Here is a 93420-nt window from a genome sequence, read left to right on the forward strand (position 1 = left end):
CGCAGAAGGTTCAGGTGTCGGCGTTCCCGGACGCGTACGCGCAGTGGGAGAACCAGGCCGCCCACATCGTCCAGGACGTCTGGACCAAGTAAGACACCAGGTAAGTGACCAGGTAGGACAGATAGCAAAACGGCCGCTGGCCGGGCCCCCGTCGCAGGGGACCCGGCCAGCGGCGTCTGTCGGTCGGAGAGGCTGGGAACTATCGCTGGTCGAAGACCCGCTTGCTGGAGCCGAGGTGCAGGAACACCGTCTCGCCGGTGGCGTCCTGGAGCGCGTCGTTGTCGGTGACCGCGTAGACCTGGCCGTCGCCCGCGACGGTCATGCCCTCAAGCTTCTCCTGGGTCCAGCCGTTCGTCGCCCGCAGGTCGGGCAGCACGTCGTACGCCAGGGTCTTCGGCAGGACCCGCAGCGGACCCGGCGCCGCCGCGGTGCGCGGCAGTTCCACGGTGTAGATCCGCTTGATCCGGGCGGCCGGGCCGTTGAGCTTGTCCCGCTCGATCACCGCGAGCTTGTCGCCGACCACGGTGATCTCGGAAAGTCCGATCCAGTCGCCAGCGGTGGAGGTGCTGGCCAGCCGGTAGCCGAACCAGCTCCAGGTTCCCGCCGCCACGTCGTAGCGACCCAGGCGGACGACGCCGGCCGGGTCGGTGGAGACCTCGCGCTGCAGGGCGGCCCAGACTACCTCGCGTCCGCGCGAGTCGGTGGTCGCGGTGACGCCCTCGAAGCCCTGCTTCGCCAGGCCGCTGGCGACCTCCGCCGGCAGCTCCACGACCTGCTTGGTGACCCCGTTGCGGTCGAGCCTGACGAGCTTGTTGCCGGCACCGGTGGTGCCCTCGACGGCGAGCCAGAAACCGCCCTGCGGCCGGGCGAAGATGCCCTCCGCGTCGTAGCCGACGGGGTTGCCCCCGGCGTCGGAGACGGTGAGCGCGCCGGTGATGACGGCCGGCTCGGCGGTCGGGTCGACGGTGAGGATCCGGCTCGGCGAGTACGCCGCGTCGGTCACGCTGTAGAGCAGGTGCGACTTGCCCGGTACGGCGGAGAGCGCACCCAGCGCACCCCAACCGATCGGAGCCTTGTCCGTGCCCGACCGCTCCGTGGCGGAGACGATGGTCGGGAACGCCGGCTTGCCCTTGCCGAGTTCGTACACCGTCACCGAGGCGCGTACGCCGACCGAGGCGTCGTCCTCCTCGCTGGAGACCGCGAGCAGGTTCCGCCCCGGGATCGGGAGCAGTCCCTCGGGGCCGTTGGTCGCCGGCAGCACCTGCTTGAAGACCGGGTTGGCCGGGCGGCTGAGGTCGTAGACGGCGACGAAATTGCTCCGCTCCGAGCCGACGAAGGCGTACCGGACACCGTTGTACTCGGCGACCGCCACCCCCTCCGGTTCGGTGCCCTTCTTCTCCACCCGGTCCTCGTTGTGCAGCCCGTACGTGACGGCGAGCCGCTCGAAGCTGTTGCCGGCATCCCACGCGACCCGCCCGGTACGGCTGTCGAAGACCGACCAGCCCCGGGTGCCACCGTGCCAGTCGCCCTCGTTGGCGGTGGCGAGGTACCGGTCGTCGATCCAGGCCACCGCGTCAGGTTCACGCGGCACGTCCTTGATCGAGCCGCTCAGGTCGATCGCGCCGTCCTCGACGGTGTCGATGCCGCTGACCGAGGCGGTACCCGCGCTGAACGCCCGGACGATCCGACCGGACGGCAGGTCCACCAGGACGATCCCGTTGTTTTCCTGGAGCGTGAGCGCGACCTCGTTGTTCCGGTTGATCGAGACGTACTCCGGTTCGGGGTCGGTCGGTTCGGCGAAGCCAGCGGCGACGAACGCCGGCAGGGCGCTGCCGTCCGCCCCGGTCAGCGCCACCGGCCGGGTCCGCCAGCGGCTCGGGTTGCCGCCGGTCAGGTCGACGATCTGGAGGAAGCCGGCCGGGGCCTGGGGCAGATCCCCCTCCTCGCCTCCGGGCGGGGCGGCGTCCTCGTCGCGATCGTTCTCGATCGCGATCGCCGCGTACCGCTTGTCCTTGCTGATCGCGATGGAGTCGGGCTGTCCACCGAGGTCGAAGCTGGCCACCCGCTGCCGGGTACGCAGGGAGATGACGTCGAGCCGGCCGGAGGGAGCGGTGAAGCTGGGGCTGGTGTTGACCACGACCAGGACGTACTGGCCGACGACGGCGACGGAGGTCGGCTCGTCCTCGGCGTCGCCCAACTGGGACAGGGCGAGTGTGCCCAGGCCACGGGGCTTGTCGGGGTGGGTCAGGTCGAGAAAGCCGATTCGGCGCGCCAGCGCGTCGGTGTAGATCAACGTACGGCCGTCCTCGCTGACCGCGGAGATCTCCGCGACGGTCGGCGTCGCCGGATCCTCACCCGCCGGCCGGTTCTGGAAGACCGGGTAGGTCGCGGTGCGGTCGAAGGAGAGCGAGCGATCCGACTTCCCGTGTGCGGCGGCCGTTCCCACACCGGTGAGGGTGCTCGCGGCGACAGCCGCCACGGTCAGCGCCGTATATATCTTTTTGGCAGGCATTGCGTCTCCGATGCTGCTCGGGTCTCGACCATGGAAGGTCGCACGGGCAGACAAGCGGAATCGATCCCGGATATGAACGGCGGGCAAAGAAGTTGGACCTGGCCGGGTCCCGTGAGGCGAGACCCGGCCAGGTTGGGGGATGCGCGTAATTCGCGTACGGCGACCGTTGCTATCGCGGCGTGCTGGCCGTGTCCGTGGTCGCGGTGGCGAACACGATGATGTTGTCCGGGTAACTCCGCTTCTTCTGGTCGAACTGGCCACCGCAGGTGACCAGCCGGAGACTCGCTTTCTCCGACGGTCCGTAGACCAGATCGGTGGGGAAGGAAACCTTCGGGTACGACTTCACACCGTCGACTGTGAACTGTGCGACCGTGCCATCCTTGCGGGCTACCTCGATTGCGTCCCCGGCCTTCAACGCGCCCAGCTTGAAGAAGACCGCCGGCCCGGTCTCGTGCGAGTCGACATGTCCGACGATCACCGAGTTGCCGATCTCGCCGGGGCTGGGGCCGAGCCGGTACCAGCCGGCGAGTTCGGCCTGCGTCAACGGCGGCACCTCGATCATTCCGTGCGGGTCGACGCCGAGCGACATGAGCTTCGCGGCGACGCCGATCTTCTTGATGGTGATGGTGGTCGGCTCCGAGCGCGGCATCCCGGCGGGGCCGGGAGTGGCTGTGGTCGGTCCGGTGTTGGGCACCGGCCCCAGGTCCGGGTCGACCGGTGCCGCCGACTCGACCGGGGCCGGGCCGAGGTACGCCGGCGCCGCCTCCGCCGCCGGCTGTGGTGGAGGTGTCGGGGTGGAGTTCAGCGAGGCCCCGATGAGCCCGGAGCCGACCATGGCGAGTACGGCGACGAGGGCGTAGCCGACGGCGCGCCACGTGAGTACGTGACGCCCGCCGGCCCTTCCCCCCGACGTCTCAGGCGAGTGAGCCATCGATCCGTCGCCGCCGCATCAGTACGATGCCGCCGAGTGCCGCCGCACCCAGCATCGCCGCGCCGCTGGTCGCGAGACCGTTGTCGCTGGCTCCGCCGTCGCCGCCATCGACCCACCCGGTGGGTACGACCACCAGGGTGCCGAAGCCGCAGGAGCCCTTGAGCTGGTAGTGGCCCGGCTTCGCGTCGGCCGGGATCGTGGTGGTGGCCGAGTAGGCGTGGGCCTTCTCCTGCCCGTCCTTCTCGTCCCACTTGGCGTCGGCGTCGTCCTTCGCGCCTGCCTCGTCCTTGGCGCCGTCGTCCCACTTGGCGTCGGCGTCGTCCTTCGCGCCCGCCTCGTCCTTGGCGTTCGGGTCCCAGCCGCCGGACTTGCCGTCAGCGTCGGTTTCCTTGCTCCATTCGCCGGAGTCACCCTGGCTGGCGGCCGGGTCCTTGCTCTCCTCCGCCGTCGGCGCGGAGTCGGTCGGAGCACCGTCGGCCGCCTTTGCCGGGTCCTCGGCCTGCACCGAGTCGCCCGGCTGCGCCGGCTCATCGGCGGTTGCCGGTCCGCCGTCGGTGCCGGTGTGTTCGCCCTTGTCGCCGTGAGCGTCCGGCTCGGCGGCCGGGTCGGCCTGCTCCGGTGTGTACTCCTCGACCGGTCCGAGATCGGCTGCCGGGGGCGCCCCCGGTGCGGCCGTGCCCTCCGCCGGAGCGGCGTGCTCCTCGGGAATCGTCATTTCGGTGGCGCCGTTCGGGGCCACCGGCTCGGGAAGACCACTGGTCGGTGCGGCCTCGACCGCACCATTCTGCTCGGGGGCAGGCTGTGCTTTCTTGCTTCGGTATTCCTTGTACTCCAAGTACTCTTTGTACTTTTTGTACTCCTGGTATTCCTTGTCGAGCTGGTAGTCCTCGTTTTCTTTGTATTCCTTGTACTGCTCGGTGTTCTTGTATGTCTCGATTTCTTCGGTCTCGTGGCTGCTCCGGGCGATTTCACTGGCCGGAGCTTGTTCCGGGCTCTTTGTGGGCTTTGTGTCATGTTTGGGGGTGAGCTCCAGTTTCCCGGTCAGCTTCGACCAGACCCAAGGGCTCTCCTGCGGCTCCTTGCAGATCTCGACGATGGTGACCTCGTGACCAGGCTTCGCCCATTGCGGCTTCGCCAAGACCTGGCCTGGCTCGGCGCTGGTGGACGGGCCATCCGCGAAAGCGATCCCGGGTGCGCCGACGAGCAAAGATGCTCCACCGAGGGCGGCTCCGGCGACGACCTTGCCGAGGAACTTCTTAGACATGACTCTCGTCACTCCTTCCCCTGTTCACCGTGGGCCCGACGAGAGCCGAGCCATGACCGAGGCTAGCTTGTTTGTGAGCTTTAGTCGGATTAATACGGCATTTCTACTATCGCCCCGAACGAGTGATGGGCCGTGCTATCTCGGTCATCGGGCGGTACGCGCCGACTGCTGATTGATCGGGACGACCCGATCCGTGCGGGCGGTAATGCCGGCTCTCGTCTTTTCCGGACCGCTGACCAATCCGAATCCCGATGATCCCGTTTCTGGCGCTTTACGTGATGGCTGCCCGAATCTCTTCAGTCACAGCTTTCCCATTCGGCACGAGGAGTGCGACCGAAGGGGCGGACCGAGGCGGCCAGGGCCTTCGGCTTGGGCCCGTACCGCCGGGGTTGAGGGGAACGGCGGCGTGGTCGCCGAGGCGGGGGTTCGGCCGGGTTCGCGTCGCCCGGCTCGCGTCACGGGTGGGCGGGGTTGAGGCGGCGACCGGCGGCGGGGATAGTGGGATAGGGATCGGTAGACATCACTGGAGAGGTGTTGTGGTGGAAGCGCTCCCATGCAAGAATTCATCCACTGTGTAGGGGAGCCACACCGCGCAGTACGACGCCGAGGGCAGCCGGTTCTTCCGGTCGGCGTCCGCCCGGCCGGTGACTGCGGCCGGCACCACCACCCCCGTCAGCCCGTCCGGGTCGGGCGACACCCTGCATTTCCCCCATGGCGCCTACGGACGACCCCACCGGTCCACGTTCCGAGGCTGCCGCGCCGGTTCCCGCCACCAGGGACCGGCTGGCCCAAGGAGATCAGTCGCATGAATTTATGGAGCAGATGGTCCGGCCGACGCAAAGCGCTGGCACTCGCCGGTGCGAGCACACTGGTAGCAGCCGGCCTCGTTACCATCCCGGTCACCGTGGCGCACGCGGCAACCCAGTGCAGCGTCACGTACTCCGCCAACCAGTGGCCGGGTGGCTTCACCGCCAGTCTGACGATCCGGAACGTGGGGGACCCGCTCAACGGGTGGACCCTCGGCTTCGCCTTCCCCAACAGCAGCCAGCGAGTGCAACAGGGCTGGTCGGCGACCTGGAGCCAGTCCGGCAGCCAGGTGACCGCGCAGAGCATGTCGTGGAACGGAAGCCTCGCCACCGGCGCCTCCACCAGCATCGGGTTCAACGGCGCCTGGAGTGGCAGCAACCCGTCCCCGACCTCGTTCACCATCAACGGCACGGTGTGCAACGGCGGCACCCCGCCGACCACCCCACCGCCGACCACTCCGCCACCCACCACCCCACCGCCGACCACTCCACCGCCGACCACCCCACCGCCGACCACCCCGCCCCCGGGCGGAGCGCGGGTCGACAACCCGTACGTCGGTGTCACGGGTTATGTGAACCCGGACTGGAAGGCGAAGGCGGACGCCGAGCCGGGCGGAAGCCGGATCTCCAACAACCCGACCGGGGTCTGGATGGACCGGATCGCCGCGATCAACGGCACGACGGGCGCACGTGGTCTCCGAGCCCACCTCGACGGTGCGCTGGCGCAGGGGGCCGGTTACATCCAGATCGTCATCTACAACCTGCCCGGCCGCGACTGTGCCGCGCTCGCGTCCAACGGCGAGTTGGGACCGACAGACCTGCCCCGGTACAAGACCGAATACATCGACGCGATCGCCGCGATCATGGGGGACGCCAAGTACCGCAACCTCCGGATCATCAACGTGATCGAGATCGACTCGCTGCCGAACCTGGTCACCAACACCGGTAGCCGGGCCACCGCGACCCCGCAGTGCGACACGATGCTGGCGAACGGCAACTACGTCAACGGCGTCGGGTACGCCCTGGCGAAGCTGGGCGCGCTGCCGAACACGTACAACTACATCGACGCCGGGCACCACGGCTGGATCGGCTGGGACGACAACTTCGGCCCGTCCGCCACGCTCTTCGCCCAGGCTGCACGCGCCTCCGGCAGCACCGTGAGCAACGTGCACGGATTCATCGTCAACACCGCCAACTACGGCCCCCTCACCGAGCCCTACTTCACCATCAACAGCTCCGTGGGTGGTACGTCCGTACGGCAGTCCACGTGGGTCGACTGGAACCGGTACGTGGACGAGCAGTCGTTCGCCCAGGCGTTCCGTACGCAGCTGATCAGCGCCGGCTTCAACTCCAACGTGGGCATGCTGATCGACACCGGCCGTAACGGTTGGGGTGGCTCGGCCCGGCCGACCGGCCCCGGACCGCAGACCGACGTGAACGCCTTTGTCAACGGTGGCCGGCTCGACCGCCGGATCCACCTCGGCAACTGGTGCAACCAGAGCGGTGCCGGTATCGGCGAGCGCCCCCGGGCCGCGCCGGCCGCGGGCATCGACGCGTACGTCTGGATCAAGCCCCCGGGCGAGTCGGACGGCGCGAGCACCGAGATCCCGAACGACGAGGGTAAGGGCTTCGACCGGATGTGCGACCCGACGTACGGCGGCAACGCCCGCAACGGCAACAACATGAGCGGCGCACTGGCCAACGCCCCGCTCTCGGGGCACTGGTTCTCGGCGCAGTTCCAGCAGCTGATGCAGAACGCGTACCCGCCGCTGTAGTGCCCGGGTAGGGCCGCGTACGGCACCACAAGATCCCTGGTCCGACCGGTGTCGGTCGGACCAGGGATCCGTGCGCACCAGGGTCAGGGCACGGTCTTCTCGATGGCCGCGGAACCCTGCTCCGCCAGCATCCGCCGAGCCCGTTCGAGGTTCTGCGGGGTGGCGTCCTGACCCCAGGCCGCGACCAGGTCCTCCGGCTCCCAGGGCTGTTCGGCCCCGGTGCGGGTCTGGTCGGAGCCGGGGAAGCCGCCCCCCTGCGAGTCGCCGATCAGTTCGTCGGTGGGCGGAAAGTCGCCCGCTACGTCGTCCGACCCGATGAATTCCGGCGTGGCCCGATCCCGGCCGCCGCCGGTGCGCAACTGGGGCACGGTGCTTTCGTCATCGGCGGCCGAGGCCATCTCCGGGGACTCCTCCAACGGCCGGTCCAGGCCCGGATCACGCTCCGTCATCGTGCTGCCCTCCTGTGGCGGTGGCGGCGTCATTCCCACCCGTACGGCTACCCCGGATCGCCGACCCCATGCCGCCGGCGCTCAGGCTCCGTGGATTCCTCCCGTCGCCGCGCACGGCGTTCGCGCTGCGGTCAGCGGTCGAGGAGCCGGTCGAGGAAGTCGCGGTAGCGGCGAATCGCCAGCCGGATGTGTTCGGTCTCGCCGGTGCCGTCGGTGCCGGCGTCACCGTTGTCCAGTCGGGTGCGCTGCTCGGTCAGGGCCGACGTGAACGACCGAACCGCCTCGTCGACCAGCCCACGCGCCTCGCCGAGCGCGCCCGGCGGGTCGTCCACGAAGCGTAGCTGCATGTCGCGCCAACGCTCCCGCAGCCGCTCAGCGGTCTCCGCGTCGAGCAACGTCCCGAGCCCGTCGCCGTCACCGAGGGAGGTCGTGGCGGTTGGCGTGCCGGGCCCGGCCGCCAACCGGTCGGACGTACCGGTCGGGCTGACCCGGGTCACGGCATCGTTCACCTGCCCGTCGCCAGCCCCGTTGTCGGGTGCGACGGTGCTCTCCTCGCGGGCATCCGGTTCCTCGGTCCGGTCGCCGCTGGCCAGTGCGGACGCGGCGACCGCACCGCCGACGGTCGGGGCGCCGAACGTGGTCGGCAGCGGCGCCGGCTCGTGGTACTCGACCCGGTCCAGATCATCGACCCGGTTCGGGTCGTCTGTCCGGTTCCGTCCGTCGTCGCGTACCAGGTCGTCGGTGTGGTTCCGGGCGTTCTCAAGGTCCAGGTTGTCGGTCCGGTCGTTGCTGTCGGCCCGATCCCGGTCGTCGACCTTGACCGCCGTACGGTCGGTCCGCTGCTCGTCCTGGATCTGCCGGTCCTGTTGACGCATGGTGGGGTCTCTCCTCAACGGCTCGGGGTGTCCTGCGGCGTGTGCTCTGACATTTGTTGTGTCCGTTGTCCCCAGTTGCCCGATTCGGTCGGCGCGGTCTGCGTGGCCGGACCGTTGGGGCGTACCGGATCCGCGCCGAGCAGGTCGGCGAAGAGCGCGCGGTAGTGCACCAGGGCCTGGCGGAGGTCCTCGGTGCCGGCCTCGCCGCGCTGGTCGCGCTCGCGGATCTCGTGCGCGTCCCGGTAGTGGGACAGGGTGCGGGCGTGCTCGACGGAGAGGGAGGCGAGCTGCTCGTCGTAGTTCCCGGTCGGGTAGCCCCGCTCGGCTATCAGGCGGGTGACCAGCTCGTCCGCCTCGCCGACCGAGTCGTGGGGGGCGTCGACGAACCTGGCCTGGACCTCCGCCCAGGTGCTCGCGTAGCGCTGACGGGACTCCGGGGAGAGGGGAGTGAGGGTCAACTCGGCGTGCCGGCGGGTACGGTCGCGCAACTCTCGCTCGGCGTCGCCGCGACTCTCCCGGTCGGCGACCACCTGGTCGTACTCCGGGCCGAACTGACGCCGTAGGGCCGCCCGGCGGCCGACCGCCCAGATTGCCGTGGCGACGGTCACGACGAGTACGGCGGCCACGACGATGACGATGATCTGCGTGGGTGACATGGGGTTCCTCCTTCGCATCTGGTATTCCCGCTCTGGAGTGATCGCCAATCCCCAAGAGGGCGACTTTCGGCGTCGGCCCCGATCGGGCGTCCGTTGCGTCCCGAGATGCCGGGAATCGGACTCGCCATCTGCTTCCCTCGGGTGTGCCGCCTTCGGGGCTTCCTTGACACTTTTCGGCCACCGGAAATGGTCGTTGGGGTGGGGGTAACCCGCCCGTTCCATCGATGAAGTCGCTTGCCCGCAATAAACGGTGGCGGCCCGGTGACAAATTGGCCCTGGTTTAGTTCACCGATCGGTGCCCGCCCGATTAGGGGAGATTGAACAGAGCGTCGGGAAGCCCACTCGGAACGTGCGGTAGTGCATACGTCCCTGATTACGTATCCTGCCGGGGGCGCACGTCCATATTCCGTGACTCCGGCCGGGGCCGCGGACCGGCCGGGCCCGGTTCTTCCCCCTGCCACCCCCGGGCGAGGTCCGATGAATAGCCGTAGCTGGACGATCCGCTCGAAGATCATCGCGCTGGTCGCCGTGCCGATCTCCGCGCTCCTCGCGCTGTGGATCTTCGCCACCCTGCTCACCGTCGAGCCGGTCACCCGGTTGCTCTCCTCACAGTCCCTGTTGGACAACATGGGACGACCCGGCACCGCTGTGGTCGGCGAGCTACAGGCCGAACGGCGGCTCTCCATCCGATACCTCGCCGGCGGGGACCTGGCCGACCTGACCGCCCAGCGGACCCGTACCGACCAGGCGATCGCCGAGATGCGGCACCGGACGTACGACAGCGGCCTGCTCGACTCGCACGGCGACCTGCTCCGCAGCCGGGTCCAGCAGCTCTTCACCAACCTGGACGCGCTCTCCTCGGGTCGCGGCTTCATCGACCGGCGGGACATGGACCGGGGTGGCGCGTTCGGCCTCTACACCAGCACCATCTCGCTGACCTACCGGGTCTTCGACGCGATGGCGGCACGGGCCTACGACGGCGTCAACCTCCAGTCGCTCAACCTGATCGCGCTCGGTCAGGCCCGCGAGGTGCTCGACCAGGCCGACGCCGTACTCGCCGGAGCCTTCACCTCGGGCCGGTTCGCCGACGGCGAGTACGCCCAGATCGTGCAGGCCATCGGCACCCAGGGGTTCCTCTACGAGGAGGCGGTCGCCGACCTGTCGGCCGACGATCGGGCCGCGTACCAGCGGATGATCGACGGGGACGACTTCGTCCGGGTCCGGGCCATGCTCGCCGACCTGGTCGCCAAGGGCCGCAACGGTGCCGCGCCGCCGATCGCCGCCGACGCCTGGCGAACCAGCTACGACTCCACCCAGCGGCAACTGCACGACTTCGAACTCGCCGCGGCGGACTCGCTCACCGAACGGACCACACCGGTGGCGGCCGGGATCCTGGTCCGGCTCGGACTCGCCGGCCTGCTCGGCCTGGCTGCCGTCATCCTCTCCATGTTCCTCGCCATCCGGGTGGGCCGATCGCTGATCGGTCGGCTGAGCGGCCTACGTACGGCCGCGCTGGAACTCGCCAGTACCCGGCTGCCCGACGTCGTCGGCCGGTTGCGCCGGGGCGAGGAGGTCGACGTCGCCAAGGAGTCCCCGGAGCTGGAGTACGGGCGGGACGAGATCGGGCAGCTCGGGCACGCGTTCAGCGAGGTGCAACGCAGCGCCGTACGTTCCGCCGTCGACGAGGCGACGCTCCGGCGCGGACTCAACGAGGTCTTCCTCAACATCGCCCGGCGCAGTCAGACCCTGCTGCACCGGCAGCTCGCGCTCCTGGACCGGATGGAACGGCGGGTCACCGCGCCGGAGGAGCTGGAGGACCTCTTCCGGGTCGACCATCTCGCCACCCGGATGCGCCGCCACGCGGAGGACCTGGTCATCCTCGCCGGTGCGGCACCCGGCCGGGGCTGGCGCAACCCGGTGGCGATGATCGACGTGATGCGGGGCGCCATCTCCGAGGTGGAGGACTACGCCCGGGTCGACGTCGGCGCCGTACAACCGGGGTCGACCCTCGGCCCGGCGGTCGGTGACGTCATCCACCTGCTCGCCGAGCTGATCGAGAACGCGACCTCGTTCTCGCCGCCGCACACCCGGGTACGGGTCACCGGCCAGCTGGTGCCGAACGGGTACGCGATCGAGGTCGAGGACCGTGGCCTGGGTATGACGCCCGAGGCGTTCGAGGCGGCGAACCGGCGGCTGGCCGACCCGCCCGAGTTCGACCCGGTGAACAGTGCCCGACTGGGCCTGTTCGTGGTGGCCCAGCTCGGTGCCCGGCACGGGGTACGGGTACAGCTGCGACCGTCGCCCTACGGCGGGGTGACCGCGGTGGCGTTGATCCCGGGTGAGCTGGTGGCGCCCGGCAACGGCCCGCTCGCGTTGCCCGGCCGCTCGGCCGACCCCGGCACACCGAACCGTCCCGTCCCGGTCGCGCAACTCGGTACGGAATCCGCCTCGGATCCGTCCACAGCGGCACCGGAGCCGGGCACCCTGTCGGGCGTCCTCACGACACCCCGAGGCGGCCCCGGACAGCGGTCCGGCTCGCTCGGACGCGCCGGTGCCGGACCACGGGGCGGAGCGGACGCGCCCGCGCGCCGGGCCCGTACCCTGGGCCGGCTCACCGCGGTTCCGAACCGGCTCGAACCCGAGGAACCCAAGCCCCCGGTCGTACCTCCCATACCGTCGCTGCGCGTGCCGCCCGCACCGGAGCCGGTCACGGCACCGACCGAGCCGGCTGCCACAACTGAGCCGGCTGCCACCACCGAGCCGGGTGCACCGACCGAACCGAACGCCACCACCGAGCCGGGTCTTTCGGCCAGCCGGGGCCGGGCGACCGGAACCGCCGCCCCGACCGCCGAACGGGGCACCGGACCGGTCGGACCGGTCGCACAAGAGCGGGCCGCCGCACCGGTCGGTGTGGACGGACTGCCCCGCCGGATTCGTCAGACCAGCCTGGCACCCCAGTTGCGGGAGCCGGCGACGGGAATGGCCGATCCGCCCAGCCGTGTCGGTGCCACCGCCAGTGAACGGGTGAAACGCGCCGACCGCACCCCGGAGGAGGTCCGGGCGATGATGTCGGCGATGCAGGCCGGCACCGCCCGCGGCCGTCGGGACGCGGCCGTCCCGCCGACCCCCGCCGCCACCAGCGCGACACCCGCGACGGGCAGCGCGACACCCGCGACGGCGGGGGGCACCGCGTCCACGGCCGCTGGTGCCGAGAATGCCCCGGTGGACAGCGCACCGGCCAGCTCAGTCGAGGCCCCGGTCGTCGACCCGGGCTCCACCGAAACGGGAAGGGACGCGTAGTGGTGCACCTGACGAGGCCGGCCGATCTCGCCTGGCTCCTTGACGACCTCGTGGAGCGCGTACCGACCGCGGAACAGGCTGTGGTGCTCTCCGCGGACGGGCTGTTGATGGCCGCCTCCCGGGATCTGGACCAGGAGGACGCCGAACACCTCTCCGCGATGGCGGCCGGCTTCCAGAGCCTGGCGAAGGGGGCCAGCCGGCAGTTCGCCGCCGGGCCGGTGCGGCAGACGGTGGTCGAAATGGAATCCGCGTTCCTCTTTGTCACCGCCGCCGGGCAGGGGGCCTGCCTGGCCGTGCTCTGCACCGCCGACTCCGACATCGGCCTGATCGCGTACGAGATGGCGATGCTGGTGACCCGGGTCGGCGACTACCTGAGTACGCCGAGCCGGGCCAGCGGGGTGAGTGCCGATGCGCGATGACGAGATGCCCGGACCGGAGCACGACTGGCTGGATCTCGACGCGGGGCCGGTGGTCCGGCCGTACATGATGACCGGCGGCCGGGTACGTCCGGCGGTCGGCGGCTTCGACCTGGTCGCGTTCGTGGTGGCGGCGGTGGCCAGCGGTGACGGCCGGGCTGAGGGGTTGCAGCCGGAACATCGGCACATCCTCCGGATGAGTCAGGAACCGATCTCGGTGGCGGAGGTCGCGTCCTATCTCGACCTGCCGCTCGGGGTGGTCCGGGTGCTCCTCGCCGACCTTCTCACGGCCGAGTTGATCGCGATGCACGAACCTTCGTCGGAACCGAGTTTCCCGGAAGACGACATCCTCAAGGCGGTGGTCAATGGACTCCGTGCGCTCTGACCGGCCCGGATCCGTGCGCTCTGACCGGCCGGGGTCCGTGCGCTCTGACCGGCCCGGATCCGCGCACCGGGTCCCGCTCGCGTTGAAGATCCTTATCGCTGGCGGCTTCGGGGCCGGCAAGACCACGCTCGTCGGTGCGGTGAGCGAGATCAGGCCGTTGCAGACCGAGGAGGTGCTGACCGACGCCGGTGTCGGCACCGACGACCTGGCCGGGGTCGAGGAGAAGAACACCACGACCGTGGCGATGGACTTCGGCCGGATCTCCATCAACGAGGACCTTCAGGTGTACCTCTTCGGCACCCCTGGCCAGGACCGGTTCTGGTTCCTCTGGGACGAGTTGGCCTTCGGGGCGCTCGGCGCGGTGGTGCTGGCCGACACCCGACGGCTCGCCGACTGTTTCCCGTCGGTGGACTACTTCGAGCGCCGGGGCACCCCGTTCGTCGTCGCGGTCAACTGTTTCGAGGGGGCGCAGAAGTTCAGCACCGACGCCGTACGGTCGGCGCTGGACCTCGACCCCGACGTGCCGGTCATCCTCTGCGACGCGCGCAGCCGACAGTCGGGCAAGGGCGTACTGGTCCGGCTGGTCGAGCACGTGGCGGCGCGGCGCGGCGTACCGGCCTCGGCGAACTGACCGCCAACCGTCGGCGGACCGGAACCGGGTGGCCGGGGCCGGAACCGGCCTCGTGGTGGGCTCGGTCGGGGCCCGGGTGATCGGTCCGGCGTCAGCCGGCCACGATCAGCACGTCCAGTCGTCGCGGCCCGTGCACCCCCTCCACCCGGTTCAGTTCGATGTCGCTGGTCGCCGACGGTCCCGAGACCAGGGTCACCGGTCGGGTCGGATCGGCGAGCCGGCGGAGCGCCTCCGGCACCCGGTCCACAACCTGGTCGGTGCGGACCACGCAGATGTGGTGGTCGGGCACCAGGGTGAGCAGGCGACGACCCTGGTCGGCGCCGGTGTCCAGAATCAGGGTGCCGGTCTGGGCGACCGCCACCGCACAGCCGGTGACGACGGCCAGCCCCGGCTCGTCCAGGTCGGCCACCGTCAGGGGGTGCGGCGGGCCGTCACGTCGGACCGTTCCCGGGTACGCGGAGAGCCAGTCCGCCGGCAGTCCCGGTGGGACGGCCACGGCGGGTACGTCGTCGAGCAGCCCGGCCAGCGCCCCCGCCAGACCGGACGGATCACAGTGGGTGACCGTGGCCCGGTAGTCGATCAGCCGGTCCACCAGCAGTTCGATCAGTTCCGGCGGGCTCGCTTCGGTGTTGCCCACTTCGGTCGTGTGTGACGTCGTCGTGGCCGACGCGTCTCCGGCCGGCCCGGGTTCGTTCGGTGCCGCAGCGGCGGCGATCGGGCCGCGGTCGTACTCCCTGGGGACGGTGACCGGGGAGATCGGAGGGACCGCCCGAAGCCGTCTCATGATCTCTTCGCGTGCTGTCATGTCACTCCCTCCACCTGCCCTGCGGGCATCCCCGACCACCGGTCGGCCGGCCACGTCATCCCCGGCCACGGCCGGCCCACCATTCCCGGAAGGTCTGCGCCGCCGGCAGCGGGGCGTCCCGGGTGCCGGTCCAGCCGGAGAGCGGCCAGGGCAGGTGGCGTACGTGGTCCCGCCGGCCCCCGAGCCGCAGCGGGGCGGCCCCCCGCCGGGCCGCGCGCAGCGCCGAGGCGTACCGGCGCCGGTCCCGCATCACCCAGGACATCGCCCCCATCGCCGCGCGCTCCGCCGACGGCCGACCCCGGTGGGCGTCGACGCCGCGTTGGCGCAGGTGCACCAGCACCTCGGGGATGTCGATCCGGACCGGGCAGGCGTCGAAGCAGGCGCCGCAGAGCGTCGAGGCGTACGGCAGGGTGCGGTTCGCCCCCGCGTCCGGGCCGGTCATCTGCGGCGACAGGATGGCGCCGATCGGACCCGGGTAGACGGAGCCGTACGCGTGCCCACCGACCCGTTCGTAGACCGGGCAGACGTTCAGGCAGGCCGAGCAGCGGATGCAGCGCAACGCCTGCCGCCCGACCGGATCGGCCCGGGTCTCCGTACGCCCGTTGTCGACCAGCACGATGTGCATCTGCTGCGGACCGTCGCCGTCGCTGACCCCGGTCCACATCGAGGTGTACGGGTTCATCCGCTCACCGGTCGACGAACGGGGCAGCAGTTGCAGGAAGACCTCCAGGTCACCGAAGGTCGGCAGCAGCTTCTCGATCCCCACCACCGAGATCAGCGTCTCGGGCAGGGTCAGGCACATCCGCCCGTTCCCCTCCGACTCGACCACCACCAGCGTGCCGGTCTCGGCGATCGCGAAGTTCGCGCCGGAGATGGCGACCCGGGCGGAGAGGAACTTGGCCCGCAGGTGCCGACGGGCGGCCTCGGCGAGTGCGGCCGGCTCGTCGGTGAGCGCTGACACGTCCACCCCGGGCATCCGTTCGGCGAAGATGTCCCGGATCTGCCGCCGGTTGTAGTGGATCGCCGGCACCAGGATGTGTGAGGGCTGGTCGTCGGCGAGCTGCACGATCAACTCGGCCAGGTCGGTCTCCACCGCCGCGATGCCGGCTGCCTCCAGGGCCTCGTTCAGCCCGATCTCCTGGGTGGCCATCGACTTGATTTTGACCACCTCGTCGGTACCCGTCTGCCGTACCAACCGGGTCACCACCGCGCACGCCTCCTCGGCGTCGCGGGCCCAGTGCACGGTCGCCCCGGCGGCGGTCGCCGCGGCCTCGAACTGGTCGAGCAGTTCGGGGAGGCGGGCCAGGACGTCGTCCTTGACCGCCGCACCGGAGACCCGCAGCGCCTCCCAGTCGGGCACCTCGCCGACCACCCGCAGCCGTTTGTCGCGGATGGTGTGGGTGGCTCGGCGCAGGTTGCCGCGCAACTGCGGATCGGCGAGTCGGGTCTTGGCGGCCTGCGGAAACGGCTGCCGCGCGACGATGTTCCCGGTGCCGGTCACTTGCTTCCTCCCACTGTCGAGGCCGGTGTCCGTACCGTTCCGGCCAGGATCTCCGCGTAGTGGACCGCCCGTACCCCGGGTTGGTCGCCGCCGGTGCCGGCTCGGCCGCCGCGGCGGGACAGCCCACCGCCGATGTGTGCCAGGCAGGAGTTGTCGGCGGCGGCGACGAAGCGGGCGCCGGTGGAGCAGACGGCGTCGCACTTGTCGGCCAGCATGGCGCCGGAGACGCCGGCGTTCTTGACCGCGAAGGTGCCGCCGAACCCGCAGCACTCCTCGGCTCCGGGCAACTCGACCAGTTCGAGGTCGCGGACCGCCCGGAGCAGTCGGAGTGGCCGGTCACCGAGGCGGAGCATGCGCAGACCATGGCAGGTCGGGTGGTAGGTGACCCGGTGCGGGAAGGAAGCACCCAGGTCGGTCACCCCGAGAACGTCGACCAGCAGTTCGGAGAGTTCGTACGTACGCGGCGCCAGCTCGGCCACCCGTTCGGCCAGGACCGGGTCGTCGGCGGCGAGCCGGGGGTAGGACTCCCGCACCATCGCGACGCACGACCCGGAGGGCGCCACCACCGCCTCGTACTCGGCGAAGGTGTCGACGAACCGGCGGACCAGGGGCATCGCCTCGGCCCGGTAACCGCTGTTGGCGTGCATCTGCCCGCAGCAGCTCTGTTCGGCCGGGAACTCGACGGTGTGGCCGAGCCGTTCCAGGATCTCCACCACCGCCCGTCCGGTGCCGGGAAAGACCAGGTCGTTGACGCAGGTCACGAAGAGCGCGATGCGCACGGATTCTCCTTTCGTCGCACGTCCGCGTGTTGTGGCAGTTCGGCGTGGATCGTCAGGTCTACGCGAAGAAGGGCAGGTGCCGGTCCCGGGCGGCGAGCAGGTGGGCCCGCATCGCGTCGCCGGCCGCGTCGGCGTCGCCGGCCGCCATCGCGTCCACCACCCGGTGGTGTTCCTCCCCGCTGATCCCGTGGTGGGTCGTGGGGAAATAGAGCCGGAACAGGTGCAGGTGGGACCGGAGTCGGACGATCGCGTCGTACAGCAGTCGGTTGCCGGCGTGCTCCGCGATCAGGTGGTGGAACCGCGCGTCGGTGTTGGTGAACTCGGCGATGGCCGCGAAGCCCTCGCTTCCCGGTGCCGGGCCGGGCAGGTCGGCTGCGGAGCGGAGCCGGACGAGCGGGTGGGTCGGTTCGGCCTCGTCGGTGCTCGCCTGGTCGTGCCGTACGGCGGGAGTCTCGTCGGCGATCCGGAGGGTGGCCCGTACGGCTGCGAGCGGTTCCAGGATGAGTCGCATCTCGACGAGTTCGTCGAACTCGGCCCGGGTCAGCAGTGGGGTGGCGGTGTAGCCGGCGAGCGCCCGCTTGCGGACCAGCCCGTCGGATTCGAGCCGGGCGAGCGCCTCCCGGACCGGGGTGGGGGAGACTTCCAACTGTCGGGCCAGGGCGTCGATGTTGATCCGTTCGCCGGGCGCCACGGCATGATCCATCACCAACGTACGCACCGACTCGTACACGTCGTCGGCGAGCGTTGTCCGTCGCGCGGGCCGTACCCCGTCCATCACGATCGAAGATCCTATAGGATCACCCTCCAGTAAGGAAGGGCCCCTTGTTATCGCCTAGGCGATAACAAGGGGCCCTTCCTTACTCCACGAAGTGGGGTGGCTCTGGTTGGATCAAGCGGAGGTGGCGGACGTGGGGCCGCCCGGCGGCGGATGGAGCGGGTGGATGGTCGACGGCGGCGAGATCCTGTACGTCGGTTGTTACACCGCCGAGGCCGGGGGGCGAGGAGAGGGCATCGTCGCGGTACGCCGGGACCCGGTCACCGGCGCGCTCGACCCGCTCGGCACGGTCGCGCCCACCGAGTCACCCTCATTCCTGGTGCGGCACCCGAGTCTGCCCGTGTTGTACGGGGTCAACGAGTTGGCCGAGGGGACGGTCAGTGCCTGGGCGATCGACGCCGAGGGTCCGACGCAGCCCGGTCTGCGCCCGCTGGGAAGCTGGTCCACCGGGGGCGACAGCCCGTGCCACCTGGCGGTCGCGCCTGACGGCGGCTACCTCTTCGTCGCCAACTACGGCAGCGGAAGTGTGTCCGTACATCCGTTGGATTCGGCCGGGGTGCCGGGAGAGCGGACCGACCTGCGGGTGCACGACGGACATGGTCCCGATCCGGAGCGGCAGGAGCGGGCGCACGCGCACATGGTCTCGCCCGATCCGGTGGGCGGTGAACTGCTTGCCGTGGACCTGGGCACCGACACCGTCTACCGGTACGACCTGGACGGTTCGCGGGGGCGGTTGCTGCCCCGGGAGCCGATGACCCGTACCCGGCCCGGGACCGGGCCCCGACACCTGGCCCGCCACCCGGACGGTCACCGTTTCTACCTGGCCGGAGAGCTGGACGCGACCGTCGTGGCGTACAGCCGGGAGACTGGGGGTCCGCTGCGCGAACGCGGCCGGGTCGCGGCGAGTGCGCGGCACGGGCTCGTGCAGCCTTCCGAGATCGCGGTACGGCCGGACGGCCGTTTCCTGTATCTCGGGAACCGTGGCGTGGGCACGATCTCAGTGTTCGCGCTCGATGCCGAGGTGCCGCGTTACGTGACCGAGGTGGCCACCGGCGGCACCTGGCCGAGGCATTTCGCATTGATCGGGGCGCACCTCTACGTCGCCGACGAACGGTCCAATGTGGTGAGTGTGTTCGTCGTCGACCCGACGGCCGGGGTGCCCGAGCCGGCCGGTTCGGTTGCGGTGCCGAGTCCCACCTGTGTGCTGGGACCGGTGGCCCTGCCGGTGGAAGCGATCCGCTGAGCACGTCAACTGATGATGATAATTTTTACCAGCATAAATGAATATCTGGTGGAAGCTGTCAAATGCGCGACATGGTCTGTTGGAAAGCATGAGCGCGAAAGCTGCTCTGGTGGGCGGATTAGGGGACCGTTTGCCGTCGATCAACTACAGGCAGTGAAATTTGAACGGCGATCCGTATCTCATGAGTAACTTCCGGCCTGACGCGACTGGCATTATGCGGAATCATTACGCAAGATGGTCAACGTGTCGGGCCGCCATCGTATGCGTAGCAGTATTCGTGGAGCAGGCGCCATCGCAGCGGCGATGGCGCTTGTCCTTGTCGTGGCGGGAGCGTGGTTCGGCTACCAGAGGCTTGCCGAGCCGGCCTGTGCCGGCCAGCTCCGGCTGACCGTCGCCGCCGCTCCCGAGATCGCGCCGGCCGTGCAGGCCGCCGCCGCCCAGTGGTCCGAGAACGGTGCCGCCGCCGAGGGTGTCTGTGTCGCGGTCGACGTCACCGCGAGCGACCCGGTCGATGTGGCGGCCGTTCTCGCCGGCCAGCACGGGGTGTCGCTCTCCGGGGTGGGGCAGGCGCCCGGCGCCTCGGTGACCCCCGACGTCTGGCTGCCCGACTCCAGCAGTTGGCTGCTGCGGTTGAGCTCCGAGGCCGCCGGCTTCGCACCGACCAACAACGCCTCGATCGCCCGCAGCCCGGTCGTCGTCGCCATGCCGCAGCCGGTCGCCGCCTCGGTCGGCTGGCCGGAGAAGAAGATCACCTGGGGAGACCTGTTGAAGCAGGTCACCACCGGGACCAAGCTCCGGACCGGGATCGTCGAGCCGACCCGCGACGCGGCCGGACTCTCCGGGCTGCTCGCGCTCGGTGCCGCCGCCGGGGCGGCCGGTGGCACCCAGGGTAGGCAGGCCACCACCTCGGCGTTGCGGGCGCTGGCCACCGGACGCTCCGCCGTACGACAGGACCTGCTGGCCAAGTTCCCCCGGGCAACCGACCCGGCGTCGATCGCCTCCTCACTCAGTGCGGCCGCGCTGAGCGAGGAGGACGTCATGGAGTACAACGCCAAGCAGCCGCCGATCCCGCTCGCCGCGCTCTACGTGGAACCGGCGGCGATGTCGCTGGACTACCCGTACGCGGTCATGCCCGGCATCGAGCCGGCCCGGTCGGCGGCGGCGGCGGGCCTGTTCAAGGTGCTCACCGAGGGCAGTTTCCGGGACCGGCTCGCCAAGCAGAACCTGCGGGCGTCCGACGGCACCTGGGGTGAGGGGTTCAGCGCCCCCCAGGGTGCGCCCAGCCCGGCGGGCACTCCCTCCAGTTCCGCGGCGGCGGGTGGCACCGCCGCGGGTGGGGCCGACCCGGCCGCGCTCAGTCGGGCGCTCTCCACCTGGACCGCCATCACCCTGCCGTCGCGGATGCTCGCGGTGATCGACGTCTCCGGCTCGATGCTGGAGAAGGTGCCGACGGCGAACAACGCGACCCGGGCCCAGGTCACCCTGGCCGCGGCGCAGGGCGGCCTCGACCTCTTCGACGAGTCCTGGGCGGTCGGCCTCTGGATCTTCTCCACCGAGCTGGTCGGTGCCCGGGACTATCGGGAGCTCGTCCCGATCGGCCCGCTGACCAACCAGCGCAGCCAGCTCAAGAGCGCGCTCGCCGGTATCTCCCCGAAGCCGAATGGCAGCACCGGCCTCTACGACACGGTGCTCGCGGCGTACAAGGCGGTGCAGGACGGCTGGGAGCCGGGCCGGGTCAACTCGGTGGTGATGCTGACCGACGGGGAGAACGAGGACGCGAACGGCATCACCCAGGCGAAGTTGCTGGCCGACCTGAAGGCGGCGGCCGACCCGGAGAAGCCGATCCAGATGGTGATCATCGGTATCGGTAACGGGGTCAACCGGGGCGAGTTGGACGCGATTACCAAGGTGACCGGCGGCGGGGTCTTCGTGACCGAGGACCCGGCCAAGATCGGTGACATCTTCCTGCAGGCCATCGCCCTGCGCCCGGCCTCGAACTGAATCCGGATGGCTGGCCGGCTGATCGCCGGCCGGCCATCCGGAGAGCACCCACCGTACGGCCGGACATCACACGATCCACTGAGGCGGATGACGTACGTCGGGGGTTAGGGTACGCCCGGCAGGTCTCCGGCCCCCCGGGAAGTGACAGTAATCTGTCGGAAGCTCTCGGTAATTGGATCCGTAGGTGAAGATGTTCGAGGTGTCCCGGCACCGCGGATCCGATGGGGAGGATGCGCGGTTGAACCGGGATTCTCCGTGAGTGAGCTGGGGAGGGCCGGGTGACGTCGGCAACACTGCTGAGCTCCGCGACGATGCCTCCGGAATTGCCACCGGAGGCGTCCGCTGTCACGACCAGATCGCGGCAACGGGCGTACCTCCGCACCACCGTCATCTTCGACACCTTCGCTCTCGGTTTCGCGGTGCTCGTCGGCTACTTCGCCAGGTTCGGCAGCGACGATCCGCGCGGCTCCGACATTTCGTACGTGATCATCGCGCCGGCGCTGGTGCTCGTCTGGTTGCTCTCGCTTCGTGCCATGCGTGGCTACGACGACCGGGTGCTCGGGTACGGCGCGGACGAGTACCGCCGGGTCACCGCCGCCAGTCTCCGGCTCGCCGGTGGGGTGGCGATCGCCGGTTACATCGCCGACGTGGGCGTCTCCCGTGGTTTTCTCGGTATCTCGTTCGCGGTCGGCACGGTCGGTCTGGTGGTCGCCCGGTTCGCCGCCCGTAAGCACCTGCACCGGGCCCGTGCCCGGGGGACGGGCTGGGCCCGCCAGGTGCTCGTCGTCGGTGACACCCCGCACGTGCTGGAACTCGTGCACACCCTGCGCCGGGAGCCGCACGCCGGTTACCAGGTGGTCGGTGCGTGCATCCCGGACGCACTGCTCGCGCCGGTGCCGCAGCGGCTGGGTGACGTACCGGTGGTCGGCTCGTTGCGCGGGGTGGCCGAGGCCGCCATCGCCTCGGGGGCGGACACGGTCGCCGTCACCGCCTCCAGCGAACTCACCGCCACCCGGTTGCGCCGGCTGGGGTGGCAGTTGGAGGGGACCGGGATCGACCTGGTGCTGGCCCCGGCGTTGACCGACGTGGCCGGCCCCCGCATCCACACCACACCGGTCGCGGGGCTGCCGCTGATCCACGTGGAGGCGCCCGAGTTCCGCGGCGCACGCAAGATCATTAAGGGTTTTGTGGATCGGGCCGCGGCCCTGGCCGCACTCACCCTGGCGCTGCCGATCCTGGCCGTGCTGGCCCTGGCGATCAAGCTGGACAGCCGGGGGCCGGTGATCTTCCGGCAGATCCGGGTCGGCCAGGGTGGCCGCGAGTTCGGCGTCTACAAGTTCCGCACCATGGTGACCAACGCCGACGCCCTCCTCGCCGAGCTGACCGCGCGGAACGAGACCGACGGCCTGATGTTCAAGATGCGGGACGACCCACGGGTCACCCGGGTCGGCAAGTTCCTCCGCAAGTGGTCCCTGGACGAGCTGCCACAACTGGCCAACGTGCTCTTCGGCGACATGAGCCTGGTCGGCCCGCGTCCTCCACTGCCGTCAGAGGTGGCCCGTTACGACGGGGACGTGGCCCGACGTCTGCTGGTCAAGCCGGGCATGACCGGGCTCTGGCAGGTCAGCGGCCGTTCCGACCTCACCTGGGAGGACGGCATCCGGCTCGACCTCTACTACGTGGAGAACTGGTCCCTCGCCGCCGACCTCACCATCCTCTGGAAGACCTTCGGCGCGGTCATCAACAGCCGGGGCGCCTACTGACCCGCCGGCCGGGCCCTGGCGCGAGCCGGGGTCAGGCCGGCGGAGCCAACCAGCGGGCGGGGTGGGCGAGGACGGCACGGACCACCGAACCGGCGGCGCCGAGCACGGCGGCGTCACCGGTGAGCAGCGACGGCCGTACGGTCACCGGTGACCAGCCGGCGGTGAGCACCCGTCGCCGGATCTCCGCCTCCAGGGGCGGGCGGAGCCACTGCGCCAGTGGTGCGTAGATCCCGCCGAGCACGACCGTGTCCAGGTCCAGCAGGTTGATCACACCGGCGATCGCCACGCCGAGCGCGCTGGCCGCCCCGGTGAGCGCGGCGATCGCGGCGGCGTTCCCGTCCCCGGCCAGTTCGGCAAGCCGGGCGATGGCCGCGTCGGCGGGTTGCCCGAGTCCGGCCAGTCCGGCGCCGGTCAGGATCGCCTCCTGGCCGGCGTACTGCTCCAGGCAGCCCTGGGCACCGCACCGGCAAGGCCGGCCAGCCGGGTCGACCGGCAGGTGCCCGAGTTCCCCGCTCCAGCCACGGGCACCCCGGAACAGGGTGCCGTGCAGCACGATGCCGGCTCCGATGCCGATCTCGCCGGAGACGTAGAGAAAGGTGGCCTCGCCGGACGTACCGGCGTGCAGTTCGCCGAGGGCGGCGAGGTTGGCCTCGTTGTCCACGGTCAACCAGTGCCCGGCGGCACGGTGGCCGGCGAGGCCGGGGTGGGCTTCGAGGGCGCCGACCAGGTCCACGTCGCGCCAGCCCAGGTTCGGCGCCAGTCGTACCACGCCGGTGGAGGTGACCAGCCCGGGTACGGCCAGCGCCGTACCGGCGAGCACGAGGCGTTGTCGCTGCGCCTCGGCGTGTGCGGTGGCGGCCAGGTCGCCGAGGTCGGCGAGGACCTCGGCGGGCGGGAGCGGGCGTAGGTCGACCCGGCGGATCGCCCGGTGCCGGACCGCGCCGGTCAGGTCGACCACGCAGGCGGCCAGGTAGTCGACGTTGATCTCCAGCCCGAGTCCGGCCGGACCGTCGGTGGCCAGGACCAGGCCGAGGGCGGGGCGGCCGGCACCGGTCCGGGGAGCGGGGTCCACCTCGGTCAGCAGGTGCCCGCCGATCAGGTCGTCGACCAGGGCGGACACGGTGGCCCGGGTGAGTCCGGTGGCGGTGGCGAGGTCGGCGCGCGAGGGCGGGCGTTCGGCGTCGGCGATGTGCCGCAGGACCAGGGCCAGGTTGTGTTCACGCAGGCTCGCCTGGCGTACGGCGGTGCCCGCCGTGCCCACCTGCCCGGTGCCGGAGTGCGTCACGTCTTGACAATGCCATAGGCCGGTCAAATAATTCAACGGGTAAACAAATCAAGGATGTTACGTGGAGGTCATCGATGGCTGCCGAACCGACCCGCGCCGACAAGTTCTCCTTTGGCCTCTGGACCGTGGGCTGGGAGGCCCGCGACCCGTTCGGTGACGCCACCCGCGCCCCGCTGGACGCGGTGGAGGCGGTGCACAAGCTCTCCGAACTCGGCGCGTACGGCATCACGTTCCACGACGACGACCTGATCCCGTTCGGCTCCGACAACCCGACCCGGGACCACCACATCTCCCGGTTCCGCAAGGCGCTGGACGAGACCGGCCTGGTGGTGCCGATGGTCACCACCAACCTCTTCACCCACCCGATCTTCAAGGACGGCGGGTTCACCAGCAACGACCGCGACGTACGCCGCTTCGCCCTGCGCAAGGTGCTGCGCAACGTCGACCTCGCGGCCGAACTCGGCGCCAAGACCTTCGTCATGTGGGGCGGCCGGGAAGGTTCCGAGTACGACGTCGCCAAGGACATCCGCGCGGCCCTGGACCGCTACCGCGAGGCGGTCAACCTGCTCTCGCAGTACGTCATCGACAAGGGCTACGACATCCGGTTCGCGATCGAGCCGAAGCCGAACGAGCCCCGGGGCGACATCCTGCTCCCCACCGTCGGGCACGCCCTGGCCTTCATCAACGAGCTGGAGCACCCCGAGCTGGTCGGTCTCAACCCGGAGACCGGACACGAGCAGATGGCTGGCCTCAACTACGCGCACGGCATCGCCCAGGCGCTCTGGGCCGGCAAGCTCTTCCACCTTGACCTCAACGGCCAGCGTGGCATCAAGTACGACCAGGACCTGGTCTTCGGTCACGGCGACCTGATGAACTCGTTCGCCCTGGTCGACCTGCTGGAGTTCGGCGGTCCGGAGGGCGCCCCGGCCTACCAGGGACCGCGGCACTTCGACTACAAGCCGTCCCGGACCGAGAACTTCGACGGGGTCTGGGCGTCGGCCGCCGCGAACATGCGCACCTACCTGCTGCTCAAGGAGCGGGCGGCGGCGTTCCGGGCCGACCCCGAGGTGCAGGAAGCGCTGGCAGCCAGCAAGGTCGGCGAACTCTCCACCCCGACGGTGGCCGAGGGCGAGACCTACGCCGACCTGATCGCCGACCGGACTGCCTTCGAGGACCTCGACGTCGCCGAGGTGTCGGCGCGGGGCTTCGGCTTCGTACGGCTCAACCAACTCGCCGTCGAGCACCTGCTCGGCGCCCGTTGATCCGTAGGGCCGTCCGTAGCCGTACCCCTGTTCGCTAGCTTCACCCACCACCCACCCTCAGCCAGCCACGGAGGCCGGAGATGGCGCTCGTCGCCGGGGTCGACTCGTCGACCCAGTCGTGCAAGGTGATGATCCGCGACGCGGAAACCGGTGAGCTGGTCCGCTCCGGGCGGGCCACCCACCCGGTCGGCACCGAGGTGGATCCGCAGGCGTGGTGGGATGCGTTGCAGGATGCCGTGGTGCAGGCCGGCGGCCTGGCGGACGTGGTTGCCGCCTCGGTCGCCGGCCAGCAGCACGGCATGGTCTGCCTCGACGAGCGGGGCGCGGTCGTCCGGCCCGCCCTGCTCTGGAACGACACCCGGTCGGCCGGTGCCGCCACCGAGCTGATCGAGGAACTGGGCGTCAGTGGCCGTCCCACCGGCACGGGTGAGTCCGGTGACCGGGTCGGTGATCTCGTTGCCGGTCGGCAGGCGTGGGCCGAAGCCGTGGGGAGCGTGCCGGTGGCCAGCTTCACCGTGACGAAGCTGCGCTGGCTGGCCCGGAACGAACCGGCGTCGGCGGAACGGACCGCCGCGGTCTGCCTGCCGCACGACTGGCTCACCTGGCGGCTGGCCGGTGCGAGCGGGCTGGACACGCTCCGCACCGACCGGGGGGACGCGAGCGGCACCGGCTACTGGTCCCCGCGTACCGGCGAATACCGGTTCGACCTGCTGGAACAGGCGTTCGGTCGGCGACCGGTGGTTCCGGTGGTGCTCGACCCGACCGGTCGGGCCGGTGAACTGGCCAACGGCGCCCCACTCGCCCCGGGCACGGGCGACAACGCCGCCGCGGCGCTCGGCGTGGGCGCGCTTCCCGGCGACGTGATCGTCTCCATCGGCACCTCGGGCACCGTGTTCAGCGTCGCCGAGACACCGTCGCAGGACAGCTCCGGTGCGGTGGCCGGGTTCGCCGACGCCACCGGCCGCTTCCTCCCGCTGGTCGCCACGCTCAACGCGGCGCGGGTGCTGGACGCGGCGGCGAAACTGCTCGGGGTCGACCTCGACGAACTGGCCCGGTTGGCGCTCTCGGCTCCGGCGGGGGCGGACGGGCTGGTGCTGGTGCCGTATCTGGAGGGGGAGCGGACGCCGAACCGCCCACTCGCCACCGGTGCCGTGCACGGGCTCACCCTGCGTACCTCCACCCCGGCCCACCTGGCGCGGGCCGCGATCGAAGGAATGCTCTGCGGGCTCGCCGACGGGCTCGACGCGATGGTGGCCCAGGGTGCCACGGTCAACCGGGTGATCCTGGTCGGCGGCGGTGCCCGCTCCGAGGCGGTCCGTCGGATCGCCCCCGAGGTCTTCGGCTGCCCGGTCCTGGTCCCCGCCCCGGGCGAGTACGTCGCCGACGGTGCCGCCCGCCAGGCCGCGTGGGTCGCCCTAGGTGGCGACACCCCGCCCACCTGGGCTGCCAGCTCCACCCAGGAGTACGACGCCCCCGTCGCCCCACAGATCCGGGACCAGTACGTCGCCGCCCGTGACCTCTTCACCAACCGTCCGGTGTAAGGAAGGGCCCCTTGTTATCGCTTTCTGTAGAGGAAGGGGCCCCTCCTCACACCCGTGGGCGTTCAGAAGGTGATCGAGGCGGCCGTGTCGGGTAGGCCGGTGGAGAGGCCGACAAAGAGATGTTCGGCGTGATCGTCCGGCAGTCGCGTCGACGAAGTCGCTGAACTCCCGTTCCAGATTAGCGTCTATCTATGTGCCTGTACTTCGTGTCGACAACAACGCCGGTACCGAGCCGGCTGCTGCCTACCGACCGAACGCAATCACGGTCTCGGATCCTCGTGGCGCGGAACCCGTTCGTCCGGCCCGGGTGTTACGACACCCGGGGGCGTTGCCGCATGCTGTGCAGGTGCCGGAGATGACCAGGACCAGCGGCGGTGGACGGGTGGCCCGGGGCGGCGGCCCGATACACCGGATCTACAGCGTGGTTGTCTTCGTCGTACTCGCCTCACTGGACAACGTGGCCATCGGCCTGGTCCCGCCGCTCTACTCGCCGATCAGTGACACGCTGCACGTCAACGTGTCGGCGATCGGGCTGGTCACCGCGGTCAACTTCCTGGTCAGCGCGGTCGCGGCGGTCGGCTGGGCGTACTACGGCGACCGGACCAACCGGAAGCCGCTGCTGATGATCGGCACCCTGCTCTGGGCGGTGGGCACGGCCGGCAGCGCCGCCGCCGGCAACTACCCGGATGTCTTCGGTACGGCCGGCGGCTGGCCCGCGTTCTTCGCCGCGCAGGCGGTGGCGGCGATCGGCCTCGGTGCCGTCGGTTCGGTCGGCTTCTCGGTCGTCACCGACCTCATCTCGCCCCGCCGCCGGGGGCTGGTGATGAGCTTCTGGGGCCTCTCCCAGGGCGTCGGTACGCTCGCCGGCACGCTACTCGGCGGCATCCTCGGCTCGACCGACTGGCGGCTGCCATTCCTCGTGCTCAGCGTCGCGGGGCTGGTCGCCACGGTCGCGTACCTGTTCACGTACGACATCCAGCGCGGGCAGAGCGAACCCGAACTCGCCGGGGCGCTCGCCACCGGGCACGAGTACGACTACCGGATCAGCCGGGCCGACCTGCCGGTGATTGTGGGGCGGCGGACCAACCTCTGGCTGATCCTGCAGGGGCTGACCGCGCAGGCGGCCTTCGGCTCACTGGTCTGGCTGCCGGTGCTGTTCCAGGAGCGGGCCGAGGACCAGGGCCTCTCCACCGCCACCGCCATCATCGTGGGCAGCGTCTTCGCCACCCTGTTCCAACTCGGCGGAGTGCTCTCCATCGTCGGTGGACTCGTCGGCGACGCGCTGCAACGGCGTACGTCCCGGGGCCGGGCGTTGGTCGCGGCCGTCGGCATCCTCGCGGCCGTGCCGTTCTACCTGGTCCTGTTCTTCGTTCCGATCCGGATCGACGTCCCGGACGGCGCCGGCGCGGGTACGGTGATCAGCGCGGTACTCGGCAGTGTGCTGACCGAGCCGACGGTCGGTTTCAGTCTGCTCACCGCGTTGCTCGCGCTCGCCCTGACCTCGGCGAACTCACCGAACTGGTTCGCCCTGATCGCCGACGTCAACCCGCCCGAGCACCGGGGCACGGTCTACAGTCTCGGCAACCTGGTCAACGGGGTCGGTCGGGCTGCCGGCAACGGGCTGGTCGGGGTGGCCTTCCAGGGGTTGCGGACGGCCTTCCCACCGCCGTTGAACTTCGCCGTGGGGTTGGCCGCGTTCCAGCTCTTCTTCATCCCCACCGGGATCATGTACTGGCTGGCGTCCCGTACCTCGCCTCGGGACATCGAGAACGTGCACACGCTGCTGCACCACCGCGCCGACGAGGTCCGCGCCGACGGCGGCTGACGCCCACGGCCTCGGGCTCCCACGGCCTCGGGCGCCCACGGCGGTTAGGAAGGGCCCCTTCCTCTACAAAAAGCGATAACAAGGGGCCCTTCCTTACCCCTCAGGCGTGGTACCAGACGGTGACGTCGGTGGGGACGTGGTCCTCGGGGTCGAGTGGGGCGCTGGAGACCAGGATGGTGACTCCGGCCGGCAGCGACACTGCCTCCGGACCGAAGTTGGTCAGTACGGTCAGCTCCCCGTTGCGGAAGGTGATCACGTCGTCCTGGCTGGTCAGCCAGTAGACACTGCCTCGGCCCAGGCCGTGTTCACGGCGCAGCCGCAGTGCCGTGCGGTACAGCTCGTACGTCGAGCCGGCCACCCCGCGTTGCAGGTCGAGCGCGTACTCGGCGTACACGGCGGGCTGTGGCAGCCAACTCCGGTCGGCGGGGCCGAAGCCGTACGACGGCGCGTTCGACTCCCACGGGATCGGCACCCGGCAGCCGTCCCGGCCCCGACGGGTGTGCCCGCTCCGCTCCCAGGTCGGGTCCTGTCGGGCCTCGTCGGGCATCGTGGTGTGCTCGGGCAGGCCCAGTTCCTCGCCCTGGTAGAGGTAGGCCGAGCCGGGCAGGGCAAGCATCAGCAGGCTGGCGGCGCGGGCGCGGCGCAATCCGAGTGTGCCGTCCGGCTGCGGGTCGTCGGCGCCGATCCCGTTCGGCCGGGTCTGTCCGACCGGCAGGCCGAGCCGGGACGCGTGCCGGATCACGTCGTGGTTGGAGAGCACCCAGGTGGTGGGTGCGTCGACCGCCGACGTCGCCTCCAGCGAACGGGTGATGACCGCGTACTGGGCGGGTGCGGTCCAGGCCGCCTCCAGGTACTCGAAGTTGAACGCCTGGTGCATCTCGTCCGGGCGGACGTACGCGGCCAGCCGCTCGGCGGGCTGCACCCACGCCTCGGCGACCAGGATGCGCTCGCCCGGGTAGCTGTCGAGGACCTCCCGCCAGTCGCGGTAGATGTCGTGCACTCCGTCCTGATCCCACATCGGTGGGCGCGGTCGGTCGGTGCCCTCGCCGGAGAGGGGCTCCTGCGGGTAGCTCCAGTCGGCGAGGTCGGCCTGTTTGATCAGGCCGTGTGCGACGTCGACCCGGAAACCGTCGACCCCCCGGTCGAGCCAGAACCGCAGGATGTCGAGGAACTCGGCGCGTACCTCGGGGCGGTCCCAGTTCAGGTCCGGTTGCCCGGGGTCGAACAGGTGCAGGTACCACTGGCCCGGCTGTCCGTCCGGGGTGGTGACCCGGGTCCAGGCGGGCCCGCCGAAGACGCTCTGCCAGTCGTTCGGCGGTTCCTCGCCGGTCGTGCCCCGGCCGTCGCGGAAGATGTACCGCTGCCGTTCCGCGCTGCCGGGGGCGGCGGCCAGAGCGGCGCCGAACCAGGGGTGGGCGGCCGAGGTGTGGTTCGGCACCAGGTCGACGATGACCCGCAGGCCGCGCGTGTGGGCGGCGCCGATCAGCGCGTCGGCGTCGGCGAGTTGGCCGAAGAGTGGGTCGACGCCGCGGTAGTCGGCGACGTCGTACCCGGCGTCGGCCTGCGGCGACGGGTAGAACGGGGAGAGCCAGATCGCGTCGGCCCCGAGTTCGACGAGGTGGTCGAGGCGGGCGGTGATGCCGGGGAGGTCACCGATGCCGTCGCCGTTGCCGTCGGCGAACGAGCGGGGGTAGATCTGGTAGATGACCGCCTCGCGCCACCACTGCGCGGGTTCCGGCTGGTCGTTCGGGGGAACCGAGGTCTGCGGCAGTTCGGTGATCGAGGACGGAGTCTGCTGGCTGTTCAGGACGTACTCCCCATGGGTGTCGGGCAGGTTGGTACTCGGCAGCCGGCCGGTGGCCGGCATGGTCCGGTGTGTTGCGTCGTTCTGTCTCAGTCTGCCGGTGTTGTAGCTGTTCTGCCCAGAGCTGGGCGGGCGACGGGCTCACCCGCCCAGCCTCGGGCGGGCGACGGGCTCACCCGCCCAGCCTCGGGCGGGCGACGAGCTCACCCGCCCAGCCTCGGGCGCGGGACGGGCTCACCCGCTGCGCGGCGGCCCGGTCGACTCTCGTACGACGAGCTGGGTGGGCAGGACGATCGATGCCGAGGTCGCCCGGGGGCGTCCCGCCAACGGGTCGAGCAGCAGGCCGGCGGCGAGCCGGCCGTGGGCGGCGGCCGGCTGGGCGACTGTGGTCAGCCCGACGGCGGCGGCGAGGTCGTGGTCGTCCAGTCCGATGACGCTGACGTCCTGCGGCACCCGGAGGCCGGCCGAGCGGAGCGTGGACATCGCACCCATCGCCATCTCGTCGCAGGCCGCGAAGATCGCCGTCGGTGGTTCGCCCCGGCCGAGTAGGTCGAGTGTGGCCTGGCTGCCACCGTCGACGGTGAACTGGGCTTCGGCCTCCAGCCGAGGATCGGGGGTCTGTCCGGCGGCGAGCAACGCCTGCTGGTAGCCGAGTCGCCGGTCGATGTGGGTGGTGAAGGAGAGTTCCGCGGAGGCGTCACCGGCCAGGTGCGCGATCCGGCGGTGGCCGAGCGAGAGCAGGTGGGCGGTGGCGGTCCGGGCCGCGCCGACGTCGTCGATCCGGACGCTGGGCCATCCCGGTACGGCAGCGCCGGAGCTGACCGTCACTCCGGGGAGTCGTAGCTGGGCGATGGTGGCCAGCTCGGCTTTGGAGAGCGGGGTGGAGACCAGCATCAACGCGTCGGCCCGTTTCTGCAGGTTGGTGGCGTGGAACAGTTGCCGGCGGTTGCTTTCCTGGTCACCGAGGTTGTAGAGCAGCAGGTCGTACCCGGCTTCGCGCAGGGTCTCCTCCGCCGCGTCGACCACGGTGCCGAAGAACCAGCGGGTGATCTGGGGGACGACCACCGCGATCGTTCCGGTCCGTCCACCGGCGAGTCGGGAGGCGCTGGGCGAGGCGGTGTAACCGAGTTGTTCGGCGGCGGCGAGCACGCGGGCGCGGGTCGCCTCCGACACCGTCGGCAGCCCGCGCAGCGCGCGGGAAACCGTGGCGGTGGAGACCCGCGCCAGTCGTGCGACGTCGTCGATCTTGGTCACGGTGTTACGTGCTCCGCTCAGTCAGGCCGCCACCCTCGCGGCCCCGCGGCCTCCGTCGGGCGCCCCGGGCTCAGCCCTTGACGCTGCCGGCGAGCAGACCACGGACGAAATACCGCTGTAGGGAGAGGAAGACGATCAACGGTACGACGATCGAGACGAACGCTCCCGAGGTGAGCCGCTGCCACTCGCTGCCCCGGGTGCCGGCCATCTCGGCCAGACGTACCGTCATCGGCGCGGTCTCGTCCCCGCCCCCCGCGAAGATCAGCGCGACCAGCAGGTCGTTCCAGACCCAGAGGAACTGGAAGATGCCGAAGGCCGCGATCGCCGGGGTGATCAGCGGTAGCACGATCGTCCGGAAGATCTTCGGATGGGTCGCACCGTCGACCCGCGCTGCCTCCATCAGGTCCCGGGGGAGCTGCGAGACGAAGTTGTGCAGCAGGAAGATGGCGAGTGGTAGGGCGAAACAGGTGTGGGCGAACCAGACCTGGACGAAGCGCTGCTCGTCGGCGAGGTCCCAGGCCGGCATCAGGGTGACGCCGCCGAGGCTCACGCCCTGGGAGAAGAACCTGAGCAGCGGCACCAGCGCCATCTGCAGCGGCACGATCTGGAGTGCGAAGATGCCGATGTAGATCCAGTCCCGGCCGCGGAAGTTGATCCAGGCCAACGCGTACGCGGCCAGCGCGGCGAACGCCAGTGGGAAGAGCACCGACGGAATGGTGATCACCACTGAGTTCACGAAGTAGCTGGCGAGCTGCCCGGAGGAGGACGAGCGACCGAAGAGCACCTGTTGGTAGTTCTCGAAGGTGAACTGCGGGTCGCTGAAGAAGGTCCACCAGCCGGTGGTCTTGATCTGGTCCTCGGGCCGGAAGGAGGAGATGAACAGGCCGAAGGTGGGCAGCGTCCAGACCACCGCGATGACGATCGAGACCACGGTCGCGGTTCGGCTGTTCAGCCGCTTGCGTACCCGGCCGCCGACGGTGGTCGGTTGGTCGGTCGCGGAGGCGGCGGTGCCGGCGCGTACGGGGACGGCGGTGGTCATGTCATACCTCCCGCTGCTTGCGCAGGTTGCGGATCTGGTAGATCACGATCGGGATCACCAGGACGAAGAGGAAGACCGCGAGTGCCGAGCCCTGGCCGGTCTCGCCGTAGCGGAACGCCTGGTTGTACATCTCGCTGGCGATCACGTTGGTGTCGAAGTTGCCGTTGGTGGCGGTCCGGACGATGTCGAAGACCTTGAGTGTGCCGATCGAGATGGTCACCACGACGACGATCAGCGCCGGCCGGATGCTCGGGAGCGTCACCTGCCAGAACATCTGCCACGGGGTGACCCCGTCCAGCCGCGCGGCCTCGACGATGTCGCCCGGGATCGCCTTGATCGCGGCGGAGAGCACCACCATGGCGAAGCCGGCCTGGATCCAGATCAGGATGACGATCAGCAGCAGTGTGTTCAGCGGCGGCTCCTGCAGCCACTGCCGGGGTTCGCCGCCGAACCAGACCACCACCTGGTTGAGCAGACCGATCTGCTCCTGTCCCTCACCCCGGTAGGCGTAGACGAACCGCCAGATGATGCTGGCGCCGACGAACGAGATCGCCATCGGCAGGAAGATCAGTGACTTGGCGACCGCCTCGAACCGGGCCTTGTCCACCATGACGGCGTAGAGCAGGCCGGTGGTGGTGGCCAGCAGCGGCACCAGGATGACCCAGATCAGCGTGTTGACCAGGACGCGGACGATCTCGTCCTGGCTGAACAGCCAGCCGTAGTTGCGCAGCCCGACCCAGGCGTCGCTGCCACCGTCCATGAAGGAGAGCACCACGGTCCGGATCGCCGGGATGACCAGGCCGACCAGGAGCAGCAGCACGGTGGGGAGCAGGAAGAAGAGGCCGAAGAGTCCTTCGGCGCGTTTGGGGCGCCGGGCTCGGACGGCGCCGGCCTGCGGACCACCGCCGGCCGTGACGGCGACCAGCCGGGCCTCACGCCGGCGGGCGAACCAGTTCGGTACGACATCGAGCAGGAGCAGCAGGCCGCCGACCACGACGACGAAAGCCACCAGCCCGTACAGCAGCATGACGAGCTTCGGTGCCTCGTCCGCGAAGTCGAAGTTCATCCGCCCTCCCCGGGGCCACTAGACGAACCGGTGGTCCGGCCCGGGACGCCGGACCGGACCACCGGGTGAACTCATTTCGGCCAGGTGCTCTCGATCTGGTCGAGAGTGGCAGCGGTGTCCTTACCGTTGATCCACTCGATCATGCCCTTCCAGAACGTGCCCGCGCCGACGGCCGCCGGCATCAGGTCCGAGCCGTCGAAGCGGAAGACGGTGTTCGGGTCCTGGAGGATCTCCACGGAGAGCTTGTCGATCGGGTTCGGGACGTTGTTGACGTCCAGGCCCTTGTTCGCGGAGACGTTGTTGCCGAGCTTGGCGCGGCCGTTGGCGTACTCGGCGGAGGCGAGGTAGGTCTGCACCTTCTGCACCTCGGGCCGGTCGGCGAAGGCGACGGCGAACTCGCCACCACCCAGCACCGGCTTGCCCTTCGCCGGGTCGACCGCCGGGAAGTAGAAGGCGTACACGTCGCCGTCCTCGGCCACCTTGGTACCCGCCGGCCAGTTGTTGGCGTAGAACGACGCCTGGCGGTGCAGTGCGCACTTGCCCTGGAGGATCGGCAGGCCGGCTTCCTGGAAGGAGGTGGCCGCGATGCTCTTGACGTCGCCGTAGCCGCCGTTGACGTACTTCGGGTTCTTCAGGATCTTGCCGGCCTCACCGAGCGCGCTGACGACCCGAGGGTCGTTGAACGCGATCCCGTGGGTGGTCCACTGGTCGTAGACCTCCGGCGTGACCGTACGAAGCATCAGGTCTTCGATCCAGTCGGTTGCCGGCCAGCCGGTGGCGTCACCGGACTCGATCCCGGCGCACCACGGCTTCTCGCCGCTGGCGGCGATCTTCTCGCTCAGCGTGAGCAGGTCGGCCCAGGTCGTCGGGACCTGCCAACCCTTTTCCTTGAATGTCTTGGGGGAGTACCAGACGAAGGACTTCACGTTGGAGCCGAGCGGCGCCCCGTAGAAGGTGCCACCGACGGTGGAGTACTTCAGCCAGTCCGGCGAGAAGTTCTTCTCGGCCATCGTCTTGGTCTCGGCCGACGCCGCCTTGAGCTTGCCGGCCGCGGCGAACCGGGCGAGCAGGCCGGGCTGCGGGATGAAGGTGATGTCCGGGGCGTCGCCGCCGTCCACCCGTACCTGCAACTGGGCCTCGAACTCGCCGCTGCCCTCGTAGTCGATCTCGATCCCGGTGCACTTCTCGAACTGCGACCAGGAGTCCTGCAGGATGTCGGCCTCGGCGTCGCGGATCGACGCGTAGATGCTGACCTTCTCGCCGTCACTGCCCTGGTATGCCTCGTAGGCGGCGCACTCCGGGGAGTCCGCGTTGCTGTTGGTGTCGCTGCCACTCGACGAGCAGGCGGTGGCGCTGAAGGTCAGCGCGAGCGCGCTGGCGATCACGAGGGCCTGGCGTGGTCTGGTGAAGACCGCCATGCCGTCCTCCTTCCTTCGCCGGCGGTCGTCGGGGTGTCCCGTCGGTGACGCCGGCCCCGATGGGCGTGCCCATATGTAAGCGCTTGCAGGTGGAGCCGTCCACCCCTCCTGTGGCACGAGCCCGTAACGATTCGGAAACCTGCTCGTTTACCGGCAGCCGTTCCGACGTGGGGCGGGACGATTGCCCCTGTTCCACATAGTGGATCTTGCGTGATTCAGCGATCGAGCGGCCGGAATGTCGTCTGCGGCGGGTACGACAGCCGCCGGGTACGACACCGGGGTCGCCGCACCGGGCCTCCGTCGGGGAGGACGAGAACCCGGTACGACGACCCCGGCGGGTCGAAGGGAACGCTTCGGAACGGGAGGAGAGGAGGGGGAAGGGGGAGGTCTTCCGGGGAGGGGGGAGGGATCGGATCGAGGGGATACGGGATCAAGCCGCTAGTTGAAGATGCTGACCCCGCCCGGGCCCACCAGCAGCCCGATGATGATGAGGACGATGCCCCAGAGCAGTTGCCGCCGGAACAGTGCGAGCACGCCGGAGACCACCAGTACGACTGCGAGAATCCAAAGAATCAGGTCCATGACCGGTCAATACCCGACCCGATTTCCGTGGAAACCTTGGCCCGATCCGCCTCCTCCGAGAGGTGGAACACGCTGTACGCCTGCTTGATCACCGGGTGCGCGACGTTGCGTACGCGTACCCCGCCGGGCGTGGTGCCGCGCTCCGTGCCGTGGTGGGCGTGGCCGTGGATCGCGAGCGCCGTCGGCGCCGAGTCGATGGCCTCACCGAGCAGATAGGAGCCGAGGAAGGGGTAGATCTCCAACGGTTCACCGGCCAGGGTGTCCGGCACCGGCGCGTAGTGGGTCAGCGCCACCCGTACGTCCGCCTCCAGCTCCCGCAGCGCGGTGCCGAGTCGGTCCGCGACCGAGGTGGTGGTCCGGATGAACGCCTTCATCTCCGGCTCACCGAACTCGCTCGCACACCGGCCGGCGAATCCGCCGCCGAAGCCCTTGGCGCCGGCGATGCCGAGCCGATGCTCGCCGCATTTCAGCACCACACCGGTGCCCTCCAGCACGGTGATGCCGGCATCCTCGAGCACCCGTACCACCTGCGGCACCTGGTCGCAGTGGTGGTCGTGGTTGCCCAGCACGGTCACCACCGGCACGTCCAGCCCCCCGAACTCGGTGGCCACGCAGCGCGCCTCGGACTCGGAGCCGTGCCGGGTCAGATCCCCGGCGAGCAGCAGTACGTCGGCGTACTCGGCGATCTGGTCGAGTGCCGGCCGGAACCGGCCGACCACGTCCTCGTCGAGGTGTACGTCGCCGACGGCGGCGATCCGGATCACCATGTCGCCTCCCTCACGGCAGTTCCTCCACCTCGGTCGGGGCCTGCGCGCGGATGAGTCCGATGTCGACCTTCAGGGGCAGGTCCGGGTACGCCTCGGCGACCCGGCGCAGGATCTCCTCGCGTCGCTGCTGGCTCTCCACCTCGCCGTAGAGCACCAGTGACTGGTCCCGGCGGACCACGTTGATGCCCTGTTCGGCGATGTCGGCGTTCTCGGTCAACAGCCGTTGCACGGCTGCTTCCAGGTAGTCGTCGGGCCGCTCGACGGCGACCCGGTCGTGTTCGGTCATGCCAGCACCTCCTTCTCGGCCCGCGTGGCCTCGATGTCGGCTGCCGTGGTCGTGGCCGCCGTGTCGGTCGCGGGTACGACGTCGAGCCGGTTCAGCAGGATCAGGAACGCTTCGGCGTACGGCGAGTGCCCTGTCTCCTCGCGGACCCGTGCCCAGTCGATCTGCTCGCGCAGGGAGCGGGCCAGTGGCAGCCCACGGGCGAAGTCGCAGTAGTGCTGGGAGAAGCTGAGCAGCTTGTGCACCATCAGGCGGGTCGCGGTGAGCACCGGCATGTGGATCGCGTCGACCGGGCGGACCACGGTGTCGGCCAGGGTGTCGTCGGTGACGGGGGTTTCGATCGGGCGGTGGATCAGGTCGACCAGCCGGCCGTCGTCGTAGACCTTGACCAGCCAGTCCTCCGGTGGGCGTTCGGCGACGAAACCCTCCGCCACCAGAACCTCCAGGGCACGTTCGGTGTCTTCCTCCCGGAGCAGGAAGTCGACGTCGTGGTCGCTCGAATGGCCGCCGTGGGCGTATACGGCGAAACTTCCGCCCAGGGCGAAGGGAATCTCGGATTGTTTGAGGACGGCGGCGACCCGCTTGAGGGTGTGCAGCAAGCCCTCGTCCCCGCGGTGATCCATGACAGCTCCCGTGGTGGGTTGTGGCGGGCATCTGGTCGGTTGGGTGCAGATTTGTCGGTACCCCGCACCCTGCTCCTTCACACCTGGGACGGCGCGCCGGTCGAGATCCACCCCGTCCGGCAATGGCCCCATTATTGCCCAAAAGCCGCACGCCTTTTCCGGAAATTCACCCCATACGATTATGAAATGCATCGAGGAGTGCGAACGCCCGGTACCGTTGCTGAGCGTGGCCCCATCTGCGCAGGATCGGCACCGTGAAACGGTCGGCAGGGGGCGACTCCGCGTCGTCGCGCTTGTCGGCATCGATGGCTCAGGTAAGACCACCCAAGCACACCGGCTCGCCGTCGCACTCAACCGGGCGGGTGTGCACTCCACCTACTGGCGCAATGCCGGCGGTCGGCGCTGGTTCGGCCGAGCCGCCCGGCGACTCGGGCGCCCGGACGCCGTGCGGCTGCTCGGCCCCACCGGATTGCTGATCGTCGAATCGATACTGCGCGGGCTGGCGATCGTCCGCGCGCTGCTCCGCTCCGCCGTACGTCGCCGGCTGGCGGTGATGGACCGCTATGCGGTCGACCAGTACGCCAGCGTCCGGGTACACAGCGGCAGCAGCCGCGGAGAACGGCTGGCCCGTTTCTTCTACCGGTTCTTTCCCGAGCCCGAGGTGACCTTCCTGCTCTCGGTCGAGCCGGCCGAGGCGTACCGGCGGATCGGCATCCGGGGCACCGACCACGAGAGCATGGAGTACCTCGTCGCGGCCGACGCCGCCTACCGTTCCCTGCCGGAGTACGCCACCTTCGTGGTGATCGACGCCAACCGTCCTCCGGACGAGGTGACCGCCCAGATCGCCGTCTACCTGCGGCCCTGGCTCACACCGGGGCCGCCGCCGACGGTCAGGTCGCCCGAGCCGTCGCCGGCCCCGGTGCCGGCACCGCCACCGGTGGCGTCCCCGCAGCCTCCGGTGGTGCTGGGCCGGGCCGTCGGCTCGATCGGCTGACCCATCTGTCGGGTTGCGCGCAACGCGTAGCGGTTCTGCTGTCGGCAGACGGGGCTGGCTGATCGAGCCGGGCCGGCAGCAGGATCAGTGGCATGCGCCTTCTCATTCTCGGTGGCACCGTCTTCCTTGGCCGCGCGGTCGCCCGGCTCGCCGTCGCCTCCGGCCACCACGTCACCTGCGCCGCCCGTGGCGTCTCCGGCGAGCCGGTGGCGGGGGCCAGATTCGTCCAGGTGGACCGCGACGCCCCGGGGGATCTGTCCGCTCTGGACGGTGAGCGGTTCGACGCGGTGGTCGACGTGACCCGGCGGCCGAGCCACGCCCGGCACGCGGTGGCCGCCCTGGCCGACCGGGCCGGTCACTGGTCGTACGTCTCCACCTGCTCGGTCTACGCGGACAACGCCACCCCGGGTCAGCGGGCCGCCACGGCGAAGCTCACCGCCCCCGCCCCGGTCGAGGTCGACAACCCGGTCGGGGAGCACGCCGAGTTCTACGGTCCCTGCAAGGTCTCCTGCGAAGACGCGGTACGCGACGGCGTCAGCCCGGAACGGGCCTTCGTCTGCCGGGCCGGCCTGATCGTCGGGCCGGAGGACCCGAGCGACCGGTTCCCGTACTGGGTGGCCCGGTTGGCTCGGGGCGGCGAGGTGCTGGCTCCCGGAACCCCGGACGACCAGGTCCAACTCGTCGACGTCGACGACCTGGCCCAGTGGTTGTTGTACGCGGCCGAGAACGGCCTCGCCGGCACCTTCGACGGGATGAGCGCACCGCTGCCCCGGAGCCGTTTCCTGGCCGAGGTCGCCGCCGGTGTCGGTCGGCCCGACCCGGAGCTGACCTGGGTCGAGCAGGACTTCCTCGTCGCCCGGGACATCCGGCCCTGGACCGGGGAAAGGTCCCTGCCACTCTGGATGCCGTTGCCCGAGTACGGCGGCTTCCTGGCCCGGGACGTGACCGACTCGCTGGCCGCGGGGCTGCGGACCCGGCCGATCGCCCAGACCGCTGCCAGGACGTTGGAGTGGATCCGGACACGCCCCGACGAGGTGAAGGTGGGCGGGTTGCGGCCCGTGCAGGAGGCGGAGGTGTTGCGGGAGTGGGCCGCCCGTCAGTAGCTTTCGCTGGTGGGGAAGATTGCGCAGGTTTACCCAGGTCATGAGCCGGGTGGGCTGATTATCCAGATCGGTGCTCTGCTGCCGTCCCTCTCACCGGCCGAGCAACGGGTGGCCCGGTTCGTCCTGGCCGATCCGGCTGGTGCCGCCCGCCGTACGATCACCGATCTCGCCACCTCGGCCGAGACCTCGGAGGCGACGGTTGTCCGGTTCTGCCGCTCGGTCGGGCTGAGGGGTTACCCGCAACTGCGTATCCGCCTGGCGGCCGAGGCGGCCAGGCGGACAGAACCACCGGACGGACGGGTGGTCACCGGGGACATCCCGCCCGGCGCAGGTCTGGCACAGGTCATCGCGACCGTCGCCTACCACGACGCCCGAACCGTCACGGAGACCGCGGAGCGGCTCGATCCGGTCGTCTGCGAGCAGGTCGTCGCGGCCCTGCAACGGGCCGGCCGGATCGAGGTCCACGGGGCCGGTGCCAGCGGACTCGCCGCCCTGGACTTCCAGCGGAAGCTGCACAGCATCGGCCGGCTGGTCTCCTGTTTCCCGGACGGGCAGACCGCGTTGGCCTCGGCCGCGCTGCTCGGCCGGGGTGACGTCGCGGTGGGGATCTCGCACTCCGGGCAGAGTTCCGCGACCCTGGCCGTGCTGGAGCAGGCCCGGCACCGGGGCGCGACCACCGTCGCCCTGACCAGCCTGCCCCGGTCGCCGATCGCCGGGGTGGCCGATGTCGTACTGCTCACGGCGGGGCGGGAGACCACGTACCGGACGGGCGCGACGGCCAGCCGCCTGGGCCAGTTCACCGTCGTCGACTGCCTGTTCGTCGGGTTGGCGAGCCGCGGCCGGAAACGGGCCGGGCGGGCTCTGGCGGCCGTAGCCGAGGCGCTCGGTACGCGGACCACCGGGATCTGTTGATCAAGGGGACTTTGCGGGCCGGCCGGATTGTTCACCACTCACAGGGGTATTCCCGGACCGTGGTGAACCGACCAGGATCCCGGCGCGTGTTGTTGCAGTGACGAGGATCGCAGCCCAGCGGTGATGCGGATCGCTGCGCGTCGTTATGTCGCGGTGTTGCCATTTAGCAGGCTCAAGAGCTGCGTCACCGATCCGCGAATCAGCGCGGAACCGGGTTTTGGGCGGTGAAACGGGCCTCCTGACAGCAAGCTTCGATCGTGCTCACAGGAACTACTCAGGCATTCGTGACACTTTCGACCCACGAGATGGAATCCCCAACGCGTTTCAACTGTTGTGTAGGTGTCAGCGCCACAGGGCACAGCAGGGGTTACGGGGGAGGGCTGATGAACGTGGGGATGGCAGGTAACCGGGCAACCGGGGCAGACGAGGGGACCGTGAGCGACGTGGAGAAGAGCATCGTGATGCGTACCGACGAGGTTGCCGAGGAGCGCGACCTGGTCGGCGTCTACCTGCACGAAATCTCGCGCACACCGCTGCTCGACGCGGCCAAGGAGGTCGACCTCTCGAAGTCGATCGAGGCGGGCCTCTACGCGGAACACCTGCTCGACACCGAGCAGGTTCCGGCCGGCGTCGGTCGCGAGGAGCTTGAGCGCCTGGTGGTCGAGGGGGAGCGGGCAAAGGACCTGTTCATCCGGGCGAACCTGCGACTGGTGGTCTCGATCGCCCGTCGTTACGTACGCTCCGGGATGCCGATGCTCGACCTGATCCAGGAGGGCAACACCGGCCTCGTGCGGGCGGTGGAGAAGTTCGACTACGAGCGGGGATACAAGTTCTCGACGTACGCCACCTGGTGGATCCGTCAGGCGATCAGCCGGGCGATCGCCCAGCAGGAGCGGACCGTACGGCTCCCCGTGCACCTGGTCGAGGACGTCAACCGGATGCGCAACGTGGCGCGTCAGCTCACCCGTGAGCTGGGCTCCGACCCCGAGCCGGAGCAGATCGCGGCAGCGCTGGGCGTCACCGTGGAGCGCGTGCACGAACTGGTGCGCTGGTCGCAGGACACGGTGTCGTTGGACACCCCGGTCGGCGACGACGGCGACACCAACCTCGGTGACCTGGTCGCCGACAGCGACGCCCCGTCGCCCGAGGAGATCGTGCTGACCGCACTGGAGCGGCAGCGGATCGAAGGGCTGCTCAACCACCTCGACGACCGTTCGGCGGGCATCATGCGGGCCCGGTACGGGCTGGAGGACGGTCGCGAGCACTCGCTCACCGAGGTCGCCTCGCGGTTCTCGCTCTCCCGTGAGCGGATCCGCCAACTGGAGATCCAGGCGCTTGGCCGGCTTCGCGAGCTGGCCCGTGCGGAGGGCCTCCAGGCCGCCTGACCGACAACGCGAGCGGCCGGTGCCCGACAGGGTGCCGGCCGCACGCGTACGGGGGGTCAGTCGCGGAAACTGGCGATCACGTCGCCGACACGCCGCTCCGGCTGGGCGGCACATGCCTCGGTGACCGCGGTCAGCCCGAACGGGCTGTCCAACTCGGGAACGCCCCGCGCCAGTGCGATCGCCTGGAGCGCCCGCATCCGGTCCTCCTTTGGTGCCTGACGGAAATCCGCGCAGGAGGACTGGCTGGTCAGGCCACCACTGTCGTCGAGGTCACCGAGGATGTTCCGGGCGATCAGGCAGACCACCGCCACCACGACCACCACCACCGTCAGCCCGACCAGGAGTGCGCGCCGGGAGAAGCGCCCTCCGGTTCGGGGCGGAGCGGGTGGAGGGGCGGCGGCGGTCTCGGTCGTGGTGCCGGCGGTCGTGGTGCCGGCGGGACTGTTCGTCACGGCGCCGGTGGGCGGGACGGCGGCCACGGCGGCGGTGAGTTCGGCGGCGTACGCCGGGTCCTCCCGGATCGCCGTGGCGAGCAGGCGCCGTACGAGGGAGTCGTTTCGGGGTTGCCGGACGAACGCGGCCAGCGCCTCGGTCTCGCCGAGTTCGTGTAGCCGGGCGGCGACGGTCCGGTGGAGCGAGCGGGCGGCGGAATCCACGCCCGGGGTGTCGGGGCCGGTCGTGCCGACCGCTGGCAGGTGCGGCGTCAGGCGTTCGATCGCCGCACCCGCCAGTGCGTCGGGGGTCTCGGGCGTGGTCACCCGGGCAGGTTAGCCGACCCGGCCGTAGCCGTACGGGGTCATCATGTCGACGCTGGCCAGCGTCACGCTCTCGCCGAAGCTCGGTGCGTGGATCACCTGGTTGCTGCCGACGTAGAGCGCCACGTGCCCGAGCCCGCTGTAGAAGACCAGGTCACCGGGTTGGAGCGAGCTCCGACTGATGTGCGCCACCTGGTTCCACTGCATCTCCGCGTTGTGCGGTAGCGACTTGCCGGCGGCCTTCCACGCGGCCAGGGTGAGGCCGGAGCAGTCGTAGCCGTTCGGTCCCTCGGCCGCCCAGACGTAAGGCTTGCCGATCGCGTTGTACGCGTAGGTGACGGCGACGCCGGCCTTGCCGGAGACCGCCGGGATCGTGCCGGTGTACCTGCTGCCGCTGGTGCTCACCGTGCCGTACGCCTTGCGGCGCATCTCGGAGAGCTTCTTGATCTCGCCCTCGATCCTCTTCTTGCCGGCGTCCAGTTCCTTGGCCTGTGAGGTCTGCCGGGCCAGCGTCGCGTCGAGCCGGGCCTTCTGGTCGACGTACTCCTGCTGGGAGGCGGTCAGGTCGGCGAGTTGCTCTTCCCGGTTACGGGCCAGGTAGTCGAGGGTGCCGAGCCGGTTGACCAGGCTCTCGGCGGCGTTGTCGCCGAGTAGCGCGTCCGCCGTACGCAGTCCGCCCGCCTTGTACGCCTTGGTGGCGAGCGCCGCCACTTCGGCCCGGCTCTGCGTCGCCTGCTGCTCCAGCGGCCCGAGTTTGGTGCCGAGGTCGGCGACCGCGGCCTTGGTGCCCTTGATCTGTTCGTTGAGCTTGTTGTACGACTCGACGATCTTTTCCAACTCGGTGGATGATTTGTTGATCTGCTGCGTCAGCTCGGCGGCGGAGGGTTCCGCCTGGGCGATCGTCGTGGGCGCGATCAGCCCGACCGCCAGACCCGCCAGGACGAGCGAGCGCAACAGGATCCGCGCGGATGGCAAGAGTGCGGAGCCCCTTCCGTTCTCGCCGCCGATCGGTGTCGCGATCCCCGGTTCCGGTGTTCCGGGACGAGGTCGAGCCGGTGTATCCGCTCGGTCGCGCGGTGCGCGCCCTGGGGAGTGAGTCCCAGCACGTCGGCCGTCTCCCGCCCGGGGGCGGTCGCGTCCGCTGTGGAGTGGTCCCGGGCGCGAATGCGGAGTGTCACCTCGTGGTCACGTCCGGCCGGTGCGGTTCGGCGGCGCCGGGCCGGCGTCACCCAGAGGGATGACTGACCACCGGACCAGCGAAAACCAACCTAGTCCCCGAACCGGCCGTGGCAACAGTGGGGGTCGATCATTGTGTGACGAGCCGAACGATTTCTCGAATGTCCTGATCACGTGGCGTGGTGAGGTGGAACCGCTTGGTGATATAAGCGGTGGATCCTGCACCGGGACTCGCCGATTGCCCTTTTGGCCGGTGTTGGCAAATGAGGTACGGGTTGTCGGTGGGGTAAAGCGCCGCAAAGAAGGACATAAATCTGTCCAGTGAGCTAGCTGCCGCCTGGAAATCTGCCAGGTGGCTGAAATAGCCCTTCCCTCTGCTGGCACGTGCTTCGCACAATGATTGCAGAGCGGGAATCGATTTCTCGCAACGGCATCGTTGCAAACGACGATCGGCACCTGGCTGCCACCAAGTGCCGATCTTTACAAACCACTCTTCACCACGCCACACCACAGCCCGCCTCACGAGCCGTTGGAGGCTGTCATGCATCCTACTCGCGACTCCGCGCGCCGACCAAGTACACAATCCGTCACCGGTCGAGAGGCCGATCGGCCCGCGCCGGTGGAGTTCTACCGCAAGCCGGGAGTCAGCGTCACCAGCGAATGGTTCACCGTGGCCGGACGCCGGTTCCCGGTCACCGAGCTGACCCAACTCAGGACCGCGCGCGGCCCGCACGACCCGCTCACCGTGCGGGCCGTGGTGGTCACCGGCGGGGTGTTGGTCGTGATCGGCATCGCTTTCGGCTATACCGGCGAGTTCTACCGGCTCAACGCCGCCACCTACCTGGCGCTGGGCGCCGCCGCGTTCGTTCCGGTGCTGCTCGCGTTCCTCGGGCACAGGCTGAGGCCGCCGACGTGGGAACTGTGGGGGCGCTACCGGGGCGAGATGATGCTCCTGTTCAGCAGCGACCAGGAACGTCAGTTCGGCCAGCTCAGCCGGGCCCTGCGTCGGGCACAGGAGGTCGCCCGGTACGGCGGGGTGGCCGAACCCGTCGTCACCGCGCCGCCGCCGTGGGAACCGCCGGCCCACTGACCGACGCCTCGGTCGAGCGACGCCGTGCCGGATCAGGCCAGATCGTGCGCGATGGCCGCGATCCGTTCGAGGGACTCCGCCGGGCTCATCGCCGCCCGTCGTAGTCCCTCGAAGGTCATCAGGTGCGAGGTGACCGACTCCGGGTGGTCGAGTACGTCCTCCAACCCGGTGCTCTCCAGGTAGACCGCGTCCGTCTCCTCGGAGCCGTCGAAGCAGACGATCACGAACTGGCCGAGCGGGGTGTAGATGGTGGAGGTGAACGGCAACACCTGCACCGTGATGTGCTCCACCCTGCCGAGCCGGACCAGGTTGAGAAGTTGCTCGCGGATCACCTCCCGGCCGCCGGTCTGGCGGTGCAGGGTCGCCTCGTCGAGCACCACGTCGATGACGGGTGGGTCCGGCCGGTCGAGCACCTCGCGCTGGCGCCGCAACCGCAGCGCCACCGACGCCTGGGCCTCGCTCGCGTCGCTGAAGTTCGGGATGACGGACCGGACCACGGCCTGGGCGAACGCCTCGGTCTGGAGCAGACCAGGCATGCCCACCGACTGGTAGAAGCAGAGTCTCGACGCCTCCGCCTCCAGGCCGATGTACGCGTAGTACGCCGGCGGCACGCTGTCCCGGTACTGCGACCACCAGGTGCGTTGCCGGGCCACCCGGGCCAGCTCCACCAACTTCGTCACCTGGGTCGGGTCCGTCACCTGGTAGTGGTGCAGCAGCGCCTTGACGTCATTGGTGGAGATGGAGACGTAGCCGGATTCGATCCGGATCAGCTTGGAGAGCGACCAGTCCATGGCGAGGGCAACCTGCTCCTGGGTCAGCCCGGAGGCCTCCCGGGCCCGGCGGATCGCCGAGCGAAGTCTGCGTCTGCCCACCGTTGGGCCGAATGCCGTGCTCATCAGCAGATTTCTCTCCGTCAACGGCACCACACCGGCGGCTGAGCGAGGGGGCGCTGGCCGGTGTCGTCAGATCCGGTCCTGGGCGGGTCCGGTCCTTCTCAGAGCGGGGTGTGTCCTCAGAGCGGTGTGTCCTCGGAGCGGGGGTGTTTCCGGGGTGCCACCTGGCGATCGGCTACCTGCCAGATAGGAAGGCTATCGTGCAGGCTACACCGGCCGCGCAAACCAACACCAGAGGTTTGCAGCGGGCCGGAGTCGTACCGTGGCGCTCGGTGTAACCCAAAGATGAAGCACCATAATCCGTGCATTTGCGGGCTGTCCGCCCCGCTGATCGACCGGTATCGTCTGCTCGTCGCGGCACCTGCCGTGAAGGTAACGGGTGCCGAGGAGGACGCATGCCGCAGCCGGATTCCGTCGCGGGTACGTGGCGGAAGAGCACTCGATGCGAATCCCAGAAGTGCGTCGAGGTTGCCGAGGTGACGGCGGGAATGGCGGTACGGAACTCCACCGACCCCGAGCGCCACGTCGTCTTCCCGGCGACCGCCTGGCAGGCGTTCGTCGACACCATCCGACTCGGCGAGTTCGACCGGGGCTGAGCCCCCACCCCGTCACCCTGGCCGGCCGGTGACGCGTCGCACGGAGCGCCCCGGCGGCGCGGGATTCACGTACCGGCTCATGGTTCACTCAGGAACGCCGGCCAGTGCGCCCCGATCCGGCGTGTGACGTCGGATCGACGTGGAAGGCGGCCCTGTTGCCGTGCGGGAGGGGCGCCCGAGGGTCCGGCCGGCCGGGGGTCAGCCGGCCACGGTCTGCGGCTCCGGCTGCTCCTCCCGCACCTGGGCGTTGATCCGGCGGCTCACCACCCGTTCGGCGTAGAAGGACACGAACGGGACGGTGCCGGCGAGCATCACCAGCAGCATCTGGCCCAGCGGCCACTTGGCCCGGCGGGTCACGTCGAACGCGGCCACCAGGTAGATCATGTAGAGGAAGCCGTGGGCGGGACCCACCGTCTCCACCACCACCGGCTCGTCCCAGCCGTACTTCAGTGGCATCCCCACCACCACCAGCAGGATCAGCACGACGCCTACCACATAGGCGATCACACGGTATCGGGTCAGGGCTGCGCCCACGTCGTTCCGTTCCTTCCTACCGGCCAGGGCCGGGGTAGTCGCCGGGCCGAGCGCCCGGATTCGCGTTCAACCACGCCAGGTAGTGGTTGTACTCGCTCAGCTCAGGATCGACTTCCTCCGCCGGTACCAGGACCCGGGCGCTGGTACGCGCCGAGCGGACCGGCCGCCGTACGCCCGGAGCGCTGACCGGTGCGGCGGGCGGCGTCGGTTCGTCCGGGTTCCCAGGACGGAGCGTGTGTCGGGCCTCACGGAACCACAGGAAGACCACGAAGCCGGCGAAGATCGGCCACTCGAAGGCGTACGCCCAGCTCAGAGTGTTGCCGTCGGCAGCCCGGCTGATCTGCCACCAGCCCAGCGCGAGGAACCCGGCCACGAGCACGATGGTGAGCACGTGGCGGGCGACCCACGCCAGCGTCCACAACCGTCTCATGGCTCTAGAGCGTACCGGCGATCCGTCCGGCTCTCCGACGTGGCGTCGTAGTAGTGCTCGACGTCGGGTGGTTTGGGGCGTCCCCGACGCGGGCAACCGTCCAGTCGCCAACCCAGTCGAGCAACCGGGGGCGATGATGACCGATTCAGCACGAGGTGCCCAGTTCGATATGACCGGGTCCGTCGACGACAGCCCTGAACAGCGGGTCGGGAAGTGGGACGGCGACCACCTGCACGCCCATGATCCGGTGACCGCCGCCGCGGTCGTGGTCGAGGAGACCGACGACCTCGGCATCGACCCGGCCGAACTCGGCGACGACGATCTGGTCCGGGAACTGCGGAGCCTGCACCGGACCCGACTGGACACGCTCCGGCACGCCGCCGACACCGCACTCGCCAACCACCTGCGGCGCACCGCCGAGCTGGAGACCGAATACCTCAGCCGGCACCCCGGACGAGAGGTCGACCCGGCCCGACTGCGGGACGGCGACTGACGTGGCCCGCGCCGAGCGCGGCATGGACGCCCCGCCCGAGGTGGTCTTCAACACCGCGACCGACCCCGACCGGGTCGACGCGTGGCTGCCCGCGCCGCTGCGTCGGGACGGCGGCGCACCAGCCCGGGTCACCGACACGCTCGGGGCGCACTGGGAGACCACCGGCTCACCGACCTGGTCGGCCCGGCTCCACGTCCGCCCCACCGACGCCGGGGGCGCCGAGGTACGGCTCGAACTCGAAGCCGACCCGCCGGACCACGGACTCGACCAACTCGCCGACGAGTCGCTGGTCAACCTGGCCCGGGAGGTCGAGGAGAACCTGACCCCCGGCTGACCAGCCGAACCGGGGCACCGGCGGTGGACACGACCGATCGAGGGGACCGGGTCATGGACGTACGAAGCAGGGTGGCGCGGCTTCGCCAGGCGTACGCGCCCCACGAACACCGGCCGCTCGGCGGTTACCTCGTCGCACTCGGTGCGTACGGCGGGGTGATCGCAGGGCTCACCGGCGTGGTACGGGCCACCGGTCGGCCGGTGCCGCACGCCCCGTCGCACTCGGACGTCGTCCTGCTCGGCATCGCCACACACAAGCTCAGCCGGCTGCTCAGCAAGGACGCCGTCACCAGTCCGCTGCGCGCCCCGTTCACCAGCTACGACCACCCGATCGGGCACGGCGAGGTGATGGAGCAGGTACGCGACCAGGGCAGCAGCACCCGGCACGCCCTCGGTGAACTGCTGAGCTGTCCGTTCTGCCTCGCGGTCTGGGTCGCCACCGGGCTGACCGGCGGGCTGGTCCTCGCCCCCCGGCTGACCCGGCTGGTGGCGACCGCGCTGACCGCGATCGCCGCGTCCGACTTCCTGCAACTGGCGTACGCCGCCGCGCAACAGGCGGCCGAGGCGTCCACGGGGCCGGACCCGGCGGGCTGACCCCGCCGGGTCCGGCTTCCCGCCCGGCCTCACTCCTCCAGGTCGGACCAGCCCTCGGGTGCCTGCGGGTCCTGGTCGGCCTGCTCGCCGCTGAGCAACTGCTCGTCGGACTGCTGCTGCTCCTGCTCGCCGAAGTCGCCCTGCTGCTGGTCCTGCTGGTCCTGTTGGCCCTGCTGCTGCGGCTCGCCGACCGCCGGCTGGTTCTGCTCGCCCTGCTGGCCGTACTGACTCATCGATCCTCCTGGTGTGCTGTGGGCGATTCCCACCCCACCCGCCGGACCCGCGCTGTCAGGCGGGGGTACCGCCGAGCAGTTCGGCGGCCTCGTCGACCGCGTACTCGCCCTCGGGCATGGCGGTGATCCTGGTGAGCAGCTCGGCCGGCAACTCGGCGGCGACGGCGCGGCGATGGATTTCCGCCTGGGTGACCCGTTCCTGACCGTCGTAGAGGTCGTCCAACAGGTCGTCGAGAACGGGACGGAGCTGATCGTCGGTCACGCAGGCCCGGCTACCCGGTGGCGGGACGGTCAAACACACCGACGGGGACGGACGGCACTTCCGGGACGTACCGCCGAGGACCCGACCGCGACGGTCGGAGAGTGACATGGGCCACAGCGACGGACGGAATCCTGGGCGGGGTCGGCTCGTTGTGATGACTGTCGGTGTGACCAGTGTCCCCGGGCCTCACCTAATTGCCTTCGCGGAATACCGTTCGGCTGGAGCCGCGTCGTGCCACTCGCCGAGAGGCGACCTGCACACCGACACCAGCGCCGCCCATGGCAACAGCCGTGGGCGGCGTAGTTTTTCTCCGGTGCCGCCCACGACCCCGGTCGTGGGCGGCCTCCCGGTCGACCTCCCCAGGTGGGTCGGTGGGCCGGCGATGACTCGGCCGGCACGACGGCTCATGGCCGGGCTCAGCGGTCCGGCGGGAGGTCGGCCCGGCGTGACCCCGGAACACCCGCGGTCGCGGCGAACCGGCCGTTACTCAGCCGAAGCGTCACCACGCCACCGAGGACCGCGCCGCTCGCCGGTTCGGTGCCGGCCACGGCGCCCGCAGGGCAGTCCGAGTCGACCGGTTCGGGGTTGACCGAGACCCGGAACCCGGCCTCCCGCAGAGTCTGCGCCGCCCGCTCCGCCGGTACGCAGTCGAGCGTCGGTACGGCCCGCTCCGGCACCCCCATCAGCGCGGCCGACGCCTTCGGGAAGTCACGCTTCGGCTTGCCCCGCATCGCCTCCGCCAAAGTTCCCGACACCGCCGGATTCACCACCTCACGCGGCATCTCGACGGTCCCGTCCGGCCAGTCCGGGTCGGCCAGGATGCCGGCGACCGTGAGCGACGTGGTGGTCAACGCCAGCGACGCCGTACGGCGCCCGTCCGTGGTGCCGCTCTTGCCCGCGAGCGGATGACCGACCAGTTGGCGCGCGTCCCCCGCCGTCGCCTCCCGGCACCGGTTGGCCGTGGACCTGTCCCCGACCGGGCAGCGGGCCGCGTCGATCGCCGCGTACGCCACCTCGGGTTCGACCGCCTGATCGCAGCGCGGCCGTACCACGTCGAGCGGGCCGCCGGACCGGTCCCGGATCTCCTGCACCGGCGTCGGTACGCAGTGCCGGCCGCCCGCCGCCAGAGTCGCGTACGCGTTCGCCAGGTCGAGCGGCGTGGTCGCCGAGACGCCCAGGGTGAAGGCACCCCAGCGGTCGGCCGACTTCGGGTCACCGCCAAGCGCCGCGTCCGCCGGCGCCCGGAACCCGATCCCGAGCCGCCGGGCCACGTCGACCACGTTGCCCGCGCCGACCCGCTCGGTGAGCGGCACGAAGTAGGTGTTGACCGAGGAACCGAACGCGGTCCACATGTCGTGCCGGCCGGCCATCTTCTCCTCGTAGTTGCCGGGGCAGTAGCGCTCGGTCCCCGGGCAGGCGGCCGGGCTGTCCCGCTCGACGGTGTACCGCGACTCGTACCGCTGCGGGGCGTCGATCTCGTGCGATAGCGGGATGCCCTGTTCCAGTGCGGCGACGATGGTGAAGATCTTGAAGGTGGAGCCGGCCTGGTACCCGTGCACGTCACCACCGCCGGTCAGCAGCGGATTGGTGGTACGCGGATAGGTGCCCCGAACCCCGGCACCGGCCTTCGCCGGGTCGGTGGCGGGACCGTTGCCCGGCTTCTCCGGGTCGTCGATCGCGAAGGTGCGGTTCGTGGCGAGCGCCCGTACCCGGCCGGTGCCCGGCTCGACCGCCGCCAGCATCAACGCCTGGGCGGACCCGGTCGGCATCTTCTCCTCCAGGTTGCGGTGCGCTGCCTCCTGCGTGACCGCGTCGAGACTGCTGACGATCCGGTAGCCGCCGCCCTTCAGCCGCCGCTCCCGGTCGTACTCGGTGGCGCCGAACGTCTCCTGACTCAGCCACCAGCGGTAGAGGTAGTCGCAGAAGAAACCCCAGTGCTGCTTGCCGGTGACCGCGCAGCCGTTCGCCGGCACCCGGCCCTGCACCGCCACTGGTACGGCCCGCGCGACGCTCGCGTCCGCCTCGCTGACCGCACCGGTCTCGACCATCTGCCCGATCACCCAGTTCCGCCGGTGCAGCGTCTCCGTCGCGCCCCGCCCCGAACGGTCGAGCGGGTCGTAGAAGCTCGGTGCCTTGACCAGCCCGGCCAGCAGTGCCGCCTCCGGCACGGTCAGTTCCCCGGGCCGCTTGCCGAAGTAGAACCGGCTCGCCGCCGAGATGCCGTACGTGCCGTGCCCGAACGGTGCCAGGTTCAGGTACCGCTGGAGGATCTCGTCCTTGCTCAGGTGCGCCTCCAGGATCGAGGCCAGCCGCATCTCGCGCAGCTTGCGCGCCTTCGTGTCCTCAACCGCCTCGATCACCGCCTGCGGGTCCTGCGCCGAATAGGTGGCGGACATGCGTACGAGCTGCATGGTCAGCGTCGACGCGCCCTGCTGGGCGCCGATGGTGTTCGCCACGATCGCCCGCAGGAAACCCCGCAGGTCGATCCCCCGGTGCCGGTAGAAGGCGTGGTCCTCGGCGGCGACGATGGCGTCCCGCATCACCGGGGCGACGTCGGCCAGGGGCACGTCCTGACGGTTCTCGTCGAAGAAGACCGCGAGCGGGGTCCGGCCGTCGGAGGCGAAGACGCGGCTCGCCTGAGGCGCCGTGGCCACCCGGAGTTCGACCGGGAGGCTCTCGAACGCCTCCGCGCCGGCCTTCGCCGCCAACCCGGTGAGTGCCAGCGCGGGGAAGGCCGCCGCGGCGACCAGTACCCCGGCGGCGAGACCGGCGACCAGCATCAGGCCGATCCGGAACAGCCGGACCCGCCTCACCGACCAGCCCGGCCGCCGTGTGACGGACCATCGGCGGCGAGGGAACAGCCGGTGCGGGCGAGCTTGTCGGTGCGCGGGCATTCGACACCACCTCCGGGTACGCCTGATCCGCACCCAGTAGATCCGCCGCCCGCGTCAAAGGTGGCCGGCGTGGGCAGGATCCCCCGATGGGGGCCGCCGATTCCCCCGTTCGGTCGCCCCCGACGGTGAAGCCGGCCGGCGTTCCGCTGGTCCACCTGAGCCACGGCGGACTCCGGATCGGATAGCGTCGTGCCCATGCCCGAGACCGGTTACCCCTGGCCGATCGAGACCACGCAGTTGGACAATGGCCTCCGCGTGGTCGTCAGCGAGGATCGCAGCGCACCCGTGGTGGCGGTCAACCTCTGGTACGACGTCGGATCACGACACGAACCCGACGGCCAGACCGGCTTCGCCCACCTCTTCGAGCACCTCATGTTCGAGGGCTCCGTCAACGTGGCCAAGACCGAACACATGAAGCTCATCCAGGGTTCGGGTGGATCGCTCAACGCGACCACGAACCCGGACCGGACCAACTATTTCAACACCGTGCCGGCCGAGCACCTGGAACTCGTGCTCTGGCTGGAGGCCGACCGGATGGGTGGTCTGGTGCCGGCGCTGACCCAGGAGACCCTGGACAACCAGCGGGAGGTGGTGAAGAACGAGCGGCGCCAGCGGTACGAGAACGTCCCGTACGGGGACGCGTGGCTGCGCCTGCTGCCGTTGCTCTACCCGCCGGGGCACCCGTACCACCACTCCACGATCGGCTCGATGGCCGACCTGAACGCGGCCGACCTGGCGACCTTCCAGGACTTCCACGTCACCTACTACGCGCCGAACAACGCGGTGCTCACGGTGGTCGGCGACACCTCACCCGGTGAGGTCTTCGCGTTGGCCGAGAAGTACTTCGGCCGGCTCGCCCCGCGCCCCGACATCCCGGCCGCCCCGGACGGGCTGGTGGTGCCGGCGACCGGTGTCCCAGCCCAGGAGACGGTCTACGCCGAGGTGCCGGCGCCGAGGGTCTACCTGGCGCACCGGACGTACCCGTTCGGCACGCCGGAGTACGACGCGGTGACCGTACTCGGCACGCTGCTCGGCAGCGGTCGGGGCAGTCGGCTCTACCAGCGGCTCGCCGACGGTGCCCGGCTGGCCCAGCCGGACAACATCGGCGCGTACGGGGTGGACCTGGCACACGCCCCCGCGCCGTTGATCATCACCGCGACCGCGCGGGACGGGGTGAGCGCCGACGAGCTGACGGCCGGGCTGGCCGAGGTCGTGGACGAGCTGGCCGACGGCGGTGTGACCGGGGCGGAACTGGACCGCGCCCGTGCCCTGCTGACCACCTCCTGGTGGCGGTCGCTGGCGACGGTCGACGGCCGGGCCGACACCCTCGGCCGGTACGCGACCCAGTTCGGTGACCCGGCCCGGGCGGCGGACCGCCTGCCGGGCTGGCTCTCGGTCGGCGCCGACCAACTCGCCGAAGTGGCCGCCGAGGTGCTGCGCCCGGCGGACCGGGTGACCCTGACCTACCTGCCGGAGGAGAGCGCATGACGCTGATTGCTGACCGTCCGGCCACGGGTGAGCCCCGGCCGTACCGGTTCCCGACCGTGGTCCGGCGGACCGTCGCCGGCGGTGAGGTGGTCGCCGCCCACCTGCCGGGCCACAATCTCGCCGCCGCGACGTTGCTGCTCGACGCGGGCGCCGGACGGGAGCCGCTGGGTCGCGAGGGGCTCGGCGGCGTGCTGGCGAAGGCGTTGGAGGAGGGGACCACGCGGCGGGACTCGACCGCCTACGCGCTGGCACTGGAGGGGCTCGGCACCGAACTGAGCATCGGCACCGACTGGGACGCGTTCCAGGTCGGGGTCCAGGTGCCGGTCCGCCGGCTGCTGGCCGCGGTGGAGCTGATGGCCGAGGCCGTCCGTACGCCCAGGTTCGACCCGGCGGACATCAACCGGGTACGCGACGACGAGGTCACCGCGCTGCGGATGTACTGGGCCAGCCCGGGACCACGGGCCGACGCCGCGTTCCGCGCCGACCTGTTCGGCTCCGACCGGCGCCAGGGCCGGCCGTTGGACGGCGACCCGGATTCGGTCGCCGCGATCGAGGTGGAGGACGTCACGGCGTTCCACACCGAGTGGTTCACCCGGCCCGGCACCCTGCTCGTCGCCGGTGACCTGGACCAGATCGACCTCGACGCGCTCGGCGCGGCGGCGTTCGGCGCCGCCGCCGGGGCGCCGCCGCCGCTCGACCCGCCGATCGAGGTCCAGCTCCGCGACCAGCGGCGGATCATCGTGGTGGACCGGCCAGGTTCGGTGCAGTCGACACTGCGGATCGGGCACCCCGGGCCGCACCGGGCGCACCCGGACTACGTCACCATGACCCTGGCCGGCACGGTGCTCGGCGGTGCCTTCACCTCCCGCCTCAATCACCTGCTCCGCGAGGTGCGGGGTTACACGTACGGCATCCGCGCCGACTTCGGCCTCTCCCGCCGGTTCGGCCGCTTCGTCGTCGCCGGGAACGTGCAGACGGCGGTGACCGCGCCCGCGTTGGTCGACGCGATCGGCGAGATCAGCCGTACCCAGGTGGAGGGGGTGACCGAGGCGGAGTTGGCGGTCGCCCGGTCCTGGCGGGCCGGCCAGCTCTCGGTGGAGTTGCAGTCGCCGCGCGCGATCGTCGGTGCGCTCGGCACCCTGGTGGTGTACGGCCTCCCCGACGACTACCACGCCACGCTGCGCACCCGACTGCTGGCGGCGAGCGAGGCGGAGGTCTCGGCGGCAGCCGCGACGCACCTGCGCCCGGAGGGCCTGACCCTGGTGGTGGAGGGCGACGCGGCGTTGATTCGGGACGAGATCGTCGCCACCGGTCTCGGTGAGGTGGTCGACGCGAAGCAGTGACCGGTCGGCCGGCGCCCACCGGCCCCGACCTGGCCGGCGCCCCACCGGCCGGGGATGTTCTCGACGACGGCGGGAAGCCGGTCAGCGACGACGCTGACCGGCTTCCGCGTTCACGGTCGGTTGGGCCGGCACCGCGCCCGCTCCCGGGCTGGGGCGGTGCTCGCCGGGAGCATGCGGTCGGGTCGGTTCGGCGGTCCCACCCGCCTCGGTGCGTGTCGCCGGTGGGTCGAGCCGCCCGGTACGGGTCTCCTCCGGGTTGCCTCGATCGGTCGACGCGCCACCCGGGCCACCCGCCGGACCGTTGGTCGGTCCGCCCGGCGGTGGGTTGTGCCCCGGACCACCCGGACCGGTGTTCGTGCCGCCGGGGTCGGACCCGGGTCCGGCTGTTCCGACGCGCCGGGCCCGACGCGCGGCCCACCAGCGCTCACCGGCGCCGACCAGCAGGAACGTCCCCCCGACGTAGGCCCAGCCGACCAGCACGTCGATCACGTAGTGCTCACCGGTGTAGACCAGGGTGAAGGTCATCGCCAGCGGGTACGCCAGCAGCAGTGGCCACCACCGCCGTTTGACCGTCGGCAGGAAGAAGACCACCACGAAGAGGGCGAACGCGGTGTGCAGCGACGGCATCGCGGCCACCGGGTTCGAGGCGAGCTGTAGCACGTTGAGGGTGTTGCCGGCACCGTGCAGGCCGAACTCCTGCCAGCCCCGGTTGGAGACCCTGGCCACGTCGACCGGGAGGAATCCGTGCACCGAGGCCCACCACGGCGGCGCCGCCGGGTAGGCGAAGTAGGTGATCAGACCGGCGAGGCTGAGCGTGAACCAGCGACGCATGAAGGCGGCCCAGCGCGGCCGGGAGACCAGCCAGAGCACCACCGCGGCGGTGAGCGCCGCCACGAAGTGCGAGAAGTACACAAAACTCGCGATGACGTCGTACCAGCGGACGTCCGGGTGGTAGAGGTGCTGCTGTAACCAGACCGTGGGCACCTGCCCACCGGTGGCCCAGCCGAACATCCACTCGTCGGCGTGGATCAACTCGGTGACGTGCGGCTGGAAGTAGTCGTCGGCGAACCCGCGCGAGACGTTGTAGATGGCGAGCAGGATCACCACCGGCAGCCAGTCCCGGGCGAAGGGCAGGTGCTGCCGCCACGGCAGGTGGCTGCGCCACGCGACGGTAGCCGCCCAGAGCCAGAAGAAGGCATAAAGCGGGTCGGTCGGCAGGCCGATCAGCAGCCAGCCGGCCACGAAGGCGACGATCCAGAGCGCCATCGCGCCGATCCGCCTGCGGCGCAGGTCAGCCGCGGTCCGTGCCGGCGGGGACCCGGCCGGCGACTCCGCCGGTTGCTTCCTCGTCATGGCGACCCAGGCTAGCCGCCCACGCCGGCACCGCCGGACGCCGGGGCGGTCCGGGTGGGGTTGTCCGCGATGAAACATGCCGTCGCGGAATGTGATCTTTCCTTGCCGGTGCCCAGTATTGTGCGGCGAATGGAATCGCTGACCGCCCGCGGTCGTCTGGTCCGGGTCGTGGCGACCCTGGTCGGCGCGGGTCTGCTGGTGGCCGGGACGCTGGTCGGCTCGGACGACGACTTCCCGTTCGGCCCGTTCCGGATGTACGCCACCACGGACCGGCTCGACGCGCCGGTGGCCGAGGCGCTGGTGATCGCGAAGGACGCGGCGGGCGAGAGCCTCGTCCTGACCGAGCGGGAGACCGGAATCCGCCGGGCGGAGATCGAGGGCCAGCTCAGCCGGTTCGACGCCGACCCGACGCGGCTGAGCCTGGTGGTCGACGCGTACCACCGACGGAATCCGGAGCGGCCACCGCTGACCACGGTCTCCATCGTGATCCGCCGCCACGGCATGACCGACGGGCGGCCGAACGGTGACGACATCGACGAGACGATGGTCGACTGGCAGGTGACGCGATGAGGCGGGTCGGGGACTGGCTCACCACACCGGAGCCGCTGGGGCGGCTGGCGGCCTTCCGTACGTTGGCGTACCTGCTGGTGGCCGCGGACATCGTCTTCTTCACCGGCTGGATACGGGGCCGGACCTCGGTCTCCGGCGAGCTGTACGCGCCACTGCTGGTCGGCCGGGTGCTGCCCCTGCCGACACCGAACGCCGCACTGGTGACCGTGCTCTTCTGGGCGTTGCTGGCGACCACGCTCGCCGCCGCCACCGGGCGGGCGCCGCGACTGCTCGGCTGGACCGTGCTGGCCCTCTACTTCGAGTGGTTGATCATCGCGTTCAGCTACGGCAAGGTCGACCACGACCGGTTCGGCATCCTGGTCGCCCTGGCCGTGCTGCCCACGGTCGGCCGGGCCCGGCACGGCGACCTCACCCCCAGTGCCAAGGCCGGCTGGGCGTTGCGGGTGACCCAGCTCGCGGTCATCGCCACCTACTTTTTGGCCGCGTGGGCGAAGCTGCGCTACGGCGGCCTGGACTGGCTGACCGGGGCCACCCTCGCCCGAGCGGTGATCCGGCGCGGCACCTTCGCCAGCGAGTGGCTGTTGGACGTACCCGGGCTGCTCGTTGCCGCCCAGTTCGGGATCATGGCGTTCGAGTTGACCAGTCCGCTGATCTTCGTGCTGCGCGGTCGGGCCCGAAACGCCATGATCGCCTTTTTCTACCTCTTCCACGCGGTCACCTGGTCGGCGATCACGATCTCCTTCATGCCGCACCAGGTGGCGATGACCAGCTTCCTGCCGTTGGAACGGGTACTTCCGGTGCTCTGGGCCCGGCGGCTGCTCCCGGCCCGGTGGCCCGCCACCCCGGCGGCCCGCCACCCGGCCCCGCCCGAGGCACCCGTCTCGCCGGCCGGCCCGGTGACGGCGGCCACGCCCGTCTCGCCGGCCGGGCCGGTGATGCCCACCGCGCCCGTCTCGCCGGCCGAGCCGGTGATGCCCGCCACGCTGGTCGACTCCGGCGCCCCGGTGACGGAAACCGACTCCCGGTCCGGGCGAGCACCTGGGTAGCCTCGCAGTCATGAGGATTGGCATTGTGGGCGCCACCGGCCAGGTCGGTGGGGTCATGCGGAAGGTGCTGGCGGAGCGGGAGTTCCCCGCGGAGCAGCTGCGGCTCTTCGCCTCGGCGCGGTCGGCCGGGCGCACGCTGGCCTGGCGCGACACCGAGGTGACCGTCGAGGACGCGGAGACCGCGGACTACCGGGGACTGGACGTCGTGCTCTTCTCCGCCGGTAAGGGGGCGTCCCGCGTACTCGCGCCGAAGGTCGCGGAGGCCGGCGCAGTGGTGATCGACAACTCCTCCGCCTGGCGGATGGACCCGGACGTGCCACTGGTGGTCGCCGAGGTCAACCCGGAGGCCGCCGCCGTACGCCCCAAGGGCATCATCGCCAACCCGAACTGCACCACCATGGCCGCGATGCCGATCCTGCGCCCGCTGCACGAGGAAGCCGGGCTGGTGAGCCTGGTCGTCGCCACCTACCAGGCCGTCTCCGGCGCCGGCCTGTCCGGTGTCGCGGAACTGGACGAGCAGGTACGCAAGGTCGCCGAGCACGCCGCCGCGCTGACCTTCGACGGAGCCGCCGTGGACTACCCGGCGCCGCGCCAGTTCAGCCAGCCGATCGCGTTCAACGTGCTCCCGCTCGCCGGCTCGATCGTCGACGACGGGTCGGCCGAGACCGACGAGGAGCAGAAGCTGCGCAACGAGAGCCGGAAGATCCTCGGCATTCCCGGCCTGCTGGTCTCCGGCACCTGCGTCCGGGTGCCCGTCTTCACCGGTCACTCGTTGCAGATCAACGCCCGGTTCGCCCGTCCGATCAGCCCGCAGCGCGCGGCACAACTGCTCGCCGACGCCCCCGGTGTGGCGCTGGAGGAGGTGCCGACCCCGCTGCGGGCGGCCGGCCAGGACCCGACCTACGTGGGCCGGATCCGGGCCGACGAGACCGTCGAGCACGGGCTGGCCCTGTTCTGCTCGAACGACAACCTGCGCAAGGGTGCCGCGCTCAATGCGGTGCAGATCGCCGAACTGCTCGCGAGGACTGGCTCGGCGGCCTGAGCCGACCGTACGGTGAGGGGCGCCGGCCAGCGTGGGCCGGCGTACCCCCTCGACCGGGGTTCCTTGCGAGTGGAGGAGAGCATGGCGAACGACCAGTTCGACCCGGCACTGCTCGACCTGTTGGCCAGCCGGCCGTACGGGGTGTTGGCGACCATCAAGCGCGACGGCCAACCACAGTTGTCCAATGTGGTCTACCACCTGGACCGGGAGCAGAACCTGCTCAGGGTCTCCATCGCCGAGGGGCGGGCCAAGACCGCGAACCTCCGCCGGGACCCGAGGGCCAGTCTGAGCGCCAGCTCGGCTGACGGGTGGGCGTACGCGGTGGCGGAGGGGAGCGTGGAACTCTCCCCGACTGCCACGGAGCCGGACGACGCCACGGTCGAGGAGTTGATCGGGGTGTACCGCGCGCTGCGCGGGGAGCACCCGGACTGGGACGACTACCGGCGGGCGATGGTGGCCGAGCGGCGGGTCGTCCTGCGCCTGACCATCCGACGCCTCTACGGCCTCCCGCCCCGATCCTGATGTTAAGAGGGGCCCCTTCCTATACCGAAAGCGATAAGAAGGGGCCCTTCCTTTCCCCGGGGTGGGGGCGCGTTTAATACCGGGCATGAGTACGGAGAAAAGCTCTGACCTGCGGGTGGGGATCCTTGGATACGGCATCGGCGGACACCGGTTCCACGCGCCGCTGGTAGCGGCGACGCCGGGCCTGTCGGTGGCGGTGATCGTCACCGGTGACCCCGAGCGGGCACGGCAGGCACAGGCGGGCTACCCGCAGGCGCGGGTGGTTCCCACCGCCGACGACCTGTTCGCGGCGGCGGACTCGCTCGACCTCGTGGTGGTCAGCACGCCGAACCGCACCCACGTGCCGCTGGCCCTGCGTGCCATCGAGCTGGGCCTGCCCGTGGTGGTGGACAAGCCGTTCGCACCGACGGCTGCCGACGCGCAGCGGGTGGTCGACGCGGCCACCAGTGCCGGCGTTGGCCTGACCGTGTTCCAGAACCGTCGGCTCGACTCGGACTTCCTGACCGTACGCAAGGTGCTCGCCGCCGGCAGCCTCGGCCAGGTCCACCGCTTCGAGTCGCGCTACGACCGCTGGGTGCCGAAGCCGAAGGAGAACTGGCGCGAGTTCGGCGACCCGGCGGAGGCCGGTGGGCTCCTCTACGACCTCGGCGCGCACATCGTCGACCAGGCGTTGCAACTGTTCGGCCCGGTGGCCGAGGTCTACGCCGAACTGGATCGCCGTCGTTCCGGTGTGGTCGTCGACGACGACACGTTCGTCGCGTTGCGGCACGTCAACGGGGTCCGCTCGCACCTCTGGGCGTCGGCGCTGGCCGGCACCCGTAACCCGCGGTTCCGGGTGCTGGGTGACCGGGCCACCTTCACCAAGTACGGGTTGGACGTACAGGAGCCGCAGGTGCTGGCGGGCAAGCGGCCGGGTGACCCGGGGTGGGGTGTGGAGCCAGCCGAGAACGCCGGGGTGCTGGGGGTGAACGACGAGGTCGAGACCGTACCGACCGAGATCGGCCAGTATGAGCGTTTCTACGCCGAGGTGCGGGAGGCGCTGCTCGGACGGGGTGAGTTCCCGGTCGATCCGGCCGGCGCGGTCGAGGGTCTGCGGGTGATCGAGGCGGCGTTCGTCTCGGCCACCGAGCGACGGGTGGTCACACTCGACCGCTGAGTCGTCGCCTGGTGGCAGTCGACCGCTCGGTGTCGCCTGGGCGGACCAGAGCACCGAGCGCCGCGGACTCCGGGTGTCCGTGCTCCGTTACCTCTCGATCGGGCCGGGTAGACGGCAACCGCCGACAAGGAGAGGAGCGCCATGACGACCGTCGGAGAGTTCATGACGACCCGGTTGGTGACCATGGACGGCACCGACACGCTCACGGCCGCGGCCCAGGAGATGCGGGACAGCGCCATTGGCGACGTCATCGTCACCAACGGGGACGCGGTGATCGGCATCGTGACGGATCGTGACATCACGGTACGTGGGGTGGCGGACGGGCTGGACGTGAACACGGCGACACTCAGCCAGATCCTCACCCAGGATGTCGTCACCGTCACCCAGTACGACGACGCGGTGGCGGCGGCCGATCTGATGCGGACGTACGGCGTACGGCGTCTACCGGTGATCGAAGAGGGCCGGCTGATCGGGCTGGTGTCGATCGGCGACCTGGCGGTCGAACGTGAGCCGCAGTCGGTGCTCGCCGACATCAGCGCCGACGACCCGAACAACTGAGCCGAGCGCCCGGAGACGCCGAGCCGAGCGCCTGGAGCACCAGCGCATCCGCAGCACGTGGACGACAGGCCGTGACCGCACCGATCCCCGCCAGCGGGAGTCGGTGCGGTCGCGTGTCCCGCGCCGAGGCGGGGCGCCTACTCGTCGACCGTCACCCGTACGTCCGTGACGCCTCGGGCGGCGGCCAGGCGGGCGGCCTCGGCCTCGACCTCCGAACGCGTCCGGCCAGGCAGCGCCGCGAACGGGGCGACCGTGATGTCCAGCCGCTTCCGTCCGGCCAACCGGGACCGCCAGATGCCGAGAATCTCCCCGTCCACCAGCAGTACGCCCGGGTTGCTGATGATCCGCCACACCTGCGCATGCCGGCTCTTCTCCGGAACGACCAGGTCGCGGTCCCGCGCCTGAAGGTACGGGTCGCCGGGCGGCAACAGGCGGACCAGCCGGGGCTTCGGCGCCTGGCCGACCTTGGCCACCTCCTCCGGCGGCAGCCAGGTCGTCCGGCCCGCCAACCGCACCTCGACCAGGTCGTCCGGCCAGACCCGGCGTAGTTCGGTCTGGGTGGTGCCGAGGTACGCGGCGACCTCGGCCGGTGTCGCCGGGCCCAGCAGCCGCAGGTAGTCCCGGACCAGCGCGGCGGTGTCCCGGGCGCGTTCGGGTACGCCGGGCCAGCCGTCGATCGGCGCCAGCCGGGTCGCCCCACCAACCGGTTCGAGCTGTACGCCTCCGGCCAGCCCGGCCTGCTGGAAGAGCGAGCCGGAGATGTGGGTCGCCTGGCAGGCGCGGCATGCGTAGGTGACCGCCGCCGGGACCCGGGCACTGACCCCGGTGCTCACCTCGCCCCTGGCCATCGGTGCGCGTACCACCGCCGCGAACGCGTCTGCGGCGGCCTGGAAGGCGGTCAGCCCGAGGCTCGCGGCCCCCTTGACCTGGCTGCTCGCGATCCGCCGACCGGCGTCGTTGTCGCCGAGTGGCCAGAGCCTGGCGGCCACCGCGGGCAGGTCGGCCCGGCGGTGCAGGTGCGGGGCGCCGCGGGCCGCCCAGACCAGGGTGAGCGACTCGTCGTCCAGCGGCGCGGTGGTGCGGGCGGCGAGCGCCAGCCGGGCCGAGCCGTACGGGGTGTCCGGCACCCCGAGATCGAGTACGGCGAGTGCGGCCGGTGGCAGTTCGACTCGGGCGAGTTGCTGTGCGTGGATCCGGTACGCCAGTGCTTGTTCGCGATCGACGTCGACGGCCATGTCCCCTCCAAGCGGCGGTGGCGGAGGCCGCTGGGGCGGCAGCGGCGGATGTGGCGCCTGTGGCGGCGTCCCGGCAACCTCACCCATCCTGGGCGATGCCCCACCACCGGGGTGTGCGCGACGCTCCGGAGAAGTGGCTACTCGTGCAGGCGTGAGAAGGGAGGACCGATGGCAGATCCAACCGCCGACTTCTTCGACGGGCTCGGCCATCGTGGCCCCGACCCGATGATGACGAAGGTCAGGGGTACGGTCCGGTTCGACCTCGGGCACCGGGACGGAACCGACCACTGGGTGCTGGTCATGAGCGAGGGGAACATCAGTGCCAGCCGGGGAGAACGACCGGCGGACTGCGTGATCACCACCCAACTGCGGTTCTTCGACCGGGTCACCACGGGGGAGGCGAACCCGATCGCGGCGCTGCTGCGCAACGAGATAACCGTCGAGGGCAACCTCCTGCTCTTCCACTATTTCCAACGGCTGCTGCCCGGCCCGCCGGGTGCGCACGATCCACGGGAGATGGTGCGGGAGAGGCGGCAGAAGTGACCGACAACATGGTGAGCATCCTCGACGGCAACACGTTCCTGGTCAGCGACGCCCGGGGGGACATCGACCCGTCGCCGACCTTCCCCACCGGCCTCTTCTCCTTCGACACCCGGTTCCTCTCCCGCTGGGAGCTGAGCATCGACGGTGAGCGGCTCAACGCGCTCTCGATCGACGACCTGCAGTACTACGAGACCCGGTTCTTCCTGGTGCCTGGTGAGCCGACCCACTACGTCGACGCGAAGGTGTCCGTGGTGCGGCAGCGGACCATCGGGGGCAGCTTCGACGAGCAGCTCACCGTCCTCAACCACCAGGGCCAACCGGTGGAGTTGACGGTCCGGATGGAGATCGGGTGCGACTTCGCCGACCTGTTCGAAATCAAGGACGTCAAGGAGAAGACCGGCTCCGCGCAGGCGTTCACCGAGGACGGGCGGTTGCGCCTGAGCTACCGCCGGGACACCTTCCGGCGGGAGACCGTGATCTCCTCCACGGCGCCGGCCGAGGTCGACGAGAAGGGCCTGACCTTCCGGATCCGGATCGAGGCGCACGCGGAGTGGACCACCACGCTGCACGTACAGACCATGGTGGAGGGAGCCGGCGGGCGGGACCTGCGGCTCGGCCTGATCAGCCACGGTAGCCGGATCAAGGTGGAGATGGAGAAGGATCTCGCCGCCTGGGTCGCGCGGGCACCGAAGCTGGCCTGTGACTGTGAGCCGCTCGGTGACACGTACGAGCGCAGCCTCGCCGACCTGGCCGCGCTCCGCTACAGCCCGCTCTCGTTCGAGGCGAAGGTGCCGACTGCCGGCCTGCCCTGGTTCATGACCCTCTTCGGCCGGGACAGCATCTTCACCTGCCTGCAGTCGTTGCCGTTCACACCCGAACTCGCCGGGCCGACGTTGCAGATCCTCGCCATGAAACAGGGCACCAAACTCGACGACTTCCGGGACGAGGAACCGGGCAAGATCCTGCACGAGTTGCGGTACGGGGAGTCCGCGGCCTTCGCGGACCAGCCGCACTCGCCGTACTACGGCGCGGCCGACTCGACCCCGTTGTTCGTGATCCTGCTCGACGAGTACGAGCGCTGGACCGGCGACGTGGAACTGGTGCGCCGGCTGGAGCCGGAGGCGCGGGCGGCGCTGCGGTGGATCGACACGTACGGCGACATCATGGGTAACGGTTACATCTGGTACGAGAGCCGTAACAAGCGCACCGGGTTGGAGAACCAGTGCTGGAAGGACTCGCCCGACGCGATTTCGTACCGGGACGGGCGGTTGCCCGACTTTCCCCGGGCCACCTGCGAGTTGCAGGGCTACGCGTACGACGCGAAGATGCGCGGGGCTCGGCTGGCCCGGCGGGTCTGGCATGACCCGGTCTACGCCGATCGGTTGGAGCAGGAGGCGGCGGACCTGAAGCAACGGTTCAACCGGGACTTCTGGGTCGAGGACGGCGGCTACTACGCGCTGGCCCTCGACAAGGAGGGTGGGCAGGTCGACGCGCTCTCGTCGAACATCGGCCACCTGCTCTGGAGCGGCATCGTCGAGGAGGACCGGGCCAGCCAGATCGCCGCGCACCTGCTCGGCCCCCGGCTCTTCTCCGGCTGGGGAGTGCGGACCCTGGCCGAGGGGGAGGGCCGCTACAACCCGGTCGGTTACCACGTCGGCACGGTCTGGCCGTTCGACAATTCCTTCATCGCCTGGGGGTTGCGGCGGTACGGCTTCACGGAGGAGGCGGGCCGGATCGCGGAGACGATCATCGACGCGTCGCAGTACTTCCGGGGCCGGCTGCCGGAGGCGTTCGCCGGCTATGACCGGGCGTTGACGAAGTACCCGGTGCAGTACCCGACGGCGTGCAGCCCGCAGGCGTGGTCGACCGGTACGCCGATGCTGCTGCTCCGTACGATGCTGGGCCTCGAACCGCACGACGAGCACCTGGTGGTCGACCCGGCCCTGCCACGAGGGATGGGCCGGGTCGAACTGCTCGACGTACCGGGTCGGTGGGGCAAGATCGATGCCTTCGGTCGGGGCCGGGTCGACACGCAGCACGAGCAGCAGATGGTCGACGTGGAGAGCGACCGCTCTGCTGAGCCCGTGCTGCAGGCGTTGCCGGACCACACCGGCTGAGGCCCGCCGAGAGGCCGCGACTCAGGCGCGAGCGGCGAGTTCCTACGGGGAGCCTTCGAGACCATCCTCCGCGCGCACGCCGGCTGCGTCGACGACGTCACGTCCGTTCCGGGTGCCGAGGCGTACCTGCGGCGGGTGGCGGTGCCTCACCCGCTCACCCCGAGACTCAGCACCGACGGCTGCACCCTCGTTCCGGCGCAGACGGACGTACCGGGTGCGTTCGGGGCACTCTTCGCCGCAGCGGCCGACCTGGCGGCCCGGGGGGCGTGGTGCCGGCTGAAGGTGTGCAAGAACCCCTCATGCCTCGCCGGGTTCTTCGACAAGACCAGGAACTCGTCCGGTCTCTACTGCGGCGCCGCGTGTGGTTCCCAGATGTCGATGCGGGCCTATCGCAGCCGACTCCGAACGGGCTGACCAGCTCAAGGCGTCGCATCGGGCCGAGGTGTGGTCCTGGGCGGCGATCGGCCGCTCACTCCAGCCGACGAACCGGCTGGTCAGTTGTTCTTCGGTCAACGCCGGCAAATCGGCCCTGGCCTGCTCCATCAGGGCATGGAGTTGGTTGCCCAGCTTAACCGGATTGCCCTGGTAGAGGTACTTCAACTGTCGCTTTCGGACAAGGCACGGCCACTCCTGCCCGCAAACGGTGCAGGACCAGTCCGGCCGGCAGGGCGCGTGGATGGTCGGAATGTCAGTCACCCCGCCGAGGCTGGGTCGGGGGGTATGGCAGGTGGGTGGGCCCGTCCTCGGCGGACTCGGCCGGGCGTACCTGACCCGGCTCGATCGGGCGGCGGTAGGAATCCCGCGCCTCCTGGCGGCTCTGGACGTAGCACAGGTGGTGTCGGCTCTGCCATTCCCGCAGTGCCGTCCTCATTCGGGTCGCCTCCTCCCGCGCGTTCGTCAGTTCCTGGTACAGCACCGCCAGGTCGCCCTCGACAACATGAAGAAATTCGCGCACCTCACCGGGCCGGTAACCGCGTCGGCCGATCCCGGTCGGGCTGAATCTCTTTCTGCTCACGTCCCGTGGGGTCAGGAGAGCCCGTTCTCGTGGGCGGCCGACCACGTCGCGTTCGTCCTCCATGGCCCTCATCCCGATCCCTTTGACGTGTCTGACGTGGGTCAAACGGAGACTGGCAGGTAGGCGTGACGGTAATCGTCGTCACGTCCCCACTCGCGGGACAGTCGTATTTCCGGCAGTTACCCGGATGCCACGGCGCGATCAGCGCGCACGGTCGGCGCGGGACTCCTCGGTCTCCGGGTACGCCGCGGTACGCAGCCGGCCCCGACCGAACGCGTCGATCCGCCCCCACCTGCCGGGGATGCCGAGCAGCTCGATCCGGCCGAGGCTGGCCGGCACAGCCGGCCGCACGGTGAGCCCATCCTCCATCGGCTCCAGGCCGAGCATCGTACGGATCAGGAGCATCGGCGCGCCCGCCGACCACGCCTGCGGACTGCACGCGGTCGGGTACTGCACCGGATACGTGGTCAGGTCCCGGTCGTAACCGGCGAACGCCTCCGGCAGCCGGCCCTGGAAATACTTGGCGGCGTCGATGATGCTCTCCGCGATCCGGGCCGATTCCTCGGTGTATCCGTACCTTGCCAGACCCGATGCGATGATCGAGTTGTCGAAGGGCCAGACCGTGCCGACGTGATATCCGAGCGGGTTGTACCGTCCGTTCCCCTCGGCCAGCGTCCGTACGCCCCAACCGGAGAACATCGACGGGCCGAGTAGATGTCGGGCCACCATTCCGGCCCGTTCCTGATCGACGATTCCGCTCCACAGTAGATGCCCCATGTTCGAGGCGAGAGCGTCGATCTGGCGGCCGTCACGATCCAGGCCGAGCGCGTAGTAACCACCGTCCTCGACCCAGAAGTCCCGGTTGAACCGTGACTTCAGATCGGCCGCCTCCCGTTCCAACCGGTCCGCGAGATCCGGGTCGTCCCAGAACCGACGAGCCATCCGCGCGCCGCGAACCTTCGCGTCGTAGGCGTACCCCTGGAGTTCGCAGGTGGCCCGGGGAAAGGTGGGCAGGCTACCGTCCCGATAGCAGATGGCGTCCCAGGAGTCCTTCCAGCACTGGTTCTCCAGACCGTTGCGGGTGTTGCGCCGCTCGTACCAGACGTAGCCGTTGCCGAGCAGGTCACCATAGGTGTCGATCCAGCACAGCGCGAGCTTCGCCTCGTCGGCGAACTCGCGGACGAAGTCCGCGTCGCCGCTCCAGCGCTCGTACTCGTCGAGCAGGATCACGAACAGGGCGGTGGCGTCGGCGGAGCCGTAGTACGGCGAATGCGGCTGCTCCTCGAACGCCGCCGACTCGCCGTACCGGACCTCGTGCAGAATTTTGCCCGGCTCCTCGTCGCGGAGATTGTCCAACCTGGTGCCCTGTAGCTCGGCCAGGGTACGCAGCGTGGGCGGCGCGATCTCCGGGATGAACGGCAGCGTCTGCAGGCAGGTGATGAGGCTGTCCCGGCCGAACAGGGTCATGAACCACGGCAGCCCGGCGGCGGGCAGCTTCTCCTTGCGCAGCAGGCCGGTGTAGCGCAGCGCGGCAAGGTCGATGATGCTGCGGTTGTACGAGTCGCTCAGTGGCTCGCAGTCACAGGCCAGGTGTGGTGCGCGTGCCGTCCACTCGTCGAGCAGGCGCTGCACGTCCGGGCGCCCCCGACCGCGGTCGGAGGTCGGCAGTTCCGCCGCCGCAGACTCGTCCGCCCCGGGGAAGAGCGTCACCACCCGCAGCAGCGTCGTCCACTTGTCGTGCGGCTCGACCCGGATCCGGAACGTCAGGCCATGGTCGTCGATCTCCGCCTCGTCGCTCGCCGCGATGAGGGTCTCCCGGAAGAAGGCGCCGCGCCGGTAGCGCAACCGCAGCCGGCCCGGCTCCACCAGCGTGGAGACCTCGCCCCGCTTCGGCAGCAGGTTCTTGATTTCGAACAGGTCCGCGAAGTCGCTGCCGGCCTCGATCCGTACGGTGAAGTCGACCGCCTCCTCCTCGTGGTTCAGCACCGTCAACTGTTCCTCGAACCCGCCGCCGACGGTGCGTTTGCGGATCACCGACGCCTTGGCGTCGATGTAGTGGGTCGGCTCACCAGGGGCGAGGAAGAAGCTGGTCTGGAAGTACCGCAGGTCGTCGACGGAGAGCGAGTGCAGGCGTTCGCCGTTGATGGTGAGTTCCCAGCGCGCGATGAACCGGGTGTCGAGCGCGAACAGGCCGGTGGGAAAGGACGGCGACGGGTCGATGTCGCCGTTGCGGTCGCTCACCACGAAAGTTGCCCCGTCCAGGACGCTGACCGGCTGCGTCACCCCCGGTTGCGTCATCGCGACTGCCGTTCCCGGACCATCCGGCGCGGGTCGATCGCCCCCGGGGCGGCGGGAAAGAACCGGCGGAACATCATCAGCAGCGGGATGTCCCCGTCCAACACGCACTCGGTACGGATCATCGCCGAGATCACGTTCGCCTCGCCGGTGGTGAACCGGTCGAAGAGCGCCTCGCTGACATGGACCACGCAGTCGGCGTCCCGCTGGTCCTGCGAGACGACCATGTTGCCGTGGCGCATCGCGATGTACCAGTACGAGGTCTCCGTACCGCGTTGCAGGTCGAACCGTATCGTGCCGTGGATCCGGCGCGGCAGCAGTTCGGGCGCCCGTTCACCGAGGCCGTGGAAGAACGTCGTGGTCACCTCGCTCATCGCGCGCCCTCCTGGTACGCCTCCTCGCCGTACCCGAGAAGCATCACCCCCAAGGAACCGTCGGCACATCACCCCGATCAGGTGAAGCGCGACGTCACCTCGTCCGGCGCCGGAAGAGCAGGAGCAGACCGGTGGCGGTGGCGGCGGCGAGCGGGGCGATGAGGAAGCCGACGGTCACCTGCCCGGTCGCGTCGAGCAGGGCTCCGTTGACCGCCGCGCCGGTCGCGCTCCCCACCGAGAAGGCGGTGGCCGCCCAGGCGAACGCCTCGGCGACTGTGCCCGGGGGCGCCACCTCGTCGATCGCCACGAAGGCGATGGTGAGCAGCGGTGGCAGGGCGAGGCCGCTGAGGGCCATCAGCGCCAGCATCGCGGGCGGTGCGGGGGTGAGCAGCAGGGGGAGGTAGCCGGCGGCGAAGACCGCGGTCGCCCGGGGCAGGGTGGCGTACCGGCGCAGGCTGGCGAAGCGTACATAGAGCAGGCCACCGGCAAGGGCGCCGGTGGCCTGGGCGGCGAGCAGCCAACCCGCCCAGGAACGGGCCCCGGATGCCTCGGCGTAGCCGGTCGCGGCGACGGTCACGCTGCCCACCCCGGCGCCGACGAGCAGGAGCGCGGCGAGGATCAGCCGGAGCCGGCCGGCGCGCAGCGGCCCGGCCCAGTGCCGTACCGCCGGCTCCCCACGCCATCGGCGGACCGCGCCGCTGGTCGCGAACCAGACCGTCCCGGCCGCCTGGAACAGTGCGGCGGCGGCCAGGCCGCCGGTCGGTCCGGCAAGGCCGACCGCGGCCAGGGTGACCACCGGTCCGAGCACGAAGATCGCCTCCTGGACCGCGATGTCCAGGGTGTACGCGGTCTGCACCTGGTGGGCGGGGAGCAGGTCGCGCCAGAGCACCCGCAGGCACGACTCGAACGGCGGGGCGCCCGCCCCGGCTATCGCGGCGGCGAGCACGGTGACCGGCAGGTTGACGTGCGCGGCGGCGAGAGCGAAGCCGAGACTGGAGACGATCATCGCCAGCCAGAGCACCGGCGGCTGCCGCCAGCGGTCGGCGCCGCGCGCGAGCATCGGCTGACCGACCGCCATGCCGGCGGTGTACGCGCCGACCAGCAGCCCCGCCGCGGTCAGCGTCATCGTCTCGCGGGCGAAGACCAGTAGCGCCAGTGGGGCGGCGCCGAGCGGGATCCGGCCGAGCAGGCTGGCGGCGAGCACCCGGGCCGTCTGCGGTACCCGGAGCACGGCAAGCGCGGAGGAGTCGGCGGCGCCGGGACGGGAGTCAGGGTCTCCGGCCCGGGAGTCGATGTCTCCGGGCCGAGGGTCGGTGTTTTCGGGCATGGTGGCAGGGGTTTCGGGCACGACAGCAGGCTCCCGAGGATGGGGAAGGGACCGGACGACGATGGTTCCGGGCCTGCTCAGGGAGCGAAATCGGCGCGTTCGTGATCGTTGCCGTAGAGCGGCAGATCGGGCGTGATCCAGCGCCCGTAGGCGGCTGCGGTCGCGGCGAGCGGGATCACCCGGTCACTGTATCGGTTCGACGGGTCAGCGGACCGGGCCCCACTCGCGGAACAGCTCGCCCGACCGCTCGACATCCGACTGCTTGACCCACTGGAGATCCTGCTGGACGGGCGCGACAGCGTGGACGCACTCCGTACCGTGGTCCGGATCCGGGCCACGAGCTGGGCGGACCGGATCGTCGCCGGGGACGACCAGGCCGCCGTCGGGGTGATCATGCGGGTCGTCTCCACCCTCTACCCGGGAGACGGACCGTTCGAGCCGCCACTCGACTGGTGGCGCACCCCGCTGGGCCGGGCGGTGGCCTGGCGGGTGGGGCACCCCACCGCGACCACGGTGTCGTACGCCGTGGCCGGCGCGATGCTCGGCATCACCCGACAGGGCGTGCACGACCTGGTCAACCGGGGTCGACTCGCCCGCCACCCGGACGGCGGGGTGGTGCCCGCCTCGGTCCGCGACCGCCTGCACCAACTCGACGGGCGGGTCGACCATGAGTGACCTGACCCTGGCCGCCGCCGGCGTCCCGATCGCCGCACGGGACCACGGCGGACCGGGATCGCCACTGCTGTTGCTGCACGGCGCCGGCGGCAACCTGGAGCACATGCACACCCTGGCCGAGGCGCTGGCGTCGGACCACCGGGTGGTCACCGTCGACCTGCGCGGGCACGGCAGGTCCGGTGACGGCCCGTGGACCATGGACGCTGGCGATGGCGGCGTTCGACCTCGTCCCGGCGCTGCGGGCGGCGCGCTGCCCGCTGCTGCTGGTGCTGGTGCTGGCGACAGTGGACCTGCCCCAGCAACAGTCGTTCCGGGAACTGTACGGGGCGTACCGGCGAGGCAACTCGGCCCGGATCGGCGAGGTGTCGGCCACGAACCCTCGGCTCCGGGTGATCGAGCTGGCCGGGGCGAGTCACGCCATGGTCATCGAGCAACCGGCCCAGCTCGCCGCACTGGTCAGCGACTGGCTCACCCAACCGGCCCGCGACTCGGGCGGGCCGTGGGTTACCTCGTGATGTGGTACGGGTAACGTTTGGCGATGCCAGAACTCGTGTACCCGCCCGTGATCGCGACCGCCAAGACGCTGTTCCGCGCGCTCGACCTGCGGCTACACGTGGAGGGCGGGCACCATGTGCCCCGCTCCGGTGGTGCCGTGATGGCCAGCAACCACGTCAGCTACCTCGACTTCATCTTCTGCGGCTTCGGCGCCCAGCAGTCCCGGCGGCTGGTGCGGTTCATGGCCAAGCAGGAGGTCTTCACCAACCGGTACGCCGGCCCGCTGATGCGCGGCATGCGGCACATCCCGGTCGACCGGGCCAACGGCGCCGGCTCGTACGCGACCGCGGTCAGCGCGCTGCGCGCCGGAGAGGTCGTCGGGGTCTTCCCGGAGGCCACGATCAGTCGATCGTTCACCCTCAAGGGCACCAAGAGCGGGGTCGCCCGGATGGCCGACACGGCCGGCGTGCCGGTGCTGCCGGTCGCGCTCTGGGGCACCCAGCGGCTCTGGACCAAGGGCCACCCGAAGAACCTGACCCGGCGCCACACCCCGATCACCGTGCTGATCGGGGAGCCGCTCGCCCCGGCCGACTTCGGCAGCTCCGGCGCGCTGATGGCAGAGCTGCGCCGCCAGCTCACCGCGCTGATCGACCGGGCACAGAGCGAATACCCGGACCAGCCGGCCGGTCCGGAGGACTCCTGGTGGCAGCCGGCCCACCTCGGCGGCTCGGCACCCACCCCGGAGGAGGCGGCCGAACTCGACGGGGAAACCCGACCGGTCCGGCGCCGGAGCACCGACCTGGTGGGAGAAGCCGAGCGCTGACCGACCCGCCCAGGTCAGGCCGGCGCGTCGCCGGTACGCGGCTGGATCAGGTCCCAGCGGTTGCCGTACAGGTCCTCGAAGACGGCAACCGAGCCGTACGCCTCGTGCCGGGGCGGTTCGGCGAACCGTACCCCGGCGGCGACCATCCGCTGGTGGTCCCGTGCGAAGTCGTCGGTGTGGAGGAAGAGCGTCACCCGTCCGCCGGCCTGGTCGCCCACACGGGCGGCCTGCTCCGGGTTGGCGGCGCGGGCCAGCAGCAGCGCGGTCTCGGTCGAGCCGACCGGGGCGACCACCACCCAGCGGGTGCCGTCGCCGCGCGGGGTGTCCTCGACCAGCCGGAAGCCGACCTGGTCGACGTAGAAGGCGATCGCCTCGTCATAGTCGCGCACGACGAGGGTAACCAGTCCGAGATGGGGCATCTCCCCATGATCGCCGCTGCCGGGATCAGCCCGGCGGGAGGGGCGGGGTGTCGCGTCCGGAGGGGCGGGGTATCGCGGTCGGGGCCACGGCTGGGGAGATATCCGGGGCGGATGCGGATTCCGAGGATTCTTCGTACCAGGTTCGGGTAGATGGCCGGATGCGACTGATTCGCGGGTGGCGCGAGACGCGCCCGGCGGCCAAGCCGAGTGGCGGCACGCCGAGGCCGGCGGCTTGGGACCCGTACGCCGGGGCGGGGGTTCCGCCCGGGCGACGGCGGGGCACACCGGAACGGCCGGCCCGAGTGGTGATCATTTCGGCCAGCGCGGGCGCTGGGCACGAAGGGGCGAGCCGTGAGCTGGCACACCGGCTCCGTACTCGCGGATTTCAGGTGGATTGCCGGGATTTGGCGGACATCTTCCCGTACGGCCTCGGCAAACTGCTCCGCGGCACGTACCACGGAATGTTGAGCAGGTTCCCGTGGATCTACGGTTCCCTGTTCGCGATCGGCTGCGGCTTCGCTGGCGCCGGCCCGATCACCCGGGCACTGCTGCGCCCGGTCCGCCCACAGGTCCGCCAACTGGTCGGGCCGGACACCCGGGCCGTGGTCTCGACCTACCCGATCGCCACCCAACTGCTCGGCCCGCTGCGCCGCAAGGGCCAACTCGACGTACCGGTGATCACGTACCTGACCGACTTCGCGGTCAACCCACTCTGGGTCTCACCCGGCGTCGACGTCTACTGCGCCGCGCACCCGAGCACCCGGGACCAGGCCAGGGCGCTGGGCGGCACAGAGGTACAGGTGGTTGGCCGGCTCGTCTCCGCCGGCTTCGGCCCCGGCACGGAGCAGGCCCGACGACACGCCCGGGAACGCTTCGGCCTACCGGCCGACGAACGGCTCGCGCTCCTGGTCGCCGGCTCCTGGGGAGTGGGCGAGGTGGCGACGACCGCGGCCGAGATCGCCCGGACCGGGATGGCCGTACCGGTGGTGGTCTGCGGGCACAACGAGGCGCTCTACCGTCGGCTGCGTCGGCAGGGGCAGGCCCACGTCTTCGGCTGGGTCGACGACATGCCGGCCCTGCTGCGCGCCGCCGACGTACTGGTGGAGAACGCCGGCGGGCTGACCGCGCTGGAGGCGATGGCGAGCGGGCTGCCGGTCGCCACCTACCGCCCGATCCCCGGTCACGGGCGGGCGAACGCGGTCACCATGGCGGAGGCCGGGATGGTCACCTGGGTACGCCGCGCCGAGGACCTGGGGCCCGCCCTGGTCGAACTCACCGACGGGGTACGGGGACAGCGGCAGCGGGAAGCCGGGCTGGCACTGTTCCGGTCCGACCCGGCGGAGGTGGTGGCCGAGGTCGCGCGGGGGACACCCGAACCTTCGGCCCCGTTGCCCAAGTCCTCGGTCTTCACCCGGGGGCGCGGTCGCCGGGCCCGTCGCGCCGGGGTCCTGGTCTGTCTGGCTGTCGCCGCGCTCAACTGGTACGCCCACCACCACGCCCAGCAGCCCACCGCGCAGGGACGGCGCCGGTGAGGGCGGGCCACCGCAGCGCGGGCTGACCGGTGACTCTCTTCGCGGTCCTGCTGGGCCTCGCCTCGGCGCTCTTCTTCGCGTTCAGTTCGGCGTTGGAACAGCACGCCGCCAAGCAGGAGAAGCCGACCAGGGCCGGTGACCCGAGGTTGCTGATTCGGCTGCTGCACCGCCCACTCTGGCTCTTCGGCGGCATCCCGGACGCGATCGGCACCGGTCTCCAGGCCGTCGCGCTCCGGTTCGGTCCGTTGGCGCTGGTCGAACCGCTGCTGATGAGTGGCCTGTTCATGGCGATTCCGCTGGAGGCGGCGCTGGAGAAACGCCGGCCGCATGCCAAGGATCTGATCCTGGCCGGGGTCGCGATCATCGGCCTGGCCGCCTTCCTGATCGCCGCCAATCCCCGGGCCGGGGTCGAGCAGCCGTCGACCCTGGCGTGGCTGGGGGTGGGCGTGGTGGGAGGCGGGCTGATCGCGATCTGCCTGCTCGGCGCCTGGCGGGCCAGGGACGCGCACCGGGGCACGCTGCTCGGCATCGCCACCGGACTGCTGTACGCGGTCGCGGCGGCCCTGCTCAAGACGATCAGCGAGGACCTGACCCGGCACCCGTGGACACTGCTGGCCAACTGGCACCTGTACGCGCTGATCGTGGTCGGGGCGGCGGCGCTGGTGCTGAACCAGAACGCGTACCAGAGTGGGCCCATCGCCGCCCCGCTGACCGCGATCACCCTGCTCGACCCGTTCGGCGGCGTGATGATCGGAGTGTTCGCGTTCCACGAGACACTCTCCACGGACGGCCCCCGACTGGTGATCGAGATTGTCGCCGTGATCCTCATGATCGTCGGGATTTCCCTGGCCAGCACCACCCGGTCCAAGTAGGCCGACCCAGGCGGAACCTGAAACAGACTTCGCCGGCCTCACCGTCCAGGCGGGTGAAGTTGGGTACGCTCAGTCACGACTACTTAGCGCGAGTGATGGGTTACTGACATCTGGTGCGGCGGTCCGGCCGGCTCGCGTCGACAGGTGGACTCTGCGCGAGAGGCTGCATGTGCTCGAATTGACCGGCAACGTCTCCAGCCAGCCGCCCGGAGATCCAGCCGCCCAGCCGTCCGGGGACCCGGCCGCGCAGCGGCGGATCCCGCAGGCCGCGCTCTCCGGCGAGAACTTCCCGGTCGCGCTCCGGATCCTGCCCGGAACCATCCGCCGTCACCTGCTGGCGCTCTACACGTACGCCCGCTATGTCGACGACCTGGGCGACGAACCCGCCCAGCGGCCGAACCGCGAACCCGCCACCGACCCGTTCAGCGAGCCCGCCACCGATTCGCCCGCCCGGCCACCGGTCGACCCGTTCAGCCGGCCCGCGCTCGATCCGTTCAACGAACCCGCGCAGGATCCGGCCAGCGAACCCGCCCGCGACCCCGGCGGTGAACCCGGCGGGCCGGGCCCGTACGACGACGCGGCGACCCGGTCGGCGACGCTGCGCCGGTTCGAGGAAGAACTACGGGCCATGTACGACGGTGTGCCGCCCACCCACCCCGTCCTGGTCGGACTCGCCCCGACCGTGGCCGACCGGCGGCTGCCGCTCGAACCGCTGTGTCGCCTGATCGCCGCCAACCAACGCGACCAGGTGGTCCACCGCTACGACACCTACGCCGACCTGGTCGACTACTGCCGCCTCTCCGCCGACCCGGTCGGCGAACTGGTGCTGCACATCTTCGAGGCCCAGTCGCCCCGACGGATCGCCCAGTCCAACCACATCTGCACCGCCCTCCAGGTGATCGAACACCTCCAGGACGTCGCCGAGGACTACGCCCGGGGCCGGATCTACCTGCCCCAGGACGACCTGGCCCGACACGGCGTCACCCCGGCCGACCTCGCCGCGTCGTACGCCTCCCCGGCGCTGCGCGCGGTGATCCGGGTGCAGGCGGAACGGGCATCCGCCGCGCTCGACGCGGGCGCCCCCCTGGTCGGTACGTTGCACGGCTGGGCCCGACTGGCGGTCGCCGGATACGTCGCCGGTGGCCGGGCCGCGCTCGCCGCCCTCTCCCGCTCCGACCACGACCCGCTGGCCCGGGTGCCCCGGCCGACCCGTGCCGGCACCGCCGGGCAGTGGCTCAAGACCCTGATCGTGAGGCCCGCATGAGTGCCGCGGGCCGCTCGGCCGTCCCCTCCGAACTCGACCTCGCCTACCGGGAGTGCGAGCGGATAACCCGAGCCGAGGCGCGGAACTTCTCGTACGGCATCCGGCTGCTCCGGCCCGAACGGCGCGGCGCCCTCTGCGCCGTCTACGCGGTCGCCCGCCGGATCGACGACATCGGCGACGGCGACCTGCCCCCGGCCGCCAAACTGGCCCGGCTCGACCAGGTCCGGGCCGCGTTGCGTCAACTTCCGGAGGCCGGCGGCGACCCGGTGCTGCTCGCCCTCGCCGACGCCAGCGAACGACTGCCGATCCCGATCGACGCCCTGGGTGAACTGGTCGACGGCTGCCTCGCCGACGTCCAGGGCACCCGGTACGACACCTTCGACGACCTGGTCGGCTACTGCCGGCAGGTGGCCGGGTCGATCGGACGGCTCTCGCTCGGCGTCTTCGACCTCCGGCCGACCGTGCCGCGTACGGTCGCCAGCGAACTCGCCGACACGCTCGGCATCGCCCTGCAGTTGACCAACATCCTCCGGGACATCGTCGAGGACCGGCGGGACGGCCGGGTCTACCTGCCCCGGGCCGACCTGGAACGATTCGGCTGCACCCTCACCCCGGGCGTAGACGGTGGACTCGCCGACCCGCCCGAGCGGCTCGCCGAACTCGTCCGCTGGCAGGCCCAGCGGGCCGAGCGCTACTACCGCACCGGACTACGGCTGTTGCCGCTGCTCGACCGGCGCAGCGCCGCCTGCGTCGCCGCGATGGCCGGCATCTACCACCGGCTGCTGGAGCGGATCGTGGCCGACCCGCAGGCCGTCACCCGGCGCCGGGTCTCCCTGCCGGGTTGGCAGAAGGCGTACGTGGCGGCGCGGGCGATGACCCGGAGCAGCGCGTGAACGGCGAACAGGTCTGCGTCGTCGGGGGCGGCCTGGCCGGCATCACCGCCGCGTTGCGGCTGGTCGACGCCGGGGCAAAGGTCACCCTGCTGGAGGCCCGGCCGCAACTGGGCGGCGCCACCTACTCCTTCCGCCGGGACGACCTCGTGGTCGACACCGGTCAGCACGTCTTCCTCCGCTGCTACCGCGAGTACCGGCAACTGCTCGACCGGCTCGGCACCAGCGGCGGGGCACACCTGCAGGACGTGTTCGCGGTGCCGATCCTGCGGGCCGGTGTGCCGCCGCACCTGCTCACCCGTACCCGGCGGCTGCCGGCCCCGGCGCACCTGCTCCCAGCCCTGATCAACTACCGGCCGCTCCGGGTCGGGCAGCGGATCGCCGCGATCAGGGGTGCCGCCGCCCTGCGCGGCGTCGACCCGGACGACCCCGCCAACGACGAGATCAGCTTCGGTGACTGGCTGACCCGACACGGGCAGGACGCACCGACCGTACGCCGGTTGTGGGAGCTGATCTGCGTCGCGGCGCTGAACGCGCCGCCGCACCAGGCGTCACTCGCGCTCGCCGCGCGGGTGTTCCGCACCGGCCTGCTCGACCGGGCCGACGCCGGCGACATCGGCCGCCCCACCGTGCCCCTGTCCCAACTGCACGGCGAGCCGGCCGGGGCGCTGCTGCGCGCACGCGGCAGCACCGTCCACACCGGCGTCAAGGTGCGTGAGATCGTCCCCGACCGGGGTTACTTCCAGGTCACCGCCGACCGGGTGCGGCTCACCGCCGACGCGGTCGTGCTGGCCGTACCGCACCCGCAGGCGGCGCGTCTGGTACCGGCGCAGGCAGCGCCCGACCGCGAACGCTGGGCCGGGCTCGGAGCCGCGCCGATCGTCAACGTGCACGTCCGCTACCAGCGGAGGGTGACCGACCTGGAGTTCGCCGCCGCACTGGACAACCCGGTGCAGTGGGTCTTCGACCGGACCCCGCCCGGCGGCACCGGCCAGTACCTGGTCACCTCGATCTCGGCGGCGGAACCGATGCTGCGGACACCGGCCGGACCACTCGGCCGGGCCCAGCTCGACGCGCTCGCCGACCTCTTTCCCGCCGCCCGGCGCACCCCGGTACGGGACGTGTTCGTGACGCGGGAACCACGGGCGACCTTCCGGCAGGGGCCCGGCACCCGCCGGGACCGGCCCGCGGCGGGAACCCGGCTGCCCGGGTTGGCGCTGGCCGGGGCGTGGACCGACACCGGATGGCCGGACACGATGGAGGGCGCGGTACGCAGCGGCCGGCAGGCCGCCGACGTCGTGCTCGCCCATCTCGGGTCGAGATCGAGTACGACGGAGGCGCCGACATGACCATGACCTTGCCTGGCTTCCTGGCCGAGGTGGACACACTCGTGCAGCCCGAGATCCGGGCGGCGCTCGACCGGATCGACGAACGCACCCGGCTCACCGCCGGCTACCAGCTCGGCTACTGGGATGCCGACGGCCAGCCGACCACCCGGGGCGGGGGCAAAGGGCTGAGACCGGCCCTGGTGCTGCTCTCCGCCCGGGCCGCGGGCAAGACCGCGGAAGATGCCCTGCCCGGCGCTGTGGCGGTGGAGCTGGTGCACAACTTCTCCCTGCTGCACGACGACGTCATCGACGGGGACGCCGAGCGGCGGCACCGGCCGACCGCGTGGGCCGCGTTCGGCATCGGCCCGGCGATCCTGGCCGGCGACGCGATGCTCAGCCTCGCCGGGGACGTACTGTCGGCAATGCCGGGACACGGCGGCACCTGGGGGTTGCGCTACCTGAACGCGGCGGTCCGGCGGCTGATCGCCGGCCAGGCCGCCGACGTCGCGTTCGAACACCGGGCGACGGTGTCCCTGGACGAGTGCCTGACCATGGCCCGGGACAAGACCGCGGCGCTGCTCTCCTGCTCCGCGACCCTCGGCGCGGTGGTCTGCGGCGGCCCACCGGCCCTCACCCTCGGCCTGGCCCTCTACGGTGACCGACTCGGCCTCGCCTTCCAACTCGTCGACGACCTGCTCGGCATCTGGGGCGAGCCGGCGGTCACCGGGAAACCGGTCCTGGCCGACCTGGTCGCGCGGAAGAAGTCGGTGCCGGTGGTCCGCGCCCTCACCGCCGGCGGAACAGCCAGCGAGCAACTCCAGGAGCTGTACGCCACCCCCGGCGAACTCTCCACCGCGGACCTCGCCCTGGCCGCCGACCTGATCGAGGAGACCGGTGCCCGGGACTGGACCGAGAAGGAGGCCGACCGGCTGCTCACCGAGGCCCTGGCCGAGTTGGACCGGCTCACCGAACTCGGCGCGAGCGACGGGCCGGACGCGAACGCCCTGGCCGAAGTGCACCGGGAGCTGGTGGAGATCGCCCGGTTCATGACCGGCCGGGACCACTGATGGGCACCGAACCCGGCGCCGGTCCGGCGACCGGCCCGGTCGACGAGGCGCTCGCCGCCCCGACGGCCGACGGTGTGGTCGAACTGGACGTCGCGCAGGCCGTCGACCTGGCGGTCGCGGAGGCGGTCGACGCCGCCGTGGTGCCCGGGATCGAGTCCGCCGGTGCCGCGCTCGCCCCGCCGACCGGTGCCGCCGACAACGAGCGGCAACGGCGGGCGGTCGACGCCCTGGGACGGGCCCGCGACCACCTGCTCGCCGCGCAGCATCCCGGCGGCTGGTGGCAGGGGGAACTGGCCACCAACGTGACGATGGAGGCCGAGGACCTGCTGATGCGGCAGTTCCTCGGCATCCGTACGGCCGAGGAGACCGAGGCCACCGCCCGGTGGATCCGCAGCCAGCAGCAGGTGGACGGAAGCTGGGCCAACTTCCACGACGGCCCCGGCGACCTCTCCACCACCATCGAGGCGTACGCCGCGCTGCGGCTCGCCGGCGACCCGGTCGACGCCGCACATCTCCGTACCGCCCGGGAGTTCGTCCTCGCCCACGGTGGGATCGAACGGAGTCGGGTCTTCACCCGGATCTGGTTGGCCCTGTTCGGCGAGTGGTCCTGGGAGCGGATCCCGGCCGTACCGCCGGAGGTGGTCCTGCTCCCGTCCTGGATGCCGCTGAACGTCTACGACTTCGCCTGCTGGGCCCGGCAGACCATCGTGCCGCTGTCGATCGTGCGGGCGCTGCGTCCGGTCCGCCCGCTCGGCTTCGCCCTGGACGAACTCCGGACCGGCGTACGCCCGACGCCGTCGTCGATGTCGCTGCGCAGCCGTACCGGCTGGTTCCAGCGGCTGGACGGGGCGCTGCGCGGCTACGAGCGGCACCCGCTGCGGTCCGTACGCCGCAACGCGCTCCGCCGGGCCGCCGAGTGGATCGTGGCACGGCAGGAGGCGGACGGCTCCTGGGGCGGAATCCAACCGCCGTGGGTCTACTCGCTGATCGCGCTCCACCTGCTCGGTTACCCGCTCGACCACCCGGTGCTCCGGGCCGGGCTCGCCGGCTTGGACCGCTTCACCGTGCGGGAGGCCGGTCCGGAGGGGGAACTACGCCGGTTGGAGGCGTGCCAGTCGCCGGTGTGGGACACCGCGCTCGCGGTGATCGCACTCGCCGACGCCGGCCTTCCCGCCGACCACCGCGCACTCGTACGCGCCCAGAGCTGGCTGCTCGACGAGGAGATCCGGGTCGGTGGCGACTGGCAGGTGCGCCGCCCCGACCTGCCGCCGAGCGGTTGGGCGTTCGAGTTCGACAACGACGGCTACCCGGACACCGACGACACCGCAGAGGTGCTGATGGCGTTGCGGCGCGGCGGCGACGACCCGCGTACTCCGGCGGCGCTGGAACGGGGCGAGCAGTGGCTGCGTGGTATGCAGTCGCGCGACGGCGGCTGGGGTGCGTTCGACGCCGACAACACCCGTACGCTCGCCCGCGAGCTGCCGTTCTGCGACTTCGGTGAGGTGATCGACCCGCCCAGTGCGGACGTGACCGCACACGTGGTGGAGGCGCTCTGCGCCCGCGGTCCGTCCGACTCGGCGGCGGTCCGGCGCGGGGTGGCCTGGTTGCTGCGGGCGCAGGAACGAGACGGCTCCTGGTTCGGCCGCTGGGGAGCCAACCACGTCTACGGCACCGGCGCGGCGGTGCCCGCACTGGTCGCGGCGGGCCTACCGGCCGACGACCCGGTGCTGGTACGGGCGGTCGGCTGGTTGCACCGGACGCAGAACCCGGACGGCGGCTGGGGCGAGGACATGCGGTCCTACCGGGACCGATCCTGGCGGGGCCGGGGCACCTCGACCGCGTCGCAGACCGCCTGGGCGCTGCTGGCCCTGCACGCGACCGGTTACGGCGACAGCGAGCCGGCCCGACGCGGCGTCGACTGGCTGGTGGCCACCCAGCGCCCGGACGGCACCTGGGACGAGCCGCAGTACACCGGCACCGGCTTCCCGGGCGACTTCTACATCAACTACCACCTGTACCGCCTGGTCTTCCCGATCAGCGCCCTCGGCCGCATCCTCTCCGCTTCCGCCGCCGGAGACAACGTCGGTGTCGGTCTCCTCTCGGCCGGCCAGGGCGGCGCCGCTGGTCAGGATGGTGCTGCCGTCGGAGCCAACGCCGACGTCGGCGCGATCAGCGGGGGGCGCCGGTGACGGGACTCGACGAACGCACCGACCGGGTCGGTGACTGGGTGCTCTTCGCGCCGATGCGCATGGAGGCCCGCGCGTTGCGCCGTGCCCTGCCGGCCGGCGCGCCGCTGCGGCGTACCGGTCGCGGGTTGTCCCGGGCCACCCGTGCCGCCGCCGGCTACGGCGGCACCTCGGCGCTCGCGGTGGCCGGCATCGCCGGCGGGCTCGACCCGGCGCTGCGTCCCGGCGACGTCGTGGTCGCCACCGAGGTACGCCGGGACGGCCGGACCGGCGACGAGCGTCTGCCCTGCCCGTCGGCGCCGATGCTCGCCGCGACGCTGCGCCGGCAGGGGCTGACCGTCCACCTCGGTCCGGTGGTGAGCAGCGACCGTCTGGTCGACGGCGCCGACCGGGCCCGGCTTGCCGCCACCGGCGCGCTCGCCGTGGACACCGAGTCCGCCGCACTGCTCGCCGGGCCGCCGGACCGCCCGACCGCCTGCGTACGGGTGATCGCCGACGTGGCACCGGAGCCGCTGTTCCGGCCCGCCACCCTGGGGCGGATATCGACCGCGCTGCGGGCGCTGACCCGGGTCGGCCCGGGCCTGGCGGAGTGGGCCGGGGCGACCAGCCTCGAACAGGTCGTGCTGGCCGCACCCCGGTCGTTCTGCGCCGGGGTGGAACGGGCGATCACGGTGGTGGAGCAGGCCCTGGACCGGCACGGCCCACCGGTGTACGTACGTAAGCAGATCGTGCACAACACCCACGTCATCGACGACCTGAGCCGGCGCGGCGCGGTCTTCGTGGACGAGTTGACCGAGGTGCCCGACGGTGCGGTCACCGTCTTCTCGGCGCACGGTGTCTCCGCCGAGGTACGCCGCACCGCCGCCGCCCGAGGGCTGCCGGTGATCGACGCGACCTGCCCGCTGGTGACGAAGGTGCACAACGAGGCCCGCCGGTACGCCGGACAGGGCCGGACCGTGCTGTTGATCGGTCACGCCGGGCACGAGGAGACCGAGGGCACGCTCGGTGAGGTGCCGGGACGGGTGACTCTGGTGCAGAGCCCCGGGGAGGCGGAGCGGGTCGAGGTCGTCGACCCCGAGCGGGTCTCCTACCTGGTCCAGACCACGCTCGCGGTCGACGAGGTGAGCGGGGTGCTGGATGTGCTGCGCCGCCGCTTCCCGGCACTGACCGGCCCCTCCTCGGACGACATCTGCTATGCCACGACCAACCGCCAGGTCGCGCTGCGGGCGATCGCCGCCGAAGCGGACCTGGTGCTGGTCCTCGGATCGGCCAACTCCTCCAACTCGTTACGTCTGGTGGAGGTGGCGAGGCGCGCCGGTACCCCGGCCCACCTGGTCGACGACGTCCGCGCGGTGGATCTGCGCTGGCTCGCCGGCATCCGCACGGTCGGTGTCACCGCGGGTGCCTCGGCGCCGCCGTACCTGGTCGACCAGACCGTGGCGGCGCTCGTCGGGCTCGGCGCGCGGGCCGTACGGGAACGTACGACCAGCACCGAAGAAGTGCATTTCACCCTGCCAAAGGAGAAACGTCCGCGATGAGTATGCCGTTGCGTCAGAGCATCCGAGTCGGCCGCTATCTGATCGGGCAGAAGCTGCGCCGCAAGCATTATTTCCCGCTGCTGGTGGAGTTGGAGCCGCTCTTCGCCTGCAACCTCGCCTGCGCCGGCTGCGGGAAGATCCAGCATCCGGCCGACGTGCTGAAGCGGCGGATGCCGGTGGAACAGGCGGTCGGCGCGGTGATGGAGTCCGGGGCGCCGATGGTCTCCATCGCCGGTGGCGAGCCCCTCATGCATCCGCAGATCGACGTGATCGTCAACGAGCTGGTCAAGCGCCGCAAGTACGTCATCCTCTGCACCAACGCGGCGCTGATGACCAAGAAGCTGGACAAGTTCCGGCCCTCGCCGTACTTCTCGTGGGCGGTGCACATCGACGGCCTGAAGGAACGGCACGACGCCTCGGTCTGCAAGGACGGCGTCTTCGACCAGGCGGTGGAGGCGGTCAAGGAGGCCAAGCGGCGGGGCTTCCGGGTCACCAGCAACACCACGTTCTTCTCCACCGACACCCCGCAGACGGTGATCGAGGTGCTCGACTACCTCAACGACGACCTCGCCGTCGACCAGATGATGCTCTCCCCGGCGTACGCGTATGACAAGGCGCCGGACCAGGAGCACTTCCTCGGGGTGACGGAGACCCGGTCGATGTTCCGCAAGGCGTTCGCGGACGGGCGGCGGCGCAAGTGGCGGCTCAACCATTCGCCGCTCTTCCTGGACTTCCTGGAGGGCAAGGTCGACTTTCCGTGCACCGCCTGGGCGATCCCGTCGTACTCGCTCTTCGGCTGGCAGCGCCCCTGCTACCTGATGAACGACGGTTACGCCAAGACGTACAAGGAGTTGGTCGAAACCACCGACTGGGCGAGCTACGGCCGGGGCAAGGACTCCCGTTGTGCCAACTGCATGGCCCACTGCGGCTACGAGCCCACCGCCGTGCTGGCCACCATGAACTCCCTCACCCAGTCCATCCGCGCCCTCCGCTCCGCCAACTAACCCCACCGGATACGCCCTAGATCGGTGGGGGGAGAGAGTGGGGGTCAGCCCCAGCGGCCGGAGAGGTGGCGGTAGGTGCGGGGGAGGGCCGCGCGGATCGCCACCGGAAGGTACAACCAGCGCGGCAGGTACGCCTCGGGGCGACCGGCGAACATGGCGGTGAGCAGCGCGGCGGAGGCCCGTTCGGCCGTGACCGGGCGGGGGGAGCGGCGGTCGTAGGGGCGACCCCGGCGTACGAAGAACGGGGTGTCCACCACCGCCGGCACCAGTTCGGTGATGACGATCCCGCGCCCGGCGGTCTCGTGTCGCAGGCTGTCGGCGAAGACGCTCAGCCCGGCCTTGGTCGCCGAGTAGACGGCTTCGTCGCGTACTCCGAGCCGGCCGGCGATCGAGCCGACGAAGCCGAGGTGGCCGCGTCCGCGCGCCAGCATGTCCGGGAGTACGGCCCGGGTCAGCAGGAGCGGTGCGGTCAGGTTGAGTGCCACCATCCGGGCGATCTCGGGCTCGTCCATGCCGGTGAACGAGCCGGCCCAGCCCTGCCCCGCGTTGTTCAGCAGCACGTCGACCCGTCCCGCCTCGGTCAGGACCCGGTCGGCCAGTTCGGCGGCTCCGGCCGGTTCGGTGAGGTCGCCGATCACCGCCGTACCGCCGATCCGGTCTGCCATTTCGGTGAGTTTGGCGGCGTCGCGGCCGGCGAGGAAGACGCGGGCGCCAGCGCCGGCCAACTGCCGGGCCGCAGCCGCGCCGATGCCCGACGAACCACCGGTGACCAGCGCTGTTGCGCCATCGATGCGAAAAACTCCCATCCCGGTAGTGTCGCCGCTGCGCGTCTCGAAGGCCGGCAGACCGGACAAACTCGATCCCGGTGGCGTCGTCGTCCGTCGATGTCCTGCCCCTAGGGGTATGCACCGCGTGTGGAGCGTCAGCCCCTATTGCCGTTCCTGAGCGGGACTGATTAGCTACACCGAGCTATGGCACAAAAACCTCCAAGCATAAATAAATGGCGTGCCCTATGTGAGTTCACCACTGATCCGGAAGAACAGGATATGTGCTGCTCAAAGGCCCTCCGATGAACCGGCCAGGTGGACTGCGACGTCGCGTCGCCCGGTGGCTCGACCCGACCGCCGACACCACCCTCGACGCCGCACCGACGGACGGCGCCGCGTCCGCCCGACCCGCCTCCGCCCTCGATCGGCATCCGGCCGGACCGCACGTCACGGCCGCGCAGGCATGGCCGGCGCTCTGCGAGCAGTTCGCGCTCCGCATCCTGGCCGCCGCTTACCAGACCGGCGGGCAACTCGCCGAGGTCGAGGCGGACGAGCAGGACCCCGGCCGGTTGGCGCAGTTCTACCGGATCGACCACGCCAACACCCGGATCCGCCGGCAGGCCGAGAATCTGCTGGTGCTCGCCGGGCGGCCGGTCGACGACGCCGGACGTCAGATCACCTCACTGATCGACGTGGTCCGGGCGGCGACGTCGGCGATCGAGCACTACCCCCGGGTACGCCTCGGCGTGATCGCCCACCTCGCCGTGGTCGACTTCGCCGCCGACGACGTGATCCGGGTGCTGACCGAGGTGCTCGACAACGCCACCAGGTTCTCCCCGCCCTCCATGCCCGTCACCGTCTCGGCCCACCTCACCGAGGCGGGCAGTGTGCTGCTACGGGTGGAGGACACCGGGCTGGGCTTCACCCACGGGCAACTCGGCGACCTCAACGCCATGCTGGCCAGCGCGGCACCGCTCGCCGTCGACCCGGCCAGCGCGAACCGGCTGGGGTTGCTGGTGGTGCAGCGGCTCGCCGCCGCGCACCGGATCGGCGTACGGCTCACCGCCCGTCCGGGGGGCGGCACCACGGCGACGGCGTTGCTCCCCGCGGGGCTGCTCTGCGAGATCCCCTCCTCGCACGACGCCCCGAACCCGCACGCCCTGTCGTCGACTCCGCCGGCCCGGCCCGTGGCGGCACTGCCCCCGAACCCGTCGCCCCGACCCGCCGCACCCCCGCCGCCCCGACCCGTCTCCCCGCCCGCCCCGCCCCGACCCGGTCAGACCCAGCCCGTCCAGGTTGTGCGGCCCAGCCTGGCCCAGCCCCCGTCCGCCCAGGCACCGTCCGCCCAGCCCCGTCTCACCCCGCCGGGATTCCCGCCGCACCAGCCGCCGCAGACGCACCAGCCGCTGCCGCTGCCGTCGCCGTCGCAGCACCAGCCGCCGCCGCAGCACCACCAGCCGTCGCGGCAGTCCGCCGACGGCCCGGCGCCTCGGGTCAACGGCAGCGCACCACCCCCGGTCGGGACCGGGTCGAGCCCGAACGGCCTGCCCCGGCGGGAACCGGCCAGCCTCCGCGGCGACCTGCCCGCCCCGCCTCCGGCACCGGCCGGCCCGACGGTCGGATCTGACCAGCTCGCCTGGCCGGACGAGACGTTCGACTTCGCCACCGGGTTCCACGACGGATTCGCGGCCGGTGCCCGCGACGGGCAGCCTCCACACCCCACCGACGAAGGACATCGTGATGACCAGCCCGCGCAGTGACCTGCCTCGCCCGTCGGCCGGAACCGAGACCCCACAGGATTTCGCATGGCTGCTCGGGAGGTTCGCGACCGAGACCGCAGGGGTGACGCACGCGCTGCTGGTCAGCCTGGACGGGCTGCAACTCGTCGGCTCGGAGACGGTCTCCCGCGACCTCGGCGACCAGTTGGCGGCGCTCACCTCCGGCCTGCTCAGCATGGCCGACCGCAGCGCCGCCCTGCTCGACCTGGGACTCTCCGAATATCTCACCGTCCGCCTGCCCCGTGGGCACCTGCTCTTCATGCGGATGGGTGACTCGGCGGGTCTGGCGGTCGCCGCCACCAGTGGCTGCGACCTGCGGGTGGTCGCCTACCAGATGACGAAGTTCGTCGGCGCCGTCGGCCACCTGCTCAGCCCCCAGGTCCGTGGTGACCTACAGCGACGTACCGCCGCCGGCCAGCGCCTCGGCTGACCACCGCCGAGGCGGACGTCGCGTACGCGGGCCGCCTGCGGGTCACGCGCACCCGCACACCGAACCAGACCCCGACCGCGCACTCTCAAGGGAGCGATCGCCACCGTGGCTACCGCACATTGGAAGGTGCGACCCTACGTGCTGACCGGCGGCCGTACACGCACCCGGCAGCGCCTCTTCGTACACACCCTGATCTCGGTGCCGTACTACGACCCCCGGTTCGCCGCCGGGCTGCCGCCGGAGACGAGATCGCTCTACGACCGGGCCCGGCGTACCACCTCCGTCGCCGAACTCTCCGCGTACTCCGGGATGCCGCTCGGGGTGACGCGGGTGGTCATCGACGACCTCGCCACCACCAACCGGTTGCAGATCCACCCGGAGACCTACTCCTCCCCGTTCGATTCCCGGCTTCTGGAAAGACTCCGCGATGGCCTCCTACAACTCGCCTGAGCCGCCCCCCGTCACCTCGGCGAAAATCGTCGTCGCCGGTGGATTCGGGGTGGGGAAGACCACCTTCGTCGGGTCGATCTCGGAGATCCCACCGGTGAACACCGAGGCCTGGATGACCGCGGCCAGCGAACCGGTCGACCGACTCGACCCCGGCATCGACAAGACCACCACCACCGTCGCCATGGACTTCGGCCGCCGGACCGTCGCCGACGACCTGGTCCTCTACCTCTTCGGTACGCCGGGACAGGCCAGGTTCTGGCCGATGTGGGACGACCTGTGCCGGGGCGCCGTCGGCGCGTTGGTGCTGGTCGACACCCGTCGGCTCGACGTGTCGTTCGCGGCGGTCAACTACTTCGAACAGGACAGCAACGTGCCGTTCGTCGTCTGCGTCAACCTCTTCGACGGCCGGCTCACCCACCAGCTCACCGACGTACGACGCGCGCTCGCGCTGGACCCGAACGTGCCGGTGATCAGCTGCGACGCCCGGGACACCGGTTCGGTCGCGCGGGCACTGCTCACCGTCGTGGAACACACCATGCGCCGTACCGGCGGTCGCACGCCCGCCCACCGTCCCGCCGTACCCGTGGCCGGTCCCCGTCCCGCCGGCCCCGCCCCGGCCGCCGCCGGCCGATAGCCCCTACCACCCCTGGGAGAGAAAGACGATGCGGAAGATCCTGATCATCGGTGCCGGACAGTCCGGCCTGCAACTCGGACTCAGTTTGCTCGCCGAGGGCTACCAGGTGACGCTGATGTCGGCGCGAACCCCCGAAGAGATCCGCGAGGGCTGGGTGATGAGCACCCAGGCGATGTTCCACCAGGCGTTGCAGACCGAGCGGGCGTACGGGCTGAATCTCTGGGACGACCAGGCGCCGCAGATCGCCGGCTTCCACGTCTCACTCTCCGCACCCCCGGGGCAACGGGCCCTGAGCATCATCGCCCCCCTCGACGACCCGGCGCAGAGCACCGACCAACGGGTGAAGATGGCCGCCTGGCTGGAACTCTTCGAAGAGCGCGGCGGCATCGTGCACTACCAGGGGGTCACCACCGCCGACCTGGACGGGCTCACCCGGATCGGCCGGTACGACCTGACCGTGGTCGCCGCCGGCAAGGGCGAACTCGTCGGCGTCTTCGACCGCGACACCGCCCGCTCCCCGCACACCGCCCCGCAGCGTGGGCTGGCGGTCTCGTACGTGCACGGGTTGGCGCCCGACCCCCGGTTCCCGGCGCCGAACGTCGGCTTCAACGTCGTACCCGGGTTGGGGGAGTTGTTCGTGATCCCCGCCCTGACCTGCGGCGGTCCCTGCGACATCCTGTTCTGGGAGGCGGTCCCGGACGGCCCGCTGGACCTGTGGCAGGAGCGGCTCGACCCGGCCGAACAACTCAAACTCACCCTGGAGTTGGCCCGGCGCTACACCCCCTGGGTGTACGACCGCTGCGCCGAGGTCGAACTCACCGATGCCCGCGCCACCCTCTCGGGCCGGTACACCCCGACGGTCCGGCACCCCGTCGCCGAACTGCCGTCGGGTGGACTCGTCCTGGGCATGGCCGACGTGGTCATCGCCAACGATCCGATCACCGGGCAGGGCAGCAACACCGCCGCCAAGTGCGCCGCCGCGTACCTCGCGGCGATCGTCCGCCACGGCGACCAGCCGTTCGACCGGGCGTGGATGGAGCAGACCTTCGCCGATTTCTGGGAGCGGTCCGGGGCGCCGGTGACCGACTGGACCAACGCGATGCTGGCGCCCCTGCCCGAGCACGTACAGCAGATCCTCGGTACCGCGGTGGCCAACCAGACCGTCGCCCGCCGGTTCGCCAACGGTTTCTCCGACCCCTGCGACTACGCCAACTGGCTGATGGACCCGGCGAAGACCGCCGCCTACCTCGCCTCCGTCTGAGGAAGGAAGGGCCCCTTGTTATCGCTTTCTGTATAGGAAGGGTCCCTTCCTAACGCCGGCGGCGTGGGCGAGGCGGCGTGGGCGAGGCGGTGGGCGAGGCGACGGCGGCGTGGGGCAGCTCTGGAGCGGGGCGGGGGTTAGCGTGGTGTATGGAGACGATGCCGCTCACGCCGCCGTTCGGACCGGAACTTGTCGTCACCTCGGACGAGCGCCAGGTCCTGGAATCCTTTCTCGACTTCTACCGCCGGATCGTCGTGACCAAGCTGCACGACGTGTCCGACGCCGACGCCAAGCGTCGACTCGTCCCGTCCGAGACCACTCTCGCCGGGCTGCTGCGCCACCTGGCCGTGGCCGAACGCAACTGGTTCCAGCATCACCTTGCCGGGCGACCCACACCGCCCGGTGACGCCGACGGTGGCTGGTCGGTGGCGCACACCAGCATGGCCGAACTGCTCGACGACTACTCCCGAGAGTGTGTCCGCTCGCGGGAGACCGCCGCCGGTTACGCCCTCGACGACACCGGCAGCCATGAGCAGATGGGTGCGGTCTCGCTGCGCTGGATCTACGTACACATGATCGACGAGACCGCCCGGCACGCCGGTCACATCGACATCCTGCGGGAACTCACCGACGGCTCCACCGGAGTGTGGTGACGGCGCACGTCGTACGCCGCAGGCAGCGGTGCGAACGTTCGGTGGAGGAGCGGCGATGGGCATGACGTGGTGTGGGGCGGTGCGACCGGGCGCGGCTGCCGGCTGGATGTCCGGGTGGCTTTCGACGACCCGTGGTTGAACTACGTGCTGATCATCGCCGCGCCACCGGAGCGGATCGCCGAGGTGATGGTGCAGGACCCGGTCACTCCGGCCGTCGTCGAGCGGGTGGTCGGGGGCTGATATCGACGCGCCGTTGTTCCCCCGACGGTGACTGGCCGAGGGTTGGCGGCCCGACGCGGCGAGCGGTTCGGTGCGCTTCGCACCTGCTTCGGCCCGCGAACAGTCGTCGCCGGGTCGGAACGGGCGCGGCCGGGAGTTGGACGCGCTGGGGAGTTCAGCCGGTGCGGGAAAGCGCCCCCGGCGGACAGGGGCGGCGCCCCGGGGACGCGGGCGCACCACCCCTGTCCGCCGGCCGGCCGGGCCACGCTGCCCGGCCGGTCGGGGTCGATCCCCCGGATCAGTGCTGCGTGGTGGCCATGGGCCGGACCGCCGTGGCCGGGCGTGGATCGTCCAGCAGCCGGCGGGCGACCGCCACCACCCCGAGCGTGACGAGTACGGCGAAGCCGAGCAGTGCCAGCCGCGCACTGACCTGCTGCAATGCGATCCCGATCCCGATGACCGGTACGGACAGTCCGAGGTAGCCGGCGAGGAAGAGCCCGGCCAGCGCCTCCGCGCGGCTCTCCGGCGCGGAGAGGGCGACCGCGGTGCCGAGCGTGCCCTTGAACAGCGCCCCGGCCCCGACGCCGGTCAGTACTCCGCCGATCAGGAAGACGGTCAGGCTGGGCGTGGGCAGCCAGGCGGCGAGTACGAGCAGCCCGACGCCGGCCACCAGGCCGACCATGCCGACCGCCAGGCTGCGCCGGATCGACCAGTTGAGCGTGGTCAACTGGACCGCCACACCAGCGGCGAAGACCAGGAAGACCGCCGCGCCGGCGAGCGCCCGGGAGGGGTGGTGCAGGGTGCCGGCGAGGAACGTGCCGGAGAGTCCGACGAGCACGCCGAGACCGCCGTAGGCGAGGAACGCGCCGGCCAGCGCGGCGTAGAACCGACTCCGGGCGGCGGCCGGCACCGAGATTCGCTGCGGCCGGTAGCGGGGGCGAGGGTTCGGCAGTTCCCGACTGTCCGGGGAGAGCAGTACGCCGACCAGGGCCAGTGCCAGTGCGACCAGCAGCACCACGTACGGCAGTCGTAGCGGGTGGGGGGCGTACTCGGCGAGCAGGCCGGCGATCAGTGGGCCGAGCCCGAGGCCGCCGAGGTTGGCGACGGATGCGACGAGTTGTGCCCGCCGGGGTGTGGCCTCCGGGCGGTGGACGCGGTGCAGTTCCGCCAGCCAGACCGTCGCGGTGGCCGCCACCACCCCGACGGCCATGCCGCCGAGCACCCGGGCGACGACGAGGCCGGGCAGCTCCGGCCAGAGCAGGAAGACGAGGGCGCTGAGGGCGCTGACCGCCACCGCCGGGGCGAGTACGCGACGCCGGCCGTGCCAGTCGGAGATGTGCCCGGCGGTGAAGAGGCTGACCAGCACCCCGGCGGCGTAGGCCGAGTAGATCAGCGTGATCGTGAACGTGGAGAAGTGGTCCTGTTGCTGGTAGAGCGGGTACAACGGGGACGGCAGGGTGCCGAGCGCCATGATTGCCAGGAAGGCGAGCGCGACCGCCCAGAAACCTCGGCCGTGGGCGCGTGCCGACGGCCCGGCGCTGAGGTTCGTGCTGGTGGAGGACATGTTCGGAGCACCTCGTCTGAAGCGGTGTGAGTCGACTCCGATCCTGGTCCGGTAAGTAATCGCCCGCCACGAAGAAAACTTCTATCGATTATCTTGATCCGTGATAAACACGGAGGATGGAACTCCGGCACCTCGCCACCTTCACCGCCGTCGCCGAAGAGGGCAGCTTCACCCGGGCCGCCGACCGGCTCCGGGTGGTCCAGTCCGCCGTCTCGGCTGCCGTACGCAACCTCGAACGGGAACTGGGCGTGCCGCTCTTCGAACGGACCACGCACCGGGTCCAGCTCACCGACGCCGGCCGGCTGCTGCTGCCCGAGGCGCGCCGTACGCTCGCCGCCGCAGCCGCCGCCCGCGAGGTGGTCGACCAGCTCCGAGGTGGCCTTCGCGGGACCGTACGGCTGGGAATGATGCAGGCCCAGCGCGCCTCGGCGGTGAGCGTGGCCCGCCTCCTCGCCGAGTTCCGGGCGGAACACCCCGGCGTCGAGGTGGAACTGCGGGTCGGAGCCAGCGCGGCACACGCGGCTGACCTACGCAGCGGACGGCTCGACCTGGCGTACCTGGCGCTGCCGAGCGGGTCGGCCGCCGGGCTGGACCTGCTCCCGCTGGACGCCCAGAACATGCCGCTGGTCTGTACCTCCGACCATCCGCTCGCCGACCGCGCCGAGGTCGAACTGGGTGACCTGGCCGAGGAGACGTTCGTCGACACCCCACCCGACTGGGGCAACCGGATCGCCACCGACCGCGCCTTCGCCGCCGCCGAGGTGTCCCGCACCGTCCGCTACGAGGTCGGTGACCTGGGCAGCCTCATCGACTTCGTACGGCACCGACTCGCCATCGCCTTCGTGCCACCGAGCGCCATCGTCAGGGATGTCGGGCTGCGCCTGATACCCGTACGGCACGGGCCGGTCTTCCGTACCTCGATCGCCGCCCCGGCCGATCGGCGTCTCGGCGCCCCCGCCCGTGCCCTGCTCGCCACCGCCCAACGTCAGGCCAGCGCCGATGCCCTGGCCACCGAACCGCCGTCGACTCCCCAGCCACCGGGCTGACCCGCCCGACCGGCTCCGACGGCGGGTACGCCGACGCGATCGTCCCGTAACCGCCGCCGTGTCCGAGTCGTGTCTGAGCCACAGGTTGCCATTCGTACCGGCTGTCTTCGTTGCGAGGTTTTTGGGCTTGATCAACAGGGTCTCGGGGCGTGGTCGGTGGAATGTTGGCGGGGGTGGGGTCGTTATACATCGCGTACGACCGGAGCAGCGCCGGGGCGTCCCGCCTCGTGAAGCCTGTGGCCTCGTAC

General features: G+C 70.8%; 88 protein-coding genes and 2 pseudogenes. 52 read left to right on the forward strand and 38 right to left on the reverse strand.

Going from position 1 to position 93420, the window contains the following annotated elements; genetic code table 11:
* Positions 1-199: 199 nt before the first annotated feature.
* The 3 genes from ACIBF5_RS27940 to ACIBF5_RS27950 all read right to left on the reverse strand — a co-directional run bounded on the left by ACIBF5_RS27940 (position 200) and on the right by ACIBF5_RS27950 (position 4707).
* On the reverse strand, positions 200-2512 hold the full coding sequence (locus ACIBF5_RS27940) for an esterase-like activity of phytase family protein (protein ID WP_396815865.1): 2313 nt from the start codon (positions 2510-2512) through the stop codon (positions 200-202).
* 169 nt (positions 2513-2681) lie between these two features.
* Entirely contained in the window at positions 2682-3443 is a 762-nt protein-coding gene (locus ACIBF5_RS27945; protein ID WP_396815866.1) for a class F sortase, read from the reverse strand.
* On the reverse strand, positions 3427-4707 hold the full coding sequence (locus tag ACIBF5_RS27950) for a hypothetical protein (protein WP_396815867.1): 1281 nt from the start codon (positions 4705-4707) through the stop codon (positions 3427-3429). The genes ACIBF5_RS27945 and ACIBF5_RS27950 overlap by 17 nt, the downstream gene beginning before the upstream one ends.
* Positions 4708-5512: 805 nt before the next feature.
* On the opposite strand from ACIBF5_RS27950, the gene ACIBF5_RS27955 reads away from it, so the two are divergent.
* Positions 5513-7288, forward strand: a complete 1776-nt coding sequence (locus ACIBF5_RS27955) for a glycoside hydrolase family 6 protein (protein WP_396815868.1) — start codon at positions 5513-5515, stop codon at positions 7286-7288.
* An 83-nt stretch (positions 7289-7371) separates the two neighbouring features.
* On the opposite strand, the gene ACIBF5_RS27960 is transcribed toward ACIBF5_RS27955, so the two are convergent.
* The 3 genes from ACIBF5_RS27960 to ACIBF5_RS27970 form a co-directional block, all read right to left on the reverse strand.
* Positions 7372-7737 (reverse strand): hypothetical protein, encoded by a 366-nt coding sequence (locus tag ACIBF5_RS27960; protein WP_396815869.1) that lies wholly within the window; start codon positions 7735-7737, stop codon positions 7372-7374.
* A 131-nt stretch (positions 7738-7868) separates the two neighbouring features.
* Positions 7869-8612 carry a hypothetical protein gene (locus tag ACIBF5_RS27965; RefSeq protein WP_396815870.1) on the reverse strand — a complete coding sequence of 248 codons (744 nt, stop codon included), beginning with the start codon at positions 8610-8612 and terminating at the stop codon, positions 7869-7871.
* Positions 8613-8626: 14 nt separating this feature from the next.
* On the reverse strand, positions 8627-9268 hold the full coding sequence (locus tag ACIBF5_RS27970) for a hypothetical protein (protein WP_396815871.1): 642 nt from the start codon (positions 9266-9268) through the stop codon (positions 8627-8629).
* Positions 9269-9745: 477 nt separating this feature from the next.
* Between ACIBF5_RS27970 and ACIBF5_RS27975 the strand changes: the two genes are divergently transcribed.
* Genes ACIBF5_RS27975 through ACIBF5_RS27990 form a run of 4 tightly spaced genes read left to right on the forward strand, consistent with a single transcriptional unit; the run spans position 9746 to position 14000 of the window.
* Complete coding sequence (locus ACIBF5_RS27975) at positions 9746-12568, forward strand: nitrate- and nitrite sensing domain-containing protein (RefSeq protein ID WP_396815872.1); 2823 nt, start codon at positions 9746-9748, stop codon at positions 12566-12568.
* Complete coding sequence (locus tag ACIBF5_RS27980) at positions 12568-12987, forward strand: roadblock/LC7 domain-containing protein (RefSeq protein WP_396815873.1); 420 nt, start codon at positions 12568-12570, stop codon at positions 12985-12987. Before ACIBF5_RS27975 ends, ACIBF5_RS27980 begins: the two co-directional genes overlap by 1 nt.
* Positions 12977-13369 carry a DUF742 domain-containing protein gene (locus tag ACIBF5_RS27985; RefSeq protein WP_396815874.1) on the forward strand — a complete coding sequence of 131 codons (393 nt, stop codon included), beginning with the start codon at positions 12977-12979 and terminating at the stop codon, positions 13367-13369. Before ACIBF5_RS27980 ends, ACIBF5_RS27985 begins: the two co-directional genes overlap by 11 nt.
* Positions 13350-14000 (forward strand): GTP-binding protein, encoded by a 651-nt coding sequence (locus ACIBF5_RS27990; protein ID WP_396815875.1) that lies wholly within the window; start codon positions 13350-13352, stop codon positions 13998-14000. The genes ACIBF5_RS27985 and ACIBF5_RS27990 overlap by 20 nt, the downstream gene beginning before the upstream one ends.
* Positions 14001-14091: 91 nt before the next feature.
* Here the strand turns inward: ACIBF5_RS27990 and ACIBF5_RS27995 are convergent, their stop codons facing one another.
* Genes ACIBF5_RS27995 through ACIBF5_RS28010 form a run of 4 tightly spaced genes read right to left on the reverse strand, consistent with a single transcriptional unit; the run spans position 14092 to position 17860 of the window.
* Positions 14092-14805: a lactate utilization protein C gene (locus tag ACIBF5_RS27995; RefSeq protein ID WP_396815876.1), complete on the reverse strand. Its 714-nt coding sequence runs from the start codon at positions 14803-14805 to the stop codon at positions 14092-14094.
* Between the two features lie 55 nt (positions 14806-14860).
* Entirely contained in the window at positions 14861-16306 is a 1446-nt protein-coding gene (locus ACIBF5_RS28000) for a LutB/LldF family L-lactate oxidation iron-sulfur protein (RefSeq protein WP_396815877.1), read from the reverse strand.
* Positions 16303-17085 (reverse strand): (Fe-S)-binding protein, encoded by a 783-nt coding sequence (locus ACIBF5_RS28005; protein ID WP_396815878.1) that lies wholly within the window; start codon positions 17083-17085, stop codon positions 16303-16305. Before ACIBF5_RS28005 ends, ACIBF5_RS28000 begins: the two co-directional genes overlap by 4 nt.
* A 58-nt stretch (positions 17086-17143) precedes the next feature.
* Positions 17144-17860, reverse strand: a complete 717-nt coding sequence (locus ACIBF5_RS28010) for a GntR family transcriptional regulator (protein ID WP_396815879.1) — start codon at positions 17858-17860, stop codon at positions 17144-17146.
* A 166-nt stretch (positions 17861-18026) separates the two neighbouring features.
* On the opposite strand from ACIBF5_RS28010, the gene ACIBF5_RS28015 reads away from it, so the two are divergent.
* The 3 genes from ACIBF5_RS28015 (at position 18027) to ACIBF5_RS28025 (ending at position 22867) form a co-directional block, all read left to right on the forward strand.
* Positions 18027-19103 carry a lactonase family protein gene (locus tag ACIBF5_RS28015; RefSeq protein ID WP_396815947.1) on the forward strand — a complete coding sequence of 359 codons (1077 nt, stop codon included), beginning with the start codon at positions 18027-18029 and terminating at the stop codon, positions 19101-19103.
* Between the two features lie 303 nt (positions 19104-19406).
* Positions 19407-21104, forward strand: coding sequence for a VWA domain-containing protein (locus ACIBF5_RS28020; RefSeq protein ID WP_396815880.1), 1698 nt, complete (start codon positions 19407-19409; stop codon positions 21102-21104).
* A 278-nt stretch (positions 21105-21382) separates the two neighbouring features.
* Complete coding sequence (locus tag ACIBF5_RS28025) at positions 21383-22867, forward strand: sugar transferase (protein WP_396815881.1); 1485 nt, start codon at positions 21383-21385, stop codon at positions 22865-22867.
* A 31-nt stretch (positions 22868-22898) separates the two neighbouring features.
* On the opposite strand, the gene ACIBF5_RS28030 is transcribed toward ACIBF5_RS28025, so the two are convergent.
* Positions 22899-24152 (reverse strand): ROK family protein, encoded by a 1254-nt coding sequence (locus tag ACIBF5_RS28030; RefSeq protein WP_396815882.1) that lies wholly within the window; start codon positions 24150-24152, stop codon positions 22899-22901.
* 74 nt (positions 24153-24226) lie between these two features.
* Here ACIBF5_RS28030 and xylA point away from each other — a divergent pair, with 74 nt between their 5' ends.
* The 3 genes from xylA (at position 24227) to ACIBF5_RS28045 (ending at position 28780) form a co-directional block, all read left to right on the forward strand.
* A complete protein-coding gene (gene xylA / locus ACIBF5_RS28035) occupies positions 24227-25414 on the forward strand; it encodes a xylose isomerase (RefSeq protein ID WP_396815883.1) in 1188 nt (395 codons plus the stop codon).
* A gap of 80 nt (positions 25415-25494) precedes the next feature.
* Positions 25495-26955: a xylulokinase gene (locus ACIBF5_RS28040; RefSeq protein ID WP_396815884.1), complete on the forward strand. Its 1461-nt coding sequence runs from the start codon at positions 25495-25497 to the stop codon at positions 26953-26955.
* 355 nt (positions 26956-27310) lie between these two features.
* Entirely contained in the window at positions 27311-28780 is a 1470-nt protein-coding gene (locus ACIBF5_RS28045; RefSeq protein ID WP_396815885.1) for an MFS transporter, read from the forward strand.
* Positions 28781-28880: 100 nt separating this feature from the next.
* Here ACIBF5_RS28045 and ACIBF5_RS28050 read toward each other — a convergent pair whose 3' ends face one another.
* The 9 genes from ACIBF5_RS28050 to ACIBF5_RS28090 form a co-directional block, all read right to left on the reverse strand.
* Positions 28881-30647, reverse strand: coding sequence for an alpha-amylase family glycosyl hydrolase (locus ACIBF5_RS28050; protein WP_396815887.1), 1767 nt, complete (start codon positions 30645-30647; stop codon positions 28881-28883).
* Between the two features lie 171 nt (positions 30648-30818).
* Positions 30819-31838, reverse strand: a complete 1020-nt coding sequence (locus ACIBF5_RS28055) for a LacI family DNA-binding transcriptional regulator (protein ID WP_396815888.1) — start codon at positions 31836-31838, stop codon at positions 30819-30821.
* 70 nt (positions 31839-31908) lie between these two features.
* Positions 31909-32877 (reverse strand): carbohydrate ABC transporter permease, encoded by a 969-nt coding sequence (locus ACIBF5_RS28060; RefSeq protein WP_396815889.1) that lies wholly within the window; start codon positions 32875-32877, stop codon positions 31909-31911.
* Between the two features lies 1 nt (position 32878).
* Entirely contained in the window at positions 32879-33943 is a 1065-nt protein-coding gene (locus ACIBF5_RS28065; protein ID WP_396815890.1) for a carbohydrate ABC transporter permease, read from the reverse strand.
* Between the two features lie 71 nt (positions 33944-34014).
* A complete protein-coding gene (locus ACIBF5_RS28070; RefSeq protein WP_396815891.1) occupies positions 34015-35361 on the reverse strand; it encodes an ABC transporter substrate-binding protein in 1347 nt (448 codons plus the stop codon).
* A gap of 438 nt (positions 35362-35799) precedes the next feature.
* Entirely contained in the window at positions 35800-35943 is a 144-nt protein-coding gene (locus ACIBF5_RS28075; RefSeq protein ID WP_170208550.1) for a GPGG-motif small membrane protein, read from the reverse strand.
* Entirely contained in the window at positions 35934-36710 is a 777-nt protein-coding gene (locus ACIBF5_RS28080) for a metallophosphoesterase (protein WP_396815892.1), read from the reverse strand. Before ACIBF5_RS28080 ends, ACIBF5_RS28075 begins: the two co-directional genes overlap by 10 nt.
* Positions 36711-36720: 10 nt before the next feature.
* The gene (locus ACIBF5_RS28085; protein ID WP_396815893.1) at positions 36721-36996 is read right to left on the reverse strand and encodes a hypothetical protein; all 276 of its coding nucleotides are present in this window, start codon (positions 36994-36996) and stop codon (positions 36721-36723) included.
* Entirely contained in the window at positions 36993-37616 is a 624-nt protein-coding gene (locus tag ACIBF5_RS28090; protein ID WP_396815895.1) for a nucleotidyltransferase family protein, read from the reverse strand. The genes ACIBF5_RS28085 and ACIBF5_RS28090 overlap by 4 nt, the downstream gene beginning before the upstream one ends.
* Before the next feature lie 217 nt (positions 37617-37833).
* On the opposite strand from ACIBF5_RS28090, the gene ACIBF5_RS28095 reads away from it, so the two are divergent.
* From ACIBF5_RS28095 to ACIBF5_RS28110, 4 genes are all read left to right on the forward strand, one after another.
* Positions 37834-38610, forward strand: a complete 777-nt coding sequence (locus ACIBF5_RS28095) for a dTMP kinase (RefSeq protein WP_396815948.1) — start codon at positions 37834-37836, stop codon at positions 38608-38610.
* A 92-nt stretch (positions 38611-38702) separates the two neighbouring features.
* Entirely contained in the window at positions 38703-39713 is a 1011-nt protein-coding gene (locus ACIBF5_RS28100) for an NAD-dependent epimerase/dehydratase family protein (RefSeq protein WP_396815896.1), read from the forward strand.
* 9 nt (positions 39714-39722) lie between these two features.
* A complete protein-coding gene (locus ACIBF5_RS28105) occupies positions 39723-40625 on the forward strand; it encodes a MurR/RpiR family transcriptional regulator (RefSeq protein ID WP_396815897.1) in 903 nt (300 codons plus the stop codon).
* 395 nt (positions 40626-41020) lie between these two features.
* Positions 41021-42010 carry an RNA polymerase sigma factor RpoD/SigA gene (locus ACIBF5_RS28110; RefSeq protein WP_396815949.1) on the forward strand — a complete coding sequence of 330 codons (990 nt, stop codon included), beginning with the start codon at positions 41021-41023 and terminating at the stop codon, positions 42008-42010.
* A 56-nt stretch (positions 42011-42066) separates the two neighbouring features.
* On the opposite strand, the gene ACIBF5_RS28115 is transcribed toward ACIBF5_RS28110, so the two are convergent.
* The 3 genes from ACIBF5_RS28115 to ACIBF5_RS28125 all read right to left on the reverse strand — a co-directional run bounded on the left by ACIBF5_RS28115 (position 42067) and on the right by ACIBF5_RS28125 (position 44488).
* Complete coding sequence (locus ACIBF5_RS28115) at positions 42067-42768, reverse strand: hypothetical protein (RefSeq protein WP_396815898.1); 702 nt, start codon at positions 42766-42768, stop codon at positions 42067-42069.
* Between the two features lie 9 nt (positions 42769-42777).
* A complete protein-coding gene (locus ACIBF5_RS28120; protein WP_396815899.1) occupies positions 42778-43740 on the reverse strand; it encodes an NlpC/P60 family protein in 963 nt (320 codons plus the stop codon).
* 331 nt (positions 43741-44071) lie between these two features.
* On the reverse strand, positions 44072-44488 hold the full coding sequence (locus ACIBF5_RS28125; RefSeq protein ID WP_396815900.1) for a hypothetical protein: 417 nt from the start codon (positions 44486-44488) through the stop codon (positions 44072-44074).
* A 72-nt stretch (positions 44489-44560) separates the two neighbouring features.
* Here ACIBF5_RS28125 and ACIBF5_RS28130 point away from each other — a divergent pair, with 72 nt between their 5' ends.
* The gene (locus ACIBF5_RS28130) at positions 44561-45031 is read left to right on the forward strand and encodes a DUF6232 family protein (protein ID WP_396815901.1); all 471 of its coding nucleotides are present in this window, start codon (positions 44561-44563) and stop codon (positions 45029-45031) included.
* A gap of 32 nt (positions 45032-45063) precedes the next feature.
* On the opposite strand, the gene ACIBF5_RS28135 is transcribed toward ACIBF5_RS28130, so the two are convergent.
* On the reverse strand, positions 45064-45927 hold the full coding sequence (locus tag ACIBF5_RS28135) for a helix-turn-helix transcriptional regulator (protein WP_396815902.1): 864 nt from the start codon (positions 45925-45927) through the stop codon (positions 45064-45066).
* 392 nt (positions 45928-46319) lie between these two features.
* Here ACIBF5_RS28135 and ACIBF5_RS28140 point away from each other — a divergent pair, with 392 nt between their 5' ends.
* The gene (locus tag ACIBF5_RS28140; protein ID WP_396815903.1) at positions 46320-46520 is read left to right on the forward strand and encodes a DUF397 domain-containing protein; all 201 of its coding nucleotides are present in this window, start codon (positions 46320-46322) and stop codon (positions 46518-46520) included.
* 198 nt (positions 46521-46718) lie between these two features.
* Here the strand turns inward: ACIBF5_RS28140 and ACIBF5_RS28145 are convergent, their stop codons facing one another.
* A complete protein-coding gene (locus tag ACIBF5_RS28145; protein WP_396815905.1) occupies positions 46719-47054 on the reverse strand; it encodes a DUF3817 domain-containing protein in 336 nt (111 codons plus the stop codon).
* A gap of 16 nt (positions 47055-47070) precedes the next feature.
* A complete protein-coding gene (locus tag ACIBF5_RS28150) occupies positions 47071-47484 on the reverse strand; it encodes a hypothetical protein (RefSeq protein ID WP_396815906.1) in 414 nt (137 codons plus the stop codon).
* A 169-nt stretch (positions 47485-47653) separates the two neighbouring features.
* On the opposite strand from ACIBF5_RS28150, the gene ACIBF5_RS28155 reads away from it, so the two are divergent.
* The 3 genes from ACIBF5_RS28155 to ACIBF5_RS28165 are packed head-to-tail and all read left to right on the forward strand — an operon-like array spanning position 47654 to position 48904.
* A complete protein-coding gene (locus tag ACIBF5_RS28155) occupies positions 47654-47977 on the forward strand; it encodes a DUF6158 family protein (RefSeq protein ID WP_396815907.1) in 324 nt (107 codons plus the stop codon).
* Between the two features lies 1 nt (position 47978).
* Entirely contained in the window at positions 47979-48311 is a 333-nt protein-coding gene (locus ACIBF5_RS28160; protein WP_396815908.1) for a hypothetical protein, read from the forward strand.
* Between the two features lie 53 nt (positions 48312-48364).
* Positions 48365-48904 (forward strand): DUF1360 domain-containing protein, encoded by a 540-nt coding sequence (locus tag ACIBF5_RS28165; protein WP_396815909.1) that lies wholly within the window; start codon positions 48365-48367, stop codon positions 48902-48904.
* A 29-nt stretch (positions 48905-48933) separates the two neighbouring features.
* On the opposite strand, the gene ACIBF5_RS28170 is transcribed toward ACIBF5_RS28165, so the two are convergent.
* From ACIBF5_RS28170 to ACIBF5_RS28180, 3 genes are all read right to left on the reverse strand, one after another.
* Entirely contained in the window at positions 48934-49137 is a 204-nt protein-coding gene (locus tag ACIBF5_RS28170) for a hypothetical protein (RefSeq protein ID WP_396815910.1), read from the reverse strand.
* A 55-nt stretch (positions 49138-49192) separates the two neighbouring features.
* On the reverse strand, positions 49193-49432 hold the full coding sequence (locus tag ACIBF5_RS28175; RefSeq protein WP_396815911.1) for a hypothetical protein: 240 nt from the start codon (positions 49430-49432) through the stop codon (positions 49193-49195).
* 383 nt (positions 49433-49815) lie between these two features.
* The gene (locus ACIBF5_RS28180) at positions 49816-52179 is read right to left on the reverse strand and encodes a penicillin-binding protein (protein ID WP_396815950.1); all 2364 of its coding nucleotides are present in this window, start codon (positions 52177-52179) and stop codon (positions 49816-49818) included.
* Between the two features lie 309 nt (positions 52180-52488).
* Here ACIBF5_RS28180 and ACIBF5_RS28185 point away from each other — a divergent pair, with 309 nt between their 5' ends.
* Both ACIBF5_RS28185 and ACIBF5_RS28190 read left to right on the forward strand, forming a co-directional pair.
* Positions 52489-53781 carry a M16 family metallopeptidase gene (locus ACIBF5_RS28185; RefSeq protein ID WP_396815912.1) on the forward strand — a complete coding sequence of 431 codons (1293 nt, stop codon included), beginning with the start codon at positions 52489-52491 and terminating at the stop codon, positions 53779-53781.
* Complete coding sequence (locus ACIBF5_RS28190) at positions 53778-55124, forward strand: M16 family metallopeptidase (protein ID WP_396815913.1); 1347 nt, start codon at positions 53778-53780, stop codon at positions 55122-55124. Before ACIBF5_RS28185 ends, ACIBF5_RS28190 begins: the two co-directional genes overlap by 4 nt.
* A gap of 393 nt (positions 55125-55517) precedes the next feature.
* Here the strand turns inward: ACIBF5_RS28190 and ACIBF5_RS28195 are convergent.
* Positions 55518-56477: pseudogene (locus tag ACIBF5_RS28195) on the reverse strand (phosphatase PAP2 family protein); the annotation flags it as partial.
* Between the two features lie 129 nt (positions 56478-56606).
* Here ACIBF5_RS28195 and ACIBF5_RS28200 point away from each other — a divergent pair.
* The 6 genes from ACIBF5_RS28200 (at position 56607) to ACIBF5_RS28225 (ending at position 61371) form a co-directional block, all read left to right on the forward strand.
* On the forward strand, positions 56607-57047 hold the full coding sequence (locus ACIBF5_RS28200) for a hypothetical protein (protein ID WP_396815914.1): 441 nt from the start codon (positions 56607-56609) through the stop codon (positions 57045-57047).
* A complete protein-coding gene (locus ACIBF5_RS28205; protein ID WP_396815915.1) occupies positions 57044-58093 on the forward strand; it encodes an MFS transporter permease in 1050 nt (349 codons plus the stop codon). Before ACIBF5_RS28200 ends, ACIBF5_RS28205 begins: the two co-directional genes overlap by 4 nt.
* A 10-nt stretch (positions 58094-58103) precedes the next feature.
* Positions 58104-59135, forward strand: coding sequence for an aspartate-semialdehyde dehydrogenase (locus ACIBF5_RS28210; RefSeq protein WP_396815916.1), 1032 nt, complete (start codon positions 58104-58106; stop codon positions 59133-59135).
* A gap of 81 nt (positions 59136-59216) precedes the next feature.
* Complete coding sequence (locus tag ACIBF5_RS28215; protein ID WP_396815917.1) at positions 59217-59657, forward strand: PPOX class F420-dependent oxidoreductase; 441 nt, start codon at positions 59217-59219, stop codon at positions 59655-59657.
* An 85-nt stretch (positions 59658-59742) separates the two neighbouring features.
* A complete protein-coding gene (locus tag ACIBF5_RS28220) occupies positions 59743-60813 on the forward strand; it encodes a Gfo/Idh/MocA family oxidoreductase (RefSeq protein WP_396815918.1) in 1071 nt (356 codons plus the stop codon).
* Positions 60814-60954: 141 nt separating this feature from the next.
* Positions 60955-61371 (forward strand): CBS domain-containing protein, encoded by a 417-nt coding sequence (locus ACIBF5_RS28225; protein WP_121156652.1) that lies wholly within the window; start codon positions 60955-60957, stop codon positions 61369-61371.
* Between the two features lie 137 nt (positions 61372-61508).
* Here ACIBF5_RS28225 and ACIBF5_RS28230 read toward each other — a convergent pair whose 3' ends face one another.
* A complete protein-coding gene (locus tag ACIBF5_RS28230; RefSeq protein ID WP_396815919.1) occupies positions 61509-62606 on the reverse strand; it encodes a DNA glycosylase AlkZ-like family protein in 1098 nt (365 codons plus the stop codon).
* Positions 62607-62774: 168 nt separating this feature from the next.
* Here ACIBF5_RS28230 and ACIBF5_RS28235 point away from each other — a divergent pair, with 168 nt between their 5' ends.
* From ACIBF5_RS28235 to ACIBF5_RS28245, 3 genes are all read left to right on the forward strand, one after another.
* The gene (locus tag ACIBF5_RS28235; RefSeq protein WP_396815920.1) at positions 62775-63149 is read left to right on the forward strand and encodes an SCP2 sterol-binding domain-containing protein; all 375 of its coding nucleotides are present in this window, start codon (positions 62775-62777) and stop codon (positions 63147-63149) included.
* Positions 63146-65266: a glycogen debranching N-terminal domain-containing protein gene (locus ACIBF5_RS28240; protein WP_396815921.1), complete on the forward strand. Its 2121-nt coding sequence runs from the start codon at positions 63146-63148 to the stop codon at positions 65264-65266. Before ACIBF5_RS28235 ends, ACIBF5_RS28240 begins: the two co-directional genes overlap by 4 nt.
* 135 nt (positions 65267-65401) lie before the next feature.
* Positions 65402-65680 (forward strand): CGNR zinc finger domain-containing protein, encoded by a 279-nt coding sequence (locus ACIBF5_RS28245; RefSeq protein WP_396815922.1) that lies wholly within the window; start codon positions 65402-65404, stop codon positions 65678-65680.
* Positions 65681-65954: 274 nt separating this feature from the next.
* Here the strand turns inward: ACIBF5_RS28245 and ACIBF5_RS28250 are convergent, their stop codons facing one another.
* From ACIBF5_RS28250 to ACIBF5_RS28265, 4 genes are all read right to left on the reverse strand, one after another.
* Positions 65955-66353 carry a DivIVA domain-containing protein gene (locus tag ACIBF5_RS28250; protein WP_396815923.1) on the reverse strand — a complete coding sequence of 133 codons (399 nt, stop codon included), beginning with the start codon at positions 66351-66353 and terminating at the stop codon, positions 65955-65957.
* A 129-nt stretch (positions 66354-66482) separates the two neighbouring features.
* Positions 66483-68579, reverse strand: coding sequence for a glycogen debranching N-terminal domain-containing protein (locus tag ACIBF5_RS28255; RefSeq protein WP_396815924.1), 2097 nt, complete (start codon positions 68577-68579; stop codon positions 66483-66485).
* Positions 68576-68950: an SCP2 sterol-binding domain-containing protein gene (locus ACIBF5_RS28260; RefSeq protein ID WP_396815925.1), complete on the reverse strand. Its 375-nt coding sequence runs from the start codon at positions 68948-68950 to the stop codon at positions 68576-68578. Before ACIBF5_RS28260 ends, ACIBF5_RS28255 begins: the two co-directional genes overlap by 4 nt.
* Before the next feature lie 94 nt (positions 68951-69044).
* Positions 69045-70298, reverse strand: coding sequence for an MFS transporter (locus tag ACIBF5_RS28265; RefSeq protein ID WP_396815926.1), 1254 nt, complete (start codon positions 70296-70298; stop codon positions 69045-69047).
* 279 nt (positions 70299-70577) lie between these two features.
* Here ACIBF5_RS28265 and ACIBF5_RS28270 point away from each other — a divergent pair, with 279 nt between their 5' ends.
* The 3 genes from ACIBF5_RS28270 (at position 70578) to ACIBF5_RS28280 (ending at position 72270) form a co-directional block, all read left to right on the forward strand.
* A complete protein-coding gene (locus ACIBF5_RS28270; protein ID WP_396815927.1) occupies positions 70578-70952 on the forward strand; it encodes a hypothetical protein in 375 nt (124 codons plus the stop codon).
* Between the two features lie 179 nt (positions 70953-71131).
* On the forward strand, positions 71132-71467 hold the full coding sequence (locus tag ACIBF5_RS28275; RefSeq protein WP_396815952.1) for an alpha/beta fold hydrolase: 336 nt from the start codon (positions 71132-71134) through the stop codon (positions 71465-71467).
* Positions 71468-71490: 23 nt separating this feature from the next.
* Positions 71491-72270, forward strand: a complete 780-nt coding sequence (locus ACIBF5_RS28280) for a lysophospholipid acyltransferase family protein (RefSeq protein WP_396815928.1) — start codon at positions 71491-71493, stop codon at positions 72268-72270.
* A gap of 14 nt (positions 72271-72284) precedes the next feature.
* Here the strand turns inward: ACIBF5_RS28280 and ACIBF5_RS28285 are convergent, their stop codons facing one another.
* Positions 72285-72689: a VOC family protein gene (locus tag ACIBF5_RS28285; protein WP_396815929.1), complete on the reverse strand. Its 405-nt coding sequence runs from the start codon at positions 72687-72689 to the stop codon at positions 72285-72287.
* 389 nt (positions 72690-73078) lie between these two features.
* On the opposite strand from ACIBF5_RS28285, the gene ACIBF5_RS28290 reads away from it, so the two are divergent.
* From ACIBF5_RS28290 to hpnH, 10 genes and pseudogenes are all read left to right on the forward strand, one after another.
* Complete coding sequence (locus ACIBF5_RS28290; protein WP_396815930.1) at positions 73079-74221, forward strand: glycosyltransferase; 1143 nt, start codon at positions 73079-73081, stop codon at positions 74219-74221.
* Positions 74222-74250: 29 nt separating this feature from the next.
* Entirely contained in the window at positions 74251-75093 is an 843-nt protein-coding gene (locus tag ACIBF5_RS28295; RefSeq protein WP_396815931.1) for a DMT family transporter, read from the forward strand.
* Between the two features lie 169 nt (positions 75094-75262).
* Positions 75263-76357, forward strand: coding sequence for a squalene synthase HpnC (gene hpnC / locus ACIBF5_RS28300; RefSeq protein ID WP_396815932.1), 1095 nt, complete (start codon positions 75263-75265; stop codon positions 76355-76357).
* Positions 76354-77250, forward strand: a complete 897-nt coding sequence (gene hpnD / locus ACIBF5_RS28305) for a presqualene diphosphate synthase HpnD (RefSeq protein WP_396815933.1) — start codon at positions 76354-76356, stop codon at positions 77248-77250. Before hpnC ends, hpnD begins: the two co-directional genes overlap by 4 nt.
* Positions 77247-78596 (forward strand): hydroxysqualene dehydroxylase HpnE, encoded by a 1350-nt coding sequence (gene hpnE, locus ACIBF5_RS28310; RefSeq protein WP_396815934.1) that lies wholly within the window; start codon positions 77247-77249, stop codon positions 78594-78596. The genes hpnD and hpnE overlap by 4 nt, the downstream gene beginning before the upstream one ends.
* The gene (locus ACIBF5_RS28315) at positions 78593-79642 is read left to right on the forward strand and encodes a polyprenyl synthetase family protein (protein WP_396815935.1); all 1050 of its coding nucleotides are present in this window, start codon (positions 78593-78595) and stop codon (positions 79640-79642) included. Before hpnE ends, ACIBF5_RS28315 begins: the two co-directional genes overlap by 4 nt.
* Positions 79642-81831 (forward strand): squalene--hopene cyclase, encoded by a 2190-nt coding sequence (gene shc / locus ACIBF5_RS28320; protein ID WP_396815936.1) that lies wholly within the window; start codon positions 79642-79644, stop codon positions 81829-81831. Before ACIBF5_RS28315 ends, shc begins: the two co-directional genes overlap by 1 nt.
* 59 nt (positions 81832-81890) lie before the next feature.
* Positions 81891-82319 (forward strand): annotated as a pseudogene (locus ACIBF5_RS28325) (4-hydroxy-3-methylbut-2-enyl diphosphate reductase); the annotation flags it as partial.
* A 90-nt stretch (positions 82320-82409) separates the two neighbouring features.
* Positions 82410-83366: a 4-hydroxy-3-methylbut-2-enyl diphosphate reductase gene (ispH, locus tag ACIBF5_RS28330; RefSeq protein ID WP_396815951.1), complete on the forward strand. Its 957-nt coding sequence runs from the start codon at positions 82410-82412 to the stop codon at positions 83364-83366.
* Positions 83363-84370, forward strand: a complete 1008-nt coding sequence (hpnH, locus tag ACIBF5_RS28335) for an adenosyl-hopene transferase HpnH (protein ID WP_396815937.1) — start codon at positions 83363-83365, stop codon at positions 84368-84370. Before ispH ends, hpnH begins: the two co-directional genes overlap by 4 nt.
* 44 nt (positions 84371-84414) lie before the next feature.
* On the opposite strand, the gene ACIBF5_RS28340 is transcribed toward hpnH, so the two are convergent.
* Positions 84415-85176: an SDR family NAD(P)-dependent oxidoreductase gene (locus ACIBF5_RS28340; protein WP_396815938.1), complete on the reverse strand. Its 762-nt coding sequence runs from the start codon at positions 85174-85176 to the stop codon at positions 84415-84417.
* Positions 85177-85439: 263 nt separating this feature from the next.
* Between ACIBF5_RS28340 and ACIBF5_RS28345 the strand changes: the two genes are divergently transcribed.
* The 7 genes from ACIBF5_RS28345 to ACIBF5_RS28375 all read left to right on the forward strand — a co-directional run bounded on the left by ACIBF5_RS28345 (position 85440) and on the right by ACIBF5_RS28375 (position 90583).
* On the forward strand, positions 85440-86897 hold the full coding sequence (locus ACIBF5_RS28345) for a sensor histidine kinase (protein ID WP_396815939.1): 1458 nt from the start codon (positions 85440-85442) through the stop codon (positions 86895-86897).
* The gene (locus ACIBF5_RS28350) at positions 86878-87345 is read left to right on the forward strand and encodes a roadblock/LC7 domain-containing protein (protein ID WP_396815940.1); all 468 of its coding nucleotides are present in this window, start codon (positions 86878-86880) and stop codon (positions 87343-87345) included. Before ACIBF5_RS28345 ends, ACIBF5_RS28350 begins: the two co-directional genes overlap by 20 nt.
* A 105-nt stretch (positions 87346-87450) precedes the next feature.
* Entirely contained in the window at positions 87451-87795 is a 345-nt protein-coding gene (locus tag ACIBF5_RS28355) for a DUF742 domain-containing protein (protein WP_121156629.1), read from the forward strand.
* A complete protein-coding gene (locus ACIBF5_RS28360; RefSeq protein ID WP_396815941.1) occupies positions 87773-88429 on the forward strand; it encodes a GTP-binding protein in 657 nt (218 codons plus the stop codon). The genes ACIBF5_RS28355 and ACIBF5_RS28360 overlap by 23 nt, the downstream gene beginning before the upstream one ends.
* A 28-nt stretch (positions 88430-88457) precedes the next feature.
* The gene (locus tag ACIBF5_RS28365) at positions 88458-89690 is read left to right on the forward strand and encodes a styrene monooxygenase/indole monooxygenase family protein (protein WP_396815942.1); all 1233 of its coding nucleotides are present in this window, start codon (positions 88458-88460) and stop codon (positions 89688-89690) included.
* A 149-nt stretch (positions 89691-89839) separates the two neighbouring features.
* A complete protein-coding gene (locus ACIBF5_RS28370) occupies positions 89840-90343 on the forward strand; it encodes a DinB family protein (protein ID WP_396815943.1) in 504 nt (167 codons plus the stop codon).
* Between the two features lie 114 nt (positions 90344-90457).
* Complete coding sequence (locus ACIBF5_RS28375; protein ID WP_396815944.1) at positions 90458-90583, forward strand: hypothetical protein; 126 nt, start codon at positions 90458-90460, stop codon at positions 90581-90583.
* 277 nt (positions 90584-90860) lie between these two features.
* Here ACIBF5_RS28375 and ACIBF5_RS28380 read toward each other — a convergent pair whose 3' ends face one another.
* Positions 90861-92126 carry an MFS transporter gene (locus ACIBF5_RS28380; RefSeq protein WP_396815945.1) on the reverse strand — a complete coding sequence of 422 codons (1266 nt, stop codon included), beginning with the start codon at positions 92124-92126 and terminating at the stop codon, positions 90861-90863.
* A 116-nt stretch (positions 92127-92242) separates the two neighbouring features.
* Here ACIBF5_RS28380 and ACIBF5_RS28385 point away from each other — a divergent pair, with 116 nt between their 5' ends.
* A complete protein-coding gene (locus ACIBF5_RS28385; protein WP_396815946.1) occupies positions 92243-93172 on the forward strand; it encodes a LysR family transcriptional regulator in 930 nt (309 codons plus the stop codon).
* The last annotated feature ends 248 nt before the right edge of the window (positions 93173-93420 follow it).

It is taken from the genome of Micromonospora sp. NPDC050417, assembly GCF_044458865.1.
In the GTDB taxonomy this organism is placed as follows: Bacteria; Actinomycetota; Actinomycetes; order Mycobacteriales; family Micromonosporaceae; genus Micromonospora_G.

Bases quoted from the DNA above. Each gene is read 5' to 3' on its own strand.
- ACIBF5_RS28135 (WP_396815902.1), bottom strand. From the start codon at position 45,927: ATGAGCACGGCATTCGGCCCAACGGTGGGCAGACGCAGACTTCGCTCG.
- ACIBF5_RS28205 (WP_396815915.1), top strand. From the start codon at position 57,044: ATGAGGCGGGTCGGGGACTGGCTCACCACACCGGAGCCGCTGGGGCGG.
- ACIBF5_RS28190 (WP_396815913.1), top strand. From the start codon at position 53,778: ATGACGCTGATTGCTGACCGTCCGGCCACGGGTGAGCCCCGGCCGTAC.
- ACIBF5_RS28350 (WP_396815940.1), top strand. From the start codon at position 86,878: ATGACCAGCCCGCGCAGTGACCTGCCTCGCCCGTCGGCCGGAACCGAG.
- ACIBF5_RS27940 (WP_396815865.1), bottom strand. From the start codon at position 2,512: ATGCCTGCCAAAAAGATATATACGGCGCTGACCGTGGCGGCTGTCGCC.
- ACIBF5_RS28215 (WP_396815917.1), top strand. From the start codon at position 59,217: ATGGCGAACGACCAGTTCGACCCGGCACTGCTCGACCTGTTGGCCAGC.
- ACIBF5_RS28220 (WP_396815918.1), top strand. From the start codon at position 59,743: ATGAGTACGGAGAAAAGCTCTGACCTGCGGGTGGGGATCCTTGGATAC.
- shc (WP_396815936.1), top strand. From the start codon at position 79,642: ATGGGCACCGAACCCGGCGCCGGTCCGGCGACCGGCCCGGTCGACGAG.
- ACIBF5_RS28150 (WP_396815906.1), bottom strand. From the start codon at position 47,484: ATGAGACGGTTGTGGACGCTGGCGTGGGTCGCCCGCCACGTGCTCACC.
- ACIBF5_RS28185 (WP_396815912.1), top strand. From the start codon at position 52,489: ATGCCCGAGACCGGTTACCCCTGGCCGATCGAGACCACGCAGTTGGAC.
- ACIBF5_RS28085 (WP_396815893.1), bottom strand. From the start codon at position 36,996: ATGACCGAACACGACCGGGTCGCCGTCGAGCGGCCCGACGACTACCTG.
- ACIBF5_RS28020 (WP_396815880.1), top strand. From the start codon at position 19,407: ATGGCGCTTGTCCTTGTCGTGGCGGGAGCGTGGTTCGGCTACCAGAGG.
- ACIBF5_RS28040 (WP_396815884.1), top strand. From the start codon at position 25,495: ATGGCGCTCGTCGCCGGGGTCGACTCGTCGACCCAGTCGTGCAAGGTG.
- ACIBF5_RS28165 (WP_396815909.1), top strand. From the start codon at position 48,365: ATGGACGTACGAAGCAGGGTGGCGCGGCTTCGCCAGGCGTACGCGCCC.
- ACIBF5_RS28235 (WP_396815920.1), top strand. From the start codon at position 62,775: ATGGCAGATCCAACCGCCGACTTCTTCGACGGGCTCGGCCATCGTGGC.
- ACIBF5_RS27970 (WP_396815871.1), bottom strand. From the start codon at position 9,268: ATGTCACCCACGCAGATCATCGTCATCGTCGTGGCCGCCGTACTCGTC.
- ACIBF5_RS28010 (WP_396815879.1), bottom strand. From the start codon at position 17,860: ATGGACGGGGTACGGCCCGCGCGACGGACAACGCTCGCCGACGACGTG.
- ACIBF5_RS28155 (WP_396815907.1), top strand. From the start codon at position 47,654: ATGACCGGGTCCGTCGACGACAGCCCTGAACAGCGGGTCGGGAAGTGG.
- ACIBF5_RS28045 (WP_396815885.1), top strand. From the start codon at position 27,311: ATGACCAGGACCAGCGGCGGTGGACGGGTGGCCCGGGGCGGCGGCCCG.
- ACIBF5_RS28140 (WP_396815903.1), top strand. From the start codon at position 46,320: ATGCCGCAGCCGGATTCCGTCGCGGGTACGTGGCGGAAGAGCACTCGA.
- ACIBF5_RS27985 (WP_396815874.1), top strand. From the start codon at position 12,977: ATGCGCGATGACGAGATGCCCGGACCGGAGCACGACTGGCTGGATCTC.
- hpnH (WP_396815937.1), top strand. From the start codon at position 83,363: ATGAGTATGCCGTTGCGTCAGAGCATCCGAGTCGGCCGCTATCTGATC.
- ACIBF5_RS28385 (WP_396815946.1), top strand. From the start codon at position 92,243: ATGGAACTCCGGCACCTCGCCACCTTCACCGCCGTCGCCGAAGAGGGC.
- ACIBF5_RS28260 (WP_396815925.1), bottom strand. From the start codon at position 68,950: ATGAGCGAGGTGACCACGACGTTCTTCCACGGCCTCGGTGAACGGGCG.
- hpnD (WP_396815933.1), top strand. From the start codon at position 76,354: ATGAGTGCCGCGGGCCGCTCGGCCGTCCCCTCCGAACTCGACCTCGCC.
- ACIBF5_RS28080 (WP_396815892.1), bottom strand. From the start codon at position 36,710: ATGGTGATCCGGATCGCCGCCGTCGGCGACGTACACCTCGACGAGGAC.
- ACIBF5_RS28110 (WP_396815949.1), top strand. From the start codon at position 41,021: ATGGCAGGTAACCGGGCAACCGGGGCAGACGAGGGGACCGTGAGCGAC.
- ACIBF5_RS28050 (WP_396815887.1), bottom strand. From the start codon at position 30,647: ATGCCGGCCACCGGCCGGCTGCCGAGTACCAACCTGCCCGACACCCAT.
- xylA (WP_396815883.1), top strand. From the start codon at position 24,227: ATGGCTGCCGAACCGACCCGCGCCGACAAGTTCTCCTTTGGCCTCTGG.
- ACIBF5_RS28255 (WP_396815924.1), bottom strand. From the start codon at position 68,579: ATGACGCAACCGGGGGTGACGCAGCCGGTCAGCGTCCTGGACGGGGCA.
- ACIBF5_RS28280 (WP_396815928.1), top strand. From the start codon at position 71,491: ATGCCAGAACTCGTGTACCCGCCCGTGATCGCGACCGCCAAGACGCTG.
- ACIBF5_RS28210 (WP_396815916.1), top strand. From the start codon at position 58,104: ATGAGGATTGGCATTGTGGGCGCCACCGGCCAGGTCGGTGGGGTCATG.
- ACIBF5_RS27960 (WP_396815869.1), bottom strand. From the start codon at position 7,737: ATGACGGAGCGTGATCCGGGCCTGGACCGGCCGTTGGAGGAGTCCCCG.
- ACIBF5_RS28365 (WP_396815942.1), top strand. From the start codon at position 88,458: ATGCGGAAGATCCTGATCATCGGTGCCGGACAGTCCGGCCTGCAACTC.
- ACIBF5_RS28170 (WP_396815910.1), bottom strand. From the start codon at position 49,137: ATGAGTCAGTACGGCCAGCAGGGCGAGCAGAACCAGCCGGCGGTCGGC.
- ACIBF5_RS28345 (WP_396815939.1), top strand. From the start codon at position 85,440: ATGAACCGGCCAGGTGGACTGCGACGTCGCGTCGCCCGGTGGCTCGAC.
- ACIBF5_RS27990 (WP_396815875.1), top strand. From the start codon at position 13,350: ATGGACTCCGTGCGCTCTGACCGGCCCGGATCCGTGCGCTCTGACCGG.
- ACIBF5_RS28380 (WP_396815945.1), bottom strand. From the start codon at position 92,126: ATGTCCTCCACCAGCACGAACCTCAGCGCCGGGCCGTCGGCACGCGCC.
- ACIBF5_RS27995 (WP_396815876.1), bottom strand. From the start codon at position 14,805: ATGACAGCACGCGAAGAGATCATGAGACGGCTTCGGGCGGTCCCTCCG.
- ACIBF5_RS28090 (WP_396815895.1), bottom strand. From the start codon at position 37,616: ATGGATCACCGCGGGGACGAGGGCTTGCTGCACACCCTCAAGCGGGTC.
- ACIBF5_RS27955 (WP_396815868.1), top strand. From the start codon at position 5,513: ATGAATTTATGGAGCAGATGGTCCGGCCGACGCAAAGCGCTGGCACTC.
- ACIBF5_RS28200 (WP_396815914.1), top strand. From the start codon at position 56,607: ATGGAATCGCTGACCGCCCGCGGTCGTCTGGTCCGGGTCGTGGCGACC.
- ACIBF5_RS27945 (WP_396815866.1), bottom strand. From the start codon at position 3,443: ATGGCTCACTCGCCTGAGACGTCGGGGGGAAGGGCCGGCGGGCGTCAC.
- ACIBF5_RS27975 (WP_396815872.1), top strand. From the start codon at position 9,746: ATGAATAGCCGTAGCTGGACGATCCGCTCGAAGATCATCGCGCTGGTC.
- ACIBF5_RS28315 (WP_396815935.1), top strand. From the start codon at position 78,593: ATGACCATGACCTTGCCTGGCTTCCTGGCCGAGGTGGACACACTCGTG.
- ACIBF5_RS28250 (WP_396815923.1), bottom strand. From the start codon at position 66,353: ATGAGGGCCATGGAGGACGAACGCGACGTGGTCGGCCGCCCACGAGAA.
- ACIBF5_RS27950 (WP_396815867.1), bottom strand. From the start codon at position 4,707: ATGTCTAAGAAGTTCCTCGGCAAGGTCGTCGCCGGAGCCGCCCTCGGT.
- ACIBF5_RS28340 (WP_396815938.1), bottom strand. From the start codon at position 85,176: ATGGGAGTTTTTCGCATCGATGGCGCAACAGCGCTGGTCACCGGTGGT.
- ACIBF5_RS28075 (WP_170208550.1), bottom strand. From the start codon at position 35,943: ATGGACCTGATTCTTTGGATTCTCGCAGTCGTACTGGTGGTCTCCGGC.
- ACIBF5_RS28225 (WP_121156652.1), top strand. From the start codon at position 60,955: ATGACGACCGTCGGAGAGTTCATGACGACCCGGTTGGTGACCATGGAC.
- ACIBF5_RS28360 (WP_396815941.1), top strand. From the start codon at position 87,773: ATGGCCTCCTACAACTCGCCTGAGCCGCCCCCCGTCACCTCGGCGAAA.
- ACIBF5_RS28060 (WP_396815889.1), bottom strand. From the start codon at position 32,877: ATGACCACCGCCGTCCCCGTACGCGCCGGCACCGCCGCCTCCGCGACC.
- ACIBF5_RS28015 (WP_396815947.1), top strand. From the start codon at position 18,027: ATGGTCGACGGCGGCGAGATCCTGTACGTCGGTTGTTACACCGCCGAG.
- ACIBF5_RS28065 (WP_396815890.1), bottom strand. From the start codon at position 33,943: ATGAACTTCGACTTCGCGGACGAGGCACCGAAGCTCGTCATGCTGCTG.
- ACIBF5_RS28100 (WP_396815896.1), top strand. From the start codon at position 38,703: ATGCGCCTTCTCATTCTCGGTGGCACCGTCTTCCTTGGCCGCGCGGTC.
- ACIBF5_RS28285 (WP_396815929.1), bottom strand. From the start codon at position 72,689: ATGCCCCATCTCGGACTGGTTACCCTCGTCGTGCGCGACTATGACGAG.
- ACIBF5_RS27965 (WP_396815870.1), bottom strand. From the start codon at position 8,612: ATGCGTCAACAGGACCGGCAGATCCAGGACGAGCAGCGGACCGACCGT.
- ACIBF5_RS28230 (WP_396815919.1), bottom strand. From the start codon at position 62,606: ATGGCCGTCGACGTCGATCGCGAACAAGCACTGGCGTACCGGATCCAC.
- ACIBF5_RS28125 (WP_396815900.1), bottom strand. From the start codon at position 44,488: ATGCATGACAGCCTCCAACGGCTCGTGAGGCGGGCTGTGGTGTGGCGT.
- ACIBF5_RS28180 (WP_396815950.1), bottom strand. From the start codon at position 52,179: ATGCTGGTCGCCGGTCTCGCCGCCGGGGTACTGGTCGCCGCGGCGGCC.
- ACIBF5_RS28370 (WP_396815943.1), top strand. From the start codon at position 89,840: ATGGAGACGATGCCGCTCACGCCGCCGTTCGGACCGGAACTTGTCGTC.
- ACIBF5_RS28070 (WP_396815891.1), bottom strand. From the start codon at position 35,361: ATGGCGGTCTTCACCAGACCACGCCAGGCCCTCGTGATCGCCAGCGCG.